Source organism: Acinetobacter sp. P1(2023), from assembly GCF_028367635.1.
Lineage (GTDB): Bacteria > Pseudomonadota > Gammaproteobacteria > Pseudomonadales > Moraxellaceae > Acinetobacter > Acinetobacter pittii_E.
Genome location: NZ_JAQNDD010000002.1, coordinates 346029 through 431340, shown reverse-complemented (window position 1 = coordinate 431340; position 85312 = coordinate 346029). Strand labels below are relative to the sequence as shown.

The window sequence follows — 85312 nt, the reverse complement described above, 5'->3', positions numbered from 1 at the left end:
AGGACGAAAGTTAGAATGAAAAACGCTTATATCATCGATGCCATCCGTACCCCATTCGGCCGTTATGCCGGTGGTCTTGCACCTGTCCGTGCCGATGACCTTGGCGCTGTGCCGATTAAAGCACTTATGCAACGCAATCCAAATGTAGATTGGGAACAGGTCGATGATGTGATCTACGGCTGTGCCAACCAAGCCGGTGAAGATAACCGTAATGTCGGTCGTATGTCAGCTCTCCTTGCAGGTTTACCATATCAAGTACCAGCAACGACTATTAATCGTTTGTGTGGTTCCTCACTCGATGCCATTGCCATTGCTGCCCGTGCCATTAAGGCAGGTGAAGCGAATTTGGTGATTGCAGGTGGCGTAGAAAGCATGAGCCGTGCACCTTATGTAATGGGTAAGTCAGACAGTGCTTTTGGTCGTAGCCAGAAGATTGAAGACACCACCATGGGCTGGCGTTTCATCAACCCTAAACTTAAAGAATTGTATGGTGTAGACACCATGCCCCAGACTGCCGAAAACGTGGCTGAACAGTTTAACGTCAATCGTGCAGATCAGGACCAGTTTGCCTTGGTGAGCCAACAACGCACCGCAAGCGCGCAAGCCAAAGGCTTTTTTTCTAACGAAATCGTGGTAGTTGAAATCCCTCAGCGTAAGGGTGATGCTGTTGTGATTGATAACGATGAGCACCCACGTGCATCAACTACCCTTGAAGGTTTAAGCAAACTTAAACCTGTTGTCAAAGCAGACGGCACTGTCACTGCGGGGAATGCTTCGGGCATTAATGATGGTGCAGCAGCTTTATTGATTGCTTCTGATGAAGCTGTTCAAACTTATAACCTCAAACCACGTGCCAAGATCATTGCTTCAACAGCGGTGGGTGTAGAGCCACGTATTATGGGTTTTGCTCCGGCACCAGCCATTAAAAAACTACTTAAACAAGCCAACCTGACTTTAGAGCAGATGGATGTAATTGAACTGAATGAAGCCTTTGCTGCACAGGCTTTGGCAGTGACCCGTGATTTAGGTTTACCAGACGATAGCAATAAAGTAAATCCAAACGGTGGAGCAATTGCTTTAGGTCATCCACTTGGTGCATCAGGTGCACGCCTCGTGACCACAGCCTTAAACCAGCTTGAGCAAACAGGTGGTCGTTATGCCTTATGTTCAATGTGTATTGGTGTTGGTCAAGGGATTGCTTTGATTATTGAACGTGTTGAAGCACTTTAAGGAGAAACAAATGCCATCTTTTCAATCTGCCCATGCACAAATTAACTATCAAACCTTTGGCGAACCGTCATCTCCTGCTCTGGTGTTTTCCAATTCTTTAGGCACCAATTATGGTATGTGGCAAAGACAGTTTAATGAATTGAAAGATCAGTTTTTTGTGATCTGCTATGACACTCGTGGTCACGGTTCATCATCCACACCTGACGGCCCATACACTGTAGAACAATTAGGTGAAGATGTTGTCCGTTTACTTGATCATCTAAATATTACTAAAGCTGCTTTTTGTGGTATTTCAATGGGCGGTTTAACTGGGCAATGGCTTGCAATTCACTACCCTGACCGTTTTAGTCATGTGGTTGTGGCAAATACTGCCGCTAAAATTGGGCAAGAACAGGCATGGCTTGATCGTGCAAAATTAGTGCGTGAGCAAGGTTTACAACCGATCGCAGCTACAGCAGCTTCGCGATGGTTTACAGATCCCTTTATCCAAAGTCATCCTTCAATTGTCAACAACCTGTGTAACGACTTAAGTGCTGGCAGCGCAATAGGTTATGCCAATTGTTGTGAGGCTTTGGCTAAAGCGGATGTACGTGAGCAGTTAAAAGATATTAAAGTTCCAGTATTAGTAATTGCTGGAACTCAAGACCCTGTAACAACCGTTGCAGATGGTGAATTTATGCAGCAACGCATTCCACAATCAAAACTTGCAGAAATAGATGCTTCTCATATTTCCAATGTAGAGCAACCAGAAGCTTTTAATAAAATCTTAAAGGATTTTTTAGTGAACTAATTTTGCTTTCTTTAAAATTTATACATTTCGAAAAAGGCCAGTCATGGCTTTTTTATTCTCTTAAAAAAGCAAAATCTAAATAACTTGTTCGAGAAGGTATAAATATATACCTCAAATGTAATGGAAAATTACATGGATAAATAACAGTATTTTAAATTCATGAACAGGGCTTGTTCATCAGTGACGTGAATCTAAGAAGATTCTTAAATCGTTCACTTCTACATCATAATGAAAGTAAGGATATCTAAATTGAACATACCTATGCTGAACTCTCGGCCTCACCCTACGCGCCCTTTAATTAAATATGGAACATTACTTTTAAGTGTACTTCTAGCTGGTTGTAATTCTTCGTCAAGTTTAGAGCCAACACCGACACAAAAACAAATCACAATTAAGCGGGATAAATTCGGTACACCCCATGTCTATGCAAATGACACCTATGGACTTTTCTATGGTTATGGCTATTCGGTAGCGACCGATCGTTTATTTCAGATGGAAATGTCAAAACGTACAGGACAAGGCACAGTTGCTGAGGTGCTCGGTTCCCACTATCTTCAATATGATATTGCGACACATAGCCGTTTTGATCCAGAAAATATTAAACAGCAACTCGCCGCGCTCTCACCAGAAGACCGAGCAATTTTTGAAGGTTATGCCGCAGGTTTTAATAAACGGGTTAAAGAAGTTTTAGCAGATCCAGCTCTTATACCTAAAGAGTTTACAGATCATGGTTTTAAACCATCAACATGGCAACCAGAAGACATTGCTATGGTTTGGGTGGGCTTAATTTTAAATCGCTTCTTTTCAGCAAGCTCGGAAGTATCAAATTTAGATTTACTCACGCAACTGCAAAAAGAAAAAGGTCAAGAAGAAGGCCTCAAAGTCTATCAACAATTACGTTGGCTAGATGACCCAAGTGCTCCCACCATTATCCAATCTGCACAAAAACCACAGTTTATAGCACGTCAACAACAAATACTTAAAGACATTAGCCCTATTTCAAACAAGGCAGCCAAAACCTATTTAGCTCAAGCTCGCATTGCTTTAGGTAAAAGTGTGGTAGACGGCGTACCTACCGCCAGTAATGCATGGGTCTTAAAAGGCGATAAGACCATTGAAGGCCAAGCAGTTTTATATAATGGTCCACAACAAGGATGGTATACGCCTGCAATCACCTACGGTATTGGTTTACATGGAGCTGGCTATAATTTGACAGGTATTACTCCAGTTGGATTACCTGCAATTTTATTTGGAACTAATGGCAAAATAGCATGGGGTTCTACGGTAGGTTCACTCGATACCAACGATGTTTATCAACTCACCTTAAGTCCAAATAATTCAAAAGAATATTTATATAAAGGAAGTTATATTCCATTTGAACACAAGCAAGTAAAAATCAAAATTAAGAATCAAGCCGATCATGTTTTAGATGTTTATAAGAGTAAACAAGGTTTTGTAAGTACATGGGATGAAAATAACCATACGGCGTACGCACAAAAACGTAGCTGGGAAGGCGTAGAAATTGAAACCTTATTAGGATGGGCAAATGCAGCGAAAGCTTCAAATTGGAATGAGTTCCTTGCTCAAGCCAAACGTGTAGCGGCTTCTATTACTTGGTTCTATGCCGATACTAAAAATAATATTGGTGTTGCTGCTTTAGGTCGTTTACCTATTCGCCCTGAAAACCAGCATATTCAGCTTCCAGCTAAAGGTGATGGTTCAATGGAGTGGCAAGGTTTTTATGACTTCTCACACAACCCTAAAGAATACAACCCACAAAAAGGCTATGTCACAAGCTGGAATAACAAAGCCTATGCTGGTTTACGCTCAGATTCTTCAAACTTTTCTTATGTAGATCGGGTCAATGAACTGCTTGAACCTTTAGAAAGTAAACCAAAACTGAGTCAGCAAGAAATTTGGGAAATTAATAAAACAGCAGCATGGTCAGATTTAAATGCGCGTTATTTTGTTCCTTATATGATTCAAGCAGCACAAAGCCCTAATGCCTCACTCTTAGCTAAAAAAGTTGCTCCCTTACTTGCTAGTTGGGATCTTAAATTACGTCCTGATAGCGAAGCCAGATATTATCAAGGTGCAGCACCAGCAATTACACGTGCATGGCTTAATCAAATGATTGAACTGGTACTCAAACCTAACCTTTCAGAAAATATTTATAAGCGCTATACCGATACGCTTTATCCGATAAATAATGATCCACGAAGCGCACAACCAGCGAGTGCATCGAAATTAATCTGGAATGCTCTTCAAGGAAAACAGGCAAGCGTTCCTCAGAATGTTGATTTCTTAAAAGGACAAACACCAGATGAAGTTGTCTTAAAAGCTTTAGAAAATGCCCTGGCTGAACTTTCAAAACAATATCACTCGACTGACCCGAATGACTGGAAAATTCCGGTGGCAACCATGGGCTTTTCCAGCAAAAATTCGGTAGGCATTCCTTGGGCTGATCCATCGCATGAACAACAGCTCAGCACTTATGGAAATACGGGAAGTGCTACGTTTAGAGTGGTCTTAAATCCAAATCAAATCACCATGTGTTCGATTTTGGCCCCAGGACAAAGTGGTTTTATCAATCAAAACGGAAAACCTGATGCCCACTTTGCAGATCAGCTTCCTTTATTTGAAAGTTATAAATGTAAAGAGGATGCGGTGAGTCAAAAGGAAATCGACCACTCAACTCAACAAAGCATCACTTTAAGTTACTAACTTTTTAGTCCAGTTTTTATGTTAAAGGCGGAGGTTTGTTATTGATAAAATGACAAACCTCCTTATTGGCTTAATACCGAATCATGACCGATTTTAATTCGGTGTAATCTTCAATAAATGCATCAGAAAACTCTCTACCAATTCCTGAAGCTTTCACACCACCAAATGGAACTGATGGATCTAAGAACGTATGCATATTAACCCACAAGGTCCCTGCTTCAATCTTAGGAATTAAACGCAAGGCTTTAGATAAATCATTTGTCCAGATGCTTGCGGTTAAACCAAAGCGAGACTGGTTCATCAACTGAATAAGTTCTTCATCAGTTTCAAATGGCATTACCCCGACCACGGGGCCAAAGGTTTCTTCTGAAAATAAAGGATCATCCGTATTTTTAAAGGAAATTAAAGTCGGTTGTACAAAATAACCAGTCTGATTTAAAGCCTCACCTCCAGCAATAATCTGATTATTGGCTTTTGCCATATCTAAATAATGTTTTACTTTATGAAAATGTGGTTGGTTAGAAAGTGGACCAAACATACTTCCCTCATCCATGGCCGATCCAATTTTGAAACCAGAGAGTGCTTTAGAAAGTTTTTCCACCAATTCATCGTATTTTGTATGATGTACAAAAAACCGTTCTGGGGATGCACAAACTTGGCCTTGATGTACAAAAGTTGCTTGTAATAAAGTCGGTAAAATCTCATCAATATTTGCATCTGCCAAAACAGCTATGGCATTTTTACCGCCTAACTCCAGACTTACACGGGTTAAATCGCTGCTCATCGCAAGTTTACCAATCGCAATGCCTGTCGGCACTGAACCTGTAAATGAGACTTTCTTAACGAGCGGCGACTCAATTAAATATTGTCCCGTCTCCCCCCTACCTGTTACTACATTAATCACACCCGCTGGAATACCTGCCTCAATAGCAAGTTCAGCTAAACGTAATAAAGATAAGCTAGCAAACTCACTTGGTTTAAGCACAATGGTACAACCCGTTGTTAAAGCTGAACCAATTTTCCAAACACCAATCATCAGTGAAAAATTCCAAGGCACAATCCCTGCAACCACACCAATAGGTTGTCTTAAAGTAAAGGCCGTATATTTCTCACCTTGCATAGAAGGAATAGAGGGTTGCATGGTTTGACCATTAATTTTGGTTGCCCAACCAGCAAAATATCTTAAGAAAATAACAGATTGTGCGACTTCAAGATGCCTTGAAATATTGATAAGTTTTCCGGTAGACAACGTTTCAAGCTGTGCAAGCTCTTCACCATATTGCTCAATTAAATCTGCCAGCTTGTTCAGTTTAACGCCACGCTCATACGGTGTCGTTTCAGCCCAAGCATTTTGAAAAGCATGTTCAGCACTTTTCACCGCATTTTCGACATCTTGTTGACTACCAACACTAATTTGAGCAACAACTTGTTCAGTCGATGGATTTACAATATCCACTTTATCCAAAAGCTCGGCAGCAACTAGTTTTCCATCAATAAAATGTCCATGTTGTCGCGCCATAAATTGCTGTACGCTTTGTAAAATCTGAACTTCACTCATTTTCTTTTCCTCTTTTCATTTCTAAATATTGATATGACAGCAACTACGCGACCTGATTCAAAATAAAGTCCGCACCACGTTCTCCAATCATGATGGCAATTGCGTTGGTATTACCGCTTGGAACTTGTGGGCAAATAGAACAATCCACCACACGTAAATTTTTAAAACCATGGACTTTAAGAGTCTGATCAGTGACGGAATCTTGCGGAGCATTGCCCATTTTGCAGCTACCTGCGGGGTGATAGACCGTTTTAATGTTCTGGCGCATCCATTTATCAATCGCTTCAATATCATCAGGATCGATATTTGCAGGCTCAATCACTTCTTTGACAATCGCTTTCAATGCTGGTTGTTGTAATAGGCGAAGTCCGGCCTGTACCGCACGGATATTTGCGTCAATATCTTCTTGATGACCTAAATAATTAGGATCAATGACAGGTAAATCTTTAGGATCTTTACTGCTTAAACGTAAAGTCCCACGTGCTTTTGGCTGTACATGTCCGACTTTAATGGTAAGGCCATGTGCTTGAGCCACTGATTTTTCACCAGGGGTATTATCGAAATTATCCAGCACAGGTAAAAAATGAAATTGGACATCAGGCCGACCATTGTTGTTGGTGTCAATAAAACCACCACCTTCTAGAATATTGGTGGTCAACAATCCTGAACGTGTAAAACACCACTGTAAAAAGTGCCGTACGGCGGTTAAACCTTGGTCTTCACCGAGCAGACTATTATTGGTTGTTACCGTTGCATTAACCGACATATGCAAATGATCATGAAAATTTTCACCTACGGGTAGGTCACGAATACATTCAATGCCGATCTCATCTAAATGCTGTTTTGGACCAATTCCCGAAAGTAATAAAACTTTAGGACTACCAATTGCTCCAGCACTTAGAATGACTTCTTTTTGAGCTTGTACCGTAATGGGTAATTTTCCCCCAACGCTATAAGTCACCCCAGTAACCTGATCACCTTGAGTTTCAATTTTATGGACTAAGGCATCAGTAATCACCGTGAGATCTGGGTGGTTTTCGACTGACTTTAAATAGGTTTTTGAGGTACTCGCCCGTGAGCCATTTTGAGTAGTAGTTTGATAAAACCCTACACCTGCCTGATCCCAACCATTAATATCATTGACGTAATTCATGCCCATTTGTTGACCTGCTTTAATACAAGCAAGCGTCAAAGGATGGCGATAGCGGTTTTCACTGACAGGTAAAATGCCATCTTGTCCGTGATATTCATTAGCAAGACTTTCATTTTTTTCTGCTTTTTTAAAAAAAGGCAGTACATGTTGATAAGACCACTGATTGCATCCCCATTCCGTGGCCCATAAATCATAATCCTGACGTTGGCCTCGGCAATAGATCATTCCGTTGACCGAGCTTCCGCCTCCCAACACTTTTCCTTGTGCAAGGATCATTTCACGATGATTACAATATTTCTGAGGGACAGTCATGTATTGCCATGATTTTTGCTGGAATACTTTAACCACCGTGGCAGGTATGGTATGAAACATACTGCTATCTCGGCTTCCTGCCTCTAAAACAAGAACGCGCCCTGCTTTGGCCTGTAACAGCCGTGCTGCAACCACACAACCTGCCGAGCCTGCACCAATCACGATATAGTCATATTGTTTATTCATCTGATTTCACCTAAGTTTATTTTTATGAATGCACCGTCAATAAACACGGTCTCCTTTGCTCTGTTTTAATAGATGTATTGCAGAATTAACTGTGCATACACATTAGTTTTGTCATCGTAGTTTTGAGTACCCCCACTATGGATATCGTGTTTCGGTTTATAGAGTCCCACTAAAGGAATAACGTTGAATTTTTTATTAACCGACCAAACCGAAAATACATCTAGTTCATGTCCATCTACATTAGTTAAAGATTCATTAACTGTTTTGAACTTATAGGCCAAAGCACCTAACATAAAGTTTTCTTTTAGATTCATACTGTAAGAAACTTGGTGAATATCTGCATTTTTGTTGAATGGGCCAGCATAATTTCCGGCAACTTCACCTTGAAACCACGTGCCGAACCCGACTGTATTTCCATAAAACATCGGGTCATATTGGTCGGAAAAATGGCTAAAACGGTAGCCTAATGAGGGCGTATATTTTGAAGATAAAAAGTTATAGTTCAGCGCCAAGTAGCCTGCATTTTCTTGACCATCTTTTTTATCTTGCACAACAAACTCAGTCTTAACTTGTAGCTCAGGCAAAGGTTGATAATTCAAACGTAAAGCATAATTTTTAAGATCTTCGCGCCCTGAAACTTGCTCAGTATCTTCAAGGTCTAATACATTTAAGTAAGTAAATCCAACGCCTTTATCTTTAAGCTGATACATCAGATCGGTTACAAAGAGTTCAGGTGAAAATTGTGCTTTATTGTCCGATTTTAAATAAGCCAGTTTTAGCGTGGTATTCTCTTGCGGTTTGTATTGAAGCAAACTTGTAAAATCAAAACTTCGACGGGCTGCCAGATAATATGCTCCGCCCCGATCAAGTGCGCCATCCGCAGGTGGTTTACCGAGGTTTAATGCATCACCCGCAATAAAAAACCCGTCACCAATCATGATATTTTGTCGACCAATACTTAAATCATAAGTTGTTAACTCATCTTTATTGGTGCCATCTTTAAAACCCAAGATCCATTCATTCACATCTGTTTTGCGTTCTTTACCATTACTATTTTGGCCTGCATCGCCATCGCCAAATGTGGCCGAGCTAATACCACTCAAGCTCGCATAGAGTTGATTGTTTTTAAAGGTGTATTGTCCTTTAGCACCATATTTAAGATGGCCTTCTTGCCAATTAATTCTTTCGTCATCTAGGTTTTCGCCGTTATAACTTTTACCGCTACTAAAAGCCCCAAAAGTTGCTTCAAAAGTCGGTTTAATTTCAAGCTCACCAGCATGCACAGTTGAAAAAAATGAGACAAAGAGAGTCCCTCTCATAACTTGAGAAAGTAGAGTTTTCATACAAAATTCCTTTTTTGTGAATGGTCTACCAGACGCTAAGAGTGGGTAACCGATTCGTTACCCATCTCGCTTGATATACGTCTTTAGTGATGGTCGTGCTGCGTGTTTTGCTCTTCTTCGCCCAAGTTTAAAGTCGGCGTATTATCAAAGAAGTTCCACGGTTTGATAAGTGTATTCACCCATTCTGTCGGCATGATTGGCCATTCTTCTGCACGTGCCACATGGGTTGTGCCTGTTGTCATCCACACCACAAGATCTTTATTTTCAATATTTTCATTGTTGCTAATAAACTGGCCTAAACCTGTGTCATGAGTCGAACGGTTTGAATATTTACCTTCAGGATAACGTTCATCCTGATTATATTGCGTCACCCAAATTTGCTTATCCATAAAGTTCAAACGTTTAAATAACCATTCATCTTTAGAAAAATTAGCACCCTTCGCCACAGGGTGTGTTCCACCTGCAAAAGGAATGAGCTGGTAAGAAACAGGATTACCTAATTTATTTTCCTTGTTGAAATTAGTCAGTAAACGAATGGTAGATGGATCAAATTTTTCAGCCGCATTCTGCTCATTGGTAATGACTTTACTGTCAATTTGCATTGTACTTGTACGCACACCGCCTCGATCATTGGCTTTAACCACAGGGTCCATATGCATGAAACTATTATTTTCCCCATCTACATCCATATCTAAGCGGAAGTTATAGATATGTTGATGGGTTGTACCCACAATATTATGGTCAATTAAGGTGCCATATTTGGTGTCTTCTTTTGCGGTACTGTCATGCATGGTTCGTGCTTTAACGCCTTTAACCGCTTCAATACCTGTAGCACCCGCATTAATCCCAATTACGCCATTTTGAGCAAATACCCAGTCAAACATGTAATCGTAATTACCCACTGTACTAATCCAGCGCACTACAAGTTCACGGCGTGCTTCACTTGCATCTTGATCACCAAATATTTCTTGGTGTTTATATTCAGGCCCAGCATAACGCTCAAAAATTGCAATCGCATTTGGAATCACTTGTGGCTGGCCTTTGTAGTCTGCAATGACAGCATCAAGTAGAACCGCATTTTCTGGTGCATCGGTCCCAAGTTGAATGGCTGATGTGAGTGTTCCCATTCCGTACTCACCAGAGTCCAGATAAGACTTAAAGTACCATCCCATATCAGGGTCACCATATGGAACCACCATTCCACCAAGGTTACCTTCATACATAACTTTACGTTTTACGCCTTTATCTTTATACGTCACGGTTGAAAGTTGCAGGCCAACACGAGAGTCTAGTGCGACATGGAAGCACCAATTACCCCAGTGTACTGTTTGTCCTGTAATAGAAAAGTTCTTACCTTCGGGTTCACTAATATTCAACGGTTTAATTTTTGGTGGTTTGGTATTTTTAGTGGCATAAGGTCGATCCGTCATCGGAACAGGAATCATGGCTCCTTCTTCGATTTTAATAATTTTTTCTTTATCTAAATCAACCACAGCCACCAAGTTTTCAATTGGATGCGCCCAATAGTTACCATCGCCAGTATCTAGATACGACACAACTTTTAAAACATTAAGTTGTTTATCCAAACCATCTTTACCACCAAAATATCCAACGGTTAATGGATTGGTAATGACTTTCTTAACATCTGTTACACCACGTTTGCGTAAAGCATCCTGATATTCTTTACTCGCTTCAATCACGCGCTGTACAGTTTCAAAGTTATCGAGCAAGACCATTCCATGAGTATCTTTAAGTACATTCCATTTTGTGACTTGCTGAGTGTTAAGGTTAACTTCACCTTCAATCGCTTGATTGCCTTTTAACAAAATGAAAGATGCAATTCGAGCGTCTTTATATTCTTTGTGATTAATAAAATAATCCCAAACTTTTGCTTTTTCTGGTTCTTTTAGTTTTAATTCGGCAAAACGCATATTTTTATAAGCATATTTTGAGCGATTAATGACATCAAATGTCTTTTTAATTTCGTCAGAATTTAAACTATTGAGTGGATGAAACGTATTTTCAACTTTAAAAGTTTGATCTAAACCAGACTGAAATACTTCATTAAAGAAGTCTTTTCCAATAACAGGTTTATTATCTTTAATTAATAGTGGGACGCTTAATTTTAGAGGTTTGCCATTCACTAAAACCTGATTTGAATTTGGCTTGGCTCTTACCATAATAGAGCCTTTGGTAATCATATAAGTATTAGTAAAATCGTCTTTGACAACTTTAGCGCCTTGCTCACTCATGTTTTGGTAAAGAGATACCATTTCGGCTTTTCCACCATGAGCAAAAGCTTGAGTATTTAATCCCCAAAAGCTTGCAGCTATTGATAAGTTAAGCGCTAATATCTTTTGTATGTCATTCAATAATCGTTGTTTACGCATTGGTTTCATCCTTTTCATCTATCCCTGAACCATCTGAATCAGACAGTTAAAATGCACTTTCCTATGTGTGAAATTCATTAAATAAACTTAATAGTCCTGTGCTTATTAAGCTCATCTAACCTGTTCTAATTAATTTAATTTCAACACACTTGCATGGGGCTAGCTTGTTCAAGAATGACCTAGAACTTGTCTAAAAATGACATTCAGAGATGAAAATTTAAACTGTCATACCCTCTCTAAATTCTTTAGGAGAGATACCATAGGTCTTTTTAAAGATCTTTGAAAAATGAGCACCATCCCAAAAACCCCACTTCAAGGCAATTTGGGTAATCGAGCTTTGTCTGTTCTTTTTATCAAGCAAATCCGCTTTGACTTTTTCTAGGCGTTTGAGCTGTATGTATTTGTTAATAGATAAATTTTCTTGAAGGAATAAACGGTAGAGATGTCGTAGTGATACTCCAATATGCTCTGCAATTAATTTAGGGGTTAAATCTGGTTTTGCTAAGTTCTCAATAATAAAACGCTCGGCTTTTTCCATCAGGTTATTTGAACTATTAATATTTTTATAATTAATTGTGGGTTTGATTAAGGCAATTAGGGCATCTTCAAAAGCATTACCGTCTTCGGTTGCATACCAAAGTTTGATATTTTCGGGTGACATATTTTTCAAAATATTTTTGAGTAAAAAACCACTCATATTTTGCGTAATCAGTTTTCCAAAATATTCGGTACTAATATTTTCTTTAAGTAATTTTTCACGCGACAGGTGCACTGAAATCTGACTTACCAAACCTTGCGGATACATCGAAATTGTTTCGACTGGGTCCACCAACACAATATCGCCTTCATTCAGGGTTAAAGTTTCATTTTTATATTCGAGCAGCATTTTTCCCGAATACTGCAAAATCAAAAAGCAAAAACGATTATTAACACGGTCGATTTCATCGGCTTTTCGGACAATTTTATTGGCATTGTTTTTGATAAAAGCAATTTCGGTATCACCCAATAAAAAGCATTGAACCTCACCAATGAATAAATTACGGGTTCCGTCAAAATCGGTTTCAAAATTGCCGCACACATTTTTAATATGGTGCGTCCATGTGAGTAATGCATCACTTACATATTGGTTCATCCCTTACCTCTCTATACACGCGCCACAGCTCAAGACTTTTCTTTTGCTGTAGTTCACTGTCTTGGCACAATCTTGTTTTATTGATAAACAAATTGTGTGCCAAAAATTCCTTGTCCATGGAATTCTTTTGTTGATAGTCAGCTAGATGTAAAGAAGCTGATAAATCAATTCAATTTATCAGCTTAATGGGGCTTATGCTACACCTGCAAAATCTCGCAGCATGGTAATAAAAATATCCTTTTGCTCATCAGAATATTTTTTAAACACTTCATTTTGGTGGCTGTCGGCAATATCAAACAAATACTGCGCCGTTTGTTTACCTTTCTCGGTCAATGCATACAAATTATCGTGATCGACCAGTAACCCTTCAAATTTTAGAATTTCAGCCGATCTTTCAACTTCTTGCATTGGCATAGCAATATCACGCGGTAAATCTTCTTTACTTGAAGCAGTACCACTGGCTAAAACGAGCAAGAGACGTGATTCACTGGTACGGAACCCAGAAGCCATTTGCTTAGGAATATAGTCAGTTTGATAGGCTTTAAAAGCACGACTCATTAAGTAGCAGACATTATTATATAAGTGCCCATAATGTGTTTGGTCTACGCCGTTCTGTTCAGTTTGTTTAACTTGAAGGCTCGGATGCGGCATTACACAAGAATATGCACCTTGATGGTAAACCAGCGGGCTTCGGCCTTGGTCATGAAAACGCACCACTTTACCAATAATAATCCAGTGGTCACCACCTTCGATCACTTGATAACGTTCGCACTCAAACACTGCAGAACAATTTTCTAAAATGGGTGCGCGTCCTGCGCCAAGTTGAAAATTGGTGTCGGCAAATTTATCAATATTGCGTCTCGAAAACTTATTTGACAGCTCAATTTGCGTGCCTGATAAAATATTGACTGCAAAATGAGTTGCTTCTTCAAATACTGAAAAACTTGACGATTTTTTATCAATACTCCACAAAATAAGTGGTGGGTCTAGAGACACTGAATTAAAGCTATTTGCAGTTACACCGACTTTCTCACCTTGTGCATTTTGTGCGGTAATAATGGTAACGCCTGTTGCAAAATTTCCTAATGCTCGTCGGAACTGTAGTGGATCGACCGTAAACTCATCTATTTGTTGTAATACATTCATCATCTTTCTCCTAAACCTTCTCTTACATCCATATAAATCGCGAGAGCATTAGATATCTAAAACTAGTCTCGGTGTTTTAGAGCGCGAACAGCACACCAATATTTGCTCATTGCTGGCCTTTTCTTCATCAGTAAAATAAACATCTCGATGATCAGGTTCGCCTTCAATCACATCACACATGCAGGTTCCGCATACCCCTTGCTCGCAAGACATCTCAATCTCGATGCCTTCTTTAGCCAAAGCCTGCAAAATGGTTTCGCCAGCTTCGACCATAATGATTTTTCCGCTACGCTCAGCCACTACCTCAAATGAATCTCCCGAGGTGTCAGTTTCGACTTGGAAATATTCTTTGTGGATTTGCTGCTCAGGAAAATCGTGAGTCGTGGCAAGGTTAATTACCCAGTCCATAAAACCGACTGGACCACAGGTATAAATATGACTTTCAGGATCAATATCTTTAATGGCAGATTCAAAAAATGCTCTATGGCTTGCACCTTCGGATTTAAAATGAAAAGTTGTGTACTTGGCTAACTCACCATTTTTAATTTCATCAACAAAAGCACAGTTTTCTGGGCTAGCGCCGCAGTAGTGAAGCTCAAATGATTCGCCTTCATGTGCAAGTTGATATGCCATCGTAATTAACGGCGTAATCCCGATACCACCGCCAATCAATACACTATGTTTCGCTTTTAAAAGCGGAAATAAATTTTTTGGCTCACTGACCTGAATTTGCATGCCATCTTTAATTTCATCAAAAGCCGAGATTGAGCCACCACGTGATTCAGGATCACGTAAAATTCCAAGGCGAAACTTACCTTCGTCATTTGGATTTTGGCAAAGTGAATATTGGCGCACCATGCCATTCGGTAAGTGCACATCAATATGCGCACCTGCTTCAACTTTTGGCAATGTTGTAGAAGTTGCAGATTCAAATTCCATGACTGCAATATTTCCACCTTCCACATGGCGATTTTTAACGACAACTTCATAAAGTGTAGTCATAATTCAACTCCCTTTTCATGGTTAAGCTCGTGGCTTAACGCATGAATAAACCACCGTTAATATCCCATGTTGCACCAGTCACAAACCCCGCATTTGGACTCGCGAGCAAGCCACAAGTTTCAGCAATAAAATGCATACTTCCTAAGGCTTTAACCGGAATATTCTGGATGAACTGTTCCATTTTTTCGTCTGGCACCACACTATGAACAATTGATGATTCCATTGGACCCGGTGCAACCGCATTGACGGTTACCCCTTTTGCCGCAAACTCTTTGGCAAAAATTTTGGTTAATGTCACAATTGCGCCTTTGGTTGCCGCATAGTGTGCACCCGTTGCAGTACCGCCATTTTGTCCCGCTAACGATGCCATATTAATGATGCGTCCATAGCCTTTTTTAGCCATATATTGGCCAATAATTTGACAAGCCTGAAAGGTGCCGCGTTGGTTGACTTGGGTTACCCAATCAAAATCGGCTGCGGTAATTTCTAATACTGGCGTTGCTTTGGTGACGGTGGCATTGTTAATCAACACATCAAGTTTAGAAAATTTTTCTTCAATCCATTGCACGGCAGCATGAAAATCTGCTTCGACAGAAATATCTAATTTCACTGGAAACATATTTTGTGCATATTGACTTTGTGCCTTGGCATTTTCGGCTTTTTCAAACGTACTTGCCGACAAAATCACTTGATGACCTTGGCTCGCAAAATATTCAGCAATGACATTACCGAGTCCAGAAGCAGCACCTGTCACTAAAACAACCTGTTTCATATTACCGCTCCTAAAGAATGTAACTAATACCAGCTAAGGTATCGGTCGAATTAACCAAGTTAATGATTTTACGGTTAATCTTAAAACCTGTAGTCGCATCACGAGTTAAATGGTAAGTAATATCTGCGGTGTAATGCTTGAGGTTTTCTTTACGAAACTCACGTAAGTTTTGAGCACACCGCAAAACGATTTCATCGTCTTGGTCTTGAACAATGCGCACACGAGAAACGCTACGCACCGTATTTGCCTTAGGTGCTGTAGAAATCGCTTCACCATTTTCAAGACGCTCTACACGTAAAGTACGCATATGATTATCGTCATAGGCATAATTTAAGTTGTTTTCGTAGTCAGTGAGGTTTGGGTCAATTGGAATGATATAAACGCCTTTTTCATTCCATAAATTGAGCCATTCACGGTATTCACTGTGATCTAACATATCTGCTTCAGCCCAGATGAAAGCAGTGACTTCATTTAATAATTGCAGATTCATATTCATTGCTCTCTCCTTAAGCCGTCATCATCTTTTTCCACTGCTGATAGGCTGCGCGCATACCTGTTTCAGCACTGACATCACTTTTTAAGCCATCTTCGGTTTTGACTTCGCCCGGTAAACCACGGTTGAGCATGATCCATAAATCATTACCAGCATTAGCGCCGTGTTGTACGCGTTCCCAAGCTTCTGAGTCATCTGGCGTACCAAAACCAAATGGGCCTTGGAAATGTTCATGCAAACGTAAGCGATATTGGTTGGCAATTTGCGGACCACCGTCCATGGTAATTACCGAGTGATGAATTTCTGTTTCAGCAACTGAAATTGGCTGTAACACACGGAAGAACGCCATTGAACATGCAATATTTGGGAATAAATTTAAGTTAAAGCCAGAACCACCCACTGCACGGACAATACGGCGTACTTCTAACTCTTCATGGCCTTCGTCGCGCAAAGCTTGAGCCAAGTCTTCAAAGCGCTCTTGAATTGGTCGCTCCATAAGCTCTTCGTCTAGATCAACCAATTCAGGAATCATCACCATAACACTGTGACCATTACCTAAATCTTCAACAAAGCCCGGTTGGTTTTCGAAGTTAAAGAGTTCTTCAGTTTTTTCATCGACAGAACTTAAAAATGACTTGTGTACCAATGGGAAGTGATAAGCATCGGTGGTATTTTCAAGCTGGATTTTCCAGTTACCCGGGAAGCGAAAACGGTGTTCACCCAGCACTTTAATTGGATAACCTGCACCTTGTTTCATAAACAGGTCAATCCATTTTTTTGCTGGCCCAAGGAACTCCTCAAGCGGTTGAATGTCTTCTTTAAATGAAGCGAAGATCATGCCGTTATATTCTTCTACACGTAGACTCACCAACGGTAATTCTGATTTATCTAAACAATCGCCGTAACTTTCCGGAGATGGCACACCGCGCAAACTGCCATCAAGTGCATAACTCCAACCGTGGTACGGACATACAAAACTGTTGGTTTTTCCTTTCTTATGTTCACATACAGTTGCTGCACGGTGACGGCAACGGTTTAAAAGTACATGGACTTTCTTTTTACGGTCACGTACCACAACCACAGGCTGTTTACCGATATTAATGGTTTTATAGCTTCCGCCTTCTGGAATTTCGCTGGCATGTGCAACCCACACCCAAGTGCTATAAAAGATTTTTTCCATTTCCTCATCAAAAATGCGTTCATCTTTATAAAGAGAAGTATGAGCACGGTCACTTTGAACCAAAGCATCGTAATCAATGCCAATGTTATGCGTTGGGATAATACTGTTCATATCAATAGTCCTTTTAAATATGTCCTGGGTCATTCCTGGGAAGGTACCGGCAATTCAGCCTCACTGTGCCAATGCGATACGGGACGACTGAAAATATTCTGTGTTTGGAAATGTTTAATTTTCCATGTTCCATCTGCTTGCTTTTGAAACTTCACATTGAGCTTTGCTGCATTCAGATGACTACGGCCATCTTGAAAGGTTGAAGTTTGCAACATCAGCCAAGAAGCATTTGCATAGCCTTGGTTTACATAAATTTGTTCTGAATTGACAAAGTGTGCATTCATAACAAAGTGAGATTCTTTTTGGGTATAGCTTTTAAACATGTCGTAAATCGACTGCCAAGAATCATAACGACCAAAAGATTTGGCATATTTCTCGCCAATACCTTCCCAAATACAGTCTTGATCAAAAAGATTCATTAGCTCGTCAAGGTCTGTATGTGTATTGAGCTCGTCGCAGATCTCCATATAACGGTTCAGGCAGTTGCGAATGGCGTTGTGCGCTTCTAACTGTTCTAGTCGCTCTAAGATTTCTGCAATATTCACTTTGTCAATCATTGCGGTCGCCTTAACGTTGGATAATTAATTCGCGCCCAACACGAGCTTCAACTTTGCAATATTTCCAAAGTTTGTATGGGCCTTCACCCACCACCGTCGTTCTAAACAGGTTACAAGCGGCATGTACGGTTTCAATATCTGGAACATCGGCAAGCAAATAAGTTGTCCAAGGCCAGCCCGCACTTGGGCCAACCATACTTTGGTCATCATCAAGGTTTCCAAAAACATGCACGCCCGGTAAGTCATGAATGCCATTCCACATTTCACCAAATGCTGCCCAAACCGCTTTTGCTTCAGCAGGTTCTGCATCAAAAAAGTTTTGGTTAATACCCATACAGAACAAAACACGTAATGATTTTTTAGCTTCCATCTCAATATCCTTTTTAAAAATTAAAACTTATAAATAACCAGGGGTTGGCTTTAACCCGAAACTAATTGAGCCTGCATTTTGTAAGGTCGCATCACCCATAAAGGCATGTTGGGTCACCACGTTGGTGTCATTTACAAAACGGCTAAATGGATTATTGGTATAAATTGCTGTCATACCCGCGAGCATTTGCATTTTTCGGGTTACTTTGGCGCAAACTCGAGCTGCATGGGTACATGCCAGACGCATATCGCTAATTTGTTCAGCAGTGGCTTCACGCCCAGCAATAATTTCATTCCAGACAATATCCATGGTTTGATAAAACCAAGATTTTGCAGCCTGAAACTCTGCATCAGCTTGAGCAAACTCATATTGAGTCACTGGGCGGTTTGCAATTTCTGCCCCACCTGTAATAGATGCTTTGCCCGGTGCTAATTTTTCAAATTCTTCTAGTGCAGCAGCTGCAACCCCAATACCAACTACAGTTAATACTTGCGTCGCTAAAGACAGTGACGGATATTTAAAAAATGGCTCGCTGAGTTTTGAAGGTTCGCCACGTACAAAGGTCCATTTCTTTTCGACCAATACATCTTCGACCACCAAATCATGGCTTCCCGTACCTTTTAGGCCAACGGTGTCCCAAGTCATTTCAATTTTGGCTTTTTTCGCAGGCATCACGGCCATGCGTGGTAAGCCCTGCATTTCATTGTTTTTAAGTGGTGAAATCCCTACACCTACAATGTCAGCTCCCATACAACCGCTTGAGAATTTCCAACGTCCACGAACCACAACACCTTCATCGGTAATTTCAGCAGGTTGTGGTGGAAAAATACCTCCTGCAAACACAACATCTGGTCCGTTTTGGTACAATTCTTTAAGCGTTTCTTCTGGCAAACTTCCTAAATAAGCAGGGCTCATGCCGAAACTTGCTACCCAGCCCACCGAACCATCAGCTTTAGATAAAGTTTCGATCAATTCGCAAAACTGTCGTGGTGACCATTCTTCACCACCAAAACGTTTAGGCACCAAGGCACGGTAAACACCAATTTGTTTAAGTTTTTCGATAATGTCTTGGCTCACGTAGGCCTGATTATCGAATTCACCTGTACAGGCACGCTCACGTATTTCTTGGCACAAAGCATCTAAGTCAACTGCTTTGTCTTGAGAAGCAAACTCCATTTTAGACAACTTATTCATCATCTAACTCCTTGTAATTTATTGCATTGCATCAACACAAAATTTAGCTATAGCGCATAATTGCTCATCTTTTTGATGCTTTGATACGATCTGTAGGCCCACGGGTAACCCTTCACTGGTTTCAAATGGCACTGAAATAGCTGGATGTCCTGATAAATTAAATGGTCGAACTAAACCCGTAAGATTTAAAAAAGCGACCGTGTTTTCAGCTTCGGAAACTTTCGGTGGAATTTGTGGAAGTGTCGGTAAAACCAATGCATCATATTTTTCTAGTAGTGCATCAAGTTCTTGGGTCAGCTGCGCTTTCACAACTTCTGCTTGTTTCACTTGCTCTAAAGTTGTTGCGGCAGCTTTTAATAAACGACCATTTACATCAGAACCAACTAAGCCTGTTTGAGTTAACTCACCAAAAGCTTGCCAATTTTCATAATTAATAATCTGCATACCTGCATCAAAAGCCGCTTTAAAATGTTCAACTTTTTCTAAAGTGGTCTGTAAATTAGCTTTTTGAAGTGCTTGATAAATACAGTTCCAAATAACCTCATCTGCTTTTACATCCAGCACAGCGAGTCTCGGTGTGCTAGTACATTGGGTAGGGTTAAAAGTTGGATCAATAATCTGCATGGCCTTTTCAATCATCTCGACTGAATTTGCAAAAGGGCCAACGCAATCTAAAGAACTTGACGGCGGATATACGCCTTTTCTGCTAACACGGCCAAAAGTCGGTTTTAAACCAAAAACTCCGCAGCACGCAGCGGGCATACGGATAGAGCCGCCCGTGTCTGTTCCTAAAGTAAAGTCAGCTTGCTTGGCAGCAACTGCTGCAGCCGAACCACTCGAAGACCCACCTGGAATAAGTTCAGGATATTTAGGATTAACAGGTGTACCAAAAGCGTGGTTAATGCCTGTAATACCAAAAGCCAATTCGTGCAAATTTGTCTTGCCAATAATTTCGCAATCAGCTTGCAAGATGTTTTTAACCACCTCAGCATCATCGTGCGCAGGTTCAACATTTAATAAAGCTCGACTGCCAGCAATGGTTTTTAGACCTTGAATATCAATTGTGTCCTTGACCATCACCTTGAGCTTGCCACTTCCTTTGTGCACGCTTTGGCTAACAATATTCATTCACTTTTCCATGTATTTTTATTCATTAATTAAAATATCGGAAAATTTAATGGAATTGTCAAGTATTTTTTATAATTTGTTCTCAAGGAAATATGCAAAATTTTGTTTATAATAGGATTACCCTTTTTTCACTAAGTTATTGCTTAGCTATGCTTGATCATTTAGAACAATTTCTTCCTAATAAAGAACCGTCGAGTATTCAAAACTTCCCTTTTTTTTGGGTTTCCCAAGTGAATGGAAAGTATTCACAACTGATTGAAAAATCAATAAAAAAACTAGGTATCGATAATACACGCCGTAAAATTATTTTAAGTACTAATGCTCTTGGGGAAGCCAGTATCACCGACATCGCCAATCTTTCTACTTTAAAATTAACTACCGCAACCAAAGCTGTATATCGCTTGGTAGAAGATGGAATTGTCGAGGTCTACTCTTCTACTTCCGATGAACGCATCTCAATGGTGAAATTAACAGCCAAAGGTATTGAGCTGGTTGAACAGATTAATCAAATTAGTGTGGTCACCTTGGCAGGCATCCTGAATGCGTTTTCAGAAGATGAATTGCACAATTTAAATTCTCAGTTAAAGAAATTATTTGATCTTATGCCATCAAGTTAGATATTTCTTTCAATAAAAATTAGCCCTTTTGAGCAGTTAAAAATTTATCTTCTTTAACTGCTCCTTTATTAAAATAAATAGAATCAAATTATTACCTCAGTAAAATATTCGTATATTTCTACTTAACATACTTTTTAAGTATTCTAACATACTCAATAAGTAATGGAATTTTACATATAAAAAGAAAATAATAATTCCATGATCTTAAAAGCCCAATTACTTCCTAATTGGATTTAGACACTCTCTTCCGGTCTATACGAGACCAAATTACTCATTTCTAGCCTATTTATTATTCTTATCTAAAAGGGGAAAAAGTATCGAAAACTTCAGAGGAATAATAAAAGTTAGATATCAATTTCTTTAAAGCGTTTTATACATAAGGATTAAGTGTATGAACCAAAGTAATATCGCTGTTGAAAGGACACAGAAAAAAAGCAATGCCTATGCATGGTATGTGGTGATACTTTGTATGTTGGCATATATATTTTCATTTATTGATCGCCAAATTCTGGCGCTGATGATTGAACCCATCAAAGCAGATCTCCAACTTTCAGATACCCAATTTAGTTTGTTACATGGTCTTGCCTTTTCACTATTTTATGCGGTTATGGGATTACCACTCGCTTATATTGCTGACCGTTTTTCACGACCAAAACTGATTTCAATCGGGATTATTGTTTGGAGTCTAGCAACGGCAACTTGTGGTTTAAGTAAAAACTTTATTCAACTATTTTTAAGCCGTATGGCAGTAGGTGTCGGTGAAGCTGCGTTATCTCCAGCTGCTTATTCAATGTTTAGTGACATGTTTAGTAAGGACAAACTAGGCCGTGCTGTTGGGATTTATTCAATTGGTGCTTTTTTAGGGGGCGGTATTGCCTTTTTAGTTGGCGGTTATGTCATTAACTTGCTTAAAGGCGTGACACTCATTGAAGTTCCACTATTAGGCGCACTTAAAGCATGGCAAATTGCCTTTTTAGTGGTGGGTTTACCCGGCATTATTATTGGTTTGTTATTTATTTTGACCGTTAAAGACCCTGCGCGTAAAGGCCAACAGCTCAACCAACATGGACAAGTCGACCAAGTTAAATTCACACAATGTCTTCAGTTTATTAAAAAACATTCGAAAACTTTTGCCTGTCATTATTTAGGTTTTACCTTTTATGCAATGGCACTCTATAGCCTAACTAGCTGGACACCTGCATTTTATATTCGAAAGTTTCAACTTGCACCGACTGAAACAGGCTATATGCTTGGTACGATTCTATTAATTGCAAATACATTAGGTGTGTTTTGTGCAGGTTGGCTAAACGACTGGTTTATTAAAAAAGGTCGTCAAGATGCACCGATGTTCACAGGTGTGATTGGGATTGTTGGCCTGATTATTCCGATTGCATTTTTTACCCAAACAGATCAGCTTTGGCTTTCAGTCAGCTTACTGATTCCTGCAATGTTCTTTGCGTCTTTCCCTTTAGTGATTTCGGCAACTGCTTTGCAAATGTTAGCTCCAAACCAATTTAGAGCACGACTTTCTGCTCTCTTTCTTTTGGTTAGTAACTTAATTGGACTCGGTATTGGTACAACATTGGTAGCCATTATTACAGATAAAGTTTTTGGTAGTCCGTTAATGGTAGGTTCTTCTTTATCTATTGTAGGTGGTCTGTCTTGTGTACTGGCTTTAATTCTGCTTTTTAAAGGCTGCAAATTCTTTAGTGAAAGCATGAAACTTGAAAAATTAAATTAATAGATCTCAATAATTGCAAAAAAGTACTCTCTATTTAAACACATAGAGAGTACCCAAATATTCAAAATTAAGTATTGCCGAGGACAGGCATATATCTGGGAAATGGATTATGGAATTATTTCACCGTTTTAAACCACACACTTTAGCTGTTACTACTTTATTACTTATGTGCAGCAGCTCATGGGCCGCAAATCCGAATCAGCAAACTGAAGATGAATGGAAATTCACTTTAAAAAATGCTTATATCAATCGCGATTTTGATAATGATGCATTAAAAGATACTGGTAGTTGGTCTCAGGCAGCGTCATTATTTTATAAATCAAAAATGCATGACACTCCCTTACTCATAGCAGATAAGCCAATCACGATTGGGGCCGATGCTTCTGTCCAATACGCCGTGCGCTTGAGTTCAGATAAACATGTCGCCGACACAGTTTTGCCTTTTAATAAAGAAACACAATCTCAGGCATCAGACTATCTAAAATACGGCGCGACTTTAAAACTGGGTTATGACAGAACTCTTTTAAGTGTCGGTGAACTTTGGCTCGATTTACCTGTAACAGCTGTTGATGCTAGCCGTCAGTTACTCACTTCATATTGGGGAACCAACTTAAAGTCGCAACTTTCAGATCAGCTTTACGCAGAAATTGGCCGAGTGGAAAAAGTATCTCCACGAAATGAAGAAGACTTTAAAAAGTTTTCCTTTACGGCAAATGGAATTACCAAAGAATCTGATGGCCTTAACTACATTGACTTGCGCTATCAATTTACGCCGTCTTTAAAGGGCGAATATTACTTCGGTAATTTGGAAGATCTGTATAACAAGCATTATGTTGGGCTTGAACATACGTGGAAGCAGCCAACTTTTGCCCTCACCTCTAAGTTTAAATACTTTAATGCAAAAGATGATGGCAATACTTTTGATATTGATGCGCAGAACATCGGATTACTTGAAACCGTTAAAGTAAAAAACCATACCTTTGGTTTGGGTTACCAACAAATTATTGGTGAATCGGCTTACCCGCTACCAGATGGCTTCTTACCAGAAACCTATTTCATTAACTGGAATGCCACAGGTTTCTTTAAAGAAGATGAAAAGTCTTACCATGTCATGTACGGCTACGACTTTAAAGATTATGTACCCGGTTTAAATGCGATGGTGAAATATGTTTACGGCCATGACTTCAAAGCAGCCAACGGTGAAAAGAACCATGAAACTGAATCGAATGTGATTTTAAACTATGCGTTCCAGCAACCATTCTTAAAAGGCGTTGCCCTGCAATACATTCGTATTGATTACAACGTAAAACACGGTAATGACTTTGGTGAAGACCGCTTTTTTGTCAATTACACCAAAAAGTTCTAAATAAAAAATACCCCCTAAAATTTAGGGGGTAACTATTATCCTAATTTATTGACCAACTTTAAAGGTAAAACTTTCATGGCAATACTCATTGGTAACCATGGCCACTGCGGCACATAAGCCTTTACAGGTTGTTTTTCGATGGCTTTGACCAAAGCTTTACATCCTGTTTTGGCATCTACTTCAAAAGGTAAATGTTTAGCACCCTCATTCATTTCAGTTCGGATGTAACCCGGAAAAATTGTAGAAACTTTAATTGGTGTATCCAATAATTCAGCACGAATACCTTCGGCCAAGTGAGCCACCGCAGCTTTACTGGCCGCATAGGTCGATAAATGTTTTGGTAATCCGCGCATAGCACTCATGGATGACATCACCACCAAATGACCTGCGTTTTGTGCTCTAAAAATTTCAACCGCTGCTTCACATTGTGCTAAAGCAGAAATAAAGTTCGTTTCAGCAGTTGCCTTATTAATTTCAAAATTACCTTTACCAATGCGGCGGCCATTTCCAACTCCCGCATTTACAATAATTCGGTCTAAATAGCCAAATTCTTGTTTAAAGGCGTGAAATACTTCAAAAACCTGATCGTAATTGGTGACATCCAGACTTTTTGCAATGACTTTTATACCGTACTCATTTTCAAGTTCAGTTTTTAAATCTTCCAATCTGTCTAAACGGCGTGCACAAATTGCTAAGTTATAGCCTTTGGCTGCAAATTCATGCGCCATACCCGCGCCAAGACCTGAACTTGCACCTGTAATTAAAATTGTCTTTGCCATGTTTTTATCCTTATTTTTAAATCCATGTCAGTAAATCTGGACGTTTAGCTTTTATAAAATGATGTTCATTTAAACTTAACACCTGAGCTTCATTTCCAACCAAACGCAAAGTGGTGAGGCTTGTATTAGCAATTGCCCAATTCAAGGCAAAAGTTCGATTGGGACTCAGTTCAAGTAGTTTGCCAATTGCTACTGAAATGACACCGCCAGAGGTAAAAACAACTGCATAGCGAGGCTTGGTTTTTGCCAAATCATCACAAAGTTGCTGCAATGCCGTTTCGACTCTTTCCTTAAAGTGCGGCCAAGACTCATCATATTCATGATGAAAATCACCATCTGTCCATCGTCCAATGGCACCTTCGAATATTTTGGCAAGATATGCACGTGGGTTTTGTTCTTGTGCGACATCAGCTTTTAAAAGTTCAGGTTGTTCAAAACGCGGCTCATAACGGGCAAAAACCTGTTGATGGTTAAACTCATTCCATAAATTATTATGATGAATCACCGCATCTGGAAAGCATTCATTGAGTGCGAGCTTTGCAGTTTGTTCATGGCGCTGCATAGTTCCCGCAACTACATACGGTTGTTCTTTCAATATTTGCTTAAAATATTGACCTAATAAAGTCGCTTGAGCTTCACCATTTTCAGACAGCTCATCATAGTTACTTTTACCAAATGATGCCTGCCCATGTCTTACCAGATAAATTGTGGTCATCTTCTTAAAATACCCTGTATTTTCTGTAGAGATTGCTGAGCAAATTCTGATTCTTGCAATTTTTGCTGCGCGATAAGTTTTAAAGCTCTGATATGTAGTGCATGAATGACAATCCAGAAATCTTTAAAAGCAGGGTTTCGGGTTTGCTTGTGGTAATAACGGTAATAGATTTGCTGGGCAATCACGGCTAAACGAAATACACCAAACACTTCATAAAAAGCCCAATTTGTAGGTTTCAGTCCTGTTTTTTGCAAATAATACTCAACCACTTCTTTTCGAGAGAACATTCCCTTTAAGTGAGTCGGCTGACGGCGTGTCGATCTAAAAATCATGTTATCCGTTGGCTCAACCCAATAGGCCAAGGCACTTCCCAAGTCCATTAATGGATCACCCAAGGTCGCCATTTCCCAATCCAGCACTCCAATCACTTCTGTTGGATGTTCTGGGTCTAACACCACATTATCAAAACGCCAATCATTATGAATAATACAAGTCGTAGAATCTTGAGGGATATTATTGTTTAGCCATTTTCGAACATATTTAAAAGAAGGAACATTGATTGTACGGACTTTCTCATAACGTTTATCCCAACCTTCAACTTGTCTACGGCAATACCCTGTACCTTTGCCTAGTTCAGCTAAAGGCGTGTTCTCATAAGGAACTTGATGTAGCTCAATCAACTTATCAATAACGTTTACACAAAGCTCATGAACATCTTCTTCATTAAAACCAAGTTCAGGCGGCAGTTTTGCACGAGGAATAATGCCTTCAATGCGTTCCATAACATAAAAATCACAGCCAATGACCGATTCATCCTGACAAAGTGCCACCATTTTAGGAAGCACTGGATAATAAGGTGCAAGATTTTTCTGCACCATATATTCACGGGCCATATCATGAGCTGACTTCGCTTTTGTTCCTTTTGGAGGACGCCGTAAAATTAGATCGGTATTTTCATACTTTAAACGGTAAGTCCAATTCGACGCCCCACCTGTATATTGAGTAACAACTGCTGATCCAACCAACTCAACACCTTGGCTTTTTAACCAGTTTTCAACTGCCCCAATATCAAGCTCTTCACCTTCACGTACTTCACCGCCTATATCAATTACCGACATATTCACTTCCTTTAAACTTATACTTTCTTATGACGACCATAACCACGTTTGGCCAACTCTAATTTGGCAATCATGCCTTTATGTACTTCATCTGGACCATCAGCTAAACGTAAACTGCGTGCTTGGGCAAAGAAACCTGTTAATGGTGTATCTCTTGAAACACCCGCACCGCCATGTAGCTGAATCGCCATATCGACTACTTTTTCTAAAACACTCGGGGCGACCACTTTAATTGCAGATATTTCTGTTAAAGCAGCCATATTTCCTAAAGTATCCATTTTATAAGCAGCATACAAGGTTAAAAGTCTGGCTTGATCTATGGCGACTCGGGCATCAGCCACGCGTTCGAGGTTTCCACCGAGTTTTAAAATTTCTTTGCCAAACGCCGTTCTAGACATGCCGCGATCAATCATAAGTTCTAGCGCTTTTTCAGCAGCCCCAATGCAACGCATGCAATGGTGAATACGTCCTGGTCCTAAGCGACCTTGGGCAATTTCAAAACCTTGCCCCGCTCCGCCAATAAAGTTTTCGATAGGTACTCGAACATTATTAAAATGAACTTCACCATGTCCATGCGGTGCATCGTAGTCACCAAAAACAGGTAACATCCGCTGAATTTCAACACCTGCCGTATCAATCGGTACTAAAACCATAGAGTGTTGATGATGACGGTCTTTGGTTTCATCTGGAGTATGCGCCATAAAAATAATGACTTTGGCATTTGGATCACCTAAGCCAGAAGACCACCACTTTTTGCCATTTAAAACAATTTCATTACCGTCAATGAGCGCAGTCGCTTGCATATTGGTCGCATCACTTGAAGCAACCTCGGGTTCAGTCATACAAAAAACCGAACGGATTTTGCCGTTCAATAAAGGCTGTAGCCATTGCTGTTTTTGTTGTTCACTACCATAGCGCCATAACAATTCCATATTTCCCGTATCTGGTGCATTACAGTTAAAAACCGTAGGTGCCAATAAACTACGACCAGTTAATTCGGCTATATGCGCATATTCTTGAACAGTTAACCCAGCGCCCAGCTTTTCATCGGGTAAAAACATATTCCAAAGACCAGCTTGCTTTGCTTTAGATTTCAAAGTTTCTAAAAGCTCAGGCCATTGCCATTTTTTCCAGTTTCCATCTGGATTTAACTCGTGAACTTCTTCCCAAAATTTTGCTTCGACAGGTTCTATTTCTTCTAAAATAAATTTTCTAGTTCGCTCGGTGAAGTCCTGAGCTTTCTTTGAGAGTTCAAACATTCTTTTTCCTTTACATCATTATCTGGTCTTTACATCAACATAACTTGAAAATTAATATGAATGAAATGATTTTATTAAATAACACCTCATGAATAATATTCATAACCTGCATGGCCTAGACCTAAGCTTTTTTCATAGAATTGATATCAATTTATATCCGCTATTTATCGCGATTTATGAGCAAAAAAGTATTTCAAATGCGGCAAGTAGTCTTAATATTACGCAGTCGGCAGCAAGTCACGCCCTGCAAAGATTACGTCAGCAACTTGAAGATGATGTATTTATACGTGTAGGCAATAAAATGTCGGCCACTCCTTTTGCAGAACAAATTTATCCGACAGTGAAACAGGCACTTTTAACGATTCAAAATATTAGCCAACAGAAACACGTCTTTGATCCAACAAGTCTAAAAAATTTAAAAATCGCCGTGCATGATGAAATTGAGCCGATTATTCTTCCAAGACTCGCTCAACACTTTCAAAATCTTAATTTAGATTTGCAGTTTGTCAGTATGAAGCTAGATCGAAAACACATCATGGCGGACTTGGCAACACAGCAGCTCGATTTTGTGATTGACCTAGAACAATATTTATCTCCAAAAATTACCTTTGATCATTTGGTAACAGATGAGTTCGTCATTTGCAGTCAACTTAAAGAAGTCGATTTATCGAGCTATATTAGTGGTCGACATATCGGTGTTTCGTCACGCCGTACAGGCGCCTTACTTGAAGATATTTATTTAAACCAACATCAAAAAATTTCAAGAAATGTATTTATGCGCTGTCAGAACTACTCAACGGCACTACAAGTTTTAGGTGCTCAAGCCAACGCAATACTGACCATGCCACGTATGATTTTGCAGCATTTATCTTATAGTCCTGAAATTTGCTTACATTCCCTACCTTTTGAGATAACCAATATTAAAATGGGTATGTTTTGGCACGAAGATTTAAGGGATAATTTAAGACATCAATTTTTGCGACATGAAATTATTAAACTTTTTCAGTAAAGCACATTGATCTACTAAGCTTCTATCGTACAAGGACCAGTAATGAGTAAAGATGAACGGATAATCCAGAATCAGGACAACAAAAAAACGATTCGTCATGAAGATTACATTGCTGGTATTGGTAAAGGCATGGCAATTTTAGATAGCTTTAGTAGTAATCAACATCGTTTAAATATTTCGATGGCGGCCGAAAAAACCGGACTCACTCGTGCAGCCGCAAGACGCCATTTATTAACTTTAGAATATTTAGGTTATCTTGAATCTGATGGACATTATTATTATTTAACTCCCAAAGTCTTGAAGTTTTCAGGAGCTTATTTGGGTGCAGCCCAGCTTCCGAAAGTGTCTCAGCCTTTATTAAATCTGTTAACTAACCAAACTTCTCTCATTTACTCGGTGATGGTACTTGATGGGTATGAAGCCATTACCATTGCCCGTAGTGCCGCGCACCAACAAACAGACCGTGTAAATCCATACGGCTTACACTTAGGTAACCGTCTGCCTGCTCATGCGACCTCAGCGGGTAAAATTTTACTGGCGCATTTAAGCCAACAAGAACAACTCGACTGGCTTCAAAAATATCCACTTCAGCGTTTAACTAAATATACCCATGTCGAAAATGATAAATTTTTAGAGTTACTAAAAGAGATTCGAGAACAAGACTGGTGTTATTCGCGTGAGGAACATGAATTAGGAGTTCATGCGCTCGCCGTACCGATTTATGGACAAGACTTTAAAGTCGTTGCAGCTTTAAATATTGTTTCACCTACCATGAAAACAACTGAAGAATATTTAATTCAACACATTTTGCCTTTATTGCAAGAGACTTCGCGGGATTTGAGACAAGTTCTTTAAATCTTACTTAGGCTATTTTTAGAAGATAATTTTATTATTTGCTTAGGCTATTTAGGGCTAAAAAGGATCTAGAATGAATGCTTAGGCTATTTCTAGAAGGAATTGAATGGAATTTTTAAATAACAGATGCCATTCGCTTCAGGTTCCGGAAAATTTCCACCGTTCATATTAATTTGAATTGAAGGCAAAATTAATTTTGGCATTGCCAAAGTTGCATCTCGTTCTTGGCGCATTCTTATGAATGAGTCCTTAGAAACGCGTCGGTTTAAATGAATGTTGCTTTGCTTTTGAGTCTTAATATTTATTTGACAGATATATTCATCACGACCTTCGGGTTTATAGTCATGGCATAAGAACATACGCATTTCGTCAGGAAGTTGGTAAAGCTTTTGTACGGAATCATAAAGCTCAGCAGCACTTCCTTTAGGAAAGTCGCATCTCGCTGAGCCATAATCAGGCATAAATAAAGTATCACCTACAAAAACGGCATCAGCAATCACATAGCTTAAGCAAGCAGGTGTATGCCCTGGTGTAGGAATGTTATAGGCTTCTATATCTCCTATTTTGAAATGTTCATAATCTTCGAACAAATAATCAAAAGGCTGGTTTTCATTAAATTTTTTAAAATCAAAATTATAGATAGCGGAAAATGTTTCTTGTACGATTGAGATTTTTTGACTAATTGCAATTGTACCGCCCAATTTAGATTTTAAATATTGAGCCGCGGTCATATGGTCGGCATGTACATGGGTTTCTAAAATCCATTGCACTTTAAAGTTTTGAGCCAAAACATAATCGACAATACGATCGGCATTGGTTGTTTTTGTAGTTGCCGAAGCTGCGTCATAGTCAAGCACACTATCAATAATTGCGCATTGATGAGTCACCAAATCTGCAACAACATAGCTAAAAGTATTGGTGTTTTCATCAAAAAAATCTTTTACTAGAGGTTGTTGCATAGGTTTAATTTCCTTTATTTAAGACTCGGTAAATAAACATTCCTAATAACATAGCGACAATAAAATAAAGCGCTTCAAAATGTCCTAACCCTATAAGCGTTAAAGCGGGTGCTGGACATATTCCTGCTATTCCCCAGCCTATACCGAAAATAAAAGCCCCAACAATTAACCTTTGGTCAATCTGTGTATTTGTTGGTAATTGAATTTGTTCATTAAAAAGTGTTCTAGGGCTTTTTATAGCCTTTTGAAACGGAATAAATGCCACAGCAATTGCACCTAACATCACAAACATTAAGCTAATATCCCACTGCCCAAAGATATCTAAAAAACCTAATACCTTTTCAGGATTAGACATACCAGAAATCATTAAACCTAATGAAAACAAACCACCAAATATAAAAGCAAAAATATTTTTCATAGGATTACCCCAGCACATGACGAATGATATAAACCGTTAACATGCCAGCAAACATAAAAACTGCTGTCGCCACTATTGAGCGTTTTGATAACCTGCTCATACCACAAATACCATGCCCACTTGTACAGCCTGATCCAAGTCGAGTACCAAAACCAACAAGTAACCCTGCCAGAATAAGTACAAATGAATTGGCTTTAATTTCGATTTCAGGCTGATAGAAATAACCATATATGAAAGGTGTAATCACGAGTCCTGCAATGAACCAAAATGCTGAACTTTTAAAAATATCTTTAGTAGGATTTATAACTTGAGCAAGCAATCCACTAATTCCGGCTATACGACCATTTATATATAAATATCCAACTGTTGCGATGCCGAGTAATAAACCACCTACAAAGGCATAGACAATATTTGACATATAACCACCCTAAACAATATATGTTTTTATAATTTGTATTATACGCTGATTTGTTTAGGAGTACTTAAAATAAAATTTTTAAGTTTATAATTGTTCTTAACAAGAAAAAGCCCCAAAGTTTTGGGGCTTTTGTCATTAAATTAGATCTTTAATGCCTAATTGATCTGGCAAGCTATCCATAATCTTATTAAGTCTACTATTTGCCGGAGACATGCAACCTTTATAATGGCTTAACTTAGTTTCTGTACCATTTGGTTGAATCCATGAAATGTAATAGCTAGACATATCTGTTGCAGTTTGCTGACATCCACCAGTTTTCGCTTGTGTACCTGTTTCAGGTCGGTAAGTTTTTAGATCATCTGCAAGTTTTTTATAATCTTTTACGCTACCTTGAATTTCTTTAACACCGATAGCTTTAGTATATTGTTTACCTTCAAAACGAATTAAACCCGTAGGTGTTACTTCTACAGAATAGATTGGGCATGCGCCAAAGCATGGACTAGAAGCATAACGAATTGTCTCTTGTGTATTCGTTGCTTGCTGAACAGAAGCACAACCCATCAAAGCTAAACCAGATAAAGTTGCAAGAACCAAAAATCTCATCGTATCACCTATTATTATCAAGTGGCTTTAATTTAACAAATCAGACACTTCTTGTCATTAAAGACTATTTTTTGTGATTCTCATCAGTATTTATTTGCTTAATTTTACTTAGGCTATTTTAATAGTAGTTAAAAATAGCTTTCGTCAAGTCATAAAAAAAGGCTCATCTTGCGATGAGCCTTAAGCTAAAAAGAGCTTAAATTCCTGAAATACAAATTATTACTGGGTAGTAATAATCTGCGACGACCATTCTAACGCAACCCAATAAATTATATAAATATAATATAAGTATATATTTACGCTCATTTTTCCAACAAAAATACCCTAATTTTCTCTATCAAAAACTTGATAATGTTTATTTCTAATTAAAATTCACAACTTTAAGTTAAACAAAACTTAATAAATTCCTGCCTTTTATTTATAGGTAAAACATTATAAGAAAATGCTTAATAGTTCGGCTGTGCCTAGTGTTCAAGATAAATAACTTTTAAGAAAATTTTAAGTTTGATAATAACTTCAAGCACTTTTTTACTATTTGGTAAAGCTATCTAGTTAAAAATATAGAATTTACTTTTCTTCTTTTATATAAAAAATATATTAAAAATAAAAGGCAAAAGAGAAATTCTCTCTTTTGCCTTATTTAATTACTGTTCTAAAGTATAAGCGATCACATAATCGCCATGATCAGGTGATTGACGTGCTCCACCTGCGGTAACAACCACATATTGTTTACCTGTTTTAGGTGAAACATAGCTTATTGGTGTGCCCTGACTACCTACTGGCATACGTGATTTCCACAGTTCTTTACCTGTAGATGAATCAAATGCACGTAAGTAGTAATCTTGTGTTGCAGCAAAGAAAACCAAACCACCTTGAGTTGCCATCGGACCACCAATGGTTGGCATACCGATCGGTGCTTTTAAGCCCATTTTAATTCCCATAGGGCCTGTATCTTCAACCGTACCTAATGGTACCTGCCACGCAACTTGACGAGTTTTCAAATCAATCGCAGTCAACGTACCAAACGGCGGTTTCTGACAAGGAATGCTTAATGCTGACATAAAGCGGTTTTTATTCACTTTATACGGGGTACCTTTCATTGGTACAGCGCCCATACCTGTGTTTACTTTTTCCCCACCATTCGCTTGAATCTTAATGTCTTCAGGAGTTTGCTCTATTAATTGAATCCATAATCCAAGGCGCATATCGTTCACGAACATATAACGATGAGTTGGATCAAAAGCAATACTACCCCAGTTCATGCCACCCAAAGAACCTGGGAAACTTAATGAAACATCAGTACCTGGTGCAGTAAATAAACCTTCGTAACGCATTGACTTAAAGTTAATACGGCACATCAGTTGGTCAAATGGCGTAGCACCCCACATATCTGACTCAGTTAAAGTCTGATTACCAATTTGAGGCATTTCAACTGAACGTGGTTGAGTTGCACTGTATTGCTCACCCGGAATATTCGCAGCTTTCACAGGTTGTTCAACTACTTTAGTCAGCGGTTTACCCGTTACACGGTCAAGGACAAAGAATTGGCCTGATTTGGTTCCAATCACAACAGCTGGTTTAGTCGTACCATCTTTTAATGGGAAGTCGACTAGACTCGGTTGCATTGGTAAGTCAAAGTCCCATAAATCGTTATGAACAGTTTGATACACCCACTTTTCTTTACCTGTTGTCGCATCAAGTGCCAAAACAGAAGTATTGTATTTATGATCTAACGGATTACGGTTACCGCCCCAAATGTCGACAGATGAACTACCCATAGGTAAGAACACCGTATTCATTTGCGGATCATACGACATTGCAGCCCAAGAGTTTGCCGAACTACGTTTATAGGTTTCACCCGGTTTAAGAACATAGTTAGGATCTGGATTACGTGGATCAAACGCCCAGCGAAGTTTACCCGTAATCACGTCATAACCACGGATAACACCGCCCGGCATATCTGCGGCTACGTTGTCAGCAATACGGCTACCTACCACAATGGTTGTACCCGCAATAGTTGGTGCAGAAGTCACTTCAAAACGTGGCGCTTTTGTTCCCGCCCCAAGTCCTTCCAACAAATCAACCGTTCCATTTACACCAAAATCAGCACAGCGCTGACCGTTATCTGCATTGACTGCAATTAAACGACCATCAGGTGTATTGGTATATACACGACGTGGACATACCGTGTTTGTTGCAACCGCGGTTACTGCATTTGCACCAGCCAAAGTTGGTTGAACAAGTGGTTTAGTTGAATCAAAATATGCAACACCACGACAACGTTCCCAAGCATCGGCTTTCGAGTTCACTTCAGCTTTCCAGATCTGTTTACCTGAGTCAGCATCTATCGCAAAAATATTATTATGTGGTGTACATAAGAAGACTTTATTTCCAACCTGTAGCGGTGTCATTTGGTCTTCAGCACCATTACCACTACCTGTTGTAAAATCGCCTGTTCTAAAGCGCCAAGCTTCTTTTAATTTATGAACGTTATCTCTGTTAATTTGATCGAGAGCAACAAAGCGGCTACCGCCTGCATCATTTCCATAATTTTCCCAATTCACCTGTTTTTTAGCAGGGTCAACTGGTACTAAAGGCAGTTTTTCACCTGAACTTGCTACCGTTGGATGCGGTTGGAACATCTGATAAAGCGCAATCAACATACCAACTACAACTAATCCACCTACTGCATAAGATGAAGATGCCAAACTGGTTTGAAATTGGTAGCGTCGAATTGAAGGTAGCGTAAATAATAAAGCAGCAAAAAGACCAGCAGGAAACATTAAACGCGAGAATAATGGCCAGAATTCCCAGCCCGCATCAACCAGTGACCAAATTACGGTGCCAACAAAGACAGCCGCAAAAATCCAGACACCAAGCGCTTTTTTTCGGAAAATACTAATTGCAGAAAGGGTAATAAATAGCCCTGCAACTAAGAAATACCAAGAACCGCCGAGTGATACTAGCTTTCCACCGCCTACAATGTAAAAAACACCTGTAGCCAATAAAGCTAAGCCTAAAATAAAACACCATATTTTGAATAAGATATGAAACTTAGAATCTGACTCAGACATAGATCCTACTCCACATATACTGAACCCGAATAGTTCAAGCATTTGAGCCAGTTAAACCATGTCTAACCAGCCATAAATACTGTTAAAAATTAACTTTTACACTCAAGCCTGCCACCCAAGCATCATCGACCTCTTTTACACCCGCAGGTTGATGGATATATTGAATGTTTGGACGTAACATGACGGCCGGAGACCATTGGTAGGTATAGTTCAGCTCGACATTTAGTTCGTCGTCTTGAATTGGAATATAGTCAGATGCAAGTGCATCATAGCTATAATATCCACGACTTTCATTTGTTGCGATCTGCTTATCTTTAGCACGATCATTGACCACATAATTGGCAATACCAAAACCAATCGAATCATTTGGACGGCTATCAAATGGCCCCTTATACCAAAGAGCAAGCTGTTGCGTACTTTGAACAAAAGTCGTTGCTTTATCATTTACAACGCCGTTAAAACTGATATATAAACCGCGTTTCGGATCTTCGCCTTTATTTGTAAGTTGTTGCTGGGCATTAAGCCAGAAACTTTGTTTTCCATCATGAACTTTATCCGCAGTCTTAATATCATTCGCTTCTGCGGTTGAGTACAGCGCCCCTACTTTATATTCACCCGGTAAACCATTAAAAGCGGTAAGTTTTGGTTTCCATGCAAGCTCAACTGGTATGGTTGCGCCCTTTACGTTGTTCATATCCAGATTAAAACCATCACTATTTGATTCGGTTTTAATATTGTCTGGATTGACCTCATACACACCCAATCCCAAAGTCCACTCAGGCGCAAATTGATATTTAACGTTTGTCGCCCAAACACCGACTGGTGAGTTGTACCAAATTGAACCGATTGATTTTCCTAGCTGTCCACCACAAAGCAATAAGTTCTGAAACTCACATTGAGAACTATTAAAGTCCTCTGACATTCCCATACGACCAAATTTGACCTGTACGGTGTTATCAACGAAACCTTTTTTCACCCATGCTTGAGATAAACGCCAGATTTTACCGCGTCCATAAATCTCTTGAGCATTACCCAATTGGCTAGAACGTGGATCTTTAATACGCTCAAGAGTTAATGCATTGCCGTCACGTTTAGTCACGACTAGACTGGCTGTTGTATCCTTCCATCCAGCAATTTTTTCTAAATCGAAGTTTGCACCCAAAGAAAGTTGCGCAGCATTTTCAAATATATTGCTATCGTTATAACCACCATCTAAATTTGTGGCAGCTTGGCTCATAATAGAAGCTGTAAATTTATAACCTTGTTGCTCTAGCTGCTGGCGTTTTCCATTCCAGTCACCAAGCAACCATTGACGATCTTGTGACCACGGCTCATTAGCAAGCGCAAATTGACTGCTTAATACAGCGATTGTTAACACACTCAGTTTCATTAAATTTGGCATTTCAAATCCCTTTTATCATTTCTATGCTGCGCCTCTGTGTGAGGCGCTTCCCTTATTGTTGTTATTTAATTTGTACGGCCGAACTAAGTTCAGACGTCGCTCCAAAACGATCAGTTACATTTGCTGTAATTGAGGCAACTTTTACAGTTGGCTTCCAATTCGCTTTTGCATTACCTTCGGCATTTGTAGCAACGGTAACAGCTCCTAAATACTGCTCAGCTTCTTCTGATGCCGCATTTTGATTTCCAAAGAACTCCACTTGATAGCGTTGGTTTGGTAAACCATTAATTTCTACAGCCACTGAACCTTTATTAGCGATTAACTTAGGTGCTTTAATGCCCTGATTCGGCTGAGCATTACAGTTTTGTTGGTTTGGCTGCGTACAAGTTTTTTGTTGTTTAGATGGATCTACAACTACACCACCCCCACGAGAACCGACAAAACCTTCATGCTCAAGTGCAGGCACACCCAATACAATTGCGCCTAAACGCTGATTTGGTACACATGAACCGCCAGCTTCACAACGCTTAATATCCTTACCATTGTCCCAAATCAGGTTTTTAGTCAAAGTAATTTTTGCGTTTGCATCTTTTTCAGACCGGATCGCAACACCAATGCGGTTACCATGCACTTTATTGCTATCGAGAATGTTTCCATCACCTGTCATGTTGAAACCAATCGAGTTATTGGTCAGTTCGTTATAGGCAATATAGTTACGCTTACCCCAGTTAATCTGTAAGCCATCTGAATAGTTTTCAAATTTATTACCAACTACGGCATTGTCATTACCCCACAAAATTTCAATACCTTGTGATGGCTCTGGGTTTGCTTTCGTTGAAACAAAATGGTTATTCGCAATTAAGTTAAATGCTGCACCACGGGTCAGTTCTAAGCCATCACCATTGTCTTGGAAAATATTGTCTAAAACTTTGTTGTTATTGGTCGTGGTTGCAGTTGGGTTACCTTGCCCATCATCACCAGTGAGCATGACACCAGCACCACCGTAGTTATTACTAATACGGTTGTGTTGAATAAGGTTATTGCTTGAACGGTTAATCAATACACCAATACAAAAGCGATGAATGTCTAAACCTTTCAAAGTGACATTATTCACATCACGCAGTACCAACCCCGGTAAGGTCATGGTACGGACATTGGTTCCGTACTGATCAGGGTTTGCACCAGGGCAAGCTTTCGCACCTTCACCTTTAATATAGTTTGAACCATCAATTGCGATGTATTCACCAGTTTTATCCCACTGGGTACCAATAATTTTGACAGGTGCTTTAATTTCAGGAAGTGCACTATTTAATTTAATCGCATAAGGCGCTTTGCCTACTGCTTGAATCAAAATGTCACTAGCTTCGCTTGGGTTAGCATTGGCTTGTTCAATTGCCCAGCGTAAAGAGCCTTTATTGCTATCATCTTGATAACGGTCAACAACATAAGTTTGTGCCGTGGCTACACCAGAAACCATCAAACCTAATGCAAGAGTAGTTAAACGTAATGTATTCATTTCATCATATCCTTATGATTTATGGGTTTGTTGGTTGAACGGTTTTTAAAATCTGTTTGAGCTTAGTCACATCAATTTGACCGGGTGCAGAAGCCTCACCAATCATGCCAAAGCTATAACTTCCGCCCATATTGGCTATTGCAACACGAGAAATCGTACCTAATTGCCCCATCGACATTGTCAATAATGGCTTAGTGGTTTGCTGGCTTACTTTTAAAGTTGCATTCATTAAAGTGAATACATCTTGTTTAGATTTTGGCATTACAGCAATTTTTAGAATATCTGCGCCCAACTGGTCTTGTTTTAACAAGCGTTTTTCAATTTCATCTTGGCTTGGCGTTTTTTGGAAGTCATGATTAGACATGACCACTAGCACTTTCTTTTGATGTGCTTTTTGAACAATCTCTGAAACTACTTTTTGATCACGGAACATTTCAACATCCAACCAGTCCATGAACGGATTTTTTAAATAAGCCTGATAAGTCTTGCCATAATCAGCATCACTAATTTCAAGCTGTCCACCTTCGTTTTTGGTACGAATTGTGGCAATCATTGGTTTATTGCCTAAAATCTTTTTCAATTCATGACCCAAGGCAATCACTTGTTTTGTATCACTCGCAAAACTGAGTAAGTCGATACGAAACTCTGCTAAATCAGCATCTGCCGTATTTGCAATGACTTGAGCCTGTGCTAATGCTTGTTCTTTAGTTTTTGCAGTAATTGGAACAATCGTTTTAACAGCTGTAGCGGCAAGTTGTGTTTGAGCAGCTAAAGCAACAGGTTCAGCATTCACTTGTGCTGTAAAAAATGGGAGTGCAAGTAAACTTAGGCTTAATAATGTTTTCATGTTCATATCATTCATCCTTAAAAAGGCTACACGCATCCTTGAATAATCAGGTGTAGCCTTAGGTGTTTTTTAAATATCAAAAAATACAGTTTCGTCATCGCCCTGAATACGAATATCAAAGCGGTAAACAACTTCACCATTTTGTTCAGAACGTTTTGCAATAAGTGTTTGGCGACGTGGTGCCCATTCAATGCTATTTAGAATTGGATCGTTAGCATTTGCTTCAGCTTCATCTTCAAAATAAACACGTGTGTGAAGACCTAAGTTAATACCGCGAGCGAAAATGACTAATGCAATATGAGGTGCTTGAGTTGAACCTTTACGGCCTGCTGTAGCACCCGGCTTAATTGTATTAAAGCTCCAAACACCCGTTTCAAAGTCTGCACCTGTACGGCCCCAGCCCTGAAATGCAGGATCAGCTTTTTGCTCACGTGTATCTGCTTGACTCGGGTAAATACCGTTCGCATCGGCCTGCCAAATCTCGATCAGTACGTCGCGTAGAGGTAAACCTAATCCGTCAAATACCTGACCTTCTAGACGAATGCGCTCGCCTTTGGTGTGGTCTTGTACTAACTGGTTATTAAAGTTGTTTTCAAAAACTTCGATATTTGCTTGTTGCGGTAACAAACCAATGTGAACGTAAGGACCACCCGTTTGAGATGGGGTTTCTTTTAATTCCTGAAAATTCCAGTTATTCATGCTCGTGCTCCCGATTAAGTCAATTCATTTTCGAAGTAAGTCGCTCGACGACCACGTAAAGTGATGTCAAAACGGTAACAACGGCTATCAGCTTCGATAAAGTTGTTTTTATCTTCTAGTGCAATCAATGCACGACGTTGATCTTCAGAAGGAATCGTTTTTAAGATCGGGCAAGTATCGATGAGCGTGTCGCCTTCAAAATAAAACTGTGAAATCAGACGCTGCGCCCAACCATCAGCAATTAAAGAAAAATGAATATGAGCTGGACGCCATTCATTAATACGGTTACGCCATGGGTATGGGCCCGGTTTAATGGTTCGGAAAATATAAAACCCGTTTTCGTCAGTTAAGGTACGACCACAACCACCAAAGTTAGGGTCCATTGCACCAATAAACTTATCGTTTGGATGACGGTAACGACCAGAAGCATTGGCTTGCCATACTTCTAAAAGTGCATTTTTTACAGGACGACCAAATTGATCACGAACATAACCATGAACGATGACACGCTCACCAATTGGCAAACCATCTTTGGCATAATTCAAAATCAGATCGTTATCTTTTGGACCAAACAAATTTGAAGAAAAATGCGGCGCAGTAACTTCAGTTAAAGTCTCGTTAATAGAGATCAATGCATTTTTTGGCGAACGTAATACACTTGTTTTATAACCTGGCGTATACGCTGGTGGATGATCATCTGTATTACGTTGGGCGTAAGCACCCCAGCTATGTTGTGACATCTTTATCTCCTTAATCCTGTTCTTTCGCTGCAACTGAGTTGACTTCTATTCCCAACTCTTTAAAGACTTCTTCGGCCATATGCATTGCAGCGTTTGCAGCAGGTAAACCTGCATATAGTGAGCTATGTAAGATCAACTCTTTTAAATCTTCTTTGGTTACGCCATTGTTGAAGCAAGCACGTAAATGCATACGTAGTTCGTCTTCACGGCCAAGTGCTAATAAAATTGCGATAGTGACTAAACTACGGGTATGGCGTGGTAAGCCCGGACGAGACCACACCTCACCCCATGCGTAACGGCTAATAAAGTTTTGAAAATCTTGGTTAAAGTCATTTAGGTTTTGCAAAGACCGACCAACATGCTTTTCACCCAAAACTTCAGTCCGCACTTCAATGCCTTGTTTATAGCGTTGTTCATCATTCATTGTGATAGACCTCTATTAAGTTGCATCGGTATGCGCAACAAGTGATTTAACAAATACAGCAACAGCCGCAGCAGTCGCTGGAATTAGTAATAAACTAAGAATGGCAGTAAACGACCAATCATTGCCGAGTAGTACAGCACCAATCCAAGCACCAAAGACTGCACCGAAACGTCCAATACCGGTCATCCAAGACACACCCGTTGCACGGCACTGTGTTGGATAGAAACGAGCGCTTAACGCTGGCATTGAAGATTGCGCACCGTTAATTGCGATACCCGCGCAAAGCACCAATACTGCAAGTAATGTTGAGTTTCCTAAGCTTTGACCAACAGCAATCGCAAATAGACCTGCGGCAAAGTAGAAAATGGCAATGACTCGGTTCGGATTAAATTTGTCCATCGCCCAACCAATGAACAATGCGCTCACCACTCCACCGAACTGGAACAAACCGCCAATAAACGCAGCACGCTCCATGGAAGCCCCTGTTTCACGCATAAGCGTTGGCAACCAGCTTGTCAGCAAGTAAACAACCACTAAGCCCATGAAATAGGTCAACCAAAGTAAAAGCGTTCCTTTCGCATATGGTTTAGAAAACATAATTCCAAAGACATTTTTCTTTTGAGCTGTTTCAGTTTTCTCTTCTGGCACGTGAAATGCAGTCGCATTTTGAACTTGAGCAGGCGCGATATGATTTAAGATTTTGCGTACTTTTTCAGGATTCTTACCTTTTACAATTAAAAAGCGGTAAGACTCAGGTAACACCAAAATCACTAAAACCATTAAAATTAAAGGTGACCAGCCGCCGAGCAAAAATAAACTGTGCCAGCCGTAGGTCGGGATAAGCCAACTACTAATAAAACCACCTGTAGCCATACCCAAGTTGTAACCACAAAACATACAGGTCACGAGCAATGACCGAATGCGGGTTGGACAATACTCAGAAAATAATGTAGTGGCATTCGGCATAGCTGCACCAAGTCCAATACCTGTCAAAAAGCGTAAAACGACAAGGCTATCTAAATTTGTTGCATAAGCAGACGCCAAGGTAAAACCACCAAACACAAGCATCGAAAAAGCTAAAACGATTTTTCGACCAAAACGGTCAGCTGTTGGGCCAGAAACCAAAGCTCCAATAATCATTCCACCAAGTGCAGCACTCATCACTGGGCCTAACTGAGAGCGATCAACACCCCAGTCCTGAGCTAATGCTGGAGCGATAAACCCCATCGCAGCAGTATCGATACCATCAGTAAAAATAATTAAGAAACAGATGATTGCGATCATCCATTGATACTTACTGAGTGGAGCATCATTAATCAGCGCTTGAGCATCGATACTTTTATTTGGTGCAGCGTAATCCTGAGACGCCATATTTGCCTCCTTAAGGCCAATTCCTTTTAAACGACTGAGCTATTAGATTTGTTGAATAAACCTAGTCAATTCCTGAGTAAATCTTTGCGGTTGCTCAATATTAGAAAGATGTGATGCTTCGAGTTTTGCAAGCTGACTGTTATTAATAGCATTCTGCATAAACTCAGCATCTGCTACTGTTGTCACTGGATCTGCCGTTCCTGCAATGAGCAATACCGGAATTTGGATTTGTGCAATTTCATCTCTTAAATCGGCATGTGCTAAAGCACGACATGCATTGGCATAACCTTGTGCTGGTGTGTTTGCTAGACTTTGAATAGTTGTTTGTGCAACCACATTATGCTGATAGTCGAATTTTTCACTGAACCAGCGGGTATGCGTAGTTTTAACCAACTCAGCTAAACCGTTTTGTTCTACCGACTCAGCACGACTCAACCACGCCTCAGCCTGTCCAATTTTGGCTGCCGAGTTAGCGACTATAATACTATTAAAGTGCTCTGGATGATGAATACCTAACCAAAGCCCTGTAATTCCACCCATTGAAATTCCACAAAAATGAGCTTTTTCAATATTTAAGGCATCTAAAATATCAACAACATCTTCCGCTAAGTTTTGCAATGTAGTATCACTAATTACATCACTTTCACCATGTCCACGTGTGTCGTATGTAATGACATTAAAATGACTTTTTAGCTCATCTACTTGCGGCTGCCACATTCCATGATCTGTTCCCAATGAATTAGATAACACAAGTGCTGGAGCATCTTTTAAACCTTCGGTATAGACAGCCAGCTGTTTTCCTTGGCGATTGCTAATAGTCTGTTTCACTTAATGTCTCCTCCTTGTGCTTCTTGTAAAACAGCATCAATTTGAGCTTGAATGTTGCCCAAATAGTTTTCTGCTTTAAAAATTTCCAAAATTTCTGCTAGGGAAAAATGTTCTTTTACTTCATCTAACTGACTAACAACTTCAGATAAATGCTGATTTTGTGCGACTGCTGTTTTACAAGCTGCTTCAACAACATGATGTGCATTTAAACGTCCAATTTTTGGAGCAAGCGCCATCATTACAGCTTCCGCCATAATCAATCCATTGGTACATTCAAGGTTACGTTGCATATGCTCAGCATTAACTTCGAAACCTTGTAAAACTTCACCAGTACGACTTAATGCTCCAGCACAAAGTTGAAAAATTTCAGGAATTGCCAGCCATTCTGCATGCCACGCACCTAAACTACGCTCATGTTCCTGTACCATGCTTTGATAGACACTAGACATCAGCGCTGGTACACGATTTGCTGCTGCAAGTACTGAAGCCGCTGCCACTGGATTACGTTTATGCGGCATGGTCGATGAACCACCGCGACCTTTCGCAGTTGGCTCAAACAATTCTGCAATTTCGGTTTGCATCATAAGAGACCAATCACGTGCCATCTTGCCCGTACTCCCAACAATCATGCCAAGCACGCTTGCAATTTCTACAATACGGTCGCGCTCACCATGCCATGTGCTTGTGGGCACGGTCAGATTCAGCTGCTGAGCAAATGCATTTACCACAAGTGAACCTTGATCCTGCAACGAAGCTAATGAACCCACAGCCCCACCTAACTGAGCAGTGAGTACACGTGATTTCATAGCTTGGATACGATCTAAATCACGCTTAAATGCAGAAGCCCAACGAGCAAGTTTATGCCCTAAAGTAATTGGCAAAGCTTGCTGTAACCATGTACGTCCAATCATGACTTGATGACGATATTGCTTGGCTTGTTCTAACGCACTCGTATAGCATTGTTTAAGTTGTGCTTCCACAATATTTAACGCATCACGACATTGCAAAATACAAGCTGTATCTAAAATATCCTGACTGGTTGCACCCCAATGCACATAACGCGAAGCATCTTCATCAACATCTTTAACAATTGCCGTAAGCTGTTTTACAAATGGAATTGCAATATTTCCAGCTAAGCCAGTTGCTACAGCCAAAGTTGAAAAATCAAACTTATCTAATGCCTGCTCAGCTACTTGGGCAATGGTATTAGCTGCATTTTGAGGAATCACGCCAACTTTTGCCTGTGCTTGCGCTAACGCAACTTCAACCTGAATCATATATGTGATTAAAGATGAGTCACTAAAGATGTCAGTGACGTCTTCTTGATAAAACAAGCTGGCATATAACTGGCTCATAATTAGACTCTCTCAATAATCAATGCGATGCCTTGACCTACACCAATACACATTGAACATAAGGCATAACGACCGCCCGTCTGTTCAAGCTGGTTTAAGGCTGTCGTCACAAGACGTGCACCTGAAGCACCAAGTGGATGGCCTAATGCAATTGCTCCACCGTTTGGATTTACTTTATTGCTATCGTCTGGTAAACCTAAATCACGAGTCACTGCCAAAGCCTGTGCAGCAAAGGCTTCATTCAGTTCAATTACATCCATCTGCTCTAAAGTCAGGTTGGCTTGTTTAAGTAATTTTTTAATTGCAGGTGCCGGAGCAAAGCCCATAATACGTGGTTCTACACCGACCGCTGTTGAAGCAATGATCTTGGCACGTGGTTTGAGGTTATAAGTTTGAACAGCTTCATCAGAAGCAATCAGCAGAGCTGCTGCACCATCGTTAATGCCTGAAGCATTCCCCGCAGTGACGGTGCCGTCTGCTTTAACTACAGGCTTAAGCTTGCTTAAAGCTTCAAGCGTGGTCGATGCACGAGGATGTTCATCAGTATCAATCACAACAGCATCCCCCTTACGCTGAGGGATTTCAACTGCGACGATTTCTTTAGAAAAAAAGCCTTTGGCTTGCGCGCTTGCGGTGCGTTGTTGGCTCACCAAGGCAAACTGGTCCTGATCTGCACGATTGACGTTAAACTGTTCAGCCACGTTTTCGGCAGTCTGGGGCATGGTGTCTACACCATACAATTCTTTAAGTTTAGGGTTAATGAAACGCCAGCCCATGGTGGTGTCTTCGATCTTCTGGTTACGGCCAAAAGCGCTGTCAGACTTACCCATCACATAGGGTGCACGGCTCATGCTTTCCACACCACCTGCAATCACCAAGTTCGCTTCACCTGCTTTAATGGCACGGGCAGCAATGGCAATCGCATCGAGTGAGGAACCACAGAGACGGTTAATAGTCGTTGCAGGCACCTGATACGGTAGACCTGCAAGCAGTGCTGACATACGGCCGACATTACGGTTATCTTCACCGGCTTGGTTCGCACAGCCGTAGATCACATCATCGACCTGTTTCCAATCTACATTTGGGTTACGCTGCATGAGCGCTTTAATCGGTACAGCGCCAAGGTCATCGGCACGGACAGGAGCAAGGCCACCGGCATAACGGCCGAATGGTGTACGGATGGCATCGATGATATAAGCGTTTTTTAATGTCATTTCCCTACTTCCTTACCCTTGAGTGGCATCAATCAAAGTTGCACCCGTTAAAGCCTGTAACTCATCAAAGCTCAGACCTTCCACTTTCTCAAGCACCTTTAAACCATCTCGGGTCACGTCAATCACACACAAATCTGTGTAAATACGATCCACACACTGCTTACCCGTCACCGGATAAGTGAGCTCAGCCACAATCTTCGGTTCACCTTGCTTGGTTACATGGTCTGTGGTGATAAAGACTTTCTTGGCACCTACAGCCAAATCCATCGCACCACCCACCGCAGGAATCGCATCCGCTGCACCGGTGTGCCAGTTCGCCAAGTCACCATTGGCTGCAACCTGAAAGGCGCCAAGCACGGCAATATCAAGGTGACCTCCACGCATCATGGCAAATGAGTCGCCATGATGAAAAAAGCTGCCGCCTTCAAGCATGGTCACAAACTCTTTACCCGCATTAATCAGTTCAGGGTCTTCTTCACCTGCCGCTGGCGGTGGACCAAAAGCCAACAAACCATTTTCAGAATGAAGGAAAATATCTTTGTCATTCGGTAGGTAGCTGGCAATCTTGGTCGGTAAGCCAATACCTAGGTTTACATAGGCGCCATCTGGAATATCTTGTGCCACACGCTTTGCAATCTGGTCACGGCTGAGTTTCTGGTAGCTCATGTTATTTCTCCTTATTGCTTATTGTGCGGGTGCGACTTGTACAACGTGCTGTACAAAGATACCTGGGGTGATGATGTGTTCCGGATCTAATCCACCGAGCTCTACAACTTCAGAAACCTGAGCAATGGTGACATCAGCAGCCATCGCCATGATCGGGCCAAAGTTACGTGCAGATTTACGGTAAACCAGATTGCCCCAGCGGTCGCCCTTGTAAGCCTTAATCAAGGCAAAGTCCGCCTTGATCGGATATTCAAGTACGTAATCGTTGCCATCGATCTGGCGGGTTTCTTTGCCTTCAGCTAAAAGTGTTCCAAAACCTGTTGGGGTAAATACAGCACCTAATCCCATACCTGCTGCCTGAATACGGCAAGCCAGATTGCCTTGCGGCACGACTTCAAGTTCGACCTTTCCGGCACGGTACAGTTCATCAAACACATAAGAGTCTGCCTGACGGGGGAAAGAACAAATCACTTTTTTAACTGAACCGGCTTTAAGCAGTTTCGCCAGACCGTAATCACCGTTACCGGCATTGTTGCTGACAATAGTTAAATCTTTAACACCCAGTTCAATCAGTCCATCAATGAGTTCAGCGGGTTGTCCTGCGGTACCAAAACCACCAATCAGAATGGTTGCACCATCTTTAATCTGCGATAGTGCCTCGCTTAGTGAGGACTTACTTTTGTCAATCATTAGACAACTCCATTGTGCTCATTGAAGAAGAGATAGGTAAGAGAGGTAGGCACACTGAGGCAAGAAGAATAGATAAATATTTCACTCAATCCCGAGTGTTTCCCTTAGATTTCCCTTTCTAAACATTCTTGATAATTTTTATAATTTGATCTAGTTATCAGACCATAGTTTTGTTCGGTATAAATGTTTTTTGTTCGATGATCGAACATTATCTAAAGTACTCGTATCATCTTGCTAGATGGTAGGACTGATCAATGTAAAAGAATATGAGATCTTATAAAGAGATATGTAGATGGATTTGCTTAGATATTTTGTCTTCTAAGCAAATACAAAAAGATGCAATTAAGATTGAGACTGAAGAATTAAACGTGCAAGCTCTAAGTCATCGGGATAGGTAATTTTTATATTATCCGATCTTCCCATTACGACTTGTACAGTTTCACCCATATACTCAAGTGCACTTGCCTCATCGGTAATAGCGACGTTATTTTCTAAAGCATATTCAATTGCTTTTTTAAGTTTACCGATTTTCGCAATTTGAGGGGTTTGTGCTTGCCATAAGAAATCACGGCTTACCGTTTTGTTAATATGATTATTTACTTCGACCTGCTTTAACGTGTCACGAACAGGAATCGCTAAAATAGCACTATGATTTGACTCAACTGCTGTTTGAACAAGGGTATTTAAACAGTCAATTGTTACACAAGGTCGTGCAGCATCATGAACAAGTACCCAATCATTTTCATCGGCAAAAGTTAAAAGATGATTTAACGCATTTAAAACCGAATGGACTCTCTCAGCTCCACCAATGCAAAAATGCGCTTTATCTATATTTTGAAATGCAAGAGTTTGGGCAAAGGTATCTTGGGCACCGATTGCCAAAATATAACCATCTAATGGAAGTTGACTTATACGCCGAACAGTATGCTCTAAAACAGTCGTATTCTGAATATATTGATACTGCTTCAATTCAGTTTTAGAAAATCGACTTCCTGATCCTGCAGCGGGAATAACTGCCCATAATTTAGTCTGGGATATCTGGGGATGCAGGTGTCTCATTCGTTTCCAAATCAACTTTAGCGTTCGGGTCAATATAAATAGGCTTGTAATGGGTACTAATTGTACTCATTTGAACAAATGTCTCATGTGGTTTAACTAAACCTAGATCAAGGCGTGCATGTTCTTCTATTGCTTCTGTACCATTTTTCAGGTCAAAAACCTCTGCTGCCAAAATACGGTTTCGTTCTTTAAGCTCTTCATTAACTTCAGCTTGTTGCTGAATTTGTTGCATGAGAGCCTGATGAGGGAGATAGCCACCCTCACCTAACCAAAATTGATATTGCAGTATAGCTACTAAAACAATAACAAGTAGCAATATCAGTTTGCTTGAAGTGGATCTAAATACTTCTAACATATCATTAAGAGTTTTAATTAAAAACTTTGATTAAGCTTTTGTATTGTATAACAATTTAAAAAGAGCATGCAAAATTCCTGCAAAATCAGTGCAAAACTATTAATGCGCATGTTACTTTAAATTGACCATTGTGACATGTTTCATTTTGTCAAAAATGAATGGAATTTGAAAGGGAAATCATATTTATAAGTACAACTGCTTATAAATCACTCTATGTATATAAAAGCTATTCTGCGTATCAAGAAATTATGTTGAATAAATAGAAAAAAGCCCTCCGAAGAGGACTTATCAATAGAGATTTAAATGAACCAGTAATTAGAAGTTATAACGTACACTCACCGTTGCATTTCGTGGTGTGCCCCAATTCATTGAGTTGTCACCAATACCTTCATAATATTTCTCATCAAAAATATTATCGATGTTGAATTGAAGTTTAATATTCTTATCTACCTGATAGCCAAGCATAGCACTTGCTAACACATAAGCATCTTGTTCAATACGAGAGCTTCCACTACCCGTATAGTATTTACTCTTATAATTTAAACCAAGCCCTGCACTCCATTGATCAAGTTTGTACTTAACAAATAGATTCGAAGTTGTTCGAGAGTTTGTCGTATTAACCTTGGTGCCTTTTGCATCTTTTGCTTCAAAATTAGCAATACCAAAGTTAATACCCCAATTGTCGTTAATCTCACCCTCAGCTTCAAACTCAAAACCTTTACTTTCAACGCCATCTACAGCGCGATAAGCCTGCTCTGTAGTTTGCGTACCATTACGAACAATAAATACTCCAGGTATCGATTCAGCAAAATTAGATTGTTCTATTCGGAATACTGACAATGCCGTATTTAACCGTCCTCCAAACCATTCGCTCTTTAAGCCAGCCTCATAACTCTTACCTGTAATCGGATCAATATATTGATCATTTACATCTTTACGTTCTTGAGGTTTGAAAATTTCTGTATAACTCGCATACACAGAATGATCTTGGGCAAAATCATAAATAGCGCCAACATATGGTGCTAATTCATTGTTAAATTCACGGTTACCTTTATCATTTTCAGACTTATATTTCCAGTTAGATAAACGTGCACCAGCAATAACTTTTAAAGGATCAAAAATTTGAAATTTACCAGCAATATAAGCAGCGGTTTGTGTAGTTTCATTTAGTGCATTTTTACCATTTAATACTACTGGTTGAAGCAACTCTTGAGCCATATCATTATAGTTAAGCGGTCCACCTAAATATTTCTCAATGTCTTGGTTTTTGTTAGATCCACCAAAAATATCTTTTGTCTTTTCATTCTTATTCCACGATCCACCAATAATGATTTCTTGTGGACGATTAAAAATCGTAAATGGTGCATTGATAAAAACATCAATATTGTTTTCTTCATTTGCAGCTTTTGCGCCATATACAGAAACATAATCAGTTTTATTCGGCTGATTATCATTTGGATTTTCTAATGGACTGGTATTGGTTGCCTTGTCTACTTTTCCAGCTGTATATAACAACATAGAAGCTGTGTCTTCCTTACGGAAGGTATAAGCAATATTTAAATTAACGTCATTAAATAAATTCTGCTTTAAGTTTGCAAATACTGCCGTTGTATTTACATCCCAATAGGTCCAAGGTGCACTTACTGTTACGCTTCTGGAAAAATTGGTACGAGTTCCATCAGTATAAAAAGCAGGTGTACCCCCCCAACGAATACCATCACGATGTAACTCTTGATAAGTTGCACCAAGCGACATGCTTGTTTTATCACTCAAGTCATAATCAACCGCACCATAAAATACATTGCGTTCTTTCTCATAGAAATCCATAAATGATTTTTCATCAGAATGTTTTACAAACATGCGACCACGCAATGATCCATCTGCATTAAGTGGTGTGGAAACATCTGCTGAGCTACTCCAAGAGTTCCACGAGCCTAAAGATGTGCTGACATTGCCAGTGAGTTCTTTTGAGTTTGCATGTTTCCGAATCATGTTCAGCGCCATTGCTGGGTTTCCCGCACCTGTAGTTAAGCCACTAGCCCCCTTAACGACTTCGACACGATCATAAATATCTAGATCAAGATCACCTATACTTAAGTTGGTTGTACTCGGCATTCCATCCAGCAAATAATAATCCACCTCAAAACCACGTGCATAAGCTTTTTGGCGTTCATCGGTACGTGAAGTTGAAACACCCGTAATATTGTTCATTAAATCTTGAAAAGAATCGATTTTTCGATCATCTAAATATTCACGAGTTAAAACTTTGACCGATTGAGGTGTTTCACGAAGTGATAAATTTAATTTTGTAGAAGTATTTGCGCTTTTAGCTGTGTAACTGCCCGAACCTTCGGTAACAGCGGAATTTTCTTGTTCTGCTTGTACTTTTATCGTTTCTAAAGTGGCTGTACCATTTTTCTCATCTGCATAAACAAATGAAGGAACAGTTAAAGCCATAGCAAATGCTAAAGGATGAGCTCTAAATACTTTTCCAAAGGGCGAAGTGTACATAAGAAAATTCCATAATAACGAGTGTGCTGTGCGAGATCCCTAGTCTTTTACTGCTCTTTGTAGGTTACATAACAGCAAAAGTTCGGCACAAAAACTAACACGAATGATAATTGTTATCAACAATATATTAATAATTATTCCTATTTGTTTAGAACGAATTATCAATAGTTCTAATTATTTATATCCCTCATTCCCTACCAATCTTGCTTAATTACAAGATCTTTTAAATTTATTACTCCTCAGATTAATGAATACAATGTTAAGAACAGTCTTTGGACTAACTCAAAAATAACAAACTAAACAGTATTTTCTTTTATATTTTATTATTCTTCTCAAATCTTATAAAAGAGAATAAAGGTATAAGTTGTAGTGTATAAAGTTTTAGTATTTTCTTTAGTAAGCATAGGTTTAAGCGCTTGTAATAATCCTACAGATGATAGTCCATCAAAAATAATTTATATGGAGGATATTCAAAAGCAATATAAACCAATTAACACTTATATATATGAATATAATGATATTATTTATAAACTAGGTACTAATCAAGACCAAGCCACAGCTCATTTAAAATTAAAAAATTTATTAAAAAAGATGCCATCTAGTGATGACAACTTAAATATTTTAAAAACTAAACGTAAAATACTTGTACATTTAGGTTGTCTAAATGAGGCTTATATCGTCACAGAAAAAATACTCGCTAAAACAGAAAGTTCAAAGCTACAAGAGATGCAATGTATTTTCTTGAGTAAAATGAAAAAAGATGCACATGAAATAAAAGCATGTTATGAAAAAACCGCTAATAGTTACTTAAATGAGATAAATTTAATCCCCAAAGCTGCTTTGAGATATCAATATGCTTTATGGGGCCACTACGCAGCAATGTTCCATGCTGGACATATAAAATATAAAGATAAACTCCAAGAAATTATCGATTATCACAACATAGAAGATCACAAAAAAACATATCAGCAAATGTATGAAAACGTTATGAACTCTTCTATTTTTCAGAAACGTTTAGACGCGATCCCTTATACCTCTGATTGTCATTAATCTATCTTCTTATTCTTATGATCTATCATATTTATAGATTGCACCGTTATTCCGCTTAATTTATTTAACAATAAGAAAGCACGCTCTGGAATATAGTTTCTAATGCTTCCCCCACTCTATTGCAAATATTATCTCGCACAACTTTATAACTTCCTTCATAAATCTTTTTTCAACGTGAGATTCATACAAAATCACATATATTTCTAATTTTTAACTAATAACTACTTAAAATGTATATTTTTTTATTTTTTACTTTGGTAAAAATTTTATAAGGATTTCTTCTAACTATTTTAACAAGGAGAAAAAAAATGGATTTTTTTAATATTTTCATCGGCGATACGACCTGGAACTTTGTTTTAGAAATTTTAGTTCGATGTTTTGTGATGTTTATTATTATTATCAGTTTTTTAAGATTATCGGGTAAAAGAGGAATTCGGCAGCTTTCACTTTTTGAACTTGCCATTATTTTATGTTTAGGTTCAGCCGCAGGTGACCCGATGTTCACTAAGGACTTACCTATTGCCCATGCTTTAGTAGCTTTTACGGCTATTCTTTTTCTATACCGACTTGTGACCTGGGCCATGGTGAAGAATAAAAAAATTGAGGATTTACTGGAAGGGAAAGCTTTATGTGTAGTTAAAGAAGGGCTTCTAGTCTACAAAGATTTTCAGAAACAAACATATTCACATGATGAATTTTTCTCGGAAATGCGTCAGCAAAATGTTGAACATCTTGGGCAAGTGAGAACAGCTTTGTTGGAATCCGACGGCATTTTGAGCTTACTTTATTATGAGGATGAAGATGTCAGATGGGGCCTGCCATTATTCCCTGACGCCTACTGTAAAGCCGATGTACTTAAACTTAATACTTTTTATTCATGTATGAAATGTGGTGAAACTAAAATTTTAAATAAGATTGATCAAGAATGTACCCGCTGCAAACATCATAGTTGGGCTGAATCTTTGAAAACACGCCGATTAGGATAATAAAAAAGGTGCTATTCCCTATTAAAAACAGAAAAAAGCACCTCAAAATGTTAAAAAATTAATTTTAACTTTTTATTTAAAGATTAGTTTAAACCTTTAAACTCAGCTTTACCGCGGTAAGCAGCTTTAGTCAATTCTTCAATACGAAGTAATTGGTTGTACTTAGAAACACGGTCAGAACGGCAAAGTGAACCAGTCTTGATTTGACCAGCTGCTGTACCTACTGCTAAGTCAGCAATAGTAGAATCTTCTGTTTCACCAGAACGGTGAGAAATAACAGTCGAATAACCATTTGCTTTAGCAAGATAGATGGCATCTAAAGTTTCAGTTAAAGTACCGATCTGGTTGTATTTAATTAAGATTGAGTTACCAACCTTCTCATCAATACCACGTTGTAAAATCTTAGGATTAGTTACGAACAAGTCATCACCAACCAATTGGATTTTATCACCAAGGATTGAAGTCAAATAGCTCCAGCCTTCCCAATCAGATTCATCCAAACCATCTTCGATCGAGATAATTGGATATTGATTTACAAGACCAGCTAAGTAATCTGCAAACTGATGGCTTGTAAATGCACGATTACCTTCACCTTCTAAAACGTATTGACCGTTTTTGTAGAATTCTGAAGATGCGCAGTCTAATGCAAGCATCATGTCTGAACCAGCTTTATAACCAGTCAATTCAATTGCCTGTAAAATGATTTGAATTGCTTCTTCGTTAGAACGTAAGTTAGGAGCAAAACCACCTTCATCGCCTACAGCAGTATTCAAACCTTGCTTCTTTAAAACTGATTTTAAAGAATGGAATACTTCAGCACCCGCACGTAAAGCTTCAGCAAATGAAGTAAAACCTACAGGCTCGATCATGAACTCTTGAATATCAACAGTGTTGTCCGCATGCTCACCACCATTTAAGATGTTCATCATCGGTACAGGCATTGTCAAAATTGTTTGACCACGAAGATCTGCGATGTATTGGAAAAGAGGAAGTTTCTTTTCTTCAGCAGCAGCACGCGCCGCAGCCAATGAAACAGCCAAAGTTGCGTTAGCACCTAATTTTTCTTTGTTTTCAGTACCGTCAAGCGCAATCATTGTGTTATCAATGTCTTTTTGCTCAAAAACTGATTTACCCAACAAAGCATCACGAATCAATGTGTTTACATTGTTAACTGCTGTACGAACGCCTTTACCTAAGTAACGTGATTTATCACCGTCACGAAGTTCTAAAGCTTCACGAGAACCAGTTGAAGCACCAGATGGTGCACATGCACGACCAACAACCCCAGATTCTAAAATTACGTCTGCTTCGATGGTTGGGTTACCACGAGAGTCCAAAATTTCACGTGCACGAATGTCAACGATTTGGCTCATGAACAATTCCTCTTTGAATGAATATGAGCTGCGGTTAAAGCAGCGTAAGGGTTATAAAACAACTCAATGGGTGTCTAACTTTTTGAATCCTTTAACTAAAGTATCCAATTCTTTTATTTCTGCCAAGAATGGTTCAAGTTGCGACATACGCAATGCACAAGGTCCATCGCATTTTGCATGTTCTGGGTCTGGATGAGCTTCCAAGAACAATCCAGCCAAACCAGTTGCCATTCCTGCGCGTGCTAAAGTTGTAATTTGAGCACGACGACCACCTGCTGAGTCAGAACGACCACCAGGGGTTTGTAACGCATGTGTCACGTCAAAGAAAACTGGCACATTCATTTCTTTCATAGTATCGAAGCCGAGCATATCTACAACAAGATTGTTATATCCGAATGCCGAACCACGTTCACAAAGAATAAGTTTGTCGTTTCCTGCTTCTAAACATTTATGCAGGATATGACGCATTTCATGAGGTGCTAAAAACTGGGCTTTCTTAATGTTAATAATAGCCTGTGTTTTCGCCATCGCCTCAACAAGATCAGTTTGACGACTTAAGAATGCGGGTAACTGAATAATATCGGCTACTTCTGCAACAGGTGCAGCTTGATATGGCTCATGCACATCAGTAATGATAGGAACATTAAAATGTTTTTTAATATCACCTAACCATTCGATACCTTTTTCAAGTCCAGGACCACGGAATGAATGCAGACTAGAACGATTTGCTTTATCGAAACTCGCTTTAAATACATAAGGAATATCTAAGCGTTTGCAAATATCAACATAAGTTTCTGCAATTTCAAAAGCTAAATCTTTTGATTCAAGTACGTTCATTCCGCCAAATAATACAAATGGCAAATGATTTGCCATTTGTATATCGCCTAAACGTACAACTTCTTGTGGTTTTAATTGTGACATTTAAACTTTCCCAGTTTATTTAAAATCGCATTATTTACTTTTTTGATGCTGTGTTTTTGCAGCGTCAATAAAACTAGCAAATAATGGATGTCCATCACGTGGTGAACTTGTAAATTCCGGGTGGAATTGTACAGCAATAAACCAAGGATGTTCAGGAATTTCTACAGTTTCAACTAAATGTTGTGCTGAAGAGTAACCTGAAATCTTCATACCAGCTTGTTCAATCGACTCGATGAAACGGTTATTCATTTCATAACGGTGACGATGACGCTCAGTAATTTCAGCTTTACCGTAGACTTCACGTGTTTTTGTGCCTTCAACCAATTCTGATTTTTGTGCACCTAAACGCATTGTTCCACCTAAGTCAGACTCAAGGCTACGTTGTTGTAATTCACCGCGCTCATCTAACCATTCAGTAATTAAACCAATCAATGGATATTTTGTAGAACGGTTGAACTCAGTAGAAGATGCTTCTGGCATAGCAGCAACATGACGGGCATATTCGATTACAGCCAACTGCATACCTAAACAAATGCCCAAAAATGGGACTTTGTTTTCACGTGCGTATTGGATAGCTTTCATTTTGCCTTCAGTACCACGTTCACCAAAGCCACCTGGGACTAAGATTGCGTCAGCTGTTTGCAAAATAGAAACATCTTGGCTTTCAAGTTCTTCAGCATTGACATAGTCAATCTGTACTTTCACACGATTTTTGATACCAGCATGTAATAATGCTTCATTCACAGATTTATAAGCATCTGGTAATTCAACATACTTACCAACCATTGCTACACGTACCGTGTATTCTGGATTAAGTAATGCTTCTACTACATTATCCCAATCAGTTAGGTCAGCTTCTGGTAAATCATTAAAACCAAAACGTTCACAAATGAGGTCATCTACATTTTGCTCATAGAAACCACGTGGAATTTGATAGATGGTTTTCGCATCTTTACATACCACAACAGCACGTGCTTCTACGTTAGTGAATAGAGCAATTTTACGTTTCGTGTCTGCATCAACATCATATTCAGTACGGCAGATAAGAATATCTGGCTGAATACCAATTGAAAGCAACTCTTTTACAGAGTGTTGAGTTGGTTTTGTCTTAAGCTCTGCTGCAGATTTGATATATGGCAACAAAGTTAAATGCATAAGCATGGTTCTTTTATGACCAAGCTCAACCATTAACTGACGAACTGACTCCATAAACGGTAATGATTCGATATCACCTACCGTACCGCCAATTTCTACGATAGCAACATCGTAGCCTTCACCTGCGCGAAGTACGCGTTCTTTAATGTTGTCAGTAATATGTGGAATAACTTGAACTGTACCACCAAGATAGTCACCACGACGTTCTTTGTTTAAAACGTCCTGATATACACGACCACTGGTAAAGTTATTAAGTTTGGTCATTTTCGCACGACGTAAGAAACGTTCGTAATAACCCAAGTCTAGATCAGTTTCGGCACCATCCTCTGTGACAAAAACTTCACCATGTTGGAAAGGGCTCATTGTCCCTGGATCGACATTAATGTAGGGATCCATTTTAACCATTGTGACTTTTAAGCCACGGGCTTCCAAAAGTGCAGCAACTGAAGCAGCAGAAATACCTTTACCTAGCGATGAAACTACACCACCAGTGACAAAAATAAAATGGGTCATTAAGTTTCTCGTACAATCAAGCCGAAATCGGCCTACAATGTTTGGCAATTTTACTGTACTCTGCCCCTATAAAGCAAAGTCAAACCGCATCAATTCAAAGATCATTAAACAACTGGCTATTCTATCAGCATTTTTAATAAAAAATTAGGTCAATCTCACATGATTTTTTCATTCTCTTTTGCTGTTATAATGCCAGCTCCTCAATTAAATGTTGTTTAGGACAATGGCAAATAAAAAACTTTTAATCTGTGCTGCAATTGCTGCTGGACTATTGTTAACCGCATGTGTCAAAAAAGAAACACCTAAAGAAGAAGAGCAAGAAAAGGTTGAAACTGCTGTTTCAGAACCTAAACCTGCTGAACCTGCAAAATTTGAGTCTTTAGAAAGTGTGCAAACTGAAGAAGCTCAAACTCAGGAACCACCGCAAGTTGAAGTTCACCGTGAAGAAACAGCGAATACGACAACTGAAATTCGCCGTGAAACTCGCCCTGCCCAACCTGATCAAGGTTCACAAACAACAGTTTCTGAGCAACCTAAAGTAGAGCCGAAACCAAAACCTGAACCTAAGCCTGAGCCAAAAGCAGAGCCAAAACCTGAAAAGGTTCAGTCAAAACCAGCTAAGCCTGCTGAACCATCTCAAACTGAAGATGATGCTGTTGCCGCTGCCATTGCTGCTGCAACTCCAGCGCTTAAAAACTAAGTTCGTTCTCGAATATGCCCAAATTGAACCATCGGTTTGGGCTTTTTAATTATTATTCAAATTATCAATTCAGTAATAAGTTTTAATTTTTCTTACTATTTATCTTTAAAGTTTCCTTAGATATCAATTAAGGACAATCTATTTTTTCTACCTAAAAAAGCATTGACGATAGATATAGAGCGATGTAGTTTTTTATCAAGTTCCTTTTTGGAACTCTAATTAAAAGAAGATCGGAGCTTAAAATGAATACTGTATTAAACCGTGTGCCTGCCTCATTTCCGGTCCGTCGTATGGACTATAATTTTGAAAATACACCTCGTTACTGGTGTAACAATGAACCAACTTTCACCCACTATTTTACGGGCTTATCTACGTTGTTTCCTGAAGGTGAATCATATTTTGTTCGCTCTGTTCGAGCTTTACGCGCAAAAGCAAAGTCGAATGAAATTTTAGATCGTGAAATCAGTGCTTTTATTGGCCAAGAAGCTATGCACTCTAAAGAACATCATGCTTTTCATGTAAGTGCACAGCAATATGGCTTAAATCCTCAATCTTTAGAAAAAGTAACTGGCATCGTTTTAAAAACGATTGAAAAAGTTTTTAGTAAAAAATGGAATTTGCTTGTAACCGTAGGTCTAGAACACTACACAGCAGTACTCGTGGTTAGCATGATGGAATCTGTTAATGAGTTAATGACAGACTCAACTATACGTAATTTGTGGCTATGGCACAGTATTGAAGAAACAGAACATAAAGCTGTTGCCTTTGATCTCTATCAACATTTATATGAAAGCGGCTTAAGCGCCTACCTTCCGCGCATTACAGTCTTTACTTTAAGTCTATTTTTAATTACGGGCTTTTCAACAATTTATCAATTTATTTTAATGAAGCGAGATCATCAACTTCTCAATTTTAAATCTTGGCGTAAGTTCTTTAGTTTTGCTAATAAACAATATAGAGCATTGACCCCTAAATTTTTTGATTATTATCGCTTTGATTTTCATCCCAACCAGACAGACGAAAAAGACCTCGTTGACAGCACGAAAATCAAAATTGGACTAAAAGATCCCAATTTACTTTTATCTTGACCAAATAAAATCATAAAGCCCATCTGTTGAATGGGCTTTATTTAACTTATTGCAAATTGACCATTATTGTTTATGTTCGACCATAAAATAATTTGATATTAATTTGGCAGCCCAGGAGGTGCTTTTCCAACCTTCATAGAAGCCACAATGACTTCCTTTTTTTGTAGTGATTACCGCAATATTACTCATTTGCTGAATCGTTTCTTTATAAGGTTCCAAATTTTTAATAGAACAGACAGGATCATCCTCAGCATTAAGAATCATCAATGGAATTTTGACATTCTCAAATACATAAATTGGATTAATAGCTTGGCAATAACTTTGATAATCCTCAAAGCCAGCCATTTCAAAATATTCTTTTTCAAACTCTTCTAGACTTGTGGTCGCTAGAACTTTTTCTATAGAAGATAGTTGGTTCCATATATTTTGATAAGGATGAATAAAATATTTAAATAACTTTTTAGTCATCATTTTGCTATAAAACGGATGAACATTCTTAAAGCCAATCTCTGTGTTGTAGCCTGGACACATTGCAAAAGCAGCTTTAAATGGTGTATCTGCACCTTGCTCGCCCAAATAACGAACCAATAACCCTGTTCCCGCAGAGGAACCTACGGCGTATAAATCTGATTTTGGAAACAGGTTCTGGATATGTGCAAGTTGCTCTTTAAGATCGCTCGTTGACCCAAAAAGAGAGATCTGTGGTACAGGCATAGGTAAACCAGCATGCCCACGGCGTAAGCATAGCGCTATTCTCCAACCCGTATAATGATGTATATCTTTCACAAGTTCACGCATACTTTCAGGAGTTCCCGTAATGGTATGCATAATAACAACTGTTGGAGTATCTGCAGGGAGATCATACCCATACCACGCGATGGCAGTTACGCCACCATCTTTCATGGTGAGCTGATCAATTCGATCATATTCAAGTTTAATGGTTTTTTTTCTAATAATATCAAAGTACAAAAGATGAACATGGTTATTGCTTAACCATGGTGTAGGACGATATTTTTGCTTGAGCTGGGGCAACTTATCTAGAATATCTTTTATTTTCCCATTTGGGTCATAATAGATTTTTGGTTGTTCAGCACCTAATACTGAATCAAACAATTCCGAACCGAAAGCTTTAATTTTATTTAAAGTAGATATGCCCATTTCCAATCACGACCTCTGATTATGAGTAAAATGATTGCTGCACTAATGCTGCAACCTGCTGTCCCCAAATTGCATAAATTTCTTTACTCGGATGAAAGCCATCACTTGCCATAGGCAAATTCATCGCTTGAAAACTCTCAATATCATATTGAATGAATCTAAATTGGTTTTGTGATTCTAACCATTTACTTAGTGTCTGATTCATTTTTTCTGCATATTTTCCAAACAACCAAGCCAATGGATTGGGTAAAGCTGGAAAATGTTGCATTGGCGGAACACCAGACACAATAATGAGTTTAGGCTGAAAACGTATCTGTATATATTGAAATAATTGTTTTTGTTGTTTTATCCATGAACTTGCTGAGGTTAGTTTTGTGACATCATTAACCCCTATCGACGTAACAACCACATCGTAACTTTGTTGATCTAAATGCTGTACCGCTTGGAAAACTTGCTTGGTTGTATCACCTGTTTTTGCATGCAGTTTCCAGCGTATTGAATATTGATTTTGCAATTCAGAAATAATCGCACCAGATAAAGCATCTTTTTGGGTTTCAACTCCAACACCTGCAGCAGCAGAATCTCCCAAAATAAGTAACGATAAGGGTTTTCCCTTACCCACCAAGCCTTCTCTCTCGCCACTGGCTTCTAGTAAGCGCGGTGTATTCTTACGAACCTTTGTTCCCTGCACAAAAAGGATAGGCAACAAGACGAGAGTTGAAAGCTTTAACCACATTTTATTGATCTCTATATTACTTAGGCTATTTACTAAAATTATTGGGGTTGAAACTTGGCAATTCTTATACCCATTTGTTCAGCCAATGCTGCTAAGCCACTCATTGGACGGATCATTACCTCAAAATCAATAATCTTGCCTTGTTCATTAAAACGAATCATATCAATACCTTTTAATGACTTACCACTGACATTGGCACTAAACTCAAGCACTACATTCTCTCCATCTTCTGTATAAAACTCACGATGATAGGTAAAGTTTTCGAACACTTGAATAACATTGGTAAGAATGAAGAAAACAACCTGTTTTCCTTCATAAGGTTTGTAAGCAACTGGTGAGCGAAAAACTACATCACCTGCCAGCAAATCATTTAGATCTGATAAATTACCGGCTTGAACCATTTGATGCCATTTTTCTAAAGACTGTTTTGTAGTTTCAAGTGCCATTGTTTTTCCATCCTATAATTTACTATGAATTAATGGACATTTCTCTTTAAAAGAAATGTCCAGCTAAAATTTAGAGTATTGCTGCTAATTCAGCGCCTTGGCGGATTGCACGTTTTGCATCCAGCTCTCCAGCCTCTTTAGCACCACCAATTAAATGAACATTTTTTCCATCTGTTTTTAATTGATCATACATTGCAGTAAATGACTCTTGCCCCGCACAAATCACAACATGATCGACCTCAAGTACACTTGGTTGCCCGTCTATCGTTATATGTAAACCTTGGTCATCTACTTTGTCATATTGCACACCAGCAAACATTTTGACCTGACGGTTTTTAAGTCCTGTGCGATGAATCCAGCCTGTTGTTTTACCTAAACCAGCGCCTACAGCAGCAGTTTTACGTTGCAGTAAATAAATTTCTCGTTCAGATGCCTCAACTTTTGGCTGTTTTAAACCACCCACATGTTCATATTGAGTATCGATTCCCCACTCTTCATAGAACTTTTCTGGATTTAAACTGCCACTTTCACCTTCATGAGTAAGATATTCAGCTGTGTCGAAACCAATACCACCTGCACCAATAATGGCAACACGTTGTCCTACTGGCACACGCTCTTTTAGAACTTGTAAATAGCTTAGCACTTTAGGATGATCAATTCCCTCAAACTGTAATTGACGAGGAGTTACACCCGTTGCAACCACAATTTCATCAAAATTTGCTTGGCTTAATTCTTCATAAGTTGCTTGATGGTTTAACACAAGTTCAATATTAGGTCGCAATTCAATTTGACGGCTAAAGTAGCGTAAAGTTTCATAGAACTCTTCTTTTCCAGGGACTGTTTTCGCAATATTAAACTGACCACCAATTTGATGACTTGCCTCATACACTTTAACTTGATGCCCTCGATCAGCTGCATATACCGCAAAACTTAAGCCTGCCGGACCTGCGCCAATCACAGCGATATTCTTTTTCACCTGGGCTTCTTTAAAAATCAGCTCAGTTTCATAACACGCACGCGGGTTTACTAAACAAGTTGCAATTTTCATTGAGAAAATATGATCTAAACAAGCTTGGTTGCACCCAATACACGTATTAATTTCATCACTGCGGCCTTCACTTGCTTTCAAGACAAATTCAGCATCCGCTAACATTGGTCGTGCCATAGACACCATATCAGCATGACCAGATGCCAATACATGTTCAGCCATTTCAGGCGTATTGATTCGGTTAGAAGTAATTAAAGGAATAGAGACTTCACCTTTAAGTTTTTCAGTCACCCAAGTAAATGCAGCACGAGGAACTTTAGTTGCGATTGTAGGAATACGTGCCTCATGCCAGCCAATACCTGTATTGATAATTGTTGCGCCTGCTTTTTCAATTTCTTTTGCAAGCTGAATCACTTCATCAAAACTTGAACCGCCTTCAACTAAATCAAGCATAGATAAACGATAAATAATGATAAAATTTTCACCAACTAAAGCACGTGTGCGCTTTACAATTTCAATTGGAAAGCGGATACGATTTTCGTAACTACCACCCCATTCATCATCACGATGATTCGTTCGAGCTGCAATAAACTCATTAATTAAATAACCTTCAGAGCCCATGATTTCTACACCATCATAGCCCGCATACTGAGCAAGTTTGGCACAGTTGGCAAAGTCATCAATTGTTTGTTGTACTTCGGCAGAACTTAAAGCTTTAGGCTTAATCGGGTTAATCGGTGCTTGAATTGCTGAAGGAGCAACATTGTTTGGCTGATAAGAATAACGCCCCGTATGTAAAATCTGCATAGCAATTTTCCCCCCAGCTTCATGGACAGCTTGGGTAATCACTTTATGTTTTTCAGCTTCTTCAACTGTATCTAGTTTGGTCCCGTGGCTAAACACAACACCATCATCATTTGGAGAAACACCGCCAGTTACAATTAAACCCACATCACCTTTTGCACGCTCAGCATAAAACGCAGCCATGCGCTCATATCCTTGCGGTGCTTCTTCTAAGCCAATGTGCATAGACCCCATAAGCACACGGTTTTTTAAAGTCGTAAAGCCTAAATCAAGTGGTTTTAATAAATGTGGATAAGCTGACATATTTTCTCCTATGGCTAGCAATAAGCTTGCTAATGCAACTTGTTGCATAAATTTATAATCAAATTTTGATTTTTATGCAACATGTTGCATAATCTCATGAGTCACACTTTACTTTTGCTTACAAACTGGATTGCCATGTCACTTCCTCATGTTTTATTGACCAGCTTGCTTGAACGCCCAAGTACAGGGTTTGAACTCGCCCGCCGCTTTGACCGCTCAATGGGCTTTTTCTGGAATGCCACTCACCAGCAAATTTATCGTGAACTCAATAACATGCTTAAAAAAGGTTGGGTTTCCACTTTAGAAAATGAAATGGATAATGGCCGAAAAAAAACCTATCAGGTTGAACAACTGGGACGTATCGAACTGGCTTCATGGATGACTCAACAAAGTGAACCTGCCCAGCTTCGCGATGATTTAATGGTTAGATTGCGTGCTGAAGCACAATTGAGCAATAATCAGATATTACCTGAACTGTTAAGGCATCTTGGTTTACATCAAGAGAAGCTCAAACTTTATCAAAATATTTATGATAAAGATTTTAAAGACAGTGATGATCTAAATGACCGTGTGTTATACATCCACAAAATGATCTTAGAACTTGGGATTACGATGGAAAGTGAATGGATCAAATGGTTGGAACAAGTCACCCCTCAATTAAAACGCTTTGCCCAAGATAACGCATCTGGAGAATAGCCATGCCGTATTACACCATGCCCGATCAGGAAAATTTATTTGTACGCCGTGTTGGTCGTGGTGAGCCTGTTTTGGTTTTATCTGGCCTTGGCATGCAAAGTTGGCAGTGGCTACCTTTTATTTATGCGAACCGCAAAGAATATGAATTTATTATTCCAGACTGGCGCGGATTCGGTGGTTCAAAAAATTGTGCGATTCCCCAGCAAGATGCAATTTCTAGCCATTGGCAGGACGTTGCTCATTTAATAGATCAATTAAAACTTAATAACTTTATCTTGATGGGTTATTCAATGGGCGCAACAACTGCCATGCATGGCATGAAACACGCTCAACTGGCTCAGCAGTTAAAAGCCTATTTACATATTGACCAAACACCAAAGATATCAGTAGATTCGACTTGGGAATATGGCTTATTCGGCCCTCTTCACACTCAGTTCAAACAATTATTAAATGATATCTACCAATTATTAGCAAAGCATAAAAATGCCAAATATCTTTATGAGCTATCGCTTCCAGATCGACAAGAACTGGTCCGTCTTTGGGTAGATTTTATTGAACTCCAAAGTAGTAACCCGTTTAGTCCTTTAGTTTTTAAAACAGCTTTAAAACAGCCTTTTCTACAAAAATATTTATTACCCATTCAACGTTTGGATTACTTGTTTTGGTATGTGGAAAATTATCTTTATCACAATGAAGATTATCGCGAAGCGATTCAGCAATTAGCATGTCCAACCACCTTCTTTATTGGTCGCAATTCGACACTTTATCCAGAAACTGGGCAAACACTGATTGCCCATAGTGTTGAACATGCAAAAGCAATATATTTTGAACGCTCAGGCCATACACCTCTATTAACCGAACCTAAAAAGTTTGGACATGAAATCACTACATTCTTATCCGAACTCAAGCATGCTTCTTAAAAAATAAAGGGATCTACTTACAGATCCCTTTTTTACATCAATAAATAATTAAGCGGAATGGGCTAACGCTTTCGCTTTTAATTGCTCAGATACACTTAACAAAAGTTGCTCTGTTTTTTCCCAGCCTAAACAACCATCGGTTACTGACTGGCCATAAGTCATATCACAAGAAATCTTTTGATTACCATCAACCAAATGACTTTCAATCATGACTCCTCTAACTTGTGTTTTTAAACGTTCAGCAACGATTTGCTGTAATACTTCCGGCTGACGCAACGGATCTTTGCCACTATTACCATGACTACAATCTATCACCAGTGCAGGTAGATTTTGTTTGTACTTTTCGCGTATCGCCTGAATTGAAGCTAAATCATAATTTGGCCCATGATTTGCTCCACGCAAGATCAAGTGCGGTAATGGGTTGCCAGCACTCTGAATCACTGAAGGCAAGCCTTGTTGATTCATACCTAAAAATTGATGTTCATTTTGTGCTGACTGAATCGCATCTAATGCAATTTGAATAGAACCATCAGTGCCATTCTTAAAACCAATACTGTATGGCATATGACTGGAGATCTCACGATGAATCTGAGACTCACTGGTACGAGCACCAATTGCCCCCCAAGCCAATAAATCATCAAAATAGCCAGTTGCCATTGGGCTTAAGATTTCACTCGCAATTGGCAAGCCTTTTTCAATAATTTGTAGGTAAAGTTCACGAGACTTTTCTAAACCAAGTTGTAAATTTGATGAACCATCTAAATTTGGATCATACATGAAGCCCTTCCAGCCCACAGTTGTGCGTGGCTTTTCAATGTATGTGCGCATTACGATAAAAATTTGATCTTTTATTTTTTCTTGTAGTTTTTGCAGTTTTTCAGCGTATTCAAGTACTGCAACCGGATCATGAATTGAACAAGGCCCTGTAATTACCATTAGACGATGATCTTTGCCGTTAAGAATATTTTGAATAATTTGACGGTGTTCGGCAATTTGACGCACGAAAGAATGTGCAAGCGGATATTTTGCTTTTAACTGGACAGGTAAACTAACTGGTGTTTCTTTTGTATTGCTTTGTGTCAATAAAGTATTTAGGGCATTCATTGGTTTTTCCTTGGGACTGCAATCTATTCAGTCCGATCATTTATTTGAGCGTTTTGGATCTATTCGTTGGTAAAGGTAAGCAAAAGTAAAACCAATAAAAGTTGCTAAAGTACGAATAAGTCATGTTGTTCATTTTAAGTTCCTCGATTCAAAAAAGATAAAGCATAAAAAAACCTGATCGGGGTTGCCGATCAGGTATTAACTGTGATGGGCAACTTTCTCATGCCCGAATACGCTCAGGCAACTATCTAAATTGCCAAAAATAATAGTAAGCGTTAGTGTTCACAGATAGATTTAACATCTTTATCTCAAATATTAAAAAATGTTCCTTGAATCTAAAATACGCATTGTTGATGAGTTTGACAAGTCTTTTTTTTGAAAAAACTTCTTATTTTCTCGCTTAAGATTTGATTCAATTACCTATTAACGAATCAACCCTTGAGGCTGCAAAATAATTAGGCTCGCTCCACAAAGCACAATTAGACCACCTAATAGATCCCATCTGGTTAATCCAACCTGATCAACAAAGCGTAACCACATGAGCGCAGTAAAAATATAGATACCGCCATATGCAGCATAAATACGCCCAGAAGCTGCTGGATGTAGGGTCAGCAGCCATACGAAGATAGCTAGACTTAAGGCTGTAGGTATCCACAACCAAGCTGACTTACCTTCTTTTAAAATCAGATAAGGAAAATAACAACCCAGAATTTCAGCAATTGCTGTAATAATAAATAACCCGAATACACTGAGTATTCGGGTTATAGCAAGACTATCAATTAACATAAGTTACGCTGGTTCTGCCGTATGATGATCTTCAAACACTTCAAGTTTCAAGCCGACAGCTTTGCCATCTTCTTTTTTCACTGATACAGCCACATTACCACCATGATCTGCAAGTTCACCAAACAGAATCATTTCAGCGAGTGGTTTTTTCAAATGTTCTTGAATGAGACGTTGCATTGGACGAGCACCCATCAAACGATCATAACCGTTTGTTGCTAACCAATCTCGTGCACTTTGATCGACATCAAGAACAACTTGTTTTTCATCCAATTGTGCTTGCAATTCTGTTAAGAATTTGTCGACTACAGACTCAATCACAGTAGTTGGTAATGCTTTGAATTGAATAACGCCATCTAGACGGTTACGGAACTCTGGTGAGAAAGCACGTTTCATCGCTTCTTGGTTATCAGAACTATGATCTTGTTCTGTAAAACCAATGCTCGCACGTGAAATACTTTCCGCACCAATATTCGTAGTCAAAACAATAATCACATTTCTAAAGTCTGACTTGCGTCCATTGTTATCCGTCAACGCACCATGATCCATGATTTGTAGCAAGAGATTAAACACATCTGGATGTGCTTTCTCAATTTCATCAAGCAACAAGACGCAATGCGGATTTTTATGAATCGCATCAGTGAGCAAACCACCTTGGTCATAACCCACATACCCCGGAGGTGCACCAATTAAACGTGAAACTGCATGACGCTCCATATATTCAGACATATCGAAACGTACAAGCTCCACACCTAACAATTTCGCCAGCTGTTTAGTAACCTCGGTTTTACCTACCCCAGTTGGGCCAGCAAAAACAAAACTACCTACTGGTTTATCTGGCGATTTCAAGCCAGCACGAGATAACTTAATCGCTGAACCTAATGCAGTGATTGCTTCATCTTGACCAAACACCACACGCTTCAAATCACGCTCAAGATTTTCAAGCACTGACTTATCATCTTTAGAAACAGTTTTTGGCGGGATACGAGCAATCTTAGAAACGATATCTTCGATATTCTCTACTGTAATCAAGCTATCATCACTTTCAGCTTTCAGACGACGCTGAGCACCTGCTTCATCAATGACATCAATCGCTTTATCGGGCAAGAAACGATCATTAATAAATTTAGCAGAAAGTTCTACAGCTGATACCAAGGCCTTATCGTCATATTGTACGTGGTGGAAATCTTCAAACTTAGTTTTCAATCCACGTAAAATATCAATCGTTTCCGAAATGCTTGGCTCATTAACGTCAATTTTTTGGAAACGACGTGATAACGCATGGTCTTTTTCAAAAACCTGACGATATTCTTGGAAAGTCGTTGAACCAATACAACGTAAAGTACCATTAGCTAAAGCTGGCTTAATGAGATTTGAAGCATCCATTGTGCTGCCCATACTTGAGCCTGCACCAATGATCATATGAATCTCATCAATGAATAAAATCGCATTTGGATTTTTCTTCAATGCATTAAGCAGTTGTTTTAAACGTTTTTCAAAGTCACCACGATATTTCGTTCCAGCAACCAATGCACCAATGTCCAGACTATAGATTTCAGCCTGACTTAAAGGTTTAGGTGCTTTACCATTCACAATTAACCATGCCAGACCTTCAGCAATCGAGGTTTTACCAACACCCGGATCGCCTACAAGTAATGGGTTATTTTTGCGACGGCGGCACAAAATTTGTGCTGTACGCTCAATTTCTTTTTCACGACCAATCAGTGGGTCAGTTTTGCCTTTTTGCGCTTCAACATTTAAGTTCAGCGTATAAAGCTCTAATGGCCCTGCATTGCCTGCGCTGGTTTCACCTTCAATATCTTCAACTTCTTCTTCAACTTGCACTTCGTCTTTACGTGTCCCATGAGACAAGTATTGAGTTAATGTCAAGCGATTGATTTGATGACGTTTAAGTAAATAGACAGCAAAAGAATCACGCTCTGAGTACATTGCGACCAAAACATCCGCACCTTCAACAGTACGATCGCCGCCACTTGATTGCACGTGGAAAATAGCACGTTGCAAAATGCGGTCGAAACTTTCTGTTGGATGTGGAGCTTGCTCGCTATTTTCGCCAAGCTTAGGAGTATGTTGTTCTACATATTCTTCTAATTCTTTACGCAAAGAAACTATATCAGCCCCACATGCTTTGAGTGCATTCACGGCTGAATCGTTGTCGAGTAATGCTAATAATAAGTGTTCGACTGTAAGAAACTCATGTCTCTTTTGACGAGCCATGCTAACAGCCAAACGTAATGATACTTCTAATTGACGACTGAGCATGTAACCCCCTTATGCTTTAGGCTCAATCTGGCAAAGTAATGGATGACCTTGCGATCGAGCGTAATTATTAACAAGGTTTGCCTTAGTTTCCGCGATGTCTCTTGGATATACTCCGGCAATACCTTTACCTTCATAGTGTACTGTTAGCATTACTTGAGTTGCTTGGTCAAGATTCATTGCAAAGTATTGTTGTAAAATTTCAATTACAAAGTCCATTGGGGTGTAATCGTCATTCATTAATACGACTGCATATAATGGGGGACGCTTGAGTTCTGGAGGGGCTGTTTGTACAACAACCTCTCCGTCATGATCTTCGTTTTGCGAATCACTTAAGCGTGGATGGAAGTGCCAATCGACATAGCCAGACTGCTGAAAAGAAGCCTTGATATCTTTTAAGTTTGTTTGACGCTTATTTGTTCGCATAGGATGTTACTATTGTGAATTTGCTTCAGCTTGAGGAATTTCTGCTACAAAAGCAGAAGATGTTTCGACAGGTTTACCACGCTGCCAACTAAAACGTTTAATAACTGGTGTTTCAGAGCCGCCTGTTAAACGCACTTCAATAAATTGAGGTGTAAAACCTTTAGGCATCGTCCAACGACCTGTTAAACGTTCAAAGTCAGTAAAGTTAAAGTTTTTCGCTTCAAGTGGTACTACTAAAACTTCAGTATCTTTGATCAATCTTATTTCAACCGATCCTAGAGCACGGCGCTTACTTGGACTTACTTGTACTAAATCTAGCTGATATTCATAAGCATTTTCAGGTAAAGGCTTAATGGCCAGATTTTGAATCGTTAAGCTTAAACCACCACGCTGTCTCAAAATCTCACGGTAGATATTACTCATACCTTCTTGCTGAGTTTTATCGGCGTTCGCTTGATTAAGTGCTTCAAACAGATCATTTGCATTGGTCACAGCCACATCACGCTCTTGTACTGCCGCGTTTAAGCTTTTGTTAACTGCATCTAAAGCTGTTTTTTGCTTTTGCACTACTTCAACCAATTGCTCCGCATCTGCATCGTAACCAACAACAGTTAAACCTTGACGGTGCCCAATTGTATAGCCGAGCGCAAAACAACCACTCATTAAAATGGCAGCACCAATAAATAAAGGCTTATTGGTGTTTAAAAAATTTTTCTTTTGCAACGAACTTTCTGCCGAAGTCGTCTGTCCAGAGTTTTGCATCGTCATCTCAGTGTTCAAGATCAGAGTCAAGACACACATTTAAATCGAAATTTAAATGTGTGTGAAGCAAAAAAGAGTTTTTTATGGTAATAAACCAATCCCTTGTAAGCCTTCATCTTCATTAAAGCCAAACATAAGGTTCATATTTTGTACAGCCTGACCAGATGCGCCTTTTACAAGGTTATCTTGAGCAGCCAAAATAATCAGTTTATTTGGTTGTGGTTTATACAAAGCAATACGAAGCTCATTTGCACCGCGTACACTACGTGTTTCAGGTGAACTATTCGCAGGCATGACATCTACGAATTTTTCATTAGCATAGAAGTTTTCATATAAAGCTTGTAAGTCTGTCTGCTTACCCGCTTCCGTTAAGTCTACATAAATTGTACTCAACATACCGCGAATCATCGGGACTAAATGCGGAACAAACAAGAGTCCTTCAAACCCACCTTTTTGTCCTGCAATATTTTCTAAAGCTTCTACAATTTCCGGATGATGGCGATGGCCTGCAACACCATATGCTTTAAAGTTATCTGCATTTTCACTATAAATCATGCCTAAGCTTGCTTTACGGCCAGCACCAGAAACACCAGATTTCGCATCAATAATAATATTTTTTGTTTCAATCAATGCTTGTGCCGATTTTAACAGTGGCGCTAAACCTAATTGAACAGTCGTCGGATAGCAACCCGGGTTACCAATAACTTGAGCTTGTTTAATTTTTTCACGGTTTAACTCAGTTAGACCATATACAGAATCTTTTAATACATCTGGGCAAGCATGTTCCATGCCATACCATTTTTCAAACTGTTCAAGATTTTGTAAGCGAAAGTCTGCTGCTAAATCAATAACTTTAGTTCCAGCTGCAATCAACTCTTTGGCATGCTGCATCGCAACGCCATGTGGAGTTGCAAAAAATACAACATCACATTCTTTTAATGCATCAATGTTTAAATCTGAAAATTGAAGATCAGTATGTCCACGTAAATTAGGGAACATATCTGCAACTGGTTTGCCCGCTTCTGTACGTGAAGTAAGAACTCGAACCTGCGCTTTAGGATGTCGTAATAAAATACGTAATAGTTCAACGCCTGTATAACCCGTTCCACCAACAATTCCGACAGAAATCACGTGCATTACCTCAATTTTTGAATCTATACTTGGGCAGTAGTATGACAGGATGTCCAAGCTTACAAAACCATTTCATGCTTGGTAATTTTAATTTTTTAATTTTAGTGACAATCAGATAGCACTTACTGGACTGTCATACCCACATAAATATCAGCAAATAAATACCAGATTAATTTTTGGAGAGCTAGGATGCTTCAACAATCAAAAGAAACAAAATTACGCACGTACCTTGGCTTGAGCACATTAATTTTAAGTGTAGCCCTTACTGGTTGCGGAGGTGGAGGCAGTAGTGGAGGCAGCTCACCAACTACCCCAACGCCTGTTGAACCTACACCCGAAGCAACAACTGATGTGACTTTAAAAACCCCTGTAGAGATGCGTAATATCCAACTTAAGGTATATGACAACACCAACAACGCTGTTATAGTGGATACTTCAATTGCAAGTTTAAATAGTTTTAATGTCAAAATTCCTACTGCAAAATTGAATCGTTTATATCGCGTAGAAATTACAACTCAAAGCTCATCTCAAGTGTTTGACCCACTTACTTCACAGTATCAAAATCTGTCAGGTATTTATCATGCATTTATTACGCCGAATACGGCAAGTAGCAGAACCCAATTCATTAGCCCAAGTAGTGAAGCAGTTTACCAACGAGCGGTCATACGCTCAGGCCAACTCCCCCAAGAGACAGTTGATCCAACCCGTATTGAACAATTACACGTGGATTTAGCTTCTCAAGATGTCTACAAATCGTTAATGAATGCATTTAAAGATCCTGCTATTCCTAGTTTAAGTCCAGCGAATCCATTAACAATTTTAAATTTACAGCAGTATTCAACCAAACAACCTACCACATATGTGGATAGCTACCTTAGCTTTGGCTATTTACAATATTGGTCAGCAATTCATGGTGGAGCAAGCACCTACCAAGAACTCGTTAAAAGTTTAGCAACCGATTTAAAAGATGGCTTTTTGGATGGGAAAAAACTTCATGGGGATCAAACATCCTTTACCCCTATTTTCACTCCTGCTCCAGATAATATTGATCCATTAAAAAATACGCTGTTAGATATTGCAGCTAATCAAAAGGTACCGCGCGATTACTTTGGAACCAACCTAAAAGCATCTACTTTGCAATTGGCTCAGGCTAATTCACAACAGTCTTTAGATCAAACGGGCTATGAACTTCTGCAAAAGAAACAATATACAGGAATTGTTCCTACTGTAAATTCAACAACATTCATTCGCATTGACGGTGCTGGAGATTACCGTAGAGCTGTGGGGTTTACCACCACAGCGACTTGTAATGGATCAATCTATCCATGCAAACAAGGCTTAACTGGTATTAACCTATCAGATCCAAACCTACCAGCTACAGACTATTTAGTTGGTCACTATGAAGACACCTCAACTGGATGTCAGCTTAATTTCCGTGCGAATGGTCAAATCGATATGAGTAAAGGCTCACAAATTTATCGCGTCGCTCTAAGTGCTGATAGTACCGATAATTTATTGCAAACAGATGCTGCAAGCTCAAGTTATTTACTCAATTCAAGTTCAGCTGAACCAAATAACTCGACACAACAATACAACTTTATACAATTATCTATTAAAGCAAATAAAATTATCAGTGCCAAAGCAGGTTTAGATAGCCGAAAAGCACCCGATAACTTACAAACACCTCAACTAGAATGTAGTTTTAGTTAAGCTGAAACATACCACCATGCAGGCAATGGATTTGATTTAAGTTGTCTGCGGTGTTTTTGAAAATATGGATCATATTTTTCAACTTCTGCCCAAAATGCAGGACTATGGTCAAAATGTTTGGTATGCGCCAACTCATGAATAGCCACATAGCGAGCAATTTCATGTGACATGAGCACCAATCCTGCATGTAGCATAATATTATGCTGACTACTACAACTTCCCCACCGAGTTTTCGGGCGGCGAATTGTGCACTCCCTATAGGCCAAATGAGTCTTCTCACTTAACTCTTTTAAAAGCTCGGGTAATTCTTGCTTCGCATAGGCAATAACTGCACTTTGTAATGCCAAATATGGCTGCGTGTCTTTAATAAATAAACAGCTATTTTCCCAATCAAATTGAAAAATACGGTGCTGTTTTTGAACAATGACTTGAAATGGATGTTCTTTATTAAAGAAATAAATTTCGGAAGGAATATCAATTGAAGCCGATTGGACGTTTTGTTGTTTATTCCACGTCTCGGTCAACCATTGTTCAGATTGTGCTAAAAAATGCTGAATTTGCTTCTTACTACAAAATAAAGGAACCGTAAGACGGATTGAAGCAGGCTCAACACGTAAGCGCAATTTTCTTGCCCTTACGTGTCGAACGATTTTAATCTCTGGCATTTTTGCAGACATTACTGTGCGGTACGCTCTTCAATACCATTATTTGTTGCAACAATTGCAATCGTTGCTGGATTTAAGGCAAAGATCCCGTTAGTTACCACACCAGGAATATTGTTAATTGTTTTTTCGAGCTCAATAGCATTTAAGATATTAAGATTGAAAACATCCAAAATCACATTACCGTTATCTGTAACTACACCTTCACGATAAACTGGGTCACCACCTAAACTTACCAATTTACGAGCTACAGCCGAACGCGCCATTGGAATAACTTCTACAGGAAGTGGAAAATCACGTCCAAGTTGATCAACCCATTTTGAATCATCAACAATACACACAAATTTCTTAGCAATTGATGCCACGATTTTTTCACGTGTTAATGCAGCACCACCACCTTTAATCATATGCATATGACGGTCTATCTCATCTGCACCATCAACATAGGCATCTAAGCTACCCACATGATTCATGTCTACAACTTCAATACCAAGCTTTTTAAGACGATCAGCAGTTGCTTGAGAACTTGCCACAGCTGCTTCTAATTGTAATTCAGGTAATAAATCAATTAGAAAATTTACGGTACTTCCAGTCCCAACCCCCAAAATGCCACCTTTGGGTAAGTGTTTTAAAGCAGCTTTCGCAGCAGCTTGTTTCTTTTCATCTTGGGTTGCATATAGACTCATGACATCACTCAACTATTTTTTGACATTTATGCACCAATAAACGGCGCAAATGCACAAGGGTTTGCTACAATAATTTCCTATTTTAAACTGTTATAGGGAAGATGAACATGCTGTCTCGTGTGGTACGACAAATTTTACAAGCAACGGTTTATGATGTTGCAATTGAAACACCTCTCGAAGCAGCTCCACGAATTAGTCAAAAATTAAATAATACAATTCGTTTTAAGCGTGAAGATTTACAACCCGTTTTTTCTTTTAAATTACGCGGTGCCTATAACCGTATTAGTCAATTACCTAAAGATCAACTTGAACGTGGGGTGATTTGTGCTTCTGCGGGCAACCATGCTCAAGGCGTAGCATTGTCAGGTCAAAGACTAGGAATTCCCGCTATTATTGTTATGCCAAGCACAACACCTGACATTAAAGTTCAGGCTGTTAAACGCTTAGGCGGCCAAGTTGTGTTACATGGTGATAGCTTTGATATCGCAAATAAATATGCTCAACAACGTGCTGAAGTTGAAGGTCTTGTATTTATTCCACCTTATGACGATGAACTTGTCATTGCAGGTCAAGGCACAATTGCAAATGAAATTTTACGTCAATGGCGTGATGTAGAATATGTGTTTGTTGCTGTAGGTGGCGGTGGCCTTATTTCAGGCGTAGCAGCTTACCTTGGAGAAGTTGCACCGCACGTAAAAGTTATTGGCGTTGAATATGAAGAGTCTGCTTGTTTAAAAGCAGCCCTAGAAGCAAATGAACGTGTAATTTTGCCACATGTAGGGTTATTTGCAGACGGTACGGCTGTGGCCCAAATTGGTGCTTTACCTTTTGATATTATTCGTTTGCGCAAATCTGATAATTCAGGCCCGATTGTTGATCCTGACATTGTCACAGTGAATACAGATGAAATCTGTGCAGCAATTAAAGATACTTTTGATGAAAACCGCAGTATTGTCGAACCTTCTGGTGCGATGGCTTTAGCGGGTATCAAAAAATATATTCACGAACACAAAATCAGCAATAAAAATATGGTGTCGATTGTTTGCGGCGCCAATATGAATTTTGACCGCCTACGTTATATTGCTGAGCGTACCGAGTTAGGTGAGCAACGCGAAGCGATTTATGCGGTTACCCTATCTGAAGAAAAAGGTGCATTCTTAGGATTCTGCCGTGCTTTACAAGGCCGCAATATCACTGAGTTTAACTACCGAGCAAACAATACAGAGGAAGCACAAGTATTTGTGGGTATTAGTTTGAAAGGTGGAGATGCAGAGCGCCACGAAATTTTGGAACAATTAAAACAGCAAGATTACATTGTAGATGACCTCTCTGACGATGAAGTTGCTAAATTACATATTCGTTATTTAATTGGTGGTCATGCAAATCTAGATGATGAAAGATTGTTCCGCGTTGAGTTCCCTGAACGTCCAGGCGCCCTCTTAACATTCTTAACTCGTTTAGGTCCAACTCACAACATTACCCTTTTCCATTATCGTAACCATGGTGCAGCAGAAGGACGTGTTTTAGTTGGCTTACAAGCAACCGATGCGAAACAAAACCCTGATGGATTGATTGAAACGCTTGAGCAGATTAATTATCCGTATGCAGAAATTACTGATAACGTCGGCTATAAACGCTTCTTGAAATAATCTTTAATTTTGATGAAGAAGCCGACAAAGATGTCGGCTTTTTTATACAATCTTTTTATATTTCTACCATCTTTACATTGCATCTCTTTATCTTAAAGAAAATATCCTTAAAAATAATGATCTAACTCGGAAAAAAGGACCAACATGGCACAGTTCGCAGTCATTGGCTTAGGTAGTTTTGGAGCAACGGTAGCTCAAGAACTCACAAAATTAAATCATGATGTTATTGGCATTGATACGGTAAAAAAGAATGTCGAAAATCTTGCCGACGTTTTAACGCATGCCGTCATTGCTGACGCTACCGATGAACATGTGCTTGACGAACTGAATATTCAAAATTGTGACGCCGTTGTGGTCGCAATTGGTGAAGATATTGAAGCCAGTATTTTGTGTGTGCTGAACTTAAAAAATTTGGGAATTGATAAAATTTGGGTAAAAGCAAAAACCAAAGCTCATCACACCATTTTGTCACACCTTAATATCAATAAAATTATTCATCCTGAAGAAGATATGGGAGTAAGAGTGGCTCAAGCCCTCAACTACCCGATGGTAAGTCGCTACATGTCTTTAGAAGATGATCATTACATTATAAAAATTGAAATCCCCGAAAAACTGCATGGTATTAACCTATATGGCATTATGCAGCAAGCACCACAGGTCAAAACCTTACTCGTTAAAAGACAACAGCAGATTTTGTTTGAAACTGAAGAAAATTTCACTTTGCAAACACATGATATTCTTATTTTAGAAGGTCATTTACCACAGTTAAAGAAACTTTCTAATTGCTTCTTATAAGAAAACGAAATCTAGAATATGTCTATATATCCCAAGCCTCATAAAACGTTAAATTTAAGCCCTCCTTCACTTTTAGCGCTAGGGTTTTTAGGCTTTATTGCCTTTGGCACTTTATTGCTTAAATTGCCATTTGCGAATACAGGCAATGTTAGCTGGATGGATGCACTCTTTACAGCCACCTCAGCAGTTACAATTACTGGCCTATCTGTTTTGAATATTCATGAGTCTTTTACCCTCTTTGGGCAAACTATTATTTTATTGCTGATTCAATCTGGCGGTTTGGGTTTTATGACTTTTGCAATATTGGCCGCATTAAGTTTGTCCCCAAAAGTTGGTCTTAAACAGCAAATGATGGCTCAGGATAGCCTCGGACAAACGAGCTTATCGAAGGTTACTTTTGTTGCTAAGGGCGTTGTCACCTATACCCTTATTTTTGAGCTGGTTGGTACAATTATTCTCACCACTGCTTTTACACCAATATATGGGTTTGCACGTGGTTTGTACTATGCGGCTTTTTACAGCATTTCTTCATTTAATAATGCGGGTTTTTCATTATTTTCCAACAGTTTAATGAACTTCCAAAGCAACTATATTATTTGTATAACCATTAGCATACTTTACACTTTAGGTGGCCTTGGTTTTTTAGTACTCATGGATATTAAACAAAACAAAAAATGGAAAAAACTAACGCCCAATAGCAAGCTTATTCTAACAACAATTGCAATTATCAACCTTGTTGCCTTTATTTTAATATGGGCCTTAGAAGCTCAAAATCCTCATACTTTAGGCATGTTAAATGCAGGTGATCAAGCTTTAAATGCATGGTTTCAGGCAACAGTTCCTCGATCTTCCGGCTTTAATACCATTGATACGGGCGCAATGACCAACAGTAGCTCCTTACTAATGATGTTATTGATGTTTATTGGTGGTGGCTCACTGAGTACAGCAGGTGGAATCAAAGTTGGAACCTTTGTCATCTTAGTTCTGAGTGTAATTTCATTTTTACGTCGTACTGATGAAATTAGAATATTCAATCATTCGGTATCTCACGAAACGACTTACAAAGCATTAGCAGTGACGGCTATTACGAGCATACTCATCTTCATGGGCTTCTTTATTCTTTTACTTTTAGAGCCTAAAGCAGATTTTATGAACTTACTTTTCGAAGTTGTTTCAGCAGCATGTACCGTAGGTCTCTCTCGTGGTATCACACCAGATTTACATAATGGTAGTTTATTTATTTTAAGCCTACTTATGTTTGCTGGACGTCTCGGACCTTTAACACTCGCCTATTTAATCGCTACTCCTAAAAAGAGCCGGCTCAAACACCCTCAAGCCAACATTCAAATTGGATAATAAAAAGCCGCTTTAAAAGCGGCTTTTTATAGAATCTTAGTACCAATTTAAGAGTGACACCCCCAAACCGGCATAAGTCGCTCGATGGTTATAATCAATCAAGCTTTCACCATAACCATTAAATAATTGGAAATGGCCGCGTAACTTTCCACTGATTGGGAAAGCCCAATCAAATTGAACAGCGCCATGAGAGTCATCACCACCTTTCAATGAATGACGTAGCATCAAAGAGAAATCATTCTGCTTCCACTTATAAAATGCTGTTAAATCACCACGACCGATGTAATCTTCAATATCAGGGTTATTATCATCTTTACTATCTTCTTCAAGACGAATCCATGGACGAAGCATTAAAGCAAAGTTACCGCGCTCTAATCCAACGTTAAAGATTACACGGTTCCAGCTACGAGATAGTGGGTCTGAGCGACCATTTGACTGATGGTTTAAGGTCACCCCCAGCAAGCGCCCATCTAAACCAAGCAATTCATAGTTTGTTCTAAACATTAAACTTGCTTCTGGTTCATAGTTTGTTTCACGGAATGGACGAGACTCATCAGCATTGAAAGTCTGCCAACGTGAAGATTGTGTATAACCTAGCCACAAATCGCCATTATTGCCAAAAATATTTTCCCAAGCTTTGGTTTTCAAAGAAATCTGAAATTTACTTTCTGTTGATTTCAGATTTTGATCTTCTGTTACCGTATTATTTGGGTTTGGACTATGTGGCAACTCATTTTTGTCACTGGTCCAGAATACAGGTAGTAAATAGACGGGTTGATAAGCACGAATATTCCAAACCCCTAGTTTACTTTTTTCAGACAACTCCCAACGTTGATCTAACAAAGAAGTAGTAGGTTCAATTTTCGGTGCTTTACCAATTATTTTGATATTACTCACTGTATCTACCACCTTTTCTTTAAAGGTTTCAGATGGAACAGTAGGTGCATCAATTTTTTTAGCAGGCTCTGGTACTGCCGCAGCTTGAATAACTGGTAAAGCTGACGGTTTAAATACAGAGTCATAACAAGCCAGACGATCGGCATTCGAAGCAAGAGCAACACATGCATCTACTGTCGCGGGGGTTACAGGTGCCAAGGTGTCAGCATATGTCACAGACGCACATAAACAGCTAAGCACAGTTACTATGCTTAGCTGTAAAGATGTGCGTTCAAATTGTCTGAACGCCATGTTCATCTCCAATTTTTATTTTAATTCACTTGTTGAATGGTAAAACCTAATTGCTGCAATTCATCGCGTTTTGCAAATGGTGCAACTACAGCTTTTACAGGAGTTTGCTCAATTAAATATTGACGAGCAACGCGTTGTAAATCGTCTAATGTCACATGCAACAATCTTTCACGCAAAGTACGGCGGAAAGCTGGTGTTCTCGCATGCAACAGTGCATAACATGCCGTAATCGCTTCACCTGCAGGAGAGCCTGGTTTATCCATACTTGCCACTAAACCAAGAATCGCTTCTTCAAGCTGATGAGGTTGTTGCTCTGTATTTAATAACCATTGCACGCTTGCTTCAAAGTCTTTAAAAGTTTCTGCTAAACGTGGGTCACGGTAGCTAAAGAAACGGAATGAACACGCATTTCCATCATAACTAGCGCCGCCACCATAAGCACCACCTTTTTCACGAATAGCACTGTGCAAGAATCCGTTACGTAAATAAGCTGCCAAGACCATTAATGGCGCTGCATCTGGATGCGACACTTCTACGGCTTGATATGCAGACGCACAGAATTGAACGTTTGCCTGAATTAACCATGCTTCATGATTATTATCAATAGCTTGTTCTACTTGAGTTAACTCAGCTGTAGCTGTATCAACGTTTAATTTATCCCAAACATTCTGGATTTCTTCAACCAAACGTTCAGATTGATGTTCTTCACAGACAAGTAAGAACTGTTTAGGGGCTTGCAACAACTTACTATGAATACGTTTTAATTCCGCAATTAATTCGTCATAAGCGGCATCATCTTGAGTAATCTTAGCGACAAGTTCGCCTAACCAGTTCAAAGCGCCTAAACCAGTATTTTGATAGTCACGTTGAGCCAAAGCACTCATATTGCGCGATGCGATTTGCATTGCATAACTATGGCCCGCTCCAGATAAACGAGATTGCCAACGTGCCTTACGTTGTTGTAATAACTCAATAATTCGCTCTTTTTCATCAAATCGAAGCTGTTCAAATGCTAATTTTAATAAATGAATTGCATCAAATTTCTGAGTCAAAGATTTAGTCGTTAACGTTAACCAAGCACTAATTTTATCTTTATCATCAACTTTACTACGTAATGAAGCACCCATTCCTAAACCACCACTTACAGCTGTTTGTAAGTTTTGTAGTTCAAGATAGTCATACTCACCTGCACCTACTTCACCCATTAAAATAGAAAGCAAATTGAAGTAAGGTGACTTCACAATATCTTCAGGAATCTGAATAAGTACTTGTTGATAATAAATACCGTTCGTACCCGCATGGTACAAGTTCAGCGGTGTATCCATACGATTACAAATAATTTCGCGTAACTGGCCCTGCACAATATGCAAGTCAGCCGGTACGTCTTCCAAACCTACTTTCGGTAATAACTCAAGGTTATCAGGCGTATCCTGACGTTCCTCTAGAGCCTTGGTCTTAGCAATAATTTCAGCCTTATCAGCGTCTGTTAGTTTTTCACCAATAGCTGTTAAGCGTGCTTTTTCCGCTTCTTGCTCTTTTACAGACTTGGTTGGGTCTGGAACTAAAGTCATCTGTACACGATGAGGATTGTCAAGCAAGTGCGTTTGAATCAGCTTTGATAACCACATTGGGTCCTTCAACTCTTCTTTAACCTGTGCAATTGCGCTGTCGACATCCCAAATTTGGATTGGATCACTATGATGAATCGCACCACTTAAACCATTTAAAATTAGACTTAAACCATATGGTGTACCATCACCATTAATTTCACGTTGATGCAACTCAATCTGATGCAAAATTGCATCGACTAAATTACTGTCAATTGGTTTTGCAGCAACATCACGCAGAATATTTAAAACACCCTCTCTAAAGCTTTGTGCATGTTCAGGATTTGAGCCTTGAACACCACAGTAGAAAGTCATTTCAAAATTACTGTCGTCTACGCCCATTAATGGACCTGTTGATTGAGCGTAACCACAAGTTTCTAAGTAATGACGTAGAGGTGAAGCTGAATTTTCTAATAAAATCCCTTCCACTAAACGCATTCCTAAACGCAATTTAATGTCATTTGCTTCTGGTAATAACCAAGATAAAACATGATAAGTCTTATCTTTTAAATCATCGCTATCAACACCATAGTGCTCTGTTACTTCAATTGGCGCTGCTAAACGTTTTTCAGGCTTAGAATATAAAGTTGTCCCCGCAGAAAACTTATGTAGAGCTAGTTTTTCAAATTGCTCTTGCAACTCATATGCTGTTTGATTACCAAAGGTCATAAATACAGCATTACTTGGGTGGTAATGTACTTTATAAAACTCGACTAACTGATCATAAGTTAGGTCAGGAATATCTTTAGGATCACCACCTGAGTTGTAATGATAGGTTGTTTCAGGGAATAAATGATGAGCCAACTGATGATAAAGTTGGTCAGACGGCGCACTCATCGCACCTTTCATTTCATTAAAAACAACACCTTTATAAACAGGTTGTCCATTTTCAAGTTCAATACGAATACCTTCTTGAGCAAAATCAAGTGGATTCAAATTTGCAGCAAATGCCGCATCAAGATAAACAGAAAGTAAATTTTGGAAATCTTTTTTGTTTTGAGTAGCAAATGGATATGCAGTCCAATCTGCTGCTGTAAATGCGTTCATGAATGTATTTAAAGAACGACGAATCATTAAAAAGAATGGATCACGTACTGGAAACTTTTCAGATCCACACAAAGCCGTATGTTCTAAAATATGTGCCGTACCTTTAGAGTCCATAGGTTGTGTTCTGAAAGCAACAAGAAATACATTTTCATCATAATCAGTTGCCAAGTGATAATGCACCGCACCTGTGACTTTATGCTTATATTCAGACACTAAAATATCTAATGCTTCAACATGGTGCTGACGTAGCAACTGAAACGCAGGGTGAACAGTTTGAGAAATGGTTTCAGTGACATCTACAGTCATGTGATCTCCTAACATATCGGATAAGTCAATAATTCTCATTATAGCCTGAGTCAGCTTGAGATTGGCGAACAAAAGCCAAGTAAAATACTATGTTTTTGTTGAGTATTAGTTTTCGTTAGCAGGGCTTTGATATCACGCACATAGCCATGAATGTTTTATCCTAACAGAACAAAAGCTTTTAATTCTATGAATGAGATAGATATTGAATAAAAAAGCTCATTAATTTTATCTCTCTATTCAATTTTCCAATCTAAGAATCTTCTAACAACAATATTTTTCTACTAATTTTTGATTTAACTGAATTTTATTCAACAAACTACAGCAAATCCAAGCAATAGTGTAAACTTAGCAACCTGATTTTTTTATTTGTGACAACACATATGGCAACTGTAGATCTTTTTGCAATTGGTAATGCATTAATCGACCAAGAATTCAAAGTGTCTGATGATTTTCTTAATCAGCAAGGCTTGCAAAAAGGCACAATGCAGTTGTCTGATGGTGACACTCAATCTGCTCTTTATGCAGAGTTGAAACAACATCAAGACTACAAAGGTCAAGCGAGTGGTGGTTCAGCGGCAAACACAACTGTGGCCTTTAGTGCATTAGGCGGAAGTGCTTTTTATGGTTGCCGTGTTGGTAATGATGATTTAGGTTCAATTTATCTACAAGGTCTAAATGAAGCTGGCATTCAAACCACTCCAAAATCGATCAGTGAAGGCGTGACAGGTACTTGCATGGTACTCATTAGTCCTGACTCTGAACGTACCATGCACACCTATTTAGGTATCACTGCTGAACTCTCTCAAGATCAAATCGACTTTGAACCATTAAAAACAGCAAAATGGCTTTATATTGAAGGTTATCTCTCTACAAGTGAAACAGCGCGTAAAGCTGTAAAACAAGCGAGAGAAATTGCAAAAGCAAATGGTGTTAAAATTGCTTTGTCTCTTTCAGATCCTGCAATGGTTCAATACGCTCGCGAGGGCTTAGAAGAACTCATGGATGATGGCGTAGATTTACTATTTTGTAATGAACAAGAAGCCTTAATGTATACAAATACTACATCTGTAGAAGACGCTCTTGCTCAATTACGTTTTAAAAATCATACAGTAGTGATTACACAAAGTGCTAAAGGTGCTTTAGTTTCTAGCCCTACGCAACATTTCCATGTTGCAGGTCGCCATGTAGAAGCAGTTGATACCAATGGTGCTGGCGATGCATTTGCAGGCGCATTCCTTTATGCCCTAAATCATCATCAAGATTTGAATGCTGCTGCACAGTTAGCCGTGTTAATTTCGAGTGAAGTTGTTTCTCAATTTGGTCCACGTTTAGCGATTAATGATTATGCTAAACTTCTTGAAAATTTTCAGAAGGAATGTGCTTGAAATGGAAAGGATCTGTATGACGGAAGAAGTTCCTGAGCGTGAAGCTAGAGCTTTTGACACTCTACAAGGAACGACTATTTTCATTACGCAACGTGACGGCGCATTCTATGCTTACCAAAACTTATGCCCTCATTTGCAAACAGAGCTTGAATATTTAGAAAATCAATTTCTCGATCAGGACCAAGAATATATTCAATGTTCTACCCATGGTGCTTTATTCACTGTGGAAACAGGCGAATGTATCTCAGGACCATGTTTAGGTGATTTTTTAAATAAAGTTGAGATTAAAGTACATTCAGATGGCGGTATCTATATCGTAGACTGAAGCGATCAACATTAGAGTTTCTGCCATGGCTGATTTCTTTTTCAATTATTATCTTATGCCATTTCACTTAAGTGTAGTGGCTTTGATATTACTCAGCGTGGTAGAAACCATTGGTATGTATATTGGTCTTCGTCCAAGTCAACTACTCAAAAAAATTGCGCCTATTTGGCTTTCTAACTCACCACTACTTAACGTTAAATTTTCTAAAGCTTTAATTTTCGTTTTTCTACTCATCAATTTCAGTTTTGCGGGTTATTTTTTACAGCTTTCTTTTTTTGCTATACAGCATTATTTTATTACACCATTTTATTTAATCGTCCCAGCGCTTGTCATCGCCATCTTTTTTACCGTGTTCATGATTCACTGTCTGGACCAAGTGATTAAACCAAAGCTCACCCATACCAACTATAATCTTTTAGGGCGATTAGCGACGATTTCCAGCGGCAATGCTAGACCTGGATTCTCTGCCCAAGCCCGTGTCCGTGATGAATTTGGACAGCTCCATTACGTTCAAGTCGAACCAGAGTATGGCGAACTCGAACTATACTCTCAGGTGATTCTTGTTAGGGTCCATAAAAGTCATTATGTGGCTAAGAAAATTTCTGTATCAAACGATCTTTTTGCACCCGATTAATCCCTAATCAACTTTCTATTTCCTTATTGCTTTTTGCAGGGTTTATTACGCCTGTGTTTTATTATTTTTCTTTTTAATTAATTATTATCCTGACCAATTTAGTTTGAAATAAAATTTTTAAATATTATATAAGACCATTTTAGTTGGTATTAATTTAAAACAAACTATTTTAATCAACTTAAAAATTTATTTATAAGTGTTTTAGTAGGAATTAATAATTAATTCAAATCATTTTAGTATGGTATTTATTTTTAAATATT

76 protein-coding genes are annotated in these 85312 nt (G+C 39.1%); 21 read left to right on the top strand and 55 right to left on the bottom strand.

Annotated elements, in window-relative coordinates; genetic code table 11:
- Nucleotides 1-15 precede the first annotated feature (15 nt).
- The 3 genes from pcaF (POD11_RS05120) to POD11_RS05110 all read left to right on the top strand — a co-directional run bounded on the left by pcaF (POD11_RS05120) (nucleotide 16) and on the right by POD11_RS05110 (nucleotide 4744).
- Nucleotides 16-1230: a 3-oxoadipyl-CoA thiolase gene (gene pcaF / locus POD11_RS05120; protein ID WP_262456610.1), complete on the top strand. Its 1215-nt coding sequence runs from the start codon at nucleotides 16-18 to the stop codon at nucleotides 1228-1230.
- 10 nt (nucleotides 1231-1240) lie between these two features.
- Entirely contained in the window at nucleotides 1241-2020 is a 780-nt protein-coding gene (gene pcaD / locus POD11_RS05115) for a 3-oxoadipate enol-lactonase (protein ID WP_262456609.1), read from the top strand.
- A gap of 261 nt (nucleotides 2021-2281) precedes the next feature.
- Nucleotides 2282-4744: a penicillin acylase family protein gene (locus POD11_RS05110; RefSeq protein ID WP_262456608.1), complete on the top strand. Its 2463-nt coding sequence runs from the start codon at nucleotides 2282-2284 to the stop codon at nucleotides 4742-4744.
- Between the two features lie 70 nt (nucleotides 4745-4814).
- Here the strand turns inward: POD11_RS05110 and POD11_RS05105 are convergent, their stop codons facing one another.
- The 14 genes from POD11_RS05105 to POD11_RS05040 all read right to left on the bottom strand — a co-directional run bounded on the left by POD11_RS05105 (nucleotide 4815) and on the right by POD11_RS05040 (nucleotide 20771).
- Entirely contained in the window at nucleotides 4815-6302 is a 1488-nt protein-coding gene (locus tag POD11_RS05105) for an NAD-dependent phenylacetaldehyde dehydrogenase (protein ID WP_262456607.1), read from the bottom strand.
- A 43-nt stretch (nucleotides 6303-6345) separates the two neighbouring features.
- Entirely contained in the window at nucleotides 6346-7953 is a 1608-nt protein-coding gene (locus POD11_RS05100; protein ID WP_262456606.1) for a GMC family oxidoreductase, read from the bottom strand.
- 65 nt (nucleotides 7954-8018) lie between these two features.
- Complete coding sequence (locus tag POD11_RS05095; RefSeq protein ID WP_262456622.1) at nucleotides 8019-9236, bottom strand: hypothetical protein; 1218 nt, start codon at nucleotides 9234-9236, stop codon at nucleotides 8019-8021.
- Nucleotides 9237-9379: 143 nt separating this feature from the next.
- Nucleotides 9380-11695 (bottom strand): primary-amine oxidase, encoded by a 2316-nt coding sequence (tynA, locus tag POD11_RS05090; RefSeq protein WP_262456621.1) that lies wholly within the window; start codon nucleotides 11693-11695, stop codon nucleotides 9380-9382.
- A 208-nt stretch (nucleotides 11696-11903) separates the two neighbouring features.
- Nucleotides 11904-12818: a transcriptional regulator FeaR gene (feaR, locus tag POD11_RS05085; RefSeq protein ID WP_262456605.1), complete on the bottom strand. Its 915-nt coding sequence runs from the start codon at nucleotides 12816-12818 to the stop codon at nucleotides 11904-11906.
- A gap of 192 nt (nucleotides 12819-13010) precedes the next feature.
- Nucleotides 13011-13967, bottom strand: coding sequence for a p-hydroxyphenylacetate 3-hydroxylase reductase component (locus POD11_RS05080; protein ID WP_080649450.1), 957 nt, complete (start codon nucleotides 13965-13967; stop codon nucleotides 13011-13013).
- Between the two features lie 45 nt (nucleotides 13968-14012).
- The gene (locus POD11_RS05075) at nucleotides 14013-14966 is read right to left on the bottom strand and encodes a PDR/VanB family oxidoreductase (protein WP_262456604.1); all 954 of its coding nucleotides are present in this window, start codon (nucleotides 14964-14966) and stop codon (nucleotides 14013-14015) included.
- A 34-nt stretch (nucleotides 14967-15000) separates the two neighbouring features.
- Nucleotides 15001-15738: an SDR family NAD(P)-dependent oxidoreductase gene (locus tag POD11_RS05070; RefSeq protein ID WP_262456603.1), complete on the bottom strand. Its 738-nt coding sequence runs from the start codon at nucleotides 15736-15738 to the stop codon at nucleotides 15001-15003.
- Nucleotides 15739-15748: 10 nt separating this feature from the next.
- Entirely contained in the window at nucleotides 15749-16234 is a 486-nt protein-coding gene (locus tag POD11_RS05065; protein ID WP_057105586.1) for an aromatic-ring-hydroxylating dioxygenase subunit beta, read from the bottom strand.
- Between the two features lie 10 nt (nucleotides 16235-16244).
- Complete coding sequence (locus tag POD11_RS05060; RefSeq protein ID WP_005069110.1) at nucleotides 16245-17522, bottom strand: aromatic ring-hydroxylating oxygenase subunit alpha; 1278 nt, start codon at nucleotides 17520-17522, stop codon at nucleotides 16245-16247.
- Between the two features lie 29 nt (nucleotides 17523-17551).
- Nucleotides 17552-18079, bottom strand: coding sequence for a nuclear transport factor 2 family protein (locus tag POD11_RS05055; RefSeq protein ID WP_262456602.1), 528 nt, complete (start codon nucleotides 18077-18079; stop codon nucleotides 17552-17554).
- Nucleotides 18080-18089: 10 nt separating this feature from the next.
- Complete coding sequence (locus POD11_RS05050) at nucleotides 18090-18449, bottom strand: hypothetical protein (protein ID WP_000387554.1); 360 nt, start codon at nucleotides 18447-18449, stop codon at nucleotides 18090-18092.
- 27 nt (nucleotides 18450-18476) lie between these two features.
- Nucleotides 18477-19625 carry an acyl-CoA dehydrogenase family protein gene (locus POD11_RS05045; RefSeq protein WP_262456620.1) on the bottom strand — a complete coding sequence of 383 codons (1149 nt, stop codon included), beginning with the start codon at nucleotides 19623-19625 and terminating at the stop codon, nucleotides 18477-18479.
- A gap of 36 nt (nucleotides 19626-19661) precedes the next feature.
- Complete coding sequence (locus tag POD11_RS05040) at nucleotides 19662-20771, bottom strand: amidase (protein WP_262456601.1); 1110 nt, start codon at nucleotides 20769-20771, stop codon at nucleotides 19662-19664.
- Nucleotides 20772-20920: 149 nt separating this feature from the next.
- Between POD11_RS05040 and POD11_RS05035 the strand changes: the two genes are divergently transcribed.
- The 3 genes from POD11_RS05035 to POD11_RS05025 all read left to right on the top strand — a co-directional run bounded on the left by POD11_RS05035 (nucleotide 20921) and on the right by POD11_RS05025 (nucleotide 24495).
- Entirely contained in the window at nucleotides 20921-21388 is a 468-nt protein-coding gene (locus tag POD11_RS05035; RefSeq protein ID WP_025470292.1) for a MarR family winged helix-turn-helix transcriptional regulator, read from the top strand.
- 391 nt (nucleotides 21389-21779) lie between these two features.
- Nucleotides 21780-23129: a spinster family MFS transporter gene (locus POD11_RS05030; RefSeq protein WP_125739616.1), complete on the top strand. Its 1350-nt coding sequence runs from the start codon at nucleotides 21780-21782 to the stop codon at nucleotides 23127-23129.
- Between the two features lie 109 nt (nucleotides 23130-23238).
- Complete coding sequence (locus POD11_RS05025) at nucleotides 23239-24495, top strand: OprD family porin (RefSeq protein WP_262456600.1); 1257 nt, start codon at nucleotides 23239-23241, stop codon at nucleotides 24493-24495.
- A gap of 35 nt (nucleotides 24496-24530) precedes the next feature.
- On the opposite strand, the gene POD11_RS05020 is transcribed toward POD11_RS05025, so the two are convergent.
- From POD11_RS05020 to POD11_RS05005, 4 genes are read right to left on the bottom strand one after another with little or no spacing between them, the layout of a single operon-like run.
- The gene (locus POD11_RS05020) at nucleotides 24531-25274 is read right to left on the bottom strand and encodes an SDR family oxidoreductase (protein ID WP_262456599.1); all 744 of its coding nucleotides are present in this window, start codon (nucleotides 25272-25274) and stop codon (nucleotides 24531-24533) included.
- 16 nt (nucleotides 25275-25290) lie between these two features.
- A complete protein-coding gene (locus POD11_RS05015) occupies nucleotides 25291-25989 on the bottom strand; it encodes a histidine phosphatase family protein (protein WP_016140827.1) in 699 nt (232 codons plus the stop codon).
- Nucleotides 25986-27107 (bottom strand): phosphotransferase family protein, encoded by a 1122-nt coding sequence (locus POD11_RS05010; protein WP_262456598.1) that lies wholly within the window; start codon nucleotides 27105-27107, stop codon nucleotides 25986-25988. Before POD11_RS05010 ends, POD11_RS05015 begins: the two co-directional genes overlap by 4 nt.
- 17 nt (nucleotides 27108-27124) lie before the next feature.
- The gene (locus tag POD11_RS05005; protein ID WP_262456597.1) at nucleotides 27125-28366 is read right to left on the bottom strand and encodes an acyl-CoA dehydrogenase family protein; all 1242 of its coding nucleotides are present in this window, start codon (nucleotides 28364-28366) and stop codon (nucleotides 27125-27127) included.
- An 88-nt stretch (nucleotides 28367-28454) separates the two neighbouring features.
- On the opposite strand from POD11_RS05005, the gene POD11_RS05000 reads away from it, so the two are divergent.
- Together POD11_RS05000 and pcaU are read left to right on the top strand one after the other, a co-directional pair.
- Entirely contained in the window at nucleotides 28455-29375 is a 921-nt protein-coding gene (locus POD11_RS05000; RefSeq protein WP_239969932.1) for a LysR family transcriptional regulator, read from the top strand.
- A gap of 42 nt (nucleotides 29376-29417) precedes the next feature.
- On the top strand, nucleotides 29418-30230 hold the full coding sequence (gene pcaU / locus POD11_RS04995; RefSeq protein WP_004701378.1) for an IclR family transcriptional regulator PcaU: 813 nt from the start codon (nucleotides 29418-29420) through the stop codon (nucleotides 30228-30230).
- 92 nt (nucleotides 30231-30322) lie between these two features.
- Here the strand turns inward: pcaU and POD11_RS04990 are convergent, their stop codons facing one another.
- The 20 genes from POD11_RS04990 to POD11_RS04895 form a co-directional block, all read right to left on the bottom strand.
- Nucleotides 30323-31189, bottom strand: a complete 867-nt coding sequence (locus POD11_RS04990; protein WP_262456596.1) for an MBL fold metallo-hydrolase — start codon at nucleotides 31187-31189, stop codon at nucleotides 30323-30325.
- Nucleotides 31190-31193: 4 nt separating this feature from the next.
- On the bottom strand, nucleotides 31194-31607 hold the full coding sequence (locus POD11_RS04985; RefSeq protein WP_262456595.1) for a DUF6691 family protein: 414 nt from the start codon (nucleotides 31605-31607) through the stop codon (nucleotides 31194-31196).
- 4 nt (nucleotides 31608-31611) lie between these two features.
- Nucleotides 31612-32025: a YeeE/YedE family protein gene (locus POD11_RS04980; RefSeq protein ID WP_239969940.1), complete on the bottom strand. Its 414-nt coding sequence runs from the start codon at nucleotides 32023-32025 to the stop codon at nucleotides 31612-31614.
- A 135-nt stretch (nucleotides 32026-32160) separates the two neighbouring features.
- Complete coding sequence (locus tag POD11_RS04975) at nucleotides 32161-32619, bottom strand: DUF6438 domain-containing protein (protein WP_262456619.1); 459 nt, start codon at nucleotides 32617-32619, stop codon at nucleotides 32161-32163.
- A gap of 653 nt (nucleotides 32620-33272) precedes the next feature.
- Nucleotides 33273-35702 (bottom strand): glucose/quinate/shikimate family membrane-bound PQQ-dependent dehydrogenase, encoded by a 2430-nt coding sequence (locus POD11_RS04970; RefSeq protein WP_262456594.1) that lies wholly within the window; start codon nucleotides 35700-35702, stop codon nucleotides 33273-33275.
- 82 nt (nucleotides 35703-35784) lie between these two features.
- Entirely contained in the window at nucleotides 35785-37104 is a 1320-nt protein-coding gene (locus POD11_RS04965; RefSeq protein ID WP_262456593.1) for a carbohydrate porin, read from the bottom strand.
- Nucleotides 37105-37165: 61 nt separating this feature from the next.
- A complete protein-coding gene (locus POD11_RS04960) occupies nucleotides 37166-38620 on the bottom strand; it encodes a NosD domain-containing protein (RefSeq protein WP_262456592.1) in 1455 nt (484 codons plus the stop codon).
- A gap of 19 nt (nucleotides 38621-38639) precedes the next feature.
- Entirely contained in the window at nucleotides 38640-39467 is an 828-nt protein-coding gene (gene aroD, locus POD11_RS04955; protein WP_262456618.1) for a type I 3-dehydroquinate dehydratase, read from the bottom strand.
- 69 nt (nucleotides 39468-39536) lie between these two features.
- Nucleotides 39537-40166 (bottom strand): protocatechuate 3,4-dioxygenase subunit alpha, encoded by a 630-nt coding sequence (gene pcaG, locus POD11_RS04950; protein WP_262456591.1) that lies wholly within the window; start codon nucleotides 40164-40166, stop codon nucleotides 39537-39539.
- 14 nt (nucleotides 40167-40180) lie between these two features.
- Nucleotides 40181-40906 carry a protocatechuate 3,4-dioxygenase subunit beta gene (pcaH, locus tag POD11_RS04945; RefSeq protein ID WP_000077913.1) on the bottom strand — a complete coding sequence of 242 codons (726 nt, stop codon included), beginning with the start codon at nucleotides 40904-40906 and terminating at the stop codon, nucleotides 40181-40183.
- A gap of 10 nt (nucleotides 40907-40916) precedes the next feature.
- Nucleotides 40917-41330: a 4-carboxymuconolactone decarboxylase gene (gene pcaC, locus POD11_RS04940; RefSeq protein ID WP_005306044.1), complete on the bottom strand. Its 414-nt coding sequence runs from the start codon at nucleotides 41328-41330 to the stop codon at nucleotides 40917-40919.
- Between the two features lie 15 nt (nucleotides 41331-41345).
- Nucleotides 41346-42701, bottom strand: coding sequence for an MFS transporter (locus POD11_RS04935; RefSeq protein WP_262456590.1), 1356 nt, complete (start codon nucleotides 42699-42701; stop codon nucleotides 41346-41348).
- 42 nt (nucleotides 42702-42743) lie between these two features.
- A complete protein-coding gene (gene pcaD, locus POD11_RS04930) occupies nucleotides 42744-43529 on the bottom strand; it encodes a 3-oxoadipate enol-lactonase (RefSeq protein ID WP_262456589.1) in 786 nt (261 codons plus the stop codon).
- Nucleotides 43526-44884, bottom strand: coding sequence for a 3-carboxy-cis,cis-muconate cycloisomerase (gene pcaB, locus POD11_RS04925; RefSeq protein WP_262456588.1), 1359 nt, complete (start codon nucleotides 44882-44884; stop codon nucleotides 43526-43528). The genes pcaD (POD11_RS04930) and pcaB overlap by 4 nt, the downstream gene beginning before the upstream one ends.
- 2 nt (nucleotides 44885-44886) lie before the next feature.
- Complete coding sequence (gene pcaF / locus POD11_RS04920) at nucleotides 44887-46098, bottom strand: 3-oxoadipyl-CoA thiolase (protein WP_262456587.1); 1212 nt, start codon at nucleotides 46096-46098, stop codon at nucleotides 44887-44889.
- 12 nt (nucleotides 46099-46110) lie between these two features.
- A complete protein-coding gene (locus POD11_RS04915; protein ID WP_262456586.1) occupies nucleotides 46111-46764 on the bottom strand; it encodes a 3-oxoacid CoA-transferase subunit B in 654 nt (217 codons plus the stop codon).
- Nucleotides 46765-46782: 18 nt separating this feature from the next.
- On the bottom strand, nucleotides 46783-47454 hold the full coding sequence (locus POD11_RS04910) for a 3-oxoacid CoA-transferase subunit A (protein WP_262456585.1): 672 nt from the start codon (nucleotides 47452-47454) through the stop codon (nucleotides 46783-46785).
- Between the two features lie 342 nt (nucleotides 47455-47796).
- Entirely contained in the window at nucleotides 47797-48513 is a 717-nt protein-coding gene (gene ispD / locus POD11_RS04905; protein ID WP_262456584.1) for a 2-C-methyl-D-erythritol 4-phosphate cytidylyltransferase, read from the bottom strand.
- Entirely contained in the window at nucleotides 48479-48868 is a 390-nt protein-coding gene (gene ftsB / locus POD11_RS04900; protein WP_005069056.1) for a cell division protein FtsB, read from the bottom strand. The genes ispD and ftsB overlap by 35 nt, the downstream gene beginning before the upstream one ends.
- 315 nt (nucleotides 48869-49183) lie before the next feature.
- The gene (locus tag POD11_RS04895) at nucleotides 49184-51379 is read right to left on the bottom strand and encodes a TonB-dependent siderophore receptor (RefSeq protein ID WP_334311807.1); all 2196 of its coding nucleotides are present in this window, start codon (nucleotides 51377-51379) and stop codon (nucleotides 49184-49186) included.
- 369 nt (nucleotides 51380-51748) lie between these two features.
- On the opposite strand from POD11_RS04895, the gene POD11_RS04890 reads away from it, so the two are divergent.
- The gene (locus POD11_RS04890) at nucleotides 51749-52429 is read left to right on the top strand and encodes a hypothetical protein (protein WP_262456583.1); all 681 of its coding nucleotides are present in this window, start codon (nucleotides 51749-51751) and stop codon (nucleotides 52427-52429) included.
- A gap of 308 nt (nucleotides 52430-52737) precedes the next feature.
- The gene (locus POD11_RS04885; RefSeq protein WP_224991184.1) at nucleotides 52738-53415 is read left to right on the top strand and encodes a DUF421 domain-containing protein; all 678 of its coding nucleotides are present in this window, start codon (nucleotides 52738-52740) and stop codon (nucleotides 53413-53415) included.
- Between the two features lie 83 nt (nucleotides 53416-53498).
- On the opposite strand, the gene eno is transcribed toward POD11_RS04885, so the two are convergent.
- The 3 genes from eno to POD11_RS04870 all read right to left on the bottom strand — a co-directional run bounded on the left by eno (nucleotide 53499) and on the right by POD11_RS04870 (nucleotide 57377).
- The gene (gene eno, locus POD11_RS04880) at nucleotides 53499-54788 is read right to left on the bottom strand and encodes a phosphopyruvate hydratase (RefSeq protein WP_002121066.1); all 1290 of its coding nucleotides are present in this window, start codon (nucleotides 54786-54788) and stop codon (nucleotides 53499-53501) included.
- A 63-nt stretch (nucleotides 54789-54851) separates the two neighbouring features.
- A complete protein-coding gene (kdsA, locus tag POD11_RS04875; RefSeq protein WP_262456582.1) occupies nucleotides 54852-55709 on the bottom strand; it encodes a 3-deoxy-8-phosphooctulonate synthase in 858 nt (285 codons plus the stop codon).
- 30 nt (nucleotides 55710-55739) lie between these two features.
- Nucleotides 55740-57377 carry a CTP synthase gene (locus tag POD11_RS04870; protein ID WP_262456581.1) on the bottom strand — a complete coding sequence of 546 codons (1638 nt, stop codon included), beginning with the start codon at nucleotides 57375-57377 and terminating at the stop codon, nucleotides 55740-55742.
- Nucleotides 57378-57600: 223 nt separating this feature from the next.
- On the opposite strand from POD11_RS04870, the gene POD11_RS04865 reads away from it, so the two are divergent.
- Together POD11_RS04865 and POD11_RS04860 are read left to right on the top strand one after the other, a co-directional pair.
- The gene (locus tag POD11_RS04865; RefSeq protein ID WP_016140801.1) at nucleotides 57601-58077 is read left to right on the top strand and encodes a hypothetical protein; all 477 of its coding nucleotides are present in this window, start codon (nucleotides 57601-57603) and stop codon (nucleotides 58075-58077) included.
- A gap of 242 nt (nucleotides 58078-58319) precedes the next feature.
- On the top strand, nucleotides 58320-59165 hold the full coding sequence (locus POD11_RS04860) for a metal-dependent hydrolase (RefSeq protein WP_262456580.1): 846 nt from the start codon (nucleotides 58320-58322) through the stop codon (nucleotides 59163-59165).
- 63 nt (nucleotides 59166-59228) lie between these two features.
- Here POD11_RS04860 and POD11_RS04855 read toward each other — a convergent pair whose 3' ends face one another.
- From POD11_RS04855 to POD11_RS04840, 4 genes are all read right to left on the bottom strand, one after another.
- Nucleotides 59229-60323 (bottom strand): YheT family hydrolase, encoded by a 1095-nt coding sequence (locus POD11_RS04855; protein WP_262456579.1) that lies wholly within the window; start codon nucleotides 60321-60323, stop codon nucleotides 59229-59231.
- Between the two features lie 19 nt (nucleotides 60324-60342).
- Nucleotides 60343-61059 carry an SGNH/GDSL hydrolase family protein gene (locus POD11_RS04850; RefSeq protein ID WP_262456578.1) on the bottom strand — a complete coding sequence of 239 codons (717 nt, stop codon included), beginning with the start codon at nucleotides 61057-61059 and terminating at the stop codon, nucleotides 60343-60345.
- A gap of 38 nt (nucleotides 61060-61097) precedes the next feature.
- Nucleotides 61098-61505, bottom strand: coding sequence for a nuclear transport factor 2 family protein (locus POD11_RS04845; protein WP_262456577.1), 408 nt, complete (start codon nucleotides 61503-61505; stop codon nucleotides 61098-61100).
- Between the two features lie 70 nt (nucleotides 61506-61575).
- A complete protein-coding gene (locus tag POD11_RS04840; RefSeq protein WP_262456576.1) occupies nucleotides 61576-63600 on the bottom strand; it encodes an NADPH-dependent 2,4-dienoyl-CoA reductase in 2025 nt (674 codons plus the stop codon).
- 135 nt (nucleotides 63601-63735) lie between these two features.
- Between POD11_RS04840 and POD11_RS04835 the strand changes: the two genes are divergently transcribed.
- A complete protein-coding gene (locus POD11_RS04835; protein WP_262456616.1) occupies nucleotides 63736-64296 on the top strand; it encodes a PadR family transcriptional regulator in 561 nt (186 codons plus the stop codon).
- A 2-nt stretch (nucleotides 64297-64298) separates the two neighbouring features.
- Nucleotides 64299-65216, top strand: a complete 918-nt coding sequence (locus POD11_RS04830) for an alpha/beta fold hydrolase (protein ID WP_262456575.1) — start codon at nucleotides 64299-64301, stop codon at nucleotides 65214-65216.
- A 48-nt stretch (nucleotides 65217-65264) separates the two neighbouring features.
- On the opposite strand, the gene POD11_RS04825 is transcribed toward POD11_RS04830, so the two are convergent.
- The 6 genes from POD11_RS04825 to argC all read right to left on the bottom strand — a co-directional run bounded on the left by POD11_RS04825 (nucleotide 65265) and on the right by argC (nucleotide 71708).
- Nucleotides 65265-66320, bottom strand: a complete 1056-nt coding sequence (locus POD11_RS04825; RefSeq protein WP_262456574.1) for a 3-deoxy-7-phosphoheptulonate synthase — start codon at nucleotides 66318-66320, stop codon at nucleotides 65265-65267.
- Nucleotides 66321-66743: 423 nt separating this feature from the next.
- Entirely contained in the window at nucleotides 66744-67106 is a 363-nt protein-coding gene (locus POD11_RS04820; protein ID WP_016140792.1) for a YnfA family protein, read from the bottom strand.
- Nucleotides 67107-67109: 3 nt separating this feature from the next.
- Nucleotides 67110-69386: an ATP-dependent Clp protease ATP-binding subunit ClpA gene (gene clpA / locus POD11_RS04815; protein WP_016140791.1), complete on the bottom strand. Its 2277-nt coding sequence runs from the start codon at nucleotides 69384-69386 to the stop codon at nucleotides 67110-67112.
- Nucleotides 69387-69395: 9 nt separating this feature from the next.
- Nucleotides 69396-69809 (bottom strand): ATP-dependent Clp protease adapter ClpS, encoded by a 414-nt coding sequence (gene clpS / locus POD11_RS04810; RefSeq protein ID WP_002121129.1) that lies wholly within the window; start codon nucleotides 69807-69809, stop codon nucleotides 69396-69398.
- Nucleotides 69810-69818: 9 nt separating this feature from the next.
- Nucleotides 69819-70577, bottom strand: coding sequence for a DUF6776 family protein (locus POD11_RS04805; RefSeq protein WP_079284188.1), 759 nt, complete (start codon nucleotides 70575-70577; stop codon nucleotides 69819-69821).
- A gap of 75 nt (nucleotides 70578-70652) precedes the next feature.
- Nucleotides 70653-71708, bottom strand: coding sequence for an N-acetyl-gamma-glutamyl-phosphate reductase (gene argC, locus POD11_RS04800; RefSeq protein ID WP_262456615.1), 1056 nt, complete (start codon nucleotides 71706-71708; stop codon nucleotides 70653-70655).
- Between the two features lie 183 nt (nucleotides 71709-71891).
- Between argC and POD11_RS04795 the strand changes: the two genes are divergently transcribed.
- A complete protein-coding gene (locus POD11_RS04795) occupies nucleotides 71892-73412 on the top strand; it encodes a hypothetical protein (protein ID WP_262456573.1) in 1521 nt (506 codons plus the stop codon).
- On the opposite strand, the gene POD11_RS04790 is transcribed toward POD11_RS04795, so the two are convergent.
- Together POD11_RS04790 and rpiA are read right to left on the bottom strand one after the other, a co-directional pair.
- A complete protein-coding gene (locus tag POD11_RS04790; RefSeq protein WP_262445270.1) occupies nucleotides 73409-74089 on the bottom strand; it encodes a YgjP family zinc-dependent metalloprotease in 681 nt (226 codons plus the stop codon). The genes POD11_RS04795 and POD11_RS04790 overlap by 4 nt on opposite strands.
- Nucleotides 74089-74760, bottom strand: coding sequence for a ribose-5-phosphate isomerase RpiA (gene rpiA / locus POD11_RS04785; protein WP_002046900.1), 672 nt, complete (start codon nucleotides 74758-74760; stop codon nucleotides 74089-74091). The genes POD11_RS04790 and rpiA overlap by 1 nt, the downstream gene beginning before the upstream one ends.
- A gap of 101 nt (nucleotides 74761-74861) precedes the next feature.
- Between rpiA and ilvA the strand changes: the two genes are divergently transcribed.
- The 3 genes from ilvA (at nucleotide 74862) to POD11_RS04770 (ending at nucleotide 78560) form a co-directional block, all read left to right on the top strand.
- Nucleotides 74862-76409, top strand: a complete 1548-nt coding sequence (gene ilvA / locus POD11_RS04780; RefSeq protein WP_171067912.1) for a threonine ammonia-lyase, biosynthetic — start codon at nucleotides 74862-74864, stop codon at nucleotides 76407-76409.
- Between the two features lie 144 nt (nucleotides 76410-76553).
- Nucleotides 76554-77204, top strand: a complete 651-nt coding sequence (locus tag POD11_RS04775; protein ID WP_016140785.1) for a potassium channel family protein — start codon at nucleotides 76554-76556, stop codon at nucleotides 77202-77204.
- 18 nt (nucleotides 77205-77222) lie between these two features.
- Complete coding sequence (locus POD11_RS04770; protein WP_224991197.1) at nucleotides 77223-78560, top strand: TrkH family potassium uptake protein; 1338 nt, start codon at nucleotides 77223-77225, stop codon at nucleotides 78558-78560.
- 36 nt (nucleotides 78561-78596) lie between these two features.
- Here POD11_RS04770 and POD11_RS04765 read toward each other — a convergent pair whose 3' ends face one another.
- On the bottom strand, nucleotides 78597-79748 hold the full coding sequence (locus tag POD11_RS04765) for a phospholipase A (RefSeq protein WP_262456572.1): 1152 nt from the start codon (nucleotides 79746-79748) through the stop codon (nucleotides 78597-78599).
- Nucleotides 79749-79768: 20 nt separating this feature from the next.
- Entirely contained in the window at nucleotides 79769-82708 is a 2940-nt protein-coding gene (locus POD11_RS04760) for an insulinase family protein (RefSeq protein ID WP_262456571.1), read from the bottom strand.
- 380 nt (nucleotides 82709-83088) lie between these two features.
- Between POD11_RS04760 and POD11_RS04755 the strand changes: the two genes are divergently transcribed.
- From POD11_RS04755 to POD11_RS04745, 3 genes are read left to right on the top strand one after another with little or no spacing between them, the layout of a single operon-like run.
- Nucleotides 83089-84093, top strand: coding sequence for an adenosine kinase (locus POD11_RS04755; protein WP_262456570.1), 1005 nt, complete (start codon nucleotides 83089-83091; stop codon nucleotides 84091-84093).
- Between the two features lie 16 nt (nucleotides 84094-84109).
- A complete protein-coding gene (locus POD11_RS04750) occupies nucleotides 84110-84418 on the top strand; it encodes a Rieske (2Fe-2S) protein (protein WP_002121079.1) in 309 nt (102 codons plus the stop codon).
- 25 nt (nucleotides 84419-84443) lie between these two features.
- Entirely contained in the window at nucleotides 84444-85052 is a 609-nt protein-coding gene (locus POD11_RS04745) for a YqiJ family protein (RefSeq protein ID WP_262456569.1), read from the top strand.
- Nucleotides 85053-85312 lie beyond the last annotated feature (260 nt).

What these genes read in the sequence shown, in the direction of transcription:
- pcaF (WP_262456610.1), top strand. Translation starts at nt 16, where the DNA reads ATGAAAAACGCTTATATCATCGATGCCATCCGTACCCCATTCGGCCGT.
- pcaD (WP_262456609.1), top strand. Translation starts at nt 1,241, where the DNA reads ATGCCATCTTTTCAATCTGCCCATGCACAAATTAACTATCAAACCTTT.
- POD11_RS05110 (WP_262456608.1), top strand. Translation starts at nt 2,282, where the DNA reads ATGCTGAACTCTCGGCCTCACCCTACGCGCCCTTTAATTAAATATGGA.
- POD11_RS05105 (WP_262456607.1), bottom strand. Translation starts at nt 6,302, where the DNA reads ATGAGTGAAGTTCAGATTTTACAAAGCGTACAGCAATTTATGGCGCGA.
- POD11_RS05100 (WP_262456606.1), bottom strand. Translation starts at nt 7,953, where the DNA reads ATGAATAAACAATATGACTATATCGTGATTGGTGCAGGCTCGGCAGGT.
- tynA (WP_262456621.1), bottom strand. Translation starts at nt 11,695, where the DNA reads ATGAAACCAATGCGTAAACAACGATTATTGAATGACATACAAAAGATA.
- feaR (WP_262456605.1), bottom strand. Translation starts at nt 12,818, where the DNA reads ATGAACCAATATGTAAGTGATGCATTACTCACATGGACGCACCATATT.
- POD11_RS05080 (WP_080649450.1), bottom strand. Translation starts at nt 13,967, where the DNA reads ATGATGAATGTATTACAACAAATAGATGAGTTTACGGTCGATCCACTA.
- POD11_RS05075 (WP_262456604.1), bottom strand. Translation starts at nt 14,966, where the DNA reads ATGACTACACTTTATGAAGTTGTCGTTAAAAATCGCCATGTGGAAGGT.
- POD11_RS05070 (WP_262456603.1), bottom strand. Translation starts at nt 15,738, where the DNA reads ATGAAACAGGTTGTTTTAGTGACAGGTGCTGCTTCTGGACTCGGTAAT.
- POD11_RS05065 (WP_057105586.1), bottom strand. Translation starts at nt 16,234, where the DNA reads ATGAATATGAATCTGCAATTATTAAATGAAGTCACTGCTTTCATCTGG.
- POD11_RS05060 (WP_005069110.1), bottom strand. Translation starts at nt 17,522, where the DNA reads ATGAACAGTATTATCCCAACGCATAACATTGGCATTGATTACGATGCT.
- POD11_RS05055 (WP_262456602.1), bottom strand. Translation starts at nt 18,079, where the DNA reads ATGATTGACAAAGTGAATATTGCAGAAATCTTAGAGCGACTAGAACAG.
- POD11_RS05050 (WP_000387554.1), bottom strand. Translation starts at nt 18,449, where the DNA reads ATGGAAGCTAAAAAATCATTACGTGTTTTGTTCTGTATGGGTATTAAC.
- POD11_RS05045 (WP_262456620.1), bottom strand. Translation starts at nt 19,625, where the DNA reads ATGGAGTTTGCTTCTCAAGACAAAGCAGTTGACTTAGATGCTTTGTGC.
- POD11_RS05040 (WP_262456601.1), bottom strand. Translation starts at nt 20,771, where the DNA reads ATGAATATTGTTAGCCAAAGCGTGCACAAAGGAAGTGGCAAGCTCAAG.
- POD11_RS05035 (WP_025470292.1), top strand. Translation starts at nt 20,921, where the DNA reads ATGCTTGATCATTTAGAACAATTTCTTCCTAATAAAGAACCGTCGAGT.
- POD11_RS05030 (WP_125739616.1), top strand. Translation starts at nt 21,780, where the DNA reads ATGAACCAAAGTAATATCGCTGTTGAAAGGACACAGAAAAAAAGCAAT.
- POD11_RS05025 (WP_262456600.1), top strand. Translation starts at nt 23,239, where the DNA reads ATGGAATTATTTCACCGTTTTAAACCACACACTTTAGCTGTTACTACT.
- POD11_RS05020 (WP_262456599.1), bottom strand. Translation starts at nt 25,274, where the DNA reads ATGGCAAAGACAATTTTAATTACAGGTGCAAGTTCAGGTCTTGGCGCG.
- POD11_RS05015 (WP_016140827.1), bottom strand. Translation starts at nt 25,989, where the DNA reads ATGACCACAATTTATCTGGTAAGACATGGGCAGGCATCATTTGGTAAA.
- POD11_RS05010 (WP_262456598.1), bottom strand. Translation starts at nt 27,107, where the DNA reads ATGTCGGTAATTGATATAGGCGGTGAAGTACGTGAAGGTGAAGAGCTT.
- POD11_RS05005 (WP_262456597.1), bottom strand. Translation starts at nt 28,366, where the DNA reads ATGTTTGAACTCTCAAAGAAAGCTCAGGACTTCACCGAGCGAACTAGA.
- POD11_RS05000 (WP_239969932.1), top strand. Translation starts at nt 28,455, where the DNA reads ATGAATAATATTCATAACCTGCATGGCCTAGACCTAAGCTTTTTTCAT.
- pcaU (WP_004701378.1), top strand. Translation starts at nt 29,418, where the DNA reads ATGAGTAAAGATGAACGGATAATCCAGAATCAGGACAACAAAAAAACG.
- POD11_RS04990 (WP_262456596.1), bottom strand. Translation starts at nt 31,189, where the DNA reads ATGCAACAACCTCTAGTAAAAGATTTTTTTGATGAAAACACCAATACT.
- POD11_RS04985 (WP_262456595.1), bottom strand. Translation starts at nt 31,607, where the DNA reads ATGAAAAATATTTTTGCTTTTATATTTGGTGGTTTGTTTTCATTAGGT.
- POD11_RS04980 (WP_239969940.1), bottom strand. Translation starts at nt 32,025, where the DNA reads ATGTCAAATATTGTCTATGCCTTTGTAGGTGGTTTATTACTCGGCATC.
- POD11_RS04970 (WP_262456594.1), bottom strand. Translation starts at nt 35,702, where the DNA reads ATGTCTGAGTCAGATTCTAAGTTTCATATCTTATTCAAAATATGGTGT.
- POD11_RS04965 (WP_262456593.1), bottom strand. Translation starts at nt 37,104, where the DNA reads ATGCCAAATTTAATGAAACTGAGTGTGTTAACAATCGCTGTATTAAGC.
- POD11_RS04960 (WP_262456592.1), bottom strand. Translation starts at nt 38,620, where the DNA reads ATGAATACATTACGTTTAACTACTCTTGCATTAGGTTTGATGGTTTCT.
- aroD (WP_262456618.1), bottom strand. Translation starts at nt 39,467, where the DNA reads ATGAAAACATTATTAAGCCTAAGTTTACTTGCACTCCCATTTTTTACA.
- pcaG (WP_262456591.1), bottom strand. Translation starts at nt 40,166, where the DNA reads ATGAATAACTGGAATTTTCAGGAATTAAAAGAAACCCCATCTCAAACG.
- pcaH (WP_000077913.1), bottom strand. Translation starts at nt 40,906, where the DNA reads ATGTCACAACATAGCTGGGGTGCTTACGCCCAACGTAATACAGATGAT.
- pcaC (WP_005306044.1), bottom strand. Translation starts at nt 41,330, where the DNA reads ATGAATGATGAACAACGCTATAAACAAGGCATTGAAGTGCGGACTGAA.
- POD11_RS04935 (WP_262456590.1), bottom strand. Translation starts at nt 42,701, where the DNA reads ATGGCGTCTCAGGATTACGCTGCACCAAATAAAAGTATCGATGCTCAA.
- pcaB (WP_262456588.1), bottom strand. Translation starts at nt 44,884, where the DNA reads ATGAGCCAGTTATATGCCAGCTTGTTTTATCAAGAAGACGTCACTGAC.
- pcaF (WP_262456587.1), bottom strand. Translation starts at nt 46,098, where the DNA reads ATGACATTAAAAAACGCTTATATCATCGATGCCATCCGTACACCATTC.
- POD11_RS04915 (WP_262456586.1), bottom strand. Translation starts at nt 46,764, where the DNA reads ATGAGCTACCAGAAACTCAGCCGTGACCAGATTGCAAAGCGTGTGGCA.
- POD11_RS04910 (WP_262456585.1), bottom strand. Translation starts at nt 47,454, where the DNA reads ATGATTGACAAAAGTAAGTCCTCACTAAGCGAGGCACTATCGCAGATT.
- ispD (WP_262456584.1), bottom strand. Translation starts at nt 48,513, where the DNA reads ATGAGACACCTGCATCCCCAGATATCCCAGACTAAATTATGGGCAGTT.
- ftsB (WP_005069056.1), bottom strand. Translation starts at nt 48,868, where the DNA reads ATGTTAGAAGTATTTAGATCCACTTCAAGCAAACTGATATTGCTACTT.
- POD11_RS04895 (WP_334311807.1), bottom strand. Translation starts at nt 51,379, where the DNA reads ATGTACACTTCGCCCTTTGGAAAAGTATTTAGAGCTCATCCTTTAGCA.
- POD11_RS04885 (WP_224991184.1), top strand. Translation starts at nt 52,738, where the DNA reads ATGGATTTTTTTAATATTTTCATCGGCGATACGACCTGGAACTTTGTT.
- eno (WP_002121066.1), bottom strand. Translation starts at nt 54,788, where the DNA reads ATGAGCCAAATCGTTGACATTCGTGCACGTGAAATTTTGGACTCTCGT.
- kdsA (WP_262456582.1), bottom strand. Translation starts at nt 55,709, where the DNA reads ATGTCACAATTAAAACCACAAGAAGTTGTACGTTTAGGCGATATACAA.
- POD11_RS04870 (WP_262456581.1), bottom strand. Translation starts at nt 57,377, where the DNA reads ATGACCCATTTTATTTTTGTCACTGGTGGTGTAGTTTCATCGCTAGGT.
- POD11_RS04865 (WP_016140801.1), top strand. Translation starts at nt 57,601, where the DNA reads ATGGCAAATAAAAAACTTTTAATCTGTGCTGCAATTGCTGCTGGACTA.
- POD11_RS04860 (WP_262456580.1), top strand. Translation starts at nt 58,320, where the DNA reads ATGAATACTGTATTAAACCGTGTGCCTGCCTCATTTCCGGTCCGTCGT.
- POD11_RS04855 (WP_262456579.1), bottom strand. Translation starts at nt 60,323, where the DNA reads ATGGGCATATCTACTTTAAATAAAATTAAAGCTTTCGGTTCGGAATTG.
- POD11_RS04850 (WP_262456578.1), bottom strand. Translation starts at nt 61,059, where the DNA reads ATGTGGTTAAAGCTTTCAACTCTCGTCTTGTTGCCTATCCTTTTTGTG.
- POD11_RS04845 (WP_262456577.1), bottom strand. Translation starts at nt 61,505, where the DNA reads ATGGCACTTGAAACTACAAAACAGTCTTTAGAAAAATGGCATCAAATG.
- POD11_RS04840 (WP_262456576.1), bottom strand. Translation starts at nt 63,600, where the DNA reads ATGTCAGCTTATCCACATTTATTAAAACCACTTGATTTAGGCTTTACG.
- POD11_RS04835 (WP_262456616.1), top strand. Translation starts at nt 63,736, where the DNA reads ATGTCACTTCCTCATGTTTTATTGACCAGCTTGCTTGAACGCCCAAGT.
- POD11_RS04830 (WP_262456575.1), top strand. Translation starts at nt 64,299, where the DNA reads ATGCCGTATTACACCATGCCCGATCAGGAAAATTTATTTGTACGCCGT.
- POD11_RS04825 (WP_262456574.1), bottom strand. Translation starts at nt 66,320, where the DNA reads ATGAATGCCCTAAATACTTTATTGACACAAAGCAATACAAAAGAAACA.
- POD11_RS04820 (WP_016140792.1), bottom strand. Translation starts at nt 67,106, where the DNA reads ATGTTAATTGATAGTCTTGCTATAACCCGAATACTCAGTGTATTCGGG.
- clpA (WP_016140791.1), bottom strand. Translation starts at nt 69,386, where the DNA reads ATGCTCAGTCGTCAATTAGAAGTATCATTACGTTTGGCTGTTAGCATG.
- clpS (WP_002121129.1), bottom strand. Translation starts at nt 69,809, where the DNA reads ATGCGAACAAATAAGCGTCAAACAAACTTAAAAGATATCAAGGCTTCT.
- POD11_RS04805 (WP_079284188.1), bottom strand. Translation starts at nt 70,577, where the DNA reads ATGACGATGCAAAACTCTGGACAGACGACTTCGGCAGAAAGTTCGTTG.
- argC (WP_262456615.1), bottom strand. Translation starts at nt 71,708, where the DNA reads ATGCACGTGATTTCTGTCGGAATTGTTGGTGGAACGGGTTATACAGGC.
- POD11_RS04795 (WP_262456573.1), top strand. Translation starts at nt 71,892, where the DNA reads ATGCTTCAACAATCAAAAGAAACAAAATTACGCACGTACCTTGGCTTG.
- POD11_RS04790 (WP_262445270.1), bottom strand. Translation starts at nt 74,089, where the DNA reads ATGTCTGCAAAAATGCCAGAGATTAAAATCGTTCGACACGTAAGGGCA.
- rpiA (WP_002046900.1), bottom strand. Translation starts at nt 74,760, where the DNA reads ATGAGTCTATATGCAACCCAAGATGAAAAGAAACAAGCTGCTGCGAAA.
- ilvA (WP_171067912.1), top strand. Translation starts at nt 74,862, where the DNA reads ATGAACATGCTGTCTCGTGTGGTACGACAAATTTTACAAGCAACGGTT.
- POD11_RS04775 (WP_016140785.1), top strand. Translation starts at nt 76,554, where the DNA reads ATGGCACAGTTCGCAGTCATTGGCTTAGGTAGTTTTGGAGCAACGGTA.
- POD11_RS04770 (WP_224991197.1), top strand. Translation starts at nt 77,223, where the DNA reads ATGTCTATATATCCCAAGCCTCATAAAACGTTAAATTTAAGCCCTCCT.
- POD11_RS04765 (WP_262456572.1), bottom strand. Translation starts at nt 79,748, where the DNA reads ATGGCGTTCAGACAATTTGAACGCACATCTTTACAGCTAAGCATAGTA.
- POD11_RS04760 (WP_262456571.1), bottom strand. Translation starts at nt 82,708, where the DNA reads ATGACTGTAGATGTCACTGAAACCATTTCTCAAACTGTTCACCCTGCG.
- POD11_RS04755 (WP_262456570.1), top strand. Translation starts at nt 83,089, where the DNA reads ATGGCAACTGTAGATCTTTTTGCAATTGGTAATGCATTAATCGACCAA.
- POD11_RS04750 (WP_002121079.1), top strand. Translation starts at nt 84,110, where the DNA reads ATGACGGAAGAAGTTCCTGAGCGTGAAGCTAGAGCTTTTGACACTCTA.
- POD11_RS04745 (WP_262456569.1), top strand. Translation starts at nt 84,444, where the DNA reads ATGGCTGATTTCTTTTTCAATTATTATCTTATGCCATTTCACTTAAGT.